This is a genomic window from Paraglaciecola sp., from assembly GCF_039964565.1.
Taxonomy (GTDB): Bacteria; Pseudomonadota; Gammaproteobacteria; order Enterobacterales; family Alteromonadaceae; genus Paraglaciecola.
In genome coordinates this window covers 57672-173014 of the sequence record NZ_JBDVXF010000030.1, presented here as the reverse complement: position 1 = coordinate 173014, position 115343 = coordinate 57672, and the positions used below count along the sequence as shown (strand labels likewise).

Here is a 115343-nt window from a genome sequence, read left to right as displayed (position 1 = left end):
ATGTTGCAAATCACCCGATTGCGCACTTCCCCAATACATAAATCCAAAGCCCGCCACAAATAACAGCATAGCAATCATAGATTGAGTTTGAATTTTTTGGTTTTTTAAATATTTATTTAAGCTTTGTTTACGAGCGATGTCTTCGGCATCTGCAGTACCCAATCCAAAACCACAACTCTGACAGCTCTGCGCCTTGTCAGACATTTTTTTACCACAAGAAGGGCAATCTATTAATGCCATGTCTTTTACTCCAAACTTTGAGATGCAAAACCAGGGAAATAGAAAAGCGCGACTGATAGCCGCGCTTTTCTCAAACCACTAAAGGTTATTTATTTTGTGAATTAAATTTATCCCAGTATTCAGCTACTGATTCTTTCATTTCTTTACGTAACAAGAAAATACCAAATAAATTAGGTAAGGTCATTACCACTATTGCTACCGCAGACAATGTCCACACTAGGGTCGTATCAGACACTGCCGCCCAGACAAATCCAGCCACATAGACTACGCGATATGGCATAACTGAACGAGGCCCGAACAAGTACGTCATTGCCCTGTCGCCATAATAAGACCAAGCAATAGCAGTAGAAAAGGCAAACAGTAACAAACCGACGGATACAATGTATTTTCCTGATTCACCAAAAAAACCTTTAGTAAATGCTAGCGCGGTTAGACTCGCTGAGTGAATTAGTGACTCACCTCTTACGATAATATTGTCTTTAATTAAGTTACCATCCACTACTTTTAACGTACCGGTAAAATTATCCTCAGGCTCACCTAACGAAAAAACAACATTATCAGCGAATGAACGTGCATTAAAAATAGTAAAACCTTTGCTAACAGCTTTACCATTAATAACTTGAATCTCGCCATTAAAACTTGTGACGCCATGGCCTTCAATATCATTGATATAATTATAAAGCGTTTGTTTGTCTTCTTGACTCGATTCAACGTAATCGCCGGATAATATATACATATCACTGCGATCAAAGGTATTAAAATGTTTATCTTTCCAAACTCCAGAAGAAAGAATCACTAAACCAGTAATGGTACAAATAATGATAGTGTCGATAAAGGGTTCAAGAATTGACACCATACCCTCAGCTACAGGTTCATCGGTCTTTGCTGCCGCGTGAGCGATAGGAGCAGAGCCCTGCCCCGCTTCGTTTGAAAACAGACCGCGATTGACACCTCGGTTAAAAGCGTAAGCAATGGTTGCCCCCAAAAAGCCACCTGTCGCAGCTGACCCAGTAAAGACATCAGCAAAAACAGAAACAAAAGCCGGTCCAACATTTTCCAAATTAGCGAAAATTACGGCTAAAGCCCCTACTATATATATCAACGCCATCAAAGGTACTATTTTAGAAGTAACAGCCGCAATACGTGTGATACCACCTAGAATAACCAAAGCTAATAATATGCCCAAAACACTGCCTACAACGAGTGGGTCAAAACCAAAAGTCGATTCAATACTTGTGGCAATACTATTACTTTGCGGCAAATTACCAGTACCAAAAGAACTGATAACAGTGGCGATAGCAAATGCTACGGCTAACCATTTCATGTTCAAACGTTTGTCCATGTAATACATGGGGCCACCTGCCATAGTTCCGTCTGGGGTTTTATCGCGATATTTGTGGGACAGTGTTACCTCGACAAACTTAGTTGTCATACCGAAAAATGCCGTTGCCCACATCCAAAACAAAGCAGCCGGTCCACCTAAAAACAAAGCGAATGCAACACCACCAATATTACCTGTACCTACAGTTCCTGAAAGAGCCGTTGTTAAAGCTCTAAAATGTGTCGTGTCACCAGGAGAGTCTGCTTTATCATACTTTCCGGTAACAACTTTCCATGCATGTTTAAAATAACGCACCTGTGGAAATTTTAAGTAAATAGTAAAAAATAAACCTGTACCTAATAACACATACGGGAACCACCAAGCGCCCCCTAACATGCCGTCCATCGATTTCAATAAATTATGAAAAGCTTCCAACGATATTCCCCTTAATTTTTTTGTCGTTTTATTTTAATTATTTTATTTGTTTGAGTTATTTTATTTGATTATTTTCCTAACGAAGAATATCAATTACAGCGCGCATGGCAATCAATACATCTTCACCCAATTGTTTACAACGTGCTGGAGACCAACCGTAAACCGGATCTGGCAAATTAATATTATCTTTAAACGGCATTTCCAAAGTGTAAGATAAACAATCAAATTCATGACCAATGGCATTGGCGGCAACCGTTAAATTCCCCTTACCTGGCTCGTCTTTATCGTATCCATGCTCATCTTGAAACTCTGGGGTGGCAACCGCAAATGCCGACTTAAACGTGTTTTCTAAATTATTTAATCGCTCATTATAATTCGGGTTACCTTCACAACCGGCCACAAAATTATAAGGCAATGCTTCGTCGCCGTGCACGTCCAAAAACATATCCACCCCAGTTTCGAGCATTTTTTGTTTAACCAAAAATACCTCTGGGCTTTTTTCTAAACTAGGCGTTTGCCATTCACGGTTTAAATTGATGCCTTTAGCATTAGTACGCAAGTGGCCGCGCGCTGCACCATCTGGATTCATATTAGGTACAACATAAAACACTGCGTTATCAATCAAAAGTCTTGCTAAACCATCATCTTCATCTAGAAGCCGTTCCAAAAGCCCTTCTACTAACCACTCGGCCATAGTTTCACCTGGATGCTGCCGAGCCGTTATCCATATTGCTTTTTTGCCTTCTTCAGGTTGACCTACTACTAACATAGACAAGTCTCTACCATCTAAGGTTTCCCCTAAAAATTCTTGTCGGCACTCGATTGACTTTTGCGCCCAACTCATTAGATCTAAATGGCGCTCATAACTGAAAGGAGCAAAATAGGCATAGTAGATATTTTCAAATTCAGGGGTGTGCGCAATAGTTAAGTTTTCGCCGTCAAATTCACAATCCACTCTGAACCAATCTTGTCTATCATAAGACGCAACCGCTTGATAATTTTGCCAACCGCCTGGATAAGCTGATTTGTCTAAATCGATAATTTTTATTTGGTGGGAAACAAAACTTTGCGTTTCTAATTTGAAATGAAACCACTGATAGAAATCAGATTGGTTGTCTTTGCGGATACTTAATTGAATATTTAATGGATCTTCTGCGCGGATAACTTGAATATTTCCGCTATCAAAATTGCTACTGATTCTCACTTTTTGGTCCTGTGGAAATTTGCCCCGAGTAATCTATCACAAACGCTAAAAAAAAGGACCAGTGATAGCTGCTTATCCCGAAAAAAACTGTCGTAATTTTAGTCCCAGTGCAGTTGAGTATCCGAAGGACTTAGCGAGCACTTTCTGGTCTTGGTCCATGATGTAATAAGTAGGGTAACCTTGAATTTTAAATTGTTGTTTCAATGCGTTATGACCTAACAAAATTTGACTGGAAATATGATGTTTATCCGCAAAATTTCGCACTTCTTCTACGTTTGAATAATCTAACGCTACTCTGACAATATTCACTTTGTCTGCATCTAAATACTCGAGATTACCTATGCTCAAAGAACAGACGCTACACCAAGGAGCAAAAAAATAGAGCAACGTTGGTTTGTTAGATTCGTATAAGCCGTTGACCTCCCCATCCACACTCACCAACAAATGCTCGTTTAATTCCACTTGAGTATCCACATCAAGCAAATTTCGCGATTGCCAACTATTCATTGCATAAAATACTGCAACCAACACTACAATATCTCTCAGTAACGTGAGCCATTTAGATACGTTAAATTTGTGATACGTTTTGTTCAAAAATAGGACCTTTTTCCTTGAACTAAATAAGACCCGCCGAAGCGAGCCTTTATCGCATTATCGCTAGAATAAATTGTTGTTAGAATCCTTACCCTAATTTACTTGGCAAAGGCTCCGGCAAGGTAGGGTAAACTAAATCAGCCATATGCTGCAGCACTTTCATTACCTGACAACTATAACCAAACTCATTGTCGTACCAAACATACAAAGTTACGCGGTTTCCAGCCACTATGGTTGCTTGAGAATCCACCACGGAAGGCGCCCGTGTACCGACTAAATCAGTGGATACAATTTCTTTAGAGGCGGTAAAGTTAATTTGATGCTGCAACGGCGAAAATAACGCAATATCGCGTAAATATTCATTGATAGCAGTTTTATCTGTTGACTCACCTAAATGCAAATTCAAAATCGCCAAAGATACATTGGGTGTCGGCACTCTAATCGAACTACCAGTCAATTTACCCTGTAACTCTGGGTATGCCTTCGCTACAGCGGTTGCGGCCCCTGTTTCTGTAATAACCATATTTAAAGGAGCACTTCTTCCGCGGCGATCACCTTTATGAAAATTATCAATAAGGTTTTGATCATTGGTGTAGGAATGCACAGTTTCAACATGTCCACTTTCAATTCGATACTTTTGATCTAAGGCCTTGAGTACAGGTGTTATTGCGTTAGTTGTGCAACTTGCGGCAGATAAGATTTTGTCATCAGTTAATATGTCTTTGTCGTTTACGCCATATACGATATTTTTAATATCACCTTTACCTGGCGCCGTGAGAAGAACTTTCTTAACTCCCTTAGATTGTAAATGTTGTCCTAAGCCCTCTTGGTCACGCCATATCCCAGTATTATCAACCACAATTGCTTGTTCAATACCGTATTTGCTGTAATCGACTTCTGTAGGATTATTGGCATAGATTACCTGAATATAAGAGCCGTTAGCCTTAATTGCATTTTTTTCTACATCAATTGTAATACTGCCGTTAAAAGGCCCATGCACAGAATCTCGTCGTAATAAACTGGCGCGTTTTTCTAAATCACCTTCTTTGCCACCACGCACAACAATTGCTTTGAGCCGCAACTTGTTATTAGTTCCTTGCCTTTCAATGAGTAACCTTGCCAATAGTCTCCCTATTCTGCCAAACCCATACAACACCACATCTTGTGATTTTTGTTGGTCTTTGGCATTCACGATAGTGTTGAGTTGAGTACTGAGATACTCCTCAATAGACTGGTTCTTGAATGCGGGGTCATAATGATAGGCATATGCGAGTCTTCCTAAGTCAATGTGAGCCGGAGCCAACTCCATTTCGTTTAGCGCTTGCAACAATGGCCAACTTTCTCTCAGTCTAAGTTTGCTTTGCTCTTTTAATCTAACAGTACGGTGAGCTTTAATTATATCAATAGCACTGGCGCCTAATAATGGTCGACCATATACCGAAATTTCTATGGCTCGATTACGATATAGTTTCCCCAATACTGGCTGCATTTGTTCTGCATATTCTTGCCTTTCTTGCCAACTACTTATGAGTTCTTGCTCTAACTGCTGATTCATAACTTTTTGCCTAATTCCCGATAGTCATCTCAAAATTCGCGGGCATTCTAATCAAGGAAACGCAAACTACCAAATTGTTGAAAAATTACGAATCACTTTAAGAAACGTAATATATGCTAAATTTTTAAGTAATTAATTTTCATTATTATAAAAAACTAGTAGAGGGAGTGGTTTAACTTCAATAATTCGTAAAAACAATAAATAAAAACATGTTTTTGCAGTGTAATCATGAAATTAACTTTCATGAAATAACATCAAAGTTAATTAAAAATACAAAAATTAGAGCAGATAATATGGCTTTTGAACGACATACTAACGGTTTGGATAAATAAAGGCGTTCTTCGTAAAAAACTGTTCGACTTGTTGCTTATCTAATTCTACATTCACTTCCGACAACCAAGTACAAGCCGAATGAACATCGGACAAAAATGCGAACTCTAGTTCAGCTTCTTCATAAGCGGGCACCAATTGACTTTTTATCGTATTGGCTATTTCTGAGTCAAAGATCACGACAGCCAATGCTTTCAATCCCATAGACTTTCTGATTAGTGTATGTTTTACAAATGCTTTATACGTAGAGGGCGGCATTAGGCTCTCGCCATACAGGCAACTGAGGGTACCCCAAGGCTTTAACAAATTTAACTGCGCGATACGGTCTCCCATTTCTTTCGCACCACGTTTCATGGTTTCGTCATTCCAAGGCCCACGGGCTGAGAACATAATAGTTTGCTGGGAACGATCAACGACATATTCACCATGCTCATTCGCATGTTTCATTGTTACAACCTCTAATCAAACAAGCAATAAACCTAGCTAATGCAACAAAAGGCAGTCTAAAATTTCTAAGCTTATCAATAATCAACTGAACACTTAAATACACAGATACTCTTAAATGCCTGCATGTGCACCTGTTTTATTAGCACACTAGGTTGTTCAGACCATCTCTCATATCGGGTATCAAGCATGATTTTCCACCCCATATTAGCTGCCAAACTGGGTAAATGAAAACGAACGTCATGGTCACTGGCGTTAAATATTAATAACCAATGTTCGTGGTGTGATATCTCTGCCCCCTGAGGCCCACATAGCTCAACTGCAAATGCTTGGTTATTATGATTTTGCCAATCGTACTCTAATTTCCGCTCCCCATCTGGTCGATACCAATTGATTTTTTCAACGTTATGCCCCAACGAATAACCGTCATCCTCTAGATTCAGATGGTTCAGGATCGGACTGCTCTTACGCAGAGAAATAGCCTGTTGACAAAAGGTTAAAAAATCTTGCTTTTGTTGATTTAAAGACCAGTCAAACCAACTTATTTCATTGTCTTGGCAATAAGCATTATTATTACCTTGCTGCGTACGACTGATTTCGTCACCTCCGAGTATATGAGGGATCCCTTGCGACAACATTAAAGTAGCAAACAAGTTTCTCTTTTGCCGTTCGCGCATAGAGAGTATTTTTATATCCGTGGATGGTCCTTCTACACCATAATTAGCTGAAACGTTGTGACCATGTCCATCTCGATTTTGTTCACCATTTGCTTCGTTGTGACGTTCAGAGTAACTAACCAAATCGTGCAACGTAAACCCGTCATGATAACTAACATTGTTGACTGAAGTCAGAATAGAACGCGCCTCTTTTGGAAATACGTCACGAGAGCCTAATAACCGCGTTGCAAAGTCACTAGTGTGTCCTTTATTGCCACGCCAAAAAGCACGCACCGTGTCGCGGTACTTGTCATTGCATTCTAACCAATTGGACGGAAATTGCCCTAATCGGTAACCGCCATGACCTATATCCCAAGGTTCGGCAATGAGCTTGGATTTGATTAACACCGGATCTTGACGAATGGTACGGAAAAAACCTGACAGCGAAGAAAATTCATATGGGTCACGACCTAAACTAGCGGCTAAATCAAAACGAAAACCATCCACCCCCATTTCAGAAGTCCAGTAACGCAGTGCATCCATAACCATTTTTAGAACATAAGGAAAAGCAGTATTCACACTGTTGCCACAGCCTGAGTTATTTACATATTTGTTATAATCGACCGCTCCATATTCATTGCGGTCAAACAAATAAAATGAAGAATTATCAAACCCTTTAAACGATAGTAAAGGTCCTACTACATCCCCTTCAGCAGTGTGGTTAAACACTACATCCAAAATCACTTCGAGACCTGATTCATGCAACGTATTGACCATTGATTTGAATTCAGCCACGCCGTCTTCGACAGCATACCTCGGCTCTGGGCAAAAATAGTTTATGGGGTTATATCCCCAATAATTGGTCAACCCCTTATTGGTAATATAAGGCTCTGGCATAAATGCCGCCACTGGCATCAACTGAATGGTAGTCACCCCCAAGGACTTTAAGTGGCTAATCACTGCAGGATGACAGACTCCCAAAAACTTACCTTTATATTGATCAGGCACGTCTGGATGCAACTGCGTTAACCCCTTAACATGAGCTTCGTAAATGACAGTTTGATCCAAGGGAATGTCAGGTTTTGCAGAATCCTGAACCTTAGATTCTAGGTTTTGCACAATCCCTTTAGGGATCATATGCTGGCTATCACCTTCATACTGAGTTTTGTTCCAAACTGCGGGTCTACTTAATGCTTTAGCGTATGGATCAATGAGTAACTTTTGGTAGTCAAATTTCTGCCCCATATGTACATGGTTTTCACCAATAACCCGATACCCATACAATTGACCCGCTTGGATATTATCAAGCCAACAATGCCAGATTTTCCCTGTTTTAGCGGGCATACTTATCACCGCTAACTGTTCCTCGGTATCCTTTTTGAATAGACACAATTCAACACCATCAGCGCTTGGACAATGCACAGCAAAATTACAACCTCCTTCGGAAATTGTGGCACCTAGAGGATGTGGTTGCCCATCTGAAACAACTATATTGGACATATATCAGCCCTTAAATAAAATAAATAAACAAGCTAACGGAGGAAGATTAATACTGACTGAATGGGGCTGCCCGTTCCATGACTCAGGTGCTGAAGCCATTTTTTTACTCGCCTTGTATGCACTGCCCCAATATTTTTTGTCGTCAGTATTGAGTATTAACTGATAAGTACCTGCATCCTGAACACCAAGTTTAAAGTTATCATGTGGTACTGGGGTAAAATTAATCAGCACATAGATTTTTTGTTCAGCACCTGCTGACTTGCGCACGACAGACAAGATACTTTGCTCAGCATTACCATGATCAATCCATTCAAAACCTAGATTATTATGATCCAATTCGTACAAAGCCGGGTATTTGCGATACGCCTTATTTAGATCACGATATAAACTTTGTATTCCTTGGTGTTTATCAAACTCAAGTAAATGCCAATCAATCGAACTATCATGATTCCATTCCGCAGATTGGCCTATTTCATTCCCCATAAAATTAAGCTTTTTACCAGGGTGGGCATACATAAATCCTGCATAAGCCCGCAAATTTGCAGCTTGCTGCCATTCGTCTCCAGGCATTTTACGTAGTAACGACCCTTTACCATGCACCACCTCGTCATGGGAAATAGGCAATACAAAGTTTTCGTCAAAAGCGTAAACCATAGAAAAAGTGATTTCATTGTGATGATAGCGCCGATAAGACGGATCTTTAGCTATATAATGCAATGAATCGTGCATCCACCCCATATTCCATTTAAAACCAAACCCCAAACCACCCTCAAATACCGGGCGTGATACTTTTGGAAAAGAGGTAGACTCTTCGGCAATAGTGATCGCATGGGGGAACTTTTCATATACCTCTTTATTCATCCATTGCAAAAAACTAATGGCTTCATAATTGTGGTTGCCACCATCTATATTAGGGATCCATTCACCTTCTTCGCGGGAATAATCCAAGTACAACATTGATGCTACAGCATCAACCCGTAGACCATCGATATGAAACTTATCAACCCAATATAATGCATTGGCCACTAAAAATTGACGTACTGTGTCTTTTCCAAAATCATAAATGCACGAATTCCAATCTGGATGCCACCCTTTTCGTGGATCTTCGTATTCGTATACATGCGTGCCGTCAAACCTTGCCAAACCATGTCCGTCTTCAGGAAAGTGCGCTGGGACCCAGTCAATAATCACTGCAATATCGTTTTGGTGGCATTGATCCACAAAAAATTTAAAGTCATCTGGTGAACCAAAACGACTAGATGGTGCAAAGAGTCCCACAGGCTGATATCCCCACGAGCCATCAAAGGGAAACTCAGAAATAGGTAGCAGTTCAATGTGGGTATATCCCATGTCTTTAACATAAGGAATCAACTGCTCAGCTAACTCACGGTAATTCAAGTATCTTTTACCGGTATCTTCAGCGGGTCGTTTCCATGACGCCATATGCAGTTCGTAAATACTCATTGGTTGTAGGTATTTATCTTTCTTAGCCTTTTTATACCAGGCTTTATCTTGCCATTGGTACTGCTGATGATCGTAAACAACTGAGGTATGAGAAGGATATTGCTCAGCGTAAAAACCCACCGGGTCGGCTTTGTGGGGAAGCTCATTACCTGCCGCATCTTTTATTTGATATTTATATTTAGCACCTGCCTGAATGCCCGGCACAACCAACACCCAATAGCCAAAATCAGTCTTTTGCATAGGTAAACAAGAGCCATCCCAATAATTGAACTCGCCAATCAGAGAAACAGCGCTAGCATTGGGTGCAAACACGGCAAAACGAGTCGCTTGTATAGGAGCGTCTAATCCGACATCTAGTTCAACAAGTTGTGCACCTAATTGTTGATAAACATTCTGTGCACTATGGTCGATAAAGTGCACAGCATGGTAGGCTTGGTCTTGAAACTGGTAGGGGTCAATGACTTGATATTGCCCTTGCCTGTTACTCACCTCTAAAGCGTATACCGTTGGCGCTTGTTTAACTTTGCATTCACCGCGAAACAAATAACCATCAGATACTTTTTTCAAGTTTCCAATAGGCTTGCCTGTAGTTAAATCGATAACTTTAACGGCCACCGCATTGGGCAACCAAGCAGTAACAGTGAAAATACAATTTGTGGACTGAAAATGAGGACCCAGATGGGCAAAAGGAAAAGTACATTTGGCTTGCTTTAGTAAATATTCGAGCTGCATTTTTTCGCCTTAGTAAGGGTGACTCACATTAAATAGTGAGCCACTAACTGTTTTTACTTAGAGGCGAGTTTTCGAGCCTCTGTTAACTTTGCTGCAAGTGAATTTAAAGCGCTGTCAGCAAAAATGTCCTGCAAATTACGTGTTAGTTTACGTCGCCAATTAGGGTATTCGTTAAAGGTACCTGGAATATTAACTGGTTTATCCATTTCTAACCAATCTTCTAATTGTAAACTCAGCAGTTCACTCGAGCCACCCGCCATATGTAACTGCATACCAAAATTAAGTGCTTTGCTCATTGGCACGTTATGCACATCACGACCCACTTCTTCACTGACTGAATGATGACCATGTAAGGTGTCTAATATAGCCTGCTTATTCTCATGCCTACTGTTATATAATGTATTTAAAATTTCTTCTGTCGGATACAACCCCAATTCTTTACCCAACTCTAAATCATGACAATGCCAATAACCAGATAAGGTTGGCATATCGTGAGTGGTAAGAGTTGACATAGATTGTTCAGGATAGTGAGAAGGCGAGAAAAATCCACCGTCTTTAGCTTGTTCAAAAAAGAAAACTCGATAAGAATACACACCATTATCGGCCAGTTTTATTCTTATTTCCTCTGGCACTGTGCCTAAATCTTCGCCAATCACTAGACTTTGATGTCTATGGCTTTCTAATGCCAATATTGCTAACAAATCATCCACTGGATAATAGACGTAACCTCCTTGTTTCGCGCTGTCTCCTTTTGCCACCCACCACAAACGTAGTAACGCCATGACATGATCGATACGAAGCGCACCTGTAGCACGCATATTAGAATCAAATAATTCTATAATAGGCTGATACTGCTGTTGATAAAGTTTGTCAGGATCCATTGGTGGCAACCCCCAATTTTGACCCAAGGGGCCTAAAATATCTGGAGGAGCGCCAACACTGGCATCGGTACAATATAAGTCCTTATTACCCCAAATTTCTGCACTACCTTCGCTGACGCCAACGGCTAAGTCTCGGTATAAACCAATTAACATATCGTTTTGTTTCGCGACTTGATTCGCCTGCTCAAGCTGTAACGCAGCATGCCATTGCAACCACAAAAAGAATTTCACGCGCTTAGCGTGTTTCTTGGTAAAGGTTTTGACTGCTGCGTTGTGAAAATCTGAAAACTCTTTTGGAAACACCGGCCAACCCCAAGACTCTTTTCCTTGTGCAGCTAGGTTTTCTTGCAATGCATCGTATACTGCCAGAGTCTGTAAACTGTCGCCGCCGTCGTCAACAAATGCTTTGAACGCTTTGTTTAGCTTGGTATTTTTAGTTAGGTACTGACTATTTTGATATTCAAAGACTTTTTCCAAAGCTTGTAACTTCAATTTTGTCACTAATTCATAATCAACTAAATCGGCACTCCTTGCTTGCTGCAATTGACGCTGAAATTCGTCACTAGAAACCACTTCTTGAGTACTGGCTTGCAGAAATCCATCAAGGGAAGTTACATCAATATAAATAAAGTTCAACCAACGACGTGACGAGGGTCCATATGGGCTACACGCGTTTGCGTTAGCTGGGTAAAGCGCATGGATAGGGTTTAGTCCAACAAATTGCGCACCTTGACTAGCCAGTTTTTCTATCAAAAAAGACAGGTCTGAAAAGTCACCAATCCCCCAATTTTTAGCACTACGTAGACAATATAACTGAACACTCAACCCCCAGACTTTGTGACCTTGATTCAATGCCTTTGGTTTGAAACAGGATTTGGGTGCAACAATAAGTCGCATAGTGCCCAAAACATCGTCATCTATGACTAAAGACAAACGGTGATATCCCAGAGGTGGTTCAATGGGAACATCAATCAGATATTCTTGAAATTCAATTTCTTCAATATGCACCACATCTATTAGTTGACCGTCTATGGGCGTAAATCGGTATTGCAATACTTCCCCCAATTCAGTATCGACGTGTGCCACATATTCATCTGTCACTAGCTCGATTGGTAGTCGTACTCTAATCTGCAAAAGTTCGTCAGTGCGTAATACTTGCACCGGATTTAGGACAGATAACCAAACCTTATTATGATTTTCTTGCACTTGTTTGAGTAACAAATCTGAATCATTGACCTGATATCCCATAGCTGCCAATAACTTTCTTTTTGTTTCAGGCTCTATAGTAGTTGGGTTACCCCAAGCATCGTTGTAGTTAGATTCAATACCACGATATTCCACCAGTTGCTCGAGTAACGAAGATGTCATTAAAATTTAATTCCTGTTCTGTACTTTATGACTAGGGTCGACAGACCTTAAGATTTACCGTTAAACCACAGGGTAAAAATTTACAAAGGCATTTCACCATTATAGGGCGCATTGACCGGATGATTCATTATCTGCGAAAACCCTTAGTTGTTAACAATGAATACGTTTGCAATGACCATGTTGTAATTAAATAACATATATTCGCGAATATTTTGCCTTATTCAGCTATTTAGTCCATAATTTTGTAATTATATTTCAGAAGGCTGTTACCGCCTTTCTAAACTATTATTCTAGCATTGGTTAGAAAAGCTCAGAGGATTAAGACATGACAATTAAAGTAGGTATCAATGGCTTCGGCCGAATAGGTCGATTTGTATTCCGTGCAGCATGTGAACGTAACGACATTGAAATAGTGGGTATCAATGACCTATTAGATGCAGACTATATGGCATATATGCTTAAATATGACTCTACTCACGGAAAATTTAATGGCACGGTTGACGTCCAAGACGGACAATTGGTTGTAAACGGCAAAACCATTCGTGTAACCGCAGAACGCAATCCTGCAGATTTAGCTTGGGGAGCAATTGGCGCCGAAGTAGTGGTTGAATCAACAGGATTATTTCTAACAGACGAAACTGCGCGTAAACACATCGAAGCGGGTGCTAAAAAAGTGGTGCTTTCAGCTCCATCTAAAGATGCGACTCCTATGTTTGTAATGGGTGTTAACCACAGTGAATATGCTGGTCAAGATATCGTATCAAACGCATCATGTACCACTAACTGTTTGGCACCTTTAGCTAAAGTATTAAACGATAACTTCGGCATTGTTGACGGCCTAATGACAACTGTACACGCAACAACTGCGACTCAGAAAACAGTCGATAGCCCATCAGCTAAAGATTGGCGTGGCGGACGTGGTGCTTCTCAAAACATCATCCCATCGTCAACAGGCGCAGCCAAAGCAGTAGGTAAAGTGATACCTGCATTAAATGGTAAGTTAACAGGTATGGCGTTCCGCGTGCCTACTGCAGACGTATCGGTTGTTGACTTAACGGTTAACTTAGCTAAACCAGCTAGTTACGCAGAAATATGTGCAGTGATGAAAGCGGCTTCTGAAGGTGATATGCAAGGCATTATGGGTTACACCGAAGATGCAGTTGTATCACAGGACTTCATTGGCGATGTACGTACTTCAATTTTTGATGCAACAGCGGGTATCGCATTAACTGATACATTCGTAAAACTAGTTTCCTGGTATGACAATGAAATCGGATACTCAAATAAAGTATTAGATTTAGTCGCACACATCAGCAAATAAACTTCTAGCTAATGGTAACCTTAGTTAGTCTTTATTTTGACGACTAAGATATGATAGAAAGGCGACTGGCAAGGTCGCCTTTTTTGATCCTTTCGTTCAAATCACTGAGAAAAATAGAGAAATAACATGCTGTTGACTGAATCCGCAAAAATTGTAACCCGCAATAATACTCAGCTGCTACAGATTGATAATAGCTTTGCCAATGCTGAAATCTCTTTATTTGGCGGGCATATTTTAAGCTTTATTCCCAAACATGATAATCGCGAGCGTTTATGGGTCAGTGAAAAAGCTATTTTTGACGGACAAAAACCCATTCGTGGTGGGATCCCTGTTTGTTGGCCATGGTTTGGCCCTCATGCAACTAATACCAACCTCGCCGCTCACGGTTATGTGCGCACCCAAACATGGAAAATTATTGAAACCAAAGAAACCGATTCCGGCACGCATATAACCTTAGCTCCCAATTCAAGTAATGATGATGGGTTAAGCGGCACAACCCAACTCACTCTATCAATAATTGTTGGTCGACAGTTGAAGATACAATTAAGCACCACAAATATTGGTGCCGAATCGTTAACTTACAATTGCGCACTCCATAGTTATTTTGCGATATCAGATATCCATCAGTGCGAGTTACGGGGGTTGTCTGGGCAATATTCTGACAAAACTCGGGATTTCCAAATCTGTGATACACCACATCATTACAAATTTAATGAAGAAACAGACAGAGTGCATTTGCAACAACCCAAACAGCTCAGCATCATCGATGAACAAACAACAACCAATATATTATCTTCAGGTCATGACAGCATTGTGGTGTGGAACCCTTGGAAACAAAAGTCCATCAGCATGATAGATATGGCTGATAACAGCTATTTGACCATGTTGTGTGTTGAAACCGCAGTGACACAGAATCAAGAAGTGAAGGTAGGTGAAACTCATACGTTGGAACAAGTCATAATCTAGCTTGCAAGAGACCACTGACTCTAAGCGATATAAGGTATTTGAACGCGACAGTTAACAACATGTGGTTTGATTAAAATCGCTTACTATATAAGTGAGAAGCGCGGTTGCTTTTAAGAAACTCAATTGATACTAGGCTACACTAAAGAGACTTCAGGGTGTTAACTTAGCCTAGCTTGGCGCTCTATCGACCAATGAATCATTTTTATAGCTAACCGTCCTCTTTAACGTTTAATCAATCCTGTAAACACTAAATCCCCCTTAGGAGGAATTTAGTGTCGTTTTTGATAGTTAACTCATTAATGAGAAATTCGCGATGGAGTTACCGCTACAAATTCAATAGGCTTACACTAGGCCTTAAGGTCGTCATCACCCATAGTTTTGTTAGTGGTTTCACTATCTTCGTTACTGATGTCTGCGTGATCGCGTTCATCATCGATAACTGATGTAACCTCATCAATTTCGCTACTCTCTGTCTTTTCCTTAATCGAACTTGATTCAGGTGCTCCATCAGGATAATCCTTGAACGGAAATGGCATTTCGTCAGTGTTAAAGGTTAGAAACAGCGTAATTTGATAGATATAGGTACTTAAACTCTGCCCTAAAGGGAGTGTGGTTTCACTCGTTTTCCCCTTAAAAAGCACAGTGATAAACTGAAAAATAGCCACTAAAGTAACGAGCAATTTCGCCACTCCCGAAATAATGGCAAAAACCACCATGAATAGACCGCGTTTCCAAGTTTCTAAGTTAGTTAAGCTTTTTTTAGTTTTGTCGTCCATTGGATTCTCCTTTATAGAGGTTTACGAGTTGTTGATTTCAAATAAAATTCGTAGTTATAAATAACGATTGCAAGATAGCAATTTCAAAGCCAATATTTTATCCACTAAAATCAACAACTTAAAAAACTCATTAACTAAAGAAATATACGAAATACGATTTATTGAGGTAAACCACCAAATAGTGACTAAAATCACCAATCGGTTGGACTAGACTGCCATTACAGTAGGTCCTTTAGCGTTATCGTATTCGTTTTTTGTTGCGCCAAAAACAGCTCTGCAGTAGCAATCGCATCATTGAGCGCATTATGGGCAAAGTAGTTTGGTAGCGCATAAGTATGTCTTAAGGCTGAAAGTCTTAAGTTTTGGGGATCATAATCGACGTTTCTTTGCTCGAGTCTACGTTTCTCAATAGCCAAGGTATCGAGGATCATAAAAGGCGGTGAAACGCCATATAACTCTATACAAGCTTGTCTTAGAAAATGCTTCTCAATCTGTGCGTAGTGCACCAACATAACCTTACCTGCTAGTGCTCTTAACAATGTTTCAACCACCACTCGTAGCGATTTTCCTTGAGATTTTTGTAGATCTGTAATTTGATGGATCATCACATTGTGCTGTTCAAGCTGAGGCGCTATGTTGATAATTTGATGGTAACAACTACCTAATTTAATTTGCAGTTTATCGATGCTGACAAAGCCGACGCTAAGTAGTTTATCTGTCGCTGCATTAAGTCCAGTGGTCTCAAAATCCACAGACACAATAGACAGCTCAGATAACGCTGTGCCCTCATTTGGAAAGGGTACAGACAAAAAATCAAAGAGCGCCCCTTCAGGGACTTTGTTTAAGAGACGCTTTCTGCGTGCTTCGTAACCAAATAGACTCTTGAAAAACAACAATACGTCTCCTCAAATAACTGCAGATTGACGATAATCTTGCATCGCCTTAATCACCTTAAAAGCATCTTTTAAATGTTCTCTTTCTAACTTCGATATTGTTTTAGGATCAATGTAACTATCAACGGATTGCTCCTTTCGTAACTGCTCCGCTTGATGCTCTAAACGCACAGAAGTCAAAAATTCATAGGCAGCAATTAAATTTTCGGAAGAAGCTTTGGTCAGAGATTGAGTGCCTGAACATTGTGTTAACCGCTCTACAGTATTAACAGCTGCAATACCTTCACTTAGCGCGTAGATTCGAGCTAAGTCAACGATTGGGGCAATACCATTGTGTTTTAGGTCTAGTGTTTCATTGTGTTTACCATCTTGAATTAATACAAAGTCTCTGAAAAAGCCCAAAGGAGGCCTTGACCTTAAAGCGTTGGCGGTCATATGTGCAATAAATAAGGTACTACTTTGGGTTTTTACGAGCATTTTCTGACGTACTTTTTCTAGTAAACTGATGTCGCCATAAATGGTGCTTAAATCAAAAAACACACTACTATTTAGCAAAGCTTTTGCTGTGGGTTTATCAATCCAAGCATCAAAATACTGTTGCCATTTTTTCTGTGGTTGACGCCATTTTTTATTGGTGGCCATAATATCGCCGGGACAATAGATAAATCCACACTCAGCTAAACCGTCACTCACAAAGGTTGCCAGTTCTTTAAACCAGCAATCGTCTTCTGGTTTCATTGTGTCACAAATAATTAAGGCGTTATCTTGATCAGAGTGGGCAAGTTGTTCCTGTCTTGCTTGAGAGCCGGCGGCTAACCATGCATAGGGAACGGGTGCTGGACCCAACTTGTGTTCTGCCATTTCAATTAGGCGTAGTGTAAATGCCATTGTTATTGCACTGATACTTTTGCCAATATGGTCGGCATTTGCACCCAACTTTGTAAGCTTAAGTTGAAGTTTTTTCAACAATTTACTCACCCTAACTAACTCCGAAATAGAGTTAGCTTTATGAATAATACTGGTCATGTTAACAGCGTTATGCTCTTCGTTATTGACTAAGTCTGTGGTACTAACCATGCCTTCAAGCTTACCGAACTTGGTTACCGGTAGATGGTGGATATGTTTACTGGTCATAGCTATTAACGCATCGTAGGCACTACACTTTATATCAATGGTGGCAACGTCTAGCGTCATAATATCGCTTACTTGGTTAGTAATAGGCAAACCCACTGCAACACAACGTCGCCTGATATCTTTGTCAGTAATGATGCCGAGTTGCACATCACTCGAGGGTTCAAATTGAGACATTTCATCCACAACGACTAGGCAAGAAACCCCTTGGTCAGTCATCTTAATTGCAGCTTCTTGAATAGAAGCGCTAGGGGATATGGTGGTCAGTGGATAGTGATAAAAGTCAGCAACTGAAGTGTGACTTATTGAAGAAGACAAAATTGCGTCTTCACTGAGTTTCTGTTTTTTACTATGCAGTCGTTGCTCAGATGAATTTTCCAAAAACTCAACGACCTCTGGTACATCGATTAACAAAGCTTTGAGTGCGACAAAATCCAAACAATAAACTAACGCATCTTCATCAACAATAACGCTATATGGAGGCGTTGTTTCACTAGTTTTTTGACAGAAAATACTGCATATATCGCCGTCACAATACTTCCCAGTCAACTCCTCATTTGCCGCTAGGTAGCGCAATACACCTTTGCGTACCAGGTACAATTGCGGATGTGCAGTAGCCGCAGGTAATAAGTGTTCACCCGCCCTTAAATAACAAATGTCGATGTTTCTTACCACTTTTCCTAGTAAGGGGGCTGATAATAAATCAAAGGGTGGAATGCTTCCCACAAAAGCAGTAATTTCAGCCAATTCATCTTCCATATTAAGACCTTTGGTTACTTTTCTATAAGTATTATTAACTCGTATACAGCTAATTTGGGACGACTCAGCCACTAAGTCAACAGGTAAAACGTCGTATAAGACCAAGGTGGTATATCTGAAAAAAAAAAAGCTTGTTAGTGTTGACCATAGTTAAAGTTGTATATGAATTGTTAAAAGTAGTTTTTATATTTGTAACGAAGAATGCTTGACGACATATTGCGATACACACTTTTTCTCTAGAAATGAAGTTATTACAAAAACGGCGTGTGTAATAAATAAAAATAGCATGCAGTGCTAGGAGAATAATATGCAAAAGAAGACCACATATTGGCAGGAAAACCTGCGCCTAATTGCAATCTGTCTCGTCATTTGGTTTGTCGTATCATTTGGCTTTGGTTTGTTATTAGTAGAACCACTGAACGAGTTCCGTCTCGGTGGATACAAGCTCGGATTCTGGTTTGCACAGCAGGGTTCAATTTACATTTTTGTAGCCTTGATTTTTTGGTATGGCTATAAAATGAATAGTCTCGACAAAAAATACCAGTCTGAGGATGAATCATAATGGATGAACTAAAACTTTATACCTACATCGCAGTCTTTGGTACTTTCACCTTATATTTCGCTATAGCTTGGTGGGCAAGAGCAGCATCAACCAGTGATTTTTATGTGGCTGGTGGTGGCGTAACCCCCATGCAAAACGGTATGGCAATTGGTGCCGACTGGATGAGTGCCGCATCATTTATCTCTATGGCAGGTTTGATAGCCTTTTTAGGATATGGGGGATCCGTATTCTTAATGGGGTGGACCGGTGGTTATGTATTGTTAGCGATGTTGCTCGCTCCCTACATGCGTAAACACGGTAAGTTTACCGTACCAGAATTTATTTCTGATCGTTATTATTCTAAAACAGCACGCATTGTTGCCGTTGTTTGTTTAATTCTTGCATCGCTAACCTATATCATCGGTCAGATGAAAGGAGTGGGAGTGGCTTTTTCTCGCTTCTTAGAAGTCGACTATGGGCTAGGCTTAGGCATTGGTATGGCCGTCGTTTGGTTCTATGCCGTGCTGGGTGGTATGAAAGGCATTACTTATACACAAATAGCACAATACGTTGTAATGATTTTTGCTTACACCATACCTGCGGTTTTTATCTCTTTCCAACTAACCGGTAATCCCATACCGCAACTGGGCTTAGGTTCAACACTCGCTGATGGTAGTGGTATATATTTGCTTGATAAGTTGGACCTGGTTGTCACTGAATTGGGCTTTAAAGAATACACCACGAGCAACATGAACGGTTCATTAGATATGTTTGCCTATACCATGTCACTAATGATTGGTACGGCTGGTTTGCCGCACGTTATTATGCGCTTCTTCACGGTCCCCTCTGCGCAAGCAGCCCGCTCTTCGGCAGGTTATGCATTAGTTTTCATCGCACTGTTATATACAGTTGCCCCAGCTGTTGGTGCAATGGCCCGTCTTAATTTGATGAATACAATTGAGCCAACTGCCGGTCAACATTTGGAATATGAAAAGCGGCCGCAATGGTTCAAAGACTGGGAAAAAACGGGCTTATTAGAATTCGAAGATAAAAATGGTGACGGCAAAATTCAATATTCAGCTGACAAAACAACGAATGAAATGGTCAAAGTTGATAATGATATTATGGTACTAGCAAACCCTGCTATTGCGAACTTACCTAACTGGGTCATTGCATTGGTGGCTGCCGGTGGCTTAGCCGCTGCGCTATCAACTGCTGCGGGGCTATTACTGGCTATCTCGTCTTCGATTTCCCATGATTTAATGAAAGGTGTATTGACACCCGACATGTCTGAGAAAAGCGAGTTGATGGCGGGCCGTATAGTCATGACATTGGCTATTTTAGTGTCCGGTTACTTGGGGCTGCATCCGCCTGGATTTGCCGCAGGCACGGTGGCATTGGCGTTTGGATTGGCCGCAGCGTCAATATTCCCAGCACTAATGATGGGGATATTCTCTAAAAAGATGAGTGGCACGGCAGCAGTAGCTGGTATGTGTTCTGGCATAGGTATAACAATGCTTTACGTATTCCAGCACAAAGGTATTATGTTTATTCCTGGTACTTCCTTCTTAGGTGATATGGCGCCAAATTGGTTTTTTGGGATTTCACCCAATGCATTTGGTGTGGTGGGCGCATTAGTTAACTTTGGCGTAGCCTTTGTGGTACTCCAATTTACAGGCCCTGCACCAAAAAATGTGCAAGACTTGGTTGAAAACATGCGTAGCCCAGGTGGTACTGGCGCAGTCAGCCACCACTAAGAGTTATTCTAAACAGTTTAAAGGCTAAAGGGTCTCTCTCTTTAGCCTTTGTTTTTTATTGTGAAAAGTTCAGACACTGTCTATGACATTGATAAAAGCACTGTGGTTTAATATTCGAACTTCACCCTTGATTAACACTTTTGAAAAGACAAAAAAATGAATAAACATACAAGAACTGCATTTATGGTGGCACCAATTTTGGCTGTAATTGGATATATTGCTGCAGATTATTATGAAGAAGGCTTAGCTGAGGAAGAGAAAGTGATCCAGTTAGTGCCGGTTGAAAACTGTGATGTTATCAATCAAACGTGTATTCTGCGCTCGGGTGATTTCGAAATAAATGTATTCGACAAAAACAATTTTACAACGGTTAATTCGACGTTTCCGCTAGACAGTGCAACACTATTTCTTGTGGATGAAAATAACCAGTCCACTCCCTATCCTTTAGGCATGATTCAAAGTCCGTATTATTGGCATTCAGAAACGAATTTAAGAAGCTTAATTGGCCACTCTGGACAAAATTACACACTGCGTCTTATCGCCAACATTAAAGGTGGAAGGTATATCTCAGAGTTTCAGACCTATACGAGATAAACTTGCATTAGCAGTGTTATTTTCGGAAACCTAACCGGCGAGTACTTTTACGTGCGCCACCACACTTCTCGCCAGCGCACTGAGCGCATAGCCACCTTCTAACACTGACACTATTTTACCAGTACAGTGTTTTTCAGCCAGAGATTTAAGCTGTTCAGTTATCCAGATATAGTCATCTTCAACTAGACAAAGTTGCCCCATTTCGTCTTCTGCGTGGGAATCAAACCCGGCGGAGATAAAAATGATTTGAGGTTTAAAGTCGTCGATGGCCGTAAACCAATGTTTGACCATCTCACGGTAATCCGCGCCTTTGGTACCAGCCGGAATTGGCACATTAATAATGCCTTCTCGACTAGGTTCGTCGCCGCTAAATGGGTAAAATGGATGCTGAAACGACGAGCAAAATAACACTCGCTTGTCATCTTTTATAATGTCTTGTGTACCATCACCATGATGTACATCAAAATCGACAATAGCAACGCGGTCTAAACCGTATTCTTCTATCGCGTGCATCACACCTACTGCAACATTGTTAAAGATACAAAAACCTGATGATTTGCCGCGGCCTGCATGATGCCCCGGTGGTCGCACAGCACAAAACGCCCTTGTGGTTTTATTTGTCATAACTAAGTCAACCGCATCAACAACTGCTCCAGCAGCATAGAGAGCGGCGTCTAGACTTTTGTCCATCATGATGGTGTCATCGTCTAACCATACTCTTTCACCTTTTTCGCTAGGAGCGCGGTCAAAAACACTCTTAACAAAATCTTTATCGTGAGCACGTTCTAAAGCCGATATTTGCACAGGTTTTGCGTCAGCAAAGTGCAATACATATTCCAACCCAGAAGAAATAAATTGGTCGTTGATTTGGTACATTCTCGCGGGCTGTTCGGGGTGCTCGTTCCCCATATTGTGCAAATTACATTTATGACTAGCTATTACGGTAACTGTCACTTTCGTTCTCCGTTGCTAATATCGTCGGCTTTGGGGTTTAAGTATTTAGTTAGTTCAATTTCACCTGGCTCTGAATTTATTGCGCGCACAAAACCAAATTGCTCAAACACCGAAATCATCGGTAGATTGTTATTTTTCACCAAGGCAAACATCGTCTTAAGCCCGCGTTTTTCGGCAATGTTTATCATAGTTTTTAACAGACGACTCGCCATCCCTTTGCCTTGGTTAGTCTCTCGAGTGACAAACGCTACTTCACATGAGTTTTGCTGTGGGTATAAATAATAGCGCCCGACGGCTTCCAAACGCACCTTAGAGCCGTCTTGACGAACAATGGTCAAGGCAACATCTTTGCTTTGATCAACGCTAACAAGGTCACAGGATTTTTCTCGTGTCATGGGTCCTGGCACAAAGTTATAACGTAAATTTATTGTCTCTTTGGTATGGGAATAAAAGAACTCTTGCAAACGACGTTCGTCCGAAGGGTTTAAAGGTCGCAAATAAAAACGTTGATTTTCAATTTGAATTCGAGAAATCTGCATTTCTCCAAGTTCAGGAATATCGGTTGGCGTTTGTTTTTGGTAATCAGGTACCCAGAATTGTTTACGTATTTGAGCAAGCAGTTCATCTCTAAACTTTGGGTGGGCAACACGAATCAATTCGAGGGCACGCTCCCGAACACTTTTGCCTTGTAAACTCGCAATACCGAACTCAGTTACAACAAAATGAACATTACCTCGAGACGTCACCACACCGGCGCCTTCAGATAAGGTTGCCACAATACGAGAGACTTCACCATTTTTGGCCGTCGAGGGCAAAGCGATGACAGGTTTACCGTTTTTGCTTTTGGAGGCGCCAGTCACAAAATCGACTTGCCCTCCAATACCACTGTAAAATCGGTATCCAATAGAGTCCGCCACCACCTGTCCGCTTAAATCGACCTCAAGTGCACTGTTAATGGCAACCATATTGTCGTTTTTGGCAATATTTGTAGGTTTATTGACATAGGCAGAAGGATAAAACTCAACATGTGGGTTCATGTTGACAAAATCATAGAGTTTTTGGCTACCGAAACAAAAACTCACCACCGTTTTCCCTGGGTGAAAGGTCTTGTACCTGTTGTTTACTATACCGCGCTGAATTAGATCTACCACTCCGTCACTGATCATTTCAGAGTGAATGCCTAAGTTTTTATGCTGATACAAATAACGCGTCACTGCGTCGGGAATTTTACCTATGCCCAATTGTAACGTTGCCCCATCGTCTATTAACATCGCCGAGTATTGACCAATACGATCAATAATTTTGGTTGCTTGTGGCAAGTCAACTTCTGGTAGTTTTTGTTCACATTCGATAAATGCACTAAATTCACTGATGTGTAAAAATGAATGTCCACAGGTCCTGGGCATTAACGGATTAACTTGGGCGATGATATGTTTGGCAGCTCTTGCAGCTGACATTACGACATCAACCGACACTCCCAACGAACAATAACCTAACTCGTCCGGTGGCGAAACCATAATTAAAGCGGCATCGAGTGGTAAAGTATCATCAGTAAACAAACTTGATATTTCTGATAAAAAGCACGGTGTATAGTCGGCACGGCCCTCATCTACCGCTTTTCTAATCAAATTTCCGTGGATAAAAAAAGTATTGATTTTGAACCTTGCGGTATATTCAGGCAAAGCCCATTTGTTATCGGATAATGTACTTATGTGTGTCAGCTCAATATCGTTTAAGCTTTTAGCATCATCAATAAGGCTGTCAATCAACGCATTTGGCACGCCAGCATTCGAGCCAATAAATACGCGATTACCTGAATTGAGTAGGCTATGCCAATCAACTTTTTTTGTGCACTGATATTTGGATAATTGCATATAAACGACTCTAGCAATAAATTTATAGTCACTATCTTACCAATAATAGCGCCCTATTAATTTGATCTAGAGCAGCTAACTTATTTGTTGTGGCTTACAACAAACGAGAGATAAGCGCGAAACGATTTTAAGTGTAGTTTAATCGAGGTTAAAGAGGGTGCAATAGTCACTGAGCAAATGTGTTGTCGCTACAAACTACACCTTTTTTAATTTAATGAGATCCTATCCAGATAACTAAACACTAAACAGCCTTTAGTTTCCCTTTGCAACAACAAAAGTCAATGAGACCAAGGTCTTACTAAGAAAGACCATAAAGCTGTGGTAGAGTCACGTAATCTATTTTTCGATTGTTGAAAGGATAAGTATGGCATTTGGGTGGGTCGTACTGGCGATAGTCTATTTGGCGTGTTTGTTTTGGTTGGCGCAATGGGGTGACAGTCACTCTGCTAAGGCCAAAAAACTGACATCTCATCCGGCTATTTATTCGTTAGCTTTGGCGATTTATTGCACGGCTTGGACGTTTTTTGGGTCTGTTGGGGAAGCAACGAGAAATACTTGGAGTTATCTGCCAATTTTACTAGGTCCAATTTTATTGTACTTATTTGGCTATCGTTTTTTATTAAAACTAACACAAGTCAGTAAAAAACAGCATATTACCACCATTGCAGACTTTATCTCTTCACGATACGGCAAGAGGCAAACCGTCGCCCTACTGGTTACCATTATTGCTTTACTCGCCACTATTCCGTATATCGCATTGCAACTCAAAGCCATAGGTTCGGCATTTGTACTGGTATCTGGACAAAAAGACACCAATAGCGTGGTGCTAGGTGCGACCTTGTTTATTGCCTTATTTTCCATTTATTTTGGCACTAAGCGGCCTGATGTAACAGAATATCGGCGCGGTTTAATACTCGCAATTTCGTTCGAATCGATCATAAAGCTCGCAGCTTTGATTGGAGTAGCGCTTTATGGATATTACTGGTGGGAACAACAAAACAGTGGTTTTCTGTTGGCGACATTTACGAGTTATGAAGCGTTAGACAACTTTCAATCTACAACTTTTTGGGCACAAACTTTGATGGCTGCTGCTGCGGTCATTTGCCTACCCCGTCAATTCCATGTTGCTGTCATCGATAACCTCAGCCTAAGCCATTTAAAAACGGCTCGATGGTTGTTTCCAATTTATCTAACAGCTATTGCAGTAGTCATCCCAGTTATTGCAATTGCAGGTAAGGCAATGTTAGGGGCCAGTGGCAATGAGCCAGACACCTACGTACTTGGCTTAGCTATCATGTCAGAATCATTGTTATTAAAAATGTTGGTTTTTATAGGTGGATTATCAGCCGCAACCGCGATGATAGTGGTGGCCACATTGACCTTGAGTACCATGTTGACTAATGACGTGATTTTGCCCAAGTTCTTGGCAGCACGCGACCACCAACAACCCAGTGTCGATTTCACTCGCACTATTCTACTTATCCGCCGTATTGTTATCGGTATGTTGTTATTACTGGCTTTCATTTATCAACAGCAAATGACCAACAGTCGTTCCCTTGCATCAATTGGTTTTATTGCATTTTCTTTAGTAATCCAGTTATTACCAGCAATTGTAGGAGGGTTATATTGGAAACGAGGTCATGCTCATGGTGTATACGCGGGACTTATTGTGGGGGTATTCGTTTGGGTGTTGTGGTTGATTTTACCGATAATTAACGACAGTCCCGACATGATACTGCAAAGCACAACGATCAGCGAAGGAGCGATTTTAAGTTTACTAGCGAACATCTTCGCATATGTAGTCTTCTCTATGTTTTCACAAACTCGTTTGATTGATCGGATTCAGGCAGAGGCTTATGTCACCTCCGTTGACACTAGGGATGGGCACAACGAAAAGTATCCATTAAACACTACCGTGCAAGATTTGATCACCATGTTATCCACGTTTTTAGGTGAAGGTCGCTGCCAAATGTTAGTTCAGGAATATCAACAACGCCAAGGTGTGACGCTTACTTTGACAGACAGACCACTGAAAGACTTTGTGATTTTCAGTGAACGTGCGCTAGGTGGAGTCATAGGCGCTTCGAGTGCAAAAGCCTTGGTGGATAGTGCGTTAAGTGGTAAACGCCTCAACTTTGAAGAAGTTGTGAACTTTTTTGATGAAACCACCCAAGCGATCCAATTTAATATCAGTGCCTTATTTACCTCTTTGGAAAGTCTTGAACAAGGTATCAGCGTAATTGATAAAAACCTTAATTTAGTCGCTTGGAATAAAAGTTATATTGATTTATTCAATTACCCCGAAAATTTGGTCGCCGTTGGCACTCCTATCGAGACCTTAATCCGTTATAACGCCGAAAATGGTGATTGCGGTGTAGGAAACGTCGACACCTTAGTTCAAAAACGTCTTGACCACATGCGCAGCGGTACCAGTCATAAATTTTTAAGGCAACGCAGCGATGGACGGGTAATTGAAATGGTTGGTAACCCTTTACCTGGTGGTGGTTTTGTGACCAGTTTTAACGACGTCACACAACATATAGAAATTCAAAAAGCTCTCAAAGAAGCCAATATTGATCTGCAAAATCGTATCCAAAAACGCTCCGAAGAAGTGCAAACCATCAATGCCGAACTACATCTGGAAATTCAACGCCGCGGTGAAGCAGAAAAGGAGCTAGTTAGTGCTCGAAAAACTGCTGAGGAAGCTAACTCAAATAAAACTCATCTCCTTGCCCTTGCCAGCCATGATATTTTGCAACCACTCAATGCAGCAAAGCTTTATTTGAGTGCATTGCAAGAAGCGACTCTGGAAACAAATACCGGCCAAATAGTACAAAAATTAGGTGATAGCCTTAACGCCAGCGAAGCCTTAATTGCCACCTTGTTAGATATTGCCCGGTTAGACCAAGGGGATATGAAACCACGTTATAGCGCAGTATCTATAAAAGCGTTAGTCACACCTTTGATAGGTGAACTCACTATGCAAGCCGAAGAAAAAGGTTTGCTATTAACGTGCAAAATACAAGACCTATGGGTTAAGACTGACCGCACTTATTTGTATAGAATTTTGCAAAACTTGTTATCTAACGCAATTAAATATACGCCCCAAGGACGAGTGTTACTGAGTGTACGAAAAAGAAAAACCAAAGTGTTATTGCAAATTTGGGATACGGGTACAGGCATTCATCAGGAGGAACTAAAAAACATTTTTGGTGATTTTTATCGTTCAGGGGATCACAGTCAACATGGTGTCGGCTTAGGGTTAGGAGTAGTAGCTCGTCTTAGTCAACAATTAAGTACACAGGTACAAGTGCGCTCTATTCTCGGGAGAGGAAGTTGTTTTTCAATCGAATTGCCAAGCTGTAGCGAACAGAAGTCTTTAGGTCTAGACAAGGTAAGTACGAATAAAGTGGGATTGGCTGCTCTACGGGTCTTATGCGTCGATGATAAACAAGAAAATCTTGACGCCATGTTGACTTTATTAGCCAAATGGCAAGTGCATGTCACAACAGCCCTTACTCCTCACGAAGCAATGGCACAGCTCAAACTTAGTGAGCCACAAGTAGTTTTAATGGATTATCATTTAGAAAGTGAAGAAAACGGACTGCAACTTATTGCCAAAATGCGTAAGTTTCTTGGCTACCCGATCCCCGCTATTTTGGTCACTGCCAATCAAGATGACGAAGTTGTCACTGAAGCTTTTAATGCAAATTGCAGTTATTTAAGTAAACCCCTGAAACCAGCTAAACTCAGAGCCCTACTTCAGGCGGTGCAAGCTGAAGGCGTGAGGCGATAAGCACGGCTTGAGTGCGGTTGTTAATATGGAGCTTCTTAAAAATGGCTGTAACGTGTGCTTTGACAGTTGCCGTCGCAATATCCAAATTATAACCAATTTGTTTGTTCAAAAGCCCATCACGCATATAACACAAGACCTTATATTGTGCAGGAGTAAGACTAGCCACTTTAAGGGCTAACTCAGCGAATTCATTGTCTAATTCAACGTCATCAGTGGCATAGCTTTCCGGTAACCACAGGTCTCCCTCGAGCATACTGGTCACTGCCAATGCAATTTGTGAGGCACTTGTGGTTTTTGGCACAAACCCCATTGCGCCTAAATTGATGACTTTTGAGATAATGTCTGGGTCGTCCAGACCGGATATCACTGCGACGGGTAATTCAGGAAAAATTTTACGAATATGTATCAATCCGAAAAGATCACCACTACCTGGCATATGCAGGTCAAGTAATAATAAATCGATATGATTATTTTGATGCAGCATCTCGACCGTTTCGTGTAAGTCGGCAGCCTCAAGCAACGTAAGTTGCTTGAAACTGTTTATTAATGCTCCTCGTATAGCGTCTCGATATAATGGATGATCATCTGCAATTAGCAAGGTTGCCATATTGTTACTTTGTTGTTATTTGTTTGCTCTATGTGCAATGAGTGTATCAACAACTGAAGGGTCTGCCAATGTAGACGTGTCTCCCAACTGATCATATTCGTTGGCAGCAATTTTACGCAAAATTCTACGCATTATTTTGCCAGATCGTGTTTTCGGTAACGCTTGAGTCCATTGAATTAAATCTGGCGTGGCAATTGGACTCAGTTCTTTTCGAATCCAATTCTTCACATCTTTAGTTAACGTGTCATCACACACTACGCCTTCAATTGGCGTGACATAAACGTAAATCCCTTGACCCTTTATATCATGTGGGTAGCCAACCACAGCGGCCTCTGCAATGGCTGGGTGCGAGACTAACGCACTTTCAATTTCGGCTGTGCCGAGACGATGGCCTGAAACATTCAACACATCATCTACTCGCCCTGTTATCCAAAAGTAACTATCTTCATCTCGCCTCGCTCCATCCCCAGTAAAATAGTTACCCTTGTAGGTTGTAAAATAAGTTTGCACAAAGCGTTCGTGATCACCATAAACGGTGCGCGCTTGAGCAGGCCAACTGTCTTTAATAATCAAGTTACCTTCAGTTGCACCTTCAAGCTCATTACCTTCACTATCAACTAATGCGGGTTGAATTCCGAATAAAGGCCGTGTAGCTGAGCCCGGTTTTAAAGGTGTAATGCTAGGCAATGGCGAAATCATCATCCCACCAGTTTCAGTTTGCCACCAGGTATCTACAATGGGGCAACGTGCTTTACCCACTTTTTCGTGATACCAGCTCCAAGCTTCTGGATTAATCGGTTCGCCGACAGATCCAAGTAGACGTAATGATTCTCCGCTGAACCCCTCTACCGCACGATCACCTTGTGCCATTAGTGCTCGAATTGCAGTTGGAGCGGTGTACAAAATTTCAATTTTATGTTTGTCGACCACTTGTCCAATCCGGCGAACATCTGGATAAGTAGGTACACCTTCAAACAACACTGTTGTGGCTCCATTTGCCAATGGACCGTAAACCATGTAACTGTGACCAGTTATCCACCCCACATCAGCCGCACACCAAAACACTTCATCTTTTTGATAATCGAATACATATTCGTGAGTCATGGCAACATATAACAGATAACCACCTGTAGTGTGCACCACACCTTTAGGTTGACCGGTAGAACCTGATGTATACAAAATAAATAAAGGGTCTTCGGCATTCATGACTTCTGGTTCGCATTCAGCTGGACAATCTGCAACCAGCTCATGCCACCATAAATCTTTTGAATGCCAATCTACGTCTAGACCAACGTGTTTAAACACTACAACCTGTTCCAAAGTCGCGCACTCATGCTCTGCAAGTGCGATATCTACATTGGCTTTTAATGGCACAGTTTTACCCGCTCGCAAACCTTGGTCAGCGGTTATTATGACTTTCGCACCACAGTTTTCGATACGATCTGCGATAGCGTTTGGTGAGAAACCACCAAAGATGACCGAATGCACTGCGCCAATTCTCGCGCAAGCGAGCATCGCATAGGCAGCTTGAGGGACCATAGGCATGTATATCGCCACTCTGTCGCCCTTGACGACGCCTAATTTTTTTAATCCATTTGCGAGCTTTGCTACTTCGTCGTGTAAACGTTGATAGCTAATTAAATCGTCAGACTGAGGATCGTCTCCTTCCCAGATAATAGCGGTAACATCACCACGTTCTGCCAAGTGCCTATCTATACAGTTATAAGAAACGTTGAGCTCACCATCCTCAAACCATTTAATGGATAAATTATTCGGATCGAAAGAGGTATTTTTAATAACACTGGGAGTTTTGTACCAGTCCAATCTTTTGGCTTGTTCCGCCCAAAATATATCAGGAGACTCGACTGACTGCTTATAAAGCTCAAGATAACGTTGCTCGGTTAAATGGCTATTTTCTTTTGCCTGCTCAGGCACCGGATATACTTCATCTACCATGTTTACACTCCATACTCTGTAAAAATTTCATCTAGATACTTTATTCTCCTCTGAAAACTTAGAAATAAGACTTTGGTCTTAAGAGGTATATTTTCTGATTCATTTTTTGTGCGACCTTGGTCTTATAGACCATGAGCTTATATAAAATTTGATAATTGTGGTCCAGAGTTTACAAAGTTTTAACACTCTGGGACAGACATATGAATAACATTATAAAGAAAACCTCAGCACTTAGTATATTGCTTATGGGTACAAGCCTCATTAGTTTAATGGCAAATGCCGATCCGCTAGAAATAGACTTCAAAAACGGCGACAAAATAAAGTTTGGTGGCTACTTAAAAGCAGACGCCCGTTATGTAAATGGCGATTTAAATTATCAGGATTATTGGATTGGTAATAATCCTGGAGCAGTCGAGACCTCCAAACTCGGTTTAAATATCAAAGAAAGTCGATTTAATATTTCTTATGTACATGGCGACTGGACTGGCTTTGTTGAAATGGATTTTTATGGCGGAGGTGGTAACGAAATCATCAGTAATTCAGTCAACCCGCGCTTGCGCCATGGTTTTGTCAAAAATAAAAACTGGTTAATAGGCCAAACATGGTCAACGTTCATGCCGCTCGCCGCATTACTTGAAACTTTGGATTTTGGTGGACCAATGGTCGCCGAAGTATTCATTAGGCAAGTTCAAATTCGCTACTCCATAGGAAATTGGCAGTTTGCGCTAGAAAACTCACAAACATATGGAGACAGTGATGGCAACGGTGGCTCCGGTAATGTTGGTGTAACAGGCAGCAATAATGACCCCGATAGTAAGCTCCCAGATTTTGTGGCCAGATATAACTTTAAAGGTGATTGGGGCCAAGCCAGCATCGCAGGATTGTTAAGAAAAGTTGACCAAGGCGGGATTGATGCCACTGCAACGGCGCTAAGTCTTTCCGGTAAGATCAACGCTATTGGAAATGACGATATTCGTTTTCAAGTAACCTTAGGTGAGTCGGGCCGTTATGCAGGAATAACCTTAGCCACGGATATCGTGGTTGACCCAATAACTGACGAAACAAAAGCAGAAGAGACAACTGCTTGGTATCTAGGTTACAGAAGAATGTGGAGCGATACCTATCGTAGTACTATATTTTACGGCAATGGCGAAACCGATATTCTTGGACATGACCGTTCTCACTACGCAATCAACCTTATTAAGCAGTATACCCCTAACATGATTATTGGTGTTGAACTTGGCAAATATGTGGTTGATGACGCGGGTTTGGATCTAGATTCTACTTACTTACAAACATCGGTGAAGTTTACTTTATAAGATAAATAAATCTATCAACTTATAAATGATAGGCTCGCGAATCAGTAGTAATAATTGCACTAATAAAAAAGGAGCCGATTGGCTCCTTTTTTAATAGTTAACTACAAATCAACTTCTATTCGTTTCCTTCGGCCGCTTCTGGCGCCGCTGGTTTTTCAGTCAAGTCTTTGATACTCAAACGTACACGGTTTTGACGGTCGATTTCAACAACCTTAACGTCAATGATTTGACCTTCTTCTAAGAAGTCAGATACCTTGTTAACACGTTCGTGAGCGATTTGTGAAATATGAACTAAACCTTCTTTACCAGGTAAAATTTCAACGAAGGCACCAAAGTCGACTATGCGTGTCACTTTACCCGAATAGGTTTTACCCGATTCAACTTCTGCAGTGACTTGCTCAATTTTTGAAATGGCGATTTGAGCTTTAGCTAACTCAGTCGCAAAAATCTTGATAGTACCATCATCTTCGATTTCGATATTACACTCAGACTCTTCAGTAATAGCACGGATCATCGCACCACCTTTACCGATTACGTCACGGATTTTTTCTTTATCAACCTGCATTTTGTAGATGCGAGGAGCGAACTCAGACATCTCTTCACGGTGACCAGAAATCGCTTGATCCATTACACCAAGAATATGCAAACGGGCTTCTTTTGCTTGTTTCAAAGCAACCTGCATGATTTCTTTAGTGATACCTTCGATTTTGATATCCATTTGTAGTGCAGTAATACCACCAGTCGTGCCGGCTACTTTAAAGTCCATGTCACCTAAGTGATCTTCATCACCTAAGATGTCAGACAATACTACGAAGTTTTCATCACTTTTCACTAGACCCATTGCAATACCAGCAACAGAAGCCTTAATGGGTACACCCGCGTCCATCAATGCTAGAGAAGTACCACAAACAGAAGCCATTGAAGACGAACCATTTGATTCTGTGATTTCAGATACCACGCGTACTACATACGGGAATTCTTTTTCAGTCGGCATAACCGCTTGAATACCACGTTTTGCTAAACGGCCGTGGCCAATTTCGCGACGCTTAGGCGAGCCAACAAAACCCGTTTCGCCTACACAGTATGGAGGGAAGTTATAGTGAAGCATGAAGCGGCTGTCTTCTTTACCGTTTAAGCCGTCAATCATTTGTGCATCACGCTCTGTACCTAAAGTAGCGGCAACGATAGCTTGGGTTTCACCACGCGTGAACAAAGCTGAACCATGAGTACGAGGTAACAAGCCTGTAGCAACATTAAGCGCACGGATCATCGCAGGATCACGACCGTCGATACGCGGCTGACCAGCAAGAATGCGTGAACGTACTACATCACTTTCTAATTCGTGAACTAACTCAGACACTTCTTTAGCATCTTGAGCTTCGTCTTCAGCCACAATCGCTTCAACCGTACTGTTAGTTAGCGCAGTGATGGCGTCTTTTCGCTCCATCTTGTCAGAGATTTGGTAAGCTTCGGTAATACCCGCTTCAGCCAAGGTTTTTACTTTGTCTTTCAAAGACGTATTTTCTGGCTCTGGCTGCCAATCCCACTTAGGTGTATTCACCTCAGCGGCAAATTCGCTGATTGCACCAATTACAGTTTGTAATTGTTCGTGACCGTACATTACCGCACCAAGCATCACTTCTTCAGACAAAATGTCAGCTTCAGATTCAACCATCAGTACTGCGTTTTCAGTACCAGCAACGACTAAGTCAAGTTGGCTTGCTTCTAATTCAGAAGTGCGAGTGTTTAATACGTATTGCTCGTCTGTGTAACCCACACGGGCTGCACCTACAGGGCCATTAAAAGGCATACCTGAAATAGCAAGCGCTGCTGAGGTACCAATAAGAGAAATAATGTCGGTAGGGATTTCTGGGTTAGCAGACACTACAGTCACAATAATTTGTACTTCGTTCATAAACCCATCAGGGAATAAAGGACGAATTGGACGATCGATTAAACGAGAAGTAAGGGTTTCGTACTCAGAAGGTCGACCTTCACGCTTGAAAAAACCACCAGGAATTTTACCTGCAGCGTAAGTTTTTTCTTGATAATTAACCGTTAATGGGAAGAAGTCTTGACCTGGCTTGGTATCTTTTTTACCAACAACAGACACTAGTACACAAGTGTCATCCATGCTTGCCATAACAGCGGCCGTGGCTTGACGAGCAATCACGCCCGTTTCTAGAGTAACAGTATGCTGACCATACTGAAAAGTTTTAGTAATAGGAGTCATTTTTTTCCTTTATATAATTTAAAATTGCCCCTCTTAGGACAATACACTTTTTGCTTTCTTTATATCGCTTTCAAATGCGGCGCATAGTGTATACCCAAATCCGTTAAAAATACACTTTTCAGACTGAAATTTAAGGGATATCGCTAAGCTAAAAAATTGTTAATGAATGTTAGATTGTAAAATTACAAATTGAGCTCAATCGCCCCGCCAGTAAACCTATAAACCGCTGCAATCATTTGTTCAAACTATACTAATTATCATTCGACCACTGTCGGGATTGTTGAGCTAAAATAAATATTAATTTTTTATGAAAAATTTCCGTTGTTTTACTTATACTGCTAGAGGGGTTAACTTGGCTAGCTGTTGCGGGTTTAGCAGATTCAACTTAGTCTATTGTGTTAAGAATAAGTTGCGTTGCCAATCCAATATTTAATGATAATTCTGGAAAAATATAGCCAAAACCCTATATGTCTGACGACCTTGTATTAAAAATGGAGCAAAGCTTAAAAAGCTATTTTAGGAGAATTTAATGACCAAGTTAGTGACAGCCAAAGAAGGGGAGAGTTTATGCAGTATTGCAATGGAACATGGCTTTAAAAACTGTGACACTTTGCGTGCTGAGGCAAAAAATTCAGATTTTCTGAAACGACCATTAAAAAAGGGGGATTCTGTTACTGTCCCAGATATAACCACCAAAACTCATCCTAGCGCCACTGAAAGCAAACACCAATTTAAACGTTACGGTCACCCTACTCCTAAAATTCGTTTTGTTCACGGTTCAGCAAATGCCCCCTATTTAGATGACCTGACTCTTAGTCATATTGATATAAGTAACTATCGTACCAACAAGGGAGGAAGTAATGGTACTAGCGCTTTTCCGGCGGGTTTTGGTTTTCATGCTGCTGGCGATGCTGATCCAGATACCTTTAAAGTAGAAGTGTGTGATTTAGAGAAACCAGGAACCGTAGATGTCGTTTTGACAGCGCTAAAGCCTAGTGTAGTGGGAGGAATTACCAGCCATATTAATTTTAAGGGGGCTGAAGCGACAAAGAGAAAACTTGAAGTCACATGTGATCCTGTAAGTGGAGGAAATCCTCATATTTTTCGTTCAGCCTATCTGCGGATTGTTTCAGACGAAGCAGATAAAAATACCGTTCCAGACCAAACGCTGTTAGTGACTGACACAGCTGATGGAAAAGGGACAGAGGCAGATAGCGTCGACATATTAGACCAAAGAATAAGGGCATCTGTACAGCTCAAATCTTGTGAAGCTGCAGACCCACATAAATGTGCAACGGTTACAGAACTCCCAGTAGGAAATAATAAAAAGCGTCTAAAATTATGCTTACACGCTTTTCGACAAGTACCCGGCGATGACACCTCTATTGTTGGTGGGATTACGGAAGAAATGCTGCGTTTACGTACAATGAAATGGTTTCGGCGAGCTTACGCACAGGCAAACTTGGCCCCAAAACTGGTTGCTCCTGAAGTTGAGTTTGTTGACCCTCCCGCCCCTAACATGTTGGTTATTTGTCAGGATCATGGAAGAACAGCAAGTGGTAGCGATGCATCCTCTAATGCCTCAACCTTGTCTTTTAAATTGGGCACTCCGCCAGGCTCTGGCTTGGTTGGCTCTATTTTGTCTATACTCAGAACAGCAACAGATCCAGAAGTGAAAGTCACCTTAACCGCGGGAATGACGCCGCTACAAATCAGTCAAGCGATAGTTGCAGCGTTACCTTCAGAGTTTGGAGCACAAGTAGCCGAAAATGCCCGTGCTTTTAATGCGGCAACGGCATCAGCCGATATTATTATAACTGCAAATGATGGCCATAGAGTTGTCATCTACAATGAATCAACTACGGATACGCGAGTGACCATAGATGTAGCAAGAGTTAACATTAATAGCGTAATTTCACGAGATACCAATGGAGCCGTAATCCCTACTACTATAGATTTCAGGCGTATTTTGAGATCTGTTACTGGAACGGATGATAGATTAGACTGTTTTGTCGTGGGAGGTTTTGATAGAGCAGGATTACGAGGCCGAGCTTTTGTTCCTGCTAGTGATTTAAATGCAGCGTTTCGACCGGCTGTATCGTTAAGATGGGCCGCTATAATGGGAGCGACATCATCTAGTGGAGCAGTAATGGATGGCTCTGATAACTTACCCTTCACATTTCCGCATGAAGCAGGGCATGTTCTTTGTGATGCTTTCCACACTGACAATGCCGATGCAAATGGTCCTTCTGAATTAATGTCTGGAACAGGGACATCACAAACCAACACGGTAGATGCCACAAAACGGATATGTGGCGGGGCGTATACCGTGCGCTACGCATTTTTTGATCCCGCACAGAACAATGATGGTGACGCAATTTTCGGGCGTATTGACGCAGTAGATCGTTTTAGAACTCGCGGTGCAAACGTAATAGAGGATTGGTAAGATGGATTTAACTACACTTAGTGATGTGCGACATAGAGAAGAAGATGCAAATCGCCTACTTGGAGAATATATTTATGGCGGTATCTATACCCCCCCTTTAGTGCCAAGGGGAATTGCCCTTGAAGATATTGGTGAGTATATCGCAGCGAACCTGAAGACTGACGACAGTGCAACGGCATATAGAAATACTCTTGAAGTCATGAAGTTCTATGAAAAATCAGACATATTAGATGTCTTACTTAGGGTAATTAAACTAGAAATACGCACAGCCGAAGATATTGCACGTGCCGCTTACGTAATTCAAGCCACAGCCGAATTTGGTTCTACAGATATTATTGAAAAAGCGAATAATTATTTTGATGAGGTACTTGTAGAGCATTCTCAAGCATTAGATGTGTTACCTACACTGTTAGAAACTAAAGTCGTTTTAGCACCAAATGGAAATCTGCACAATTTAGAAAACAGAATTAATTCAGAAGTAAAAAAAGCGGAATTGGCGATTAGCAATGAAAACACTTTGGCTTACTATGATAAATTATCCGCTATTCAACGAAACACGTTACCTCGAACAAAACATGCTCTGCAGCGTAAAACAGATATCTTGGCGATGGAAAAAGCTGAACAACAATCAGAATTGATCGCCGTATATTTGGGGCAAGCAGATATCAGTGATTTTTATTCAGAAACCTGGGCAGCTAGATTACTGCGCTTTGATCATATTAATGAACTCAGTACCCCAATTATCGAACAACTCTTTAACGTATTACACAACACGACAATAAAAGATCCTATCAGCAGTTTTGTGTATGAAAGAGCTGCGCGAGCAATTATCTATTTAGAGGCCGAATTGGACAGTGTACAAAAACAAAAGTTTGATGAAATTGAAAAGGCCGGAGCCCATTTTTTAAGTGATAACGCCACCATTTGAATGATACTTTTAAATTAAACCAATAGTCACATAAGGCCATTTTTTAGAGCAACCTATGCAGTGCCGACAATATTAACCCTCACTGTTTAGCAAAACCAAAAGGTATTGATCAGAGGATTGTGCCTTAAATGCCGATACACCTCCGCTCAGCATACTTTGGTAATGAATGAACCAACATTCCTTTGAATGTTGTAACTCTTCCAAAGAACCGTATAACGTCAGTGCCTCAATACTTGACGGATGATGTAACTTTAACAACTGAATGGCTGCTGATTGACAATTGATGTGCTCAACAGAAGGAGGAATTTGTGGTGACTGAATTAAATCAGCTACAAATTCTCGGTCTTGTTTTTTATCAGATTGAGGTAATACGCTATCAAAATAAAACGTCTTAAAACTCGACAAAATTTGTTCTTTTTCAGTCAATGTTTGGCCCTCGCGGTTACCCGAATTATTGCTCTTTTTAATTAAAGCGCTTTTGTTAGCATCACATGCTGTTGAAATCACCAGAAGCCAAAAGGTGGTCATTATTTTTTGAATCAATTTCATACCTAAATTACACCTACATCTTTATATTTCAGATGCTTGCCGCTATCAGTTAAACACTGATAAAACGCACAAAGACGAATCGCAGTTTTGACCGAACACAACGGCTATTTGTTGCGAATTAAAGTTGTTTTACTGAGCAACAAACTGCTCTGTTTTTGTGTCGCATATTCGTCAATTTTAAAAATAATATCTTTAAACTGAATTTCGTCTCCTTGATACAATCGCACACGTTGATTGATTCGTTTGTTATTCACCAAAGTGCCATTTGAAGAGTTTAAATCTTCGATATAGAGTATTTCTTCCGCAACAACAAAGCGTGCATGCGTGCGTGAAATATAAGATCTCAAAAGTGTTATCTCACACTCAATAGCCCTACCAATAGTCACCCCATTATCGATTCGATACTCCAACCCTTCTACAGGACCGGACACAGCCTTAACATACCAACCATCTATACGCACTGGGGCTTTATTGTTTTTATCAAGAGAAACACGCTGGTCAACAACCGGAGCAATATTATTTAACATTCGCCGTTCTGAAAACGGGGCAATACGCACAAACCCATTTATCGTTAGATTATAAAACCACGAAATACTCACTGCCACAGGGAAAAAAACGATAAATATCCCCAGCAACCAATAGTAATAGTCATTGTGAATTTCAAAAATTGGAAAGGCGACACTGCCAACTTGCAAAATAATCCAACAGGTAACTATATACAAAACAATGGTATTTAACACATTTCTGCGTCGTAACTCTCCATATAAACGACTTAGCTTACTTTTTTGTTTTTCCATTGTAGTAATCCAACCATTAAAAGATTATAGGTACCACAATTTCAGTTTTATCTTTATTTGTAGACAGTTCAAGTCTTTTTAAGCCATATCTTCACTATTTTCGTCGAAAATGCTGTGTTCCTTACTCTGCTGTAGTGACTAACTAATCCAAAACACGGCGTTCTGTTGTTTAATTCATTTTTCCATTTAAGAATAACCTCACAATATATTATGTAATCATTCAAATTAACTTGCTCATAAAGCAACTGTGTTTAAACTGACAACTCAAAAAATGTAAAGGAGATGTTATGAAGTTTATTTTTGGATTAATGCTTTGCTGTACATTGATGGCTTGCCAATCAACAGTAGTCAAAGCTGAAAATATAGTCAGCACCGCTGAATCATTAGGTTTCTCGTCCGAACGCTTAGATAGAATCGCGACTGTAATGCAATCTTATATTGACCAAGGTAAATTAGCTGGCACCTTAACATTAGTCGCCAAAGATGGAAAAATTGCCTATTTAAACGCTCAGGGCATGCAAGATAAAGCAGCCGGTATTCCCATGAGTGAGGATACCATTTTTAGAATTTATTCTATGTCGAAACCCGTTACAGCAGTCGCTGCTATGACGTTGTGGGAACAAGGCAAGTTCCACATGTTTGATCCGATTTCAAAATACCTACCTGAATTTACTAATATGAAAGTTTATGTAAGTGGTTCCGGTGAGGACATGGTTGTGGAAGATGCCAAAACCCCAATTCGCATCATCGATCTTTTTATGCATACCTCGGGGTTAAGTTATGGCTTCACTGGCTCTGAAGTGGACAAAATGTACCAAAAAATGCAAGCCAATCCCGATGAAATAAGTCGCAGTAATATTTTATCTAAAATTGCAGCAATACCTCTGGTTCACCAACCAGGCTCTGCGTGGAATTATGGCGTATCTACCGACATTATTGGCTTCTTAATTGAAAAACTAAGTGGTCAAAAATTAGGTGAATATATGCAACAAACCATATTTTCGCCCCTTGGGATGAAAGACACTGGGTTTTATGTTGCACCAGATAAAGTAGCTAGACTAACGCAAATTTATACCGCCGATAGAAAAACCGGTAAAACGGTAGTCATGCAGAATGAACCTCTAGGTGACTACAAGAGTGATCCAGAAATCCACAATGCTGGCGGCGGCTTGGTTTCTACGATGCAGGATTATTTCACCTTTGCCCAAATGATGCTAAATGGTGGCGAGATAAATGGGGTCAGGATCTTAGGTAGAAAAACCGTTGAATATATGACCAGCAACCATATGCCGCAACATTTGATTCCGTTTAATTCAAGCTCTCAAGGAGAAGGGTTTGGACTCGCGATGTCTGTTACTGTTGACCCTGGCATGTCTGGTTTTATGAGCTCAAAAGGTAACTTTGGCTGGGGAGGAATGGCTTCAACTTATTTCAGAGTCGACCCAGAAGAGAAGATTGTACTGATATCAATGGCACAATTTGTACCTATTGGTTTTCATCGCTATCACGATGATTTCAGAAACCTTGTCTATCAAGCATTAGTAGACTAAATCTGAAGTGATGCGCCTAACGGCGCATCAACTTCTCAAACTCAATGAGTTTTAAGCCACTTAATAATTGGCTCATAGAGATCCTCAATTGTTTGATCCTGACTACGCGTTTTATATATTCGAGTTAGCTCTTTATTAAACGCCTTAAATTTATAAAAACCACGTTTATTCACCATGAAATCTTCCATATGGTGTTTGATCATTAAATATTCCTCATCAGAATAGGACTCCAACGCATACAACAAAAACACCGACCAGGTCATATACTCGTTAAACACCAAATAAGGTTTGTTATATCCACCACCTTTATACCAAGTTTTTAGTTCTGGTAATGCATTGTTAATCTCATTAACGTAACTATCTGAAATTGGATTAACATAAGCGTGATCAATTTCCGTAAAAAATGCTCTTGTCAGTTTTATGGCGCTCGTTGCAGTGGAATCAACGCTATTTTCATAACGGTTTGGGCCACTGATAAACATGATGGACTCCTTAAAACCATTATTGGTGAACATTCGAGCACTATGTTTGCCAGAGCCTAGTGGCGAAAAAAATACTTTATAACTCTGATACCTAGCGGAGAATTGAGACTCTAACCAGCTCCAAATGTTTTTGGGGTGAGTGTCGTTTTCAAATTGTTTAAGCAAACTTGAATAATACGGCTGATGCTGTTGGTAGAACGACCTAAAATCACTAATCTTTGCAAAGTTTTCTAACAGTGCGCGATGCATTGCTATTGCATCTCTTGCCCTAAAACTACTATAAACCTCTGACTTTACGATTCTATCATTCATAAATTCGTAAGCAGGTCCATTTTCAACAAGAGAATAATAGTCAACATCGCCAAGTGCAGTAAAAATCGGATCGGCTTTAAAGGGCGTAAACCATTTAATCATTGCCTGATAATAGTCACCTTGTGCCCGCTTTCCATAATTTGTCTGCTGAAACTCGTCTGCTAAAGCTAAAACAATATTCGTCAATTCGTACACTTCAGGGATCTCAGCCGTTACTTTCCCACGCTGCTGTTGTTTATACTCTGTGCTGTATCGAGCTGGTTTATCTTGGATGTGAAATGTCAGGGTTTTAACTTGGTTGTTTAACTGTAAATATAGTTTTTCGGAGTCATTTCCGCGATAGAAAATAGGTACACTTTGCTCGCCGTAACACAACTCAGCTGTTGGGCCTGCTCCCCAATAAGTCATATAAAAAGCCTTATCATTGGGCAATGAGTTAAAACTTAATTCACGACTAAAATACTTGTCTGTGACTAAAACAAAATTGTCACCTTCCAAATTGATGTAGTGGTTATCGATAGTTGAGTTGGCACAACCCAAAAACGTAAAAACAAAAATTAGGTATTTCAATTTAACAGTGCCCTTTAGCGAATAGTAATTAACCTATGGTACACATAAGCGATGAAAATTCATTCAAACAAGTTAGCAATAGCAATGAAAAGTACATTTTGGTATTCACTTCTCACAATAAATTCAAAGACTTATTCTTTTTTTAGGTCTGCCGATAGAATAAGATAATACCCATTACATTGTACAAATAGATTATGAGTTCATATAAAGTATGTTGAAGAATATCCGTTTACATCTTGATAAAGATGAACAAAAACAGGCGCTTTTAGATGAGAAATTAGCGACACACATACTCAATACTCACAAAGACAATATCAACGCATTTCAACGTAATATTCCTGCTTTGTTGCCTAATGTTCAAAACCCCGAGCTTGCCAACTACTCTATTTTTATTAATAAATATGCCGAAATTAATATTGTTGATTACGGAATGGGCCGCACCTTTTATGGATTTCACCCAGAAGCTGAAGTATTAGAGCAAATATCTCGAATAGAACAACACTGCCCTAATATTGTATTTGATGCACCTTCAGTTAGTCACAACAAAAATTCTGAGCAAATTGACGGTATTGGTGATCTACAAAGTATTGATGACCTAGAAAGTATCAAACTCAGAAACCAACAACCACCTTTACCCTATGAAATTGAATGTTTAGTGGTACTTGGATGTGGCCTAGGTATTCACCTTGGGCAATTGCTAAAACAACACAAGATCAAAAATATAGTTATTTACGAACCTGAATTACAGTATTTCCAATGTTCGATTATGGCCACGTCTTGGCAAGAAATTTTTGCACTCGCAAAACAGCACAATACCGCTATTTTTTTACAACTAGAAAAAGATGGCAGAGACCTGATTCAGGATATGAATGAACTGATTCAGCACTGCGCCATTAGCAACTTCCATCTATACAAACATTACAATCACGAAGTATTCAATTCTATATACACCGACCTATCCCAACGCAGTTGGCGTGAAATAACAGGAACGGGATTTAAGATTGAATCTAAACAAAGTTACTTGGATTTTGTGTCGAGGTGGACACCTAATATAGATTTAGAAAAATATAACTTGCTGAGCGCAGCGAACACCAAATTGAGTAACAACCTCAATGCGTTCAAAAAATATTTTCCAGACATTTACGCTGAATACAAAGATTACGCTCCGAAAAAATGGCTGCCAATCAGCAACGCTGCAGGTGAAGTCAATTTAGTCAAAACTGACAGTTTACAATCTTGGTACAGTGATTCCCCGACTCAAGATTGCAATATTAATTTCGAAAACTTTAATGAACAACCTAATAAAGATGGCTTAGTCCTAGGTTATAAAGGCACCAAGCTCGCTCACTACATTCATTATCAATTTGTTAAAGAAACCGAAGAGTTACTTAAAGAAGCCGAGGAAGAAGTGGGCGCATTGCCTGAAAACGTGCCATCAATTATTATGTTTGGTTTAGGTGTAGGTTATCAATTAGAAACCCTACTTGCTGAGCACTCTGTCGAAAAACTATTTATCTGCGAACCTAATCCAGACTTTTTTTATGCGTCACTTTTTGCCATCGATTGGCAAACTATATTTGAAACCATAGAAAAATCCGAATCACGCATTTACTTAAATATAGGCGATGATGGTACTAACTTATTTAGAGATTTATTGAGTCAATTTTATTCTATTGGACCCTATATTTTAAACAGCACTTACTTTTATCAAAGCTATTACAATGCGTCGTTAAACTCCGCTATTAGCCAACTTAGAGAACAATTACAAATAGTGATCTCTATGGGAGAATATTTTGACCATGCCTATTATGGGATTGCACATACTAAAGAAGGCATGCGCCGCAAAATTCCAATATTAACCGCCAACCCTGCTAGTAAACTAAGTTATGAAGACAAAGAAGTACCGATATTTGTCGTAGGTAATGGCCCTTCTTTAGACAGTTCTATCGATGCGATAAAAGAATGGCAAGGACAAGCCATAGTAGTGAGTTGCGGCACAGCGCTGCAAGCTTTACATCGACATAACATCACCCCAGACTTTCATGCCGAAATAGAGCAAAACCGAAGTACCTATGACTGGGCTGTATTGGTAGGTGATTTAGACTACTTAAAAAACATCACACTGATATCATGTAATGGCATTCACCCTGATACCTGTGATTTATATAAAGATGTGATGGTGGCATTTAAAGAAGGTGAATCATCAACCATTTCAGCATTGAATATTTTGGGTAGAGAAAACTTTGAAGTTTTGCAAAATGCCTTCCCTACTGTGAGTAATTTTGTTTGTGATTTATTTAGTACGATTGGGTTCACTAGCATTTATCTGATTGGCGTAGATTTGGGGTTTGTTAATGTAAAACACCATCACTCCAAATCATCTGGCTACTATCAAGACGATGGCAAAGAAAGCTTCGACTACCAAGAAAGTGCCAACACCTCATTGATAGTACCAGGCAATTTTCGCCCCAGAGTCAATACGAAACATGAGTTTAAAGTGTCTCGGCAAGTGATTGAGCAAGTGACACAAGCCAAACCCAAAGGTCAGGAGTTTTACAACTGTAGTGATGGCGCAAGGATCCAAGGTTCTTTGCCATTGAGGCCAAGTGAATTATTGATCATGTCTAGTAATCAGCAGCAATGCGAGGCTCTTATTAAACTAAAAACCATCGTATTTTCGAACAAAAAACTGAACCTATACGTTGAAAGATTTAATCGGTTGTATTCTCAACAAACTTTGATGGAAGAGCTTAGTCTATTTAAGTCACAGTTAAAAAATGAAGTGAAAAATAAGGCTGACCTGCAAAACATTATTAACAAACAGAAAGAAATGTTGTTTAGTTCATATAAAAATGGCGGTTCATTATTGTTTTACTACTTGTACGGCACCGTAAATTATACCAATGCATTGCTACTCAAGCTTGGCCAAAACTCTCAGTTGTTCAAACCCAACAGTATTATTCACAAATGTATCGATTTTTGGGGCGTTAAATTAGATGAAATATCTAATGTGCTCAATGACAACTATGTGAATTTCGATTCGTCTCACTTTAGTCTTAGAAAGAGAGAAAAAGCTCTTTTGGCAAAACACTCTGCTAACAGTACGATGCTAGTTATCTCTAGTTCCGATAGTTTTAGCGAATCATTAAAACTAACTTTAGTAAAAAAGTTTAGTTTTAATGGTGAGGTGACGTTTTCTGACAGACTTGAAACTAACAATAACAAGCAATTTGATCATGTCATCGTATTTCAGGATAAAGCTAAAGAAACACCATTTTTTAAGTTTCAACAAAGGGGTACTCGTTCAACCATTTTCATGTTGAAATCAGGTAAAGTTTCTGACTCAGTTTTGGTCCCCAAAGGTGTGACTTATTGCCCCATTCCAGTTAACGAGACAGAAACGATTGCAGCAGACTATTTTTTGGCAACCTACGCAGTTTTATTTGCCCTAAGTGAGCACGACAGCCCACTAATCTTTCTAAAATACAGCACTAAAAAACCTGCTCAGTTTGGTCAAAAACCTATTAATAACTTAATCGATGTAGATAGCTTTGTAGACTTTTCAAGCCATATTGCTTGTTTTAAAAACCCCGCTACACAAAATTTTGTGTCTAAAGCTGGTACCAGAGGAAACTTAATTAATAGAGCCTTAGTATTGGGTGACCTAATAAATAAAGTAATCTCAGACAAAGAGTTCACTAAGATAATGATGAATAATACTATTAACAAAGAAGGAAAACTGCTTCTGAATTGATAACTAAGTTAGTAATTGACGTATCTGGCAGCGAACATTAGATGTGGCGGTAACAGCTAGCATAGAACCTAAATGCTAAAAGAGATAAAGGCACCCCATACAGTAAAAAATGATTGCACCGTAGAACGACTGCCGCTTTGATATAATCGGTCTAGATTAAAATCTTACATCTAGAAAGAAAAACTCTTGCTTTAGAATTTCCTTTAAATACCGATATTTATCTAAAGTAAGTTTAAAATTCAAATAGGCATAAGGCCTCCGCATGTTAGGTTAGTTCAACATAGCGCAACTATGATAAAAATAAGATATAAATTAGGAACCAAAAACATGAACAAAGAAATTCAGTTGGAAAAATATGATGAGAGTTTCTTTCAGCTTCAGTCTGTTAACGAAAAGAAGAAAAATGCGGCTCTAGTGATATCAAAACTTGTCATTGAAATGTGTGACAACATTAATAGTGTAGTCGATATAGGATGCGGAATAGGGGTTTGGCCAACGGCTTTTTCTAATCATGGTGTCACCACGGCTCATGGTGTCGACGGTAATTACATAAGTAAAGATTACTTACTGTTAAAAGGTGCCAATTTTTACGAACGTGACTTAAGAGAAAGAATCTCGCTCGATAGAACTTATGATTTAGCGTGCTCGTTGGAAGTAGCTGAACACCTCCCTCCTTCCAGAGCATTAACATTTGTACAAGATCTTACGCAACTCGCTCCAGTGGTTTTATTTTCCGCGGCTATCCCTGGGCAAGGCGGAGAGAACCACGTCAATGAAATGTGGCAGCACCATTGGGCAAGGCTTTTTAATACTTTTAATTTTAAGGCTGTGGATTTCATTCGACCTATTGTATGGTCAATGACAGAGCTACAAGTTTGCTACAGGCAAAATACTATATTGTACGTTCACGAATCGGTGCTAGAAAAAAATGCGAAGTTGAAGCAAGCAGAGGAAAAAACAAATGAAGCGATGCTTCCCTTAGTTCACCCCAGAACCTTGGTTCGCTTACAGAAACAATGGAAAGCGTAACTTCATCATGAACATTACTGATCTTAAAAATATTAGCTTAAAAAACAGAATGCCAGAGCTTCTATGTGAACATCCAGGCATGATATCAAACGCTGAGAGAAGTCTGCTTTTTAACCTAGCAAAACATTACTTTCAAAACCAAGGGACTATTATAGATGCTGGCGCATTTTTAGGGGCATCTACCGTATGCTTTGCTCAAGGATTGAAAGAAGCAAATATAACAAACATCAAACATAAGGCTATCTGGTCTTTCGAAAAAGGGATTGTCCGAAATAACTTTCAGAGATTTGTCGAGGCTTTCGATCTACAACCTCATTTCATAGGTGATAGCTTTACTGAAACGTTTTTAGCACTTACCGCTAATTATGTTGACTACTATAAAATCCATTTTTCTGACATTCTTGATTACACTCACCCTATTGAGAATAATGTTGAAATCGCTTTTCTCGATATTCTAAAAACAGAAAAAGTATGCAGACACTGTATAGAACAGTTTTTCCCAGCTCTGCTTGAGGGGGCGTATGTCATACAACAAGATTACTTCTTCGATCAACTTCCATTCATTAAGTATACACAAGAAGCATTTTCAGAATTTTTTAGTTACGAAGGCCAAGTAAACTCTAGTGCACTATTCAAGCTAAATAGACCAATAACCAAAGAAAACGTTGTAAATGTTCTGGATAGTCTATCACCAAGTGATGCTATGGATTTGCACATTCAGGCAGAAAAAAGAACAAACAATAATGAAAGAGCTTATTTTATGCAACTTTCTCGCGCTTGGCTGCTCGCGGATATCGGAAAGTTATCAGAAGCTAAAAAGCACTATCGCAAAGTCAAAGAACATTTTTTCAAAGAAAATAGTTATTCAGAAGAGAACTTAAGGAAAGACTTTTCGCATCGGCACAACCTACTTGAGTCTTACTTTTTATTTATGGAGTCGTGGACAAGCGCTCCGAGCCTTTTTGGTGATAGTAGCTGGGAAGCGTTTATTTATGCAAACGATTAATATTTAAATATTTAGCCCTCTCTGTAAGCAAGGTCACAATAATGACCCTTTTAGCTACGATTAGCTTTTATTTCTAACATTTTGTACAGAGGAGAAAATGCCTCTTGCGTTAAAAAATCATTGTTACTCTCTTTAACCGCTACAGCAATACACATATCTTTAGGCGCTTTATAGAAAGGTATTGAGTCAGATGCATACTCTAGTTTAACTGCTCGATAGTCTAATAAGTTAAAAAGGGCTTCGAAAAAATTTAACTTATACCAGTAATCACAGTGATTCGGCCAAGAGCCTGACGTAGGAACAAAATGGAACATAAGCCCACCTTTTTTCGTAAAGTTATGCACATTGCGATACGCGTGATATTGAGGATTATCTCCCTGACAAATATGCTCAGTAGTACCGAAATTGGTCACCACATCTGCTTTTACAATACTATTTACGGGCTTCGACAGGTCAACTTCAACGGCACTACCAGTTGATTTAATATCAAAGCTTGTGTGCAGGAAACCTTTTTCCAAAAAGTAATTTTTTGCTAGTGATATATGGGTATCACCAGTCATATTTTGCTCACCGAGCTCAATCATGGTTAAGTCGGCGAAGCTTTGAGAGACTTCATCCTTTACAGCTTTTTCCAATAAGCTAGTAATTTGCGGATACCTAATACCCATTTTTACTCACCGTTATTAACCTGTTTTAAATTTTTAGTTATTATGCAAGCCGCACTCCATATGGGGCTCTGGTTTACAAATATCATTGAACTGCCTATTTACTTCGGCTCGGCCGTTAAATTTATAAGACTCATCGTTTAAAAACGGAGCAACTTTAATAAGTTTCCCATCATCACAGGAGAACTTTTCAATAGTATCTCTATAATCGGTATCATCGCGTCGAATATCTGTCATCCAAAAGTCAGGAGTGTAAGTTTCACAAAATGCTTTAAATGGCTCAACTTTTAAATTTTGTTGAAACTGAAAAAATGATTGAGTACCTTTTTGAGGTAACCCAGACTCCCTATATTTATTGATAACCGTTGAAGAAGCTCTAAGTTCAATAACGTTGATTTGATATTTACGCTTCAAACGATACATATTTTCACGAAAAGCTAAATTATCAAAAACAACATCAATCCAAACGATTGGCAGTGTAGGCGATATTTGTGTTAGTAACTTTATAAAAGGCTCTGCGTTAGGCCCAAACTTTGAAGTGGCAATGGGCTTCGTTGCATCAGCTATTATGCTGCGGACTATTTCCTCACCCGCTACATTTCTATATATATCGTTAAGGCTACGACAATCAACCATGAAATGCACTTTTATTGAACCTAGGATGTATTGATTATCGACTTGGATTTTTTATTCTTTAACTTTGTTCACGGAATATTAGACGATTTAACACTATGTATTATCCCGCATGTCAGCTGCTTTAACCCTACTAAAAATAATCATTCGTAATGTGGCATTCATTCTAGTTGAGAGATTTTTATCTACTCTTTTTGTTTGTTATAGATATCGATATTCACTAAGGCCTTAGCTCCCTGCTCTGACGCTGCAAAAAGGACCAACTTTTTTAATTGTAAAGGCAAACTATCTATTGCGGCCTTAACTTTTAAATACTTATATGATTTATCTACTGATAAATTTTTTGTCGCACCTTTTTCAGACTCAAATAAGACTTCTGGTATGACAAAAAAATCTAGATTAGTTAACAAAGCGCGTGTAACAAACTCATGTAACACCCCATCGGCAATAGCATAATCTTCGAATGGCCCAACAAGTTGATAACACTCTTTCCTTAGTGCGATGAATTCAGCGCCATAAACTCTGTCGTCAATGACTTGATGCCCAAGGTCTCCTCCCAGAGGTGTCACCAGTTTTCCATGCTCATGTTGGCTATCATTAGGCACCCGAAAAAATGACGTTATAATAGACTGAGGCGACTCAGATAACGCGGTTTTAAGGATGTCTCCGGCTTTTTCTACAACACTTTTAGGCGGTTCACTGGCAACAATAAAGGCATCTTCCACATGTTCATTTACAGCGTTATTAAACGCTTCGCCTTTAGGTACTCCATAACAATCCAACACTTCAAAATGACTCGGCCAAGATTGCTTTTGAGTGCTTAATTGCCCTGTAAGATCGCATATAATCACTTTATCAAATTGTGCCACTTCCCAATTTTCACTGAAAATCATACCTTCATTAGCTAGGACTAAAGATAAGTGTTTTATTTGCGTCTTGTTACGTTTGGCGACAAGGGCGTTTTGCCAAGTCACGTCAGTGTGTGTGGAAAACTGTTTAGCTAAATAATCATGAAAGTGATACCACGTCTGCAGATTTTCGTCATTGTCAAAAGCAGGGTGAGAAATGCATTGCCCCTCATCCAACACAATTTTAAGTCTTTTAACTAAGCTAGATACGGTAGGTTCGACTAGGGAGTATTGTTGCGACTCTTGCGCAATTAACTCTGCAGTTCCCCCCACGTCGGTAGCAACAAAAGGAATTCGATGCACTAATGCCTCGTAAACTGTCATAGTAGAGTTTTCGATTAGCGATGGCATGACAGCGATAAACTCATCAGAACAAAGATAAGTCAGCGCTTCCGGTTGTCCTCGATCGGTAATAATATCAATTTCGAATGGCCAGTTTTTAGCTTTAGCTAGGATGTAATCAACAGGTTGTGCAAAGTCTTTTTCTGAGGACAATACCCCTTGTTTACCCAAAAAAGTCACATGTTCTGGGTAATTACCCGCTCTGACACAAATATCTAAGGCGCGGCAGAAGTTTTCTAAGCCTTTCCTGCTTTCAAGCCTTCCAAAAAACACCAGTTTTTTGGATTTTACTCGATCTCCATATTGACTTTTTTTACGCGCATCGGTGATTTTTAATTCACTAAAATCCACAATATTAGGTTGAACGTAAGTTCCACCTCTTGGCATGTCATAACCAATATGGCGCATAAAACTCAATAAATGCGCACTCCCGCCAATGATCATATCGGCCCATTCAATGCACTTCTGTTCTAAAAACGAAACCGAAAATAGGTTATGCATTTCAATAGGCTGCATTTGATAATGACGATTCCAGATAAAGGGAGACGAAGCTTTAACTAAGAACAAGGTACGTTGAAATGCCAAGCCTAATCGTTTAGCGGCCAGGGCATAATAAGCTCCCCCCCGCCATTCAGATGTGTGAACCACATCAAAATCATAACCTTTCAACCAATTATAAAATGCCAGGCAGCGGCCCTGCCAAGGATGAGAAACATGCACAAATGGCTCGTTTGGCCAATCCAAGTACACTAATTTAACCGCAAACTCTGCGTAGTGTTCGATCCAATATTCAGGGGTGTGCTGCTGAACCTTTGGACCTTTAAGCAAAACAATAGTGACCTCGTGTCCCTGTGCTGCTAAGCCTCTCGCCAAATGGTAGTAGGTAGAGGCAATCCCACCATTTCTAACTGGCCCTAGGATCTCCTCAGTAGCAATACACACGCGCAGCTTTGCCTCTGAATCGGTATAGGTGAACTCACTTAGGTCTGGAAATTTTTCTACGTCAAAGGTATCTTTTTGCATATAAGTACTTCTTTTATTAGTGTGCTGAAGTTCAGTCTTTAAAGGCTGCTCGACTAGCCAATCGCTCAAATTATGCTGAATGAGGTATTTTCAACCACCGTAGGATTGGCAAACCTGCCTAATACATTCCAATCATGCCGCTTTACCAATTGCGGGCTCAGCACTTTTTTTATTACTGGTTGTAAATAATTCAAAACTTGCTCAATGCCGGATGCTAATGCTAAAGCCAAATAATCTAGCGAAAGATAACTTGGTTGTTTATCGTCTAACATTAGATTCACTTGGCGACGTCGTAATTGATTAAACTGTAGCAAGTTATTAAACTCAATTGGGTCAAAATCTACTTTTATTGGCTTCGCACTTTCACCAATCTCGATATGCGATTGACGGCTTGCGCGGGCGACTTTTGTAGCGCCATACACAGACAGTAAATTGCTTCTGTATAAATTGATAATGTGCCAATCATCTTGGGAAATGACCCAACTCAAAATATTTTCATTTTGTGAGATCATTAATTTAAAACCAAATAAATCGGAGTCTTGATGCTCGGCCATAAGAGCATTGATAAACTTGACAGGATCTTTTTCACGGGCGGCTTTTTTAGTGTACTGAGAAGGTAAACCTCGCTGAATGGTTTTATCGAGCATCCAAGGCACTTCTTCATTATTGATAAAAAGCTCACCATAACATGTGATAGCAGGATGCTCATTTAGCGTACGGCACAACATAGTGCTACCTGTTCTTGCTGAGGCCAAAACAATAAATTTTTTCTTAATTGCCATAAGGATTAAGAGTTTGAACCGTATTTGTGCTCGATAAAAAAAACAAACTCATCATCTGACAAGTATTTATCGGCAAGATGTAAAGCATCATTCGCGAGGCAAAACCTCAACCATTTTTCCCGAAAGACTTTGTGGTCATCTGCAAGAAAGACTGACGCCCCCTTTTGAACCAGTTCAATAATTTGTCCGGCTTGGGGTAACTTTGTAGGTTCAACGACCTCTGCAAATGCAATATGACTGAACAATGTCAGCTGATCGGCAGAAAGGTGTATATGGAATGTTTTAAGATACAGATCAATAACATTATTAGTCCTAAGACGCTGCTGTTGCTGATGCACACCACTAACTGATGATTGATGCATTCTGTATTCTAGCAACACCTCTGGAATGGCAACAAATTGTAGTTCAGGCTCAGCAATGGCGACTCTTGATAACCATTCTCTATCTATAATAAATCGAAATGCATCTAGATACGGATATTTCAGCAACAGTGATTTAGCTAACATCCAAGTGGGATGGCACAAAATAGTCACACCAAAAAAAAGTAAATTTCGTGAATAATTATCAGAGTGTCGAAAATGCCATGTTTCGTTTCTTTCCCCAAAAGTTTGCACCCAAGACCCGACTACAGCGACATCTTGATTATTACGCAAATAGTTCAGTTGTTTTTCAAGCCTTGTAGGATAAGCAATATCATCCCCATCCATTCGCGCTATATATTGTCCATTCGCCAAGGTAACCAGCTCATTTAAACAGGCTGCCACTTTTCTATTTTCTCTTGGGAATACTTTTATTCTTGGATCTTGTTTCGCATATTGATTAGCTATGTGAAGCGTTTCGTCAGTAGAACCATCATCCATAATTAAAAATTCAAAATCAGAGAAAGTCTGATTTTGAATTGAATCGATGGCCGTTCCTAGATAGGCTGACACATTATACACAGGCATTATGATTGACAATGTAACCATTACAGCCGACTCAATGCCTAACAATAATATTAGTAGGGCTCAACATTACCCGATTAATCTTGAAACCACTGCCAAGTATAACCAATTCCTTCCCTTACTTGTGTCGATGGATTAAACCCAAATGCCTGCCTTGCTTTTGATATATCACAATGTGTATGGATAATCTCCCCCAAACGAGCGTCTTTATATTCAACGTTTATCGCAAGTTGCTCTCCTATCACAGCCTTCATATTATTGATCAGTTGATTGATCGAAGTCGCGACACCTGTACCAAGTTGGAACACGCCAGATAGGTCGGATTGAATCGCTTGTACTATGCCCTTGCACAAGTCTTCTGTATAAATGTAATCACGAGTCTGTTCGCCATCGCCATATACCACTATAGGCCCATGGTTTAGCAAGGCTTTTAAATAAGTAGCAACAACACTTCCTTTATGAAACGATAAAGGCCCGTAGACGTTAGAGAATCGTAAGTTCATGATTTTCATGTTATATATTTCAGCAAATGCGCTACTGTATCCTTCAATAGCCAGTTTTGACGCACCATAAGGAGACAATGGATTTGGCACCATTTTTTCATGTACAGGAGGTGGCACTTCCCCTAATATCGCCCCTCCCGTCGATGCGTTGATTAACTTAGAGACTCCACTTTCGACCATTGACATCATTAATTCAAACGTCGCCATTACATTATTTTCAAAATTGAAACGAGGGTTTTCAATTGAGTCCATTACTCGAGTATCAGCTGCAAGATGGATGACAACATCTATTCCTTTTAGCGCTTGCATTACTGCTTTTTTATCCCGCAAATCGCCTAAAATAAACTCAACACTAAAATCACTCACTGCAGAGCGCGAACCAACGGATTCATTATCCAAAATAGTGATCTTGGTTGCCAAGTCATTTTTAACTAAATATGTTGTCAAGTTAGAACCAACAAAACCGGCACCACCAGTAATTAAAACGTTACCCAGTGTGTGTTTCAATTTTAAACTACCTTTTTAAGCTTAGGTTGTACTTTAGGATTCGGCGCGCCAGCTTTACAGTCTTTGGTCCAAAGTGACTGACAGGGTATCTTGTCCTTATCACAACGATGCATATACTTCGAAGTCACGTCAGAAACTTCTTGCAATAAACCTTGATCTAAAGTTTTTGGATTCCAACCAAGCGCTTTAAATTTATCATTTTTAACCCTTAACTGATTTTCAGGGGCTTCATTACGTGGATTGGGTACGTAAGCGATTTCAGCACCGGTTTCTTTGGCTATCTTTTTAGCCAAGTCAATTAAGCAATGAGACTCTGCCATCTGATTAAAAATTTGTACTTTCTCACCTTTTTCAGGGGGATTATCTATAGCTAATTCAACACATTTCACAGAATCTTTAATATGAATAAATGCTCTTGTTTGACCACCTGTTCCATGAACCGTCATTGGATACCCCATCGCGGCTTGAACCAAAAAGCGATTTAGTACCGTGCCATAATCACCATCGTAATCGAAACGGTTAATAAGCCTTTCATCTAAGCTGGTTTGCTCTGTTTGAGTACCCCAAACTATGCCTTGGTGTAGGTCGGTAATACGCACTTTGTCGTTCTTATTGTAAAATTGAAAGAACAAAGCATCCTGTGTCTTCGTCATATGATAAATCGATCCTGGATTGGCAGGATAGAGTATTTCTTGTGGAAGATGGTTTCCCTGTTCATCTTGCACATAAATTTGTAAATAACCTTCTGGCAAACTCATACCTGCCGTACCATACCCATAAACCCCCATAGTTCCCAAATGGACAAGGTGTATGTCTAAACCACTTTCGACAATGGCATTTAATATGTTATGGGTTCCACACAAATTATTTCTAACAGTATAATTCTTTAGTCTTGAAGATTTCATTGAGTAAGGTGCCGCACGCTGCTCGGCAAAATGAACTATGGTATCTGGTTGATGTTTTATTAATAATTGTACTAATTCAGCGAAGTCAGATGAAATATCTAAACATTCAAAATCAATTTTTTTACCGCTGATTTCTTGCCATGCCGCCAGTCTATTGTCGATAGTTTCAATGGGGGTCAACGACGATGTACTCAATTCGACATCAATTTTTCGTCTAGATAAATTATCTACTATTACAACATCATGACCTTTATCTGACAAATTCAGAGCGGTAGGCCATCCGCAAAAGCCATCGCCACCTAAAACTAAAATTTTCATGTTTCATCTCCAAATATAAGCACTGAAACCTATATATAACTTTTACCTGTATAGTGAATGATTTCTTGAATGAGTTCTAATAGAAATCACTCTTACAGACAATTAAATCATTGCTAAACCAACCCTGTTTACTTATTATCGGCCGTATTTACATAAAGCTTAAATTAAGCGAATATCAGTCAAATCAGCTTTGTTTACAAACTAAGCAACTAAGGCAGCAAACACACCTAGCGCATTACCTACCGCATCATCCATATTGTAATACTTATAATCAGCTAACCTACCAGCCGTGATCACGTTTTCAAACGCTTGCACTCTTTGTTTGTATTGCTCGAACCGTGCTTGGTTAGCTTGATTGAATATTGGGTAATACGGTACGTTTTTAGTCGCATCAAACCTGTCGTAGTCTTGCGGATACTCTTTGACTATGGTGGTGTGAGTAGTGGTTTGATTCAGAATATGTTTGAACTCGGTAATTCGAGTATAGGCATGTTCGTTAGGGTAATTTACCGTTGTAGCTGTTTGATATTGTGCTAGGGGCAAGGTCTCAAAATCAAACTGCAAAGAGCGATAGGGTAATTCTCCATCTAGATAATTAAACAGCTGATCTAACATGCCAGTAAACACCAACTTTCCGTTAAAAGCTTGCCCATTAAAAAACAAAGATTGATCATTCATATTCAATGTGACTAACTTGGTAGCATCAGTATTCAAGCGCACTGTAATATTTGGATGGTTCAAAATATTAGTAATTAGATGGGTATACCCTTCACTAGGTATAGCTTGGTACTTGTCGTGAAAATAACGATCATCTCGAGATATGACCACAGGCACTCTAGCGGTTACGGCTGGTGAAATCTCTTCTGGTGAACAGCCCCATTGTTTGCTGGTGTAATTCACAAAAAACTTTTGAAACACCAACTCACCCAATTGCTGAAGTAAAATATTAGGGCTTTTACGTAATTCTAATATAGGTACCTTGCCGTCTACGCCGTACTGCTCTATTAACAGGGCTTCAATTTGTCGTGCCTGCTCTTTTGGGTATAAAGCATCTAAGGTATTTAAATTAAATGGGATGGGCACTAAGTTTCCGTCTATCGAGCCTAAAACTTCGTGCTCGTATGGAGTCCATTTAGTAAACTGACTGAGGTATTGCCACACTTCTTCGTTATTGGTGTGGAATAGATGTGGCCCATAATGATGCACGGTGACGCCATGCTCAGTTTTATAATCGTAGCAATTACCGGCAACGTGCGACCTTTGCTCTAAAACCAAGACTTTTTTATCTTGTATTTTTGCAAATCGCTCGGCCAACACAGCGCCCGAAAATCCAGCGCCTACCACTATTACGTCATATGCACTCATTTATGCTGCTTCACTTAGCAAATTTTTGAGCTTGTTAAGGTTTTGCCTGTTTTCATAAACGGTTTGGTGTTTATCGTTAAAAAACATCCCTGAATTTGACGCTAACTCTATGTATTTCAGAAATAAATCATTGGCATCTCTGGCCAAGAAATACAGCGCTGCGGCAAATCTATGGTGGGCTATTCCCGCTTTGATTATATCCGGTTTTATACCAAACTGGCCTGCCAACTCGCAAGCCAGCTCAATATCCCTAAGGGATTGTTCACGCCTGTCAAATGAGCGACTAGTTCGTTGTCCAAAACTGTTTTCATGAATGCGATAACGGCCTAAAACTTCAGGAATAAAATCGACATTGGCGCCTAAATAACCGGCATTTAAAATATAAAAAGCATAGTCAAAAATAATTTTACAGTCGGGCGAAACAGTATCGATAAGATTTGCATGATTTCTAAACATCACACTACTGGCTTGCATGTAGCTGCCGTATTGGATCATATGTTCGATATTGGAGCGTTTGGGGATCAGCGACCAGTTATAAAACTCTTTTGAATACAATTTGATTGTTTTGTTAGTTTGAGAAACAAACATATCTGACTCATGAAACACCATATGACAATCTGGGTGTTGATCTAGGTGATCCACTTGCTTCTGTAACTTAGTCGCTAGCGCAATATCGTCACCATCTAAATAAGCTATATATTCTCCGCTTGCTGCTGCAAGTAACGTCGCCATATTTGCCGCTAGCCCAGCATTGGTTTGTTTATAGATAGGCTTTAATTTATTGGGATACAACTGTGCTAAGTCTGCAATTTTTGCAGCGGTATTATCAGCAGAAGCGTCATCACAGACAATTACTTCATAGTCGAAATCAGTGCTTTGCTCTAATACTGACAACAGACAAGGCCCAATAAAATCTTGTAAATTGTAAGCGGGTACTAATACTGATAACTTCATGCTTCCTCGGTTTTAATCTAACGCTGTGGTGTTTATATCGGCCCTTTGGCTTCAGCCTTGAGGCATCAGCCTTGAGGCATCACAAATTAAGCGGTGCTACCCGCATCTACCGTCATCACTGTGCCCGTAATAGCAGCGGCTTGCTCGCTTAGCAAATAGATAATCATACTAGCGGCGTCTTCAACAGTAGCCAGTTTACCTAGTGGACTGCGCCTTTTAACACTTTCTAATTTGTCTCCTTGCAAACTGCTGGTCATATCGGTTTGCATGTAACCTGGTGCCACACAGTTAACAGTGATCCCCGCTTTACCTACTTCACGTGCTAAGGAAAAACTAAAACCTTCTAACGCTGCTTTACTGGCGGCATAAACACTGAGACCATTAAAACCTGTTTTGGCGATGATAGATGAAATATTAATGATCCGGCCGCGGCGGTTTAATAACATCGAGCGCATTAAATATTTACTCAATAGAATGGGAGCTTGTACGTTTAATTGCATAAGATCATCTATGGCAGCATTTGGCATTGTGGCTAATACCCCATCATGACCTGATGCGGCGTTGTTGATAAGAGCATAAGGTCGCCCAAATTCTTTGATTAGCTGTTTACATAAGGTGGGCAGTCGCTCTAATTGCGATAAGTCGGCTTGATGATAATACAGCTGTTGTGGATTTTGTTGCTGTAATTCTGCTAGTGCCTGTGAACAATGCCGCGCGATAGCCACTACTTTATAACCCTGCTCTAGCGCCTGTTTGCAAATCGCTAGCCCAAGACCTTTGCTGGCACCAGTAATGACTACATAATCAGTCATGATTTTTCCTATTAAGTTTACCGCTGGCATCTTGTTTCAGAGACGCAACTATTCTAATTTTACTTGGTCTTTCGTATCTGGCTAATTGCGCTTTACAATTGCTCAGTAGCCTAGTTTTTGCTAATTGCGGCTCAGAATTGGGTTGTAACACCACTTCGGCAACCACTAATGCGCCAACAAGTGGGCTGGCTTGGCCATACACTCTTGCTTGGTCAACTTCTGCTGATTGCAACAGAACTTGCTCGATCTTCTCTGGGTAAACATTGTTGCCCCCAACATTAATTACACCGCTTGCGCGCCCTAAAAACATCACGCGCTCATCTGTCACTGCAACTTTGTCAAAGGTATCCACATATCCTTGAGGATCTGTTAGCGATTTTAAGTTATCACCGATTAGATGTTTAGGTTTAATCATTAAATGTTGCTGTGACGATACTTTAAGCTTAGGTGTCTCATTGTCTGAACTTGCTAACCAAGCGACTGGAAAACCGGCCTTTTTGTCAGTCACAACGAAACCAACCCCGGCCTCTGTTGACGCATAAATATGTTTTATTTGAGCGTTTGGAAATAAATTTGATAGGTGATCTAAAATGCCTTGGTCGGCGATTTCTCCGCCTAATGTTATGTATTTTAAAGTCAGGTTATCTAACTGCTGAGTCATACTAAGCTGGCGCCATAAACTGGGTGTCGCCGAAATAGCATTGACTTGATGTCGTTGCATTAGGCTAATTTGTTGTAATGCAGGTTTTCCATGCACATCAATTAAATTTGCGCCACTAAGCAAGCTTTGTAGCAATACTTGTAACCCAGCAAACCTAGTAGGCTGATACATCAGCGCCCAGTTCACTTTAGTTAGATTTCGACTCTGCTTCACACTCGACGCTAGCGCTGCAAATGAATGGGCATACCACTTAGGTTCACCTGTTGTGCCTGAGGTGGCTAAAAACCATGACGTATCAATTTGCTCGTTGTCATCTATTACAAGCTGAGATACGGCAGATTGTGGCGGTTTCTGTTGCCATTGAATTAGATTATCTACCTTGGGCTGAGTCAAATTTTGCGAAGCGATGTAAATGGATTGGCACCAGCCATCAAACGCAACTAAAGCACTAATAAAATCAAAGATATTCTCATCGACTATCAAGACTTTTTGCTGTTTCAACTCAGGGTTTTGTTGCCTTATTTGCTTAGCTTTAAACAGCAACTCAGACAAAGCCACAGTCTTACTCAGGCTGTGTATTTTTCCTGTATGAGTTAAAGACGTTAATTGTTGCAGCAAATTAGGCATAGTTTGATTATTGCTTACTGGCACATCTTTGATACACAGATAAAAACTCAGCAAAGGTACTGGGGTAAGTTTCTATTGCGAGTTCGCTAAATGGGTCATAACCTAAATCTTCTTCAAGCTGTGCCACCAGCATGGCGTAACCTAAGGAGTCTAGGCCACTCTCGAGCAGTAATGTGTCTACTGTAATTGGCTCTATTAATTGGCAATCACTTAATTCAGCCACTTGCTGCATCGCTTGTTTTATCTGTTGTTCTAAATTCACATCGCGTCCTATTCTAAAAATCTTAATTTTTCTGCAGCTAGCGCAATATTTTTAGGTAATTTGGAAAGTATTGCTGTGCGTTTTTTACGCCAATCTTCTAAACAATAGCTGTAATACCATACATCGAATTTTTCGCCATTGCGCTCGCCCCCATATTCCGCTTTAACTTTTTGATATTCAAATACTTTATGCATTTTATTAGCGGCATTATTGAAACTTAAAACTTGAGCTAATAAATGGCTAAACTGGATAATACTCGCGGCATAATCCAAAGCGGCCGCTTCTAAAATAATACCGCTACCAGGCCACACATTGGTTTCCCCCAAATAACAGCCCCACTCTGGTTTTGCGGTGTCTAGTCCAGAAAAATTTAGCACACCTATGGGTCGTTGTTGTTGCCACAATACAAAAAACTTTCGAGCCGGATCTTGCTGCAAGCCATCAAACCATTTGCAATGATCCTGCCAAGCAACAGGATGAGTGTTATGCATATTGTTTTGAATCCGCTCACTGTTGCGCCATTGCCAAACCAATTCGAGTTGAGGCTGACTTAAAGGCTTAAAACAGTGCTCGGGGAGTTGACTGCTCATGCTTGTTTATCACTTAATTGTTCAAGCACTTTGGTAATACTAAGCGCACCGTTTGTTATGAGTTGTTGTAAAGCTTTTTGATGCATAAGTCGTAACTTTTCAGTATCTTGAAATAGCGCCAAGCATCGGCTCACTATTTGTTTTTCATCTGCTGCTTGGCTATCCATTACAACACACCAACCTTGAGACTCAGAAGCGCGAGACGCGAGCTTTTGATTATCTGCCACTACCACTAACAATGAGGGTGTGGCACAGGCTACAAGTTCAAACTGACTACCACCGGCAGCGGATACTGCTAATTTAGTGTGTACCATAACCTCAGCCATATTTTGACAATCGTGAAGATGGGTAACGTGTAAAGTCGAATCTTCTATTACCTTATTCAATTCAGGCAATTGGGTATAGGCCGCGCCGGTAATCACAGTTATTGGCATCTTAGCTGAGCTTTGTGCCAACAGCTGCAATACCAAAATCGTTAAGTTAGCCGGATCACTGCCACCAAACATTAAGGTCAAACTATCTCGGTTTTGCCAGTTATCTTTATCTACTTTAAAAAACTCTTGGCGTAACACTTGGTAAGGTTCGCCAATGGCTAAAAATGCGGTTTCAGCTGTAGCTTGATAATCAAGTGCCTCGGCGTTTTGTGCGCCGTTAATAACCATATCTACATCGAGAGGGCCACTGTTATTGTTATCATCAAAAAGCGCTAAATTAACTCTGCTTGAACGAAGCTCTTTGCGATACTTAACGCCAAATTCATAGCCGTCGATAATCAACCAGTCAGCTTGTAATTGTTTGAGTTGCTGCATTATCCATGGGGGCTCGTGTTCTTTTGGCATTGTCGGCAAAGTAACAATCTCAGCGCTCTCAGCAAGTTTTGCAAAACAAAACTGTTTTGAGGTAAGCGATATCATAAACACAAGGCTGTGACCTTTCGCTTTTAGGCCCTGTGCTAACGCTAAACAGCGCATCATATGCCCAAGCCCTATGCTGGGCTCACCGTCCACTCTGAAGACTACCTTCATATTATTCAAACATTGACCAATCTAGAGGGGTACCTTTGCTTAAGTGCTGCTTAGCGGTTTTCCCCAGCACCTTTGGCCAATTTTTGGGTGCAAGGCCAAATGCTGGGCGCACTACCCTTAAATTCTCTGCAGTTAATGACTGTCCTGCTGCAATATCTGCGCTGACATAAATAGAACGTCTGTATTGTTTCGACTTTTCTTCACTTTGGCTGCCGCCATAAGTCACTTGCCCTAATGATTGATAGGCTCGCTTGGTCTCTGTCACTAAAGATGAAAGCTCATCAGGCTCCAATGAGAAGGCAGCATCGACTCCACCTGCTTGCCTGTCTAACACAAAGTGTTTTTCTATTACTCTGGCACCTAGGGCGACTGCTGCCACGGATACTCCAACACCAGCGGTATGGTCAGATAAACCTACCTGACATCCAAAGGCTGCGGCTAAATGCCCAATAGTCACAATATTTGACTGAGTGGGTAACGCGGGATAGGTGCTGGTACATTTTAATAAAATAATATCGTTGCAACCTGCTTCTTTCGCCGTTTTCACTGCCGCTTCTATCTCAGTTAGACTCGCCATCCCCGTTGACATAATCAAAGGTTTATTTTTACTCGCTGCTTTTTGGATAAGAGGTAAATCGGTCAACTCAAAAGACGCAATTTTAAAACATGGCACCTGCAAATCATCTAAAAAATCTACCGCAGCTGCATCAAAGGGTGAGCTAAAGGCCAGCATGCCTAAAGATTTGGCTTTCTCAAATAAAGGTTTATGCCACTCATAAGGCGTGGCGGCTTTTTGATACAAAGCATGTAGCGACTGGCCACACCATAAACTGTCTTTTTCTTGGATCACAAAATGTGGATGGTCTACATCCAAAGTCATGCTATCAGCTGTGAAGGTCTGCAATTTAATGGCATCGGCCCCGGCATCCGCTGCAGCTTGCACCATATCTAACGCTAGCTCTAATTGCTGATTATGATTTCCGCTAAGCTCTGCAATAATAAACGGCGGATGGGACTCTCCAATCCATCTACCAGAGATTAAAATGTCATTCATGTTATTGCTCTTCAGCTAGATGTTCAAAAATAGACGAAACACTCTCAGCTAAGTCTTGTGGCAGGTCACAGCTGCAAGGTTGAGTTTCACTTAGTCTAGAAGGTGATTCACTTTGCCCATGACGAAGGCAGCGCTCAGTGGCATCGGTAGCAAAGTCTGGCATGTATATAGCGGGGTTAGCGCCAGCAGTTATCAATAACGTAGCGCAGTCAACACTCTGAGCATACCATCTCAAAGCACTGGGTTTGGCAATCATTAAATCACTGGTTGCCAGCATTTTTAGTAAAGTAGTGAGGTCTTCTTTTGCTTCGCTTTCTAGCCATACGTAATAACCCAAAGCCTGTAATGCTTTTTTTAACTCTACAGTGTGAGGATAGACATAATCGTCATCAGACTGACTTAAACACAACGCCACCACTTTAGATGTTTTTGCCTCTTTTCTTAGACGCTTATCTGGTGTTACTTTGATAGTTACAGGAACATTGCTGACATCTAAACCACAACAGTGACTGAGATAATATTCTGGATAACCACCATCGGGCATGGGTGCATAGTGCCAGCTATTATGTTGCCATTTATACATACCCATAAAGCTACTAGCTAAATAACTATCTGCACTATTCACATAGTCAGCCTGTAAGCTTTGATCTTCAACCTGACTAAGCAACTGTTTGACTGAAGTATTAAGGTAATTACCACTAACGGGCTCTAATGCATCCTTTAAAAACCGGCTTAAAAAACAAGGCATAAAAGCAGTATCCAAATTCACTATTTGCGAATACTGCTGGGCAATGATTTGCTCAGCTAAACCTAGAAAAGATTCCATCGCTAAAAAGAAGTTATCTGGCCATTGCTCCGCTGGTAAACAATGTACTGTGACACTTGGCTCTGCTATTGAGATTAATTTTCCACCCTGTGAAAAGGTTAAAAAGTGAATTTCTGCATCAGGTACACCTTGTTGGAAAAAGCGTATTGCAGGCAATCCAATAGACACAACTTCAGCTGTATTCAACATACGGATGATCAGGACTTTTTTCTCAAAATTCGCTTCTTTGTCAGACATTCGCTTGTTCCATTACATAGGCTTTGTACATTAACTCCGCGCGCTGCCAGTCCTCTTTAGTATCAATGTCTTGCACCAAATGTCGTGGCAATACTACCGGTGTACTATGACCACAAAACATCGGCTTATTTTGTAAAAAGGCAGCGGTTTGTCCCCAGTAAAACTGACCCGCATCGTGATATGCTTCGGTCAAGTCCTGAGAGCGTTTATTAATAAATTCAGGATACATTGGCATCACCCCCGTACCTTCAAGTCTTAAGGCTCTTTGAATAGGAAATGCGAAACTGGTTGCCGAAAACGCGAAACATTTTTGCGGGTCTGCTTTTAACGCTTGAAACCCTTCGCTTAAAAAGTTTGCCGTTAAAAAAGGGGCAGTGGCGTAAATACAACAGCAATACGTAGGTTCAAAAAAATGTTGGATACAATATTCAATGGCATGTTTAGTAACGGGGCCGGTTCCTACATAGTCCCCCGATAAAGACTCGGGCCGCATAAATGGCACATCAGCGCCGTACGAGATTGCAATATCCGCAACCTCTTGACTATCGGTTGATACAATGACCTTATCAAAGTTACCGCTACCTAATGCTGCTTCAATTGAATAGGCAATCAAAGGTTTACCTGCAAATAATTTGGCATTTTTACCAGGGATCCGTTTACTACCGCCTCGCGCAGGAATAATAGCAAGATTCATCGCAATATCTCACGTAGAGAGTTGATCACCACGTCTTGTTCATCAAATGTTAAACTAGGATAAAGGGGCAAGGTTAACGCGCAATTATAAAATTGTTCAGAATTTGGAAACTCACCTTTTTCAAATCCCAGTCGCTGATAATAAGGATGTAAATGAATAGGAATATAGTGCACGTTAACGCCGACTCCTCTTTCTTGAAGTTGAATATAAACCTGTTGCCTCGAATGTTGAGTGAGTTCAATCATATAAAGGTGCCAAGCGCTGGTTGCATAGTCCACTGACGCAGGCAACGTAATTGGCAAATCAGCGAGTTGTATTTGATAGCGCTGCGCCAATTGCGTTCGCTTTGATATAAAACCATCTAATTTAGACAACTGTGACAAACCTAATGCTGCATGTAGGTCACTGAGTCGATAATTATAGCCAAGGGCTACTTGCTGATAATACCAAGGCCCGTGGCTTTCTCCTTCCATATGTTGCGGATCGCGAGTCACACCATGGTTAGCAAAGAGTTTTATTCTAGAATGTAAATCATTATGATTAGTTAATACCGCTCCACCTTCAGCACTAGTGATAGATTTGACGGGATGAAAACTAAGTACTGTCATATCAGAATATTCACAACAGCCTACTTTACTACCTAAATACTCCCCACCTAACGCATGCGCAGCATCTTCTATTAAGGTCACTGAGAATTTTCGGGTTAAAGAGTAAATCCTGCGCAAATCACAACTTAGACCAGAAAAGTGAACTATTATCAGAGCCTTCGGAAGTGTGTTGGTATTAGCTGCTACGCGCAATTTTTCTGCGAGAGCGTCAATATCAATATTGCGAGTTTGTCTATCGATATCAATAAAGCCAATCTTAGCGCCACAGTAAAGTGCACAATTTGCCGAGGCCACAAACGAATTTGGTACGGTCCAAACAACGTCACCTTGAGTAACGCCTGCCGCCAAACAAGCAACATGTAAACCAGAGGTCGCGCTGTTTACAGCAGTAGCAAAAGTACTTCCAGTATAATCGCATAAGGCGAATTCAAATTTTGGAACCAAAGCGCCTTGAGTTAAAAACCGGTTCTCAAGGACATCCACAACTGCATCAATATCCTGTTGGTCTACTTGATGCCTACCGTATGGGATCATTTCATCCCTCACTTAGTAATGCGTGACTTTATCAAGCGCTTTTAACTCATTCACACTTAAGAAATGTGGATTTGTTCCTGAATGGTATTCAAATTTGTCACATACCGGTTGACCTGTTTCACCCAATTTATTTTGTAAATAATTAATATTTTTATCAAAAAATGTAATTGCAGGAGTGATCACATAGTGATCATCAAACTCCAATGAATGGTGCGCCATTTCTTCTGGCACCATTACTTCGTGTAACTTTTCACCGGGACGGATCCCCACCACGTCATAATCTCTGTTGCCACTAATAGACTCGACTAAATCAATAATACGAATTGAAGGAATTTTAGGTACGTAGATTTCGCCACCATGCATACGTTGAAAATTTTGAATCACAAACTCCACACCTTCATCTAAGGTGATCCAAAACCGGGTCATTTCTTCGTGCGTAACTGGCAGCTTTTTAATCCCATCTTTAAGCAGCTGATGAAAAAACGGCACCACAGAACCTCTCGAGCCCACTACATTACCGTATCGCACCACGGCAAATCTCGGCCCTTTCGCTCCAGAGATATTGTTAGCAGCCACAAAAAGTTTGTCAGAGGCCAATTTTGTCGCACCGTATAAATTTACTGGATTGGCTGCTTTATCTGTCGATAACGCAATCACGCGACTAACATCATTTTCTATGGCCGCATCAATCACGTTTTGCGCACCATTAATATTGGTTTTTATACATTCATTTGGGTTATATTCAGCAGCGGGGACTTGCTTTAACGCCGCAGCATGTACCACGTAATCGACATCACGCATCGCGGATATTAATCGCTCTTTGTCGCGCACATCCCCAATAAAATAACGCATACAAGGTGCGTTAAAATGCTGTTGCATTTCAAATTGTTTTAGCTCATCTCGGGAATAAATGATTATTTTCTTCGGAGAATAATGTTTGATTAAATACGCAGTGAAGCGTTTACCAAATGATCCTGTTCCGCCTGTAATTAGAATAGATTTGTTGTTAAACATAAGCAGTCCTTACAATCATAATGGTTGGATAACTTTCGCAGTTCGAAAAAGTGTAACCCAGTTGATTAAATTCGTTGGAATTTCTGACATTCATCGATATTTTTTAACCGCTTTACGGCCACGAATCAAACCACTTAGTTGTTTGAGTGACGCTTTAAATGATTCTTCTGCATAAGCAACTAACGCGCCATTTACCTGCAACTCGGCAGTCACAAATTCTCTTTTTTCGTCATCGGGGAGGTTTTTGATGTAATCTTGAATAAACTCATCTCGTTCAATCGCGAGTTTTAAAAAATTAGACTCATCTGGATCATTTTCAGTAGTCAGTTCAGATAAACGCTGATTGATACTTTTTAAGGGAGTAGGAGTATAAGAATGATTTAGCGTTAGTTTTTTCAAATCGTGGCTTGACGTTTTTGCCTTTGCATTTCGTAAGCATCTTGTTTAGCTGACTCAGGAATTTGCGACCAGGCTGCTTTAATCGGTAAAAACAGAGTAATCACTTCATCAACGATCTTCAAGCTATTCTGTACATTAGCGTCAATGAGTCGTTGCACCATGTAATCATACAGTGCAAATAAATTCTCAGCGACTTCTGCTCCAGATTCCAGATCGAGAGTCTCACGTAAATTCATCAAAATAGCCGTTGCTCGAGAAATATGCTCAGACTTACCAGCATAATCTTTTCTTTCAATACATCCTTTTGCATAAGCAAGCTTATCTAATGCCCCTTGCATCAACATCAAAGTTAACTTGTGAGGATCAGCCTGACTTATGTCTTGCTTTAAATTGCCTTTTTTATAAGCATTGATACCTTTTAAGGCCATATTGATTTTCCGTTTTGTTGGTAACTAATTAACACTTCTATTACCCTAACGTCGCCAACATAGCTGAGCTAGTTGAATTGAGTGAAGCAACAGTTTGGTCTAGATTCAAATATTTAGCACGTAATATTTCTTCGGTACTAGCAAGTCTTAGTTCTAGGGCCAATCTTTCATCAAAAATTTGTTCTCGCTGATCTTTAGCGGTATCTTCACGAGATTTCAGCAACCCACTGTAACTCGTATATTCTTCAACGTAATCGTAAAGACGTACGGCTATTCCATTTTCTTCGTCGGTAAATAGCGCCGCAATGCTATCAAAATTATCATCTAATGCATCTTGTAGGCGATCATCACCACTACCTAAACCAATTTTATCATTTGAGCTAATTTCTAACTCGTTATCGTCATTTAATTCTATGCCTATTTGGAATAAACCACCTAACGCCGAAGACTCAACAGCAGAAAACAAAATATTATTAATACCATTTTGTATACCTCTAACTAAGGAATCCCCCGCTAACGCACCATCGTCTTCTAAATCGGATTCACCATAATTTGTTAGAAGCTTAATCTCTGCCTGCAGTGCATTGAAGTTTGTGACAAATTCTCGGATGGTTTCTTCAACAGATTCTTTGTCAAAACCGATACTCAGTTTAGACGTTTTAAATGTCACGCCATCGGTGTCAAGTTCTGATAATTCAGATACGTCAAAACTGACATTTTCTATTACATTCTCAAAATTATTCGTATCACTCTCAACGTTAATGCCATCGATAGTGGCTTTAGCATTTTGCGCAGAAGTAACAGGTGCCAAATATGTAGCGGCCTCTGCAGAGTTAGTAGTTGATACAAGCTCCAACTCAGCCACATCATTATCATTAACAATAACTAAGTCGTTACCTATGCCTGTGGTGCTAGAGGTAAACACTAATTTAGAGCCCCCATCTGCGGTACCGGTATCGATTATACTGGCGGTGACACCAAAATTATCCTCAGACGCATTAATTGCATTACGTAAATCTAGTAATGAATCACCCGCATTTAAATTAATGGTAAAAGAGTCACTAGTCGCATCGATTTTAAAAGTAAGACTGGCAGTACCCGCGCTCAACACCGAATCCGAAGAGCTATTGAAGCCGCCGTCAACTGCATCAGCAGTTTCAAATCGGCTGCCGCTTGCGAGTTGAGTCACAGCTATATTGTAATCACCTTCCAAGGCGCTATCGGATGCATCAGCTGTAAAAGGTTCAACATCTGAGGATGGATTTTTAATGGTCGGCTCTCGGCCTTTGAGATTGGATTCGCTACGAAGTGTATCAACAGTATCTTGAAAATCTTCCAATGTTGATTTTAATTTACCAAGACCCGATATTTCTGCTTCAACGCTTTCTTCTCTCGCATCTAAAGCAGCAGTCTTAGGTACACTTTCAGCCTCAAGTAATTGAGTAACAAGACTTTCTAGATCTAAGCCTGAACCTACCCCTAATGACTGAATTGACATACATCACCTCGATTCCAACTAATATGTTGAATACATTTTCACATCAGTACTTGATGTTAAACCTGTTTATTAAAAAGTAAACCTACCGCCGTCCCTACTTCAGTTTGCAAATCTTGCAAACGCTCAGATAATTTTAACACTTCTTCGGTAGGGATTTGCCGAATAACTTTACCTGATTCAGCATCAGTCACTTTTACGACCTGTTTGTTGCTCCCTTCATCCACCGAAAAATTAAGCTGTCTGTTGCTGGTTTGCACAAATTCACTTAGTTGTGAAACAGCGGTATCTATTTGCTCAGCACTTAAATCTGCAGACTCCCGTGTCTCTATTTCGGCAGACAAAGAATAATCTTTAGCCTGTTGTTGCTCAATTTCAGGCGCTTTTTCTAGCGCACGGTTGGGCCGAGCGATGTCGGGCGCAACTTCAGCTCTTGGCGAAGCAAAATTTTGGCCAACTTGTGATACATTAACATCCATAAATCACCTCTTTAGCAAATGCGAATGGCTACGTAATTGTAGCCATTGTAAGCAGTATAGTGAAAACCCTGATTTCTATCCTAGCAACGACAAAGCTGATTGCGGTCGCTGATTGGCTTGACTCAAAACCGACAACGACGCTTGCTGAACTATCTGATTCCTTGTCAATTCAGCCGTCTCAGAAGCAAAATCAGTATCTCGAATACGTGAACGCGCGCTTGCAATGTTCTCTGATATATTACTCAAGTTACGAATAGTCGATTGAAAACGGTTTTGCAGTGCCCCTAAATCAGCTCTAGCTCCACCAACAGCTGATATCGCCGTAGTAATGGCCGTCAATGCTGCTGACGCTCCTGCGATTGTTTCAACGGTAGTCGAACCTATACCTAAACCAGATGCACCATAACCACCACTGCGAGACAAGTTAACAGAAATAGTTTGTCCAGCATTTGCTCCTACTAAAAATTTAGAAGAGAAACTGCCGTCTAATATATCTAACTTACCGAACTGTGAATCAGACGCAATACGACTAATTTCGTCTTTTAGTGCTGTTACTTCTTTCTGTAAAGCGGTGCGATCAGCAGACGAGTTAATACCATTTTGAGATTGTACTGCTAAAGTACGAATACGTTGTAACGAAGTAGTGACTTCACCCAAAGCACCTTCCGCAGTCTGCGTGAGTGAAATTGCATCATTGGCATTTCGAACAGCTTGGTTCAAACCTTGAACTTGCGTCGTTAATCGATCTGAAATCTGCAAACCCGCCGCGTCATCCGCAGCTCGATTAATTCTAAATCCCGAAGACAATCTTTCGAAAGATGTATTCAAAGATTGTCCAGAACTAAACAGCTGTCGCTGAGCATTCAAAGACGAAACATTTGTGTTAACAAATAAACCCATAAAAACCTCCTGAAAACTCACCGCACGCCGATAACGTGTTTGTACCAGTAAGTTTGCCTCAATTTTTGGCGGTCAAAAACCTCTTCTTGACCGTCACCTCACTTACCTCATTTAGCGGTACCTCTACCAATAAATGAGACTAAAAGTAATCAATTAGATCACCCCTCAACTAACGTTATCGACCCTAGCTTCAGCAACTTTAGTTTTTTTATGAGATTTTTTTACCCTCAGCTTCGGCATTTTCATTACTCTTTGTTTTTATTAGAGTTAAATAACAACTTCCAGTGATTTTTTTAATTTTAGTTCGACTCAATGGCATCTTGGTAATTGCCCGCTTGCTTCGAACCGATACTTTGTTTTTTGCATTAGAGCGACAAAAGCGATTGGAGTGCTTTAGAAAACAATGGATAAGCAAATCACCTCAACAGTCCCACCTAAACCAATAAAACACCAATAGGTTCGATTAATTAACCTGAACTCGGGATAATTAACAAAAGGATTGAATTTCACTGAATATCAACTAAGCAACATTACATTTTAAACGTTGGCACACTACATGCTTTAGATTGAGTGTTTAGTGGAGACGATGATGCTATGGCATTTGACGACTAAATAAAAAAGGCCGGCGGAATACCTGTTAAGGATCCCACCGACCAACTTGCTCACGTTAGGAGATGGAGCAAATAAGGTTTCTGTCCGACTGGCGGGGTTAGAAGAGCTGAATACTGGCCTCTCAACCAAACTTCTACACTCTCTGTCCTGTTAGTCGGCGTTTTAATTTACACACCTAAGATGTAAACCCAAACGGAACTTAGTTTGTTTCACAAGACTTTACACTTTCAAGCCCTTGTGGTCGTTGTTTAAAAAAGGCCGGGGCAAAACCCTAAATAAGGCGTCCCCGACCAACTTGCTCACGTTAGGAGTTGGAGCAAACTCGGTACTGCTAAGGTACACATACACTTAACCCTAGCATTATAAATAATGCCCTCCCTAGCAAATCATAGTAACAATCCATTATTACTTTTTAGGGCCTAGCCCTGGGTCGGCCTCTCATTTCCTACCCTCTAAGTTTTTTGTTGTGCCAATCTAATAGACTAGCCTAATAATTGCAGCGCTGATTGTGGTCGCTGATTAGCTTGCCCCAACACAGTCACACTGGCTTGTTGAATTATTTGCCAGCGGGTCAACTCTGCCGTTTCTACGGCAAAATCTGTGTCACGGATACGACTTCTTGCCGCTGATACGTTTTCAGAAATATTACTCAAATTTCTAATCGTCGACTGAAAACGATTTTGTAGTGCCCCTAAATCTGCGCGTTTGGCATCCACTATAGAAATAGCCTCTGATATTGCAGTCATAGTGGCGGAAGCTTCAGCTTCAGTTAACACAGACGTGTCAGCCACAAATAATCCTGACGCGCCAAATCCACCACTACGCTCTACGTTCACACTAATAGTTTGCCCAGCATTGGCTCCAACTAAAAAAGAAGACGAGAACGCACCATTTAATACATTCACACCACCAAATTGTGTTGTTGAGGCAATTCGACTCATTTCATTTTTCAATGCTGTGACTTCTTTTTGTAACGCCACTCTGTCTGCAGATGAATTAATGCCATTTTGAGATTGCACCGCCAACACTCGAATTCTTTGCAGTGCAGTGGTAGTTTCTGCTAACGCGCCCTCAATGGTTTGCGATAAAGAAATAGCATCATTGGCATTTCGAACCGCCTGATCTAAACCCAAAACCTGAGTAGTCAAGCGGTTAGAAATCTGCAAACCTGCAGCATCATCTTTTGCACCATTAATTCGAAAGCCTGAAGACAGTCGTTCAAATGCGGTACTTAAATTGTTGTTCGACGTAAACAGCTGACGAGTAGCATTTAACGACGACACATTAGTACTTACGAATAAGCTCATTTTTCTCTCCTAACCTTGCACAGACTTTTATTATTTTTTTGTGTCTGTGATAACTTGGTATTGCTAAAATTAAATTGTCATTATGGCTGCATTTTTGGCACACCATATGCTTTGTATAATTGCTAGCTGGTACCCTGGTTAGCGTTTTGTTAAGTGTTAGAAGCACAAAAAGCAAATGCAAAAGTGAGCTTATGCTCTAGCTAACAAACAGAATTGATGGCCTAAACCTCAATACCTCACTACCTCCTGGCGTCTGTTCTGTTTGTTAGCGATTTAACAAAAAAGCCTCGGCTTAATGTGTTAAATCCAAAAAAGCGCTCACGCTATATTTGTAATAACGCTTTGATATTACTTAACAATGTTCAATCCCTCGGTCGGTTGCAGCCTGTCCCCACAATTTGCAATTCGACCGTTTTTCTTCTATCTGTACTCGTTATTTAATCCACTACAGATAAACTTATCCTCGTTTTTAGTTGCAGCCTGCCCCCGCAATTGCTCAACAATTTTGCATTTTTTACTATTACACATCTTAACTCTCTATTTATTAACCTTGTAACAACTGTAAAGCCGATTGTGGTCGCTGATTGGCCTGCCCTAACACGGTAATACTAGCCTGTTGAATGATCTGCCAGCGGGTTAACTCTGCCGTTTCTACGGCAAAATCGGTGTCACGAATACGACTTCTTGCCGCTGAGACATTTTCAGAAATATTACTTAAATTTCTGATGGTTGACTGGAAACGGTTTTGTATCGCACCTAAGTCGGCGCGCTGAGCGTCAATAATAGAGATGGCTTCAGAGACAGAAGTCATGGCAGCAGAAGCTTGCGCTTCAGTTAAAACAGAGGCATCTGCTACAAATAGCCCAGAAGCCCCAAAGCCACCGTTGCGCTGAACATTGACACTAATGGTTTGCCCCGCATTGGCACCTACCAAAAAAGCGGATGAAAAAATACCATCTAAGACATTTACCCCACCAAACTGAGTAGTGGAAGCAATACGACTCATTTCATTCTTCAATGCTGTGACTTCTTTTTGCAAAGCGACTCGATCTGAAGATGAATTGATACCATTTTGTGATTGCACAGCCAACACCCGTATTCTTTGCAACGCAGTGGTCGTTTCGGCAAGTGCACCTTCAATTGTTTGCGCTAATGAAATGCCATCGTTAGCATTTCTAACGGCTTGGTCTAACCCAAGAATTTGAGTGGTAAGACGGTTGGATATTTGTAAGCCTGCAGCATCATCTTTTGCAGTATTAATGCGAAAACCAGATGACAAGCGTTCAAACGCGGTACTTAAATTATTGTTCGACGTAAACAACTGACGAGTTGCATTTAACGACGACACATTCGTGCTAACGAATAAGCTCATTTTAAATCTCCTAACGATTTTTTTGTAAACACCACCTGGCTATTTTTATTATTAGTTGCCTAGATGGATACAGAGCCTTTCTTTTATTATTATTGAGCTTCTGTAGAGGCGTTCGCTTATATTTTTATTAGATGCGTAACGTCTATGTCCATGTATCGTGCTGTGATCAAAAATCCTTTAGTAAAAAAATGAACTACTTTTTAAAACCTATATATTTCAAATAGTTAGACAACGAAAAAAGCCGGAGAAACTCTCCGGCTATACGCGCTTCTTTCTGAGAGAGTGAGCGAAACTCTCAACTGCTCGGTTCTTATCAACCCAGTGCACTACCCCCTGGCTTCTAAGCCCCTAAACAGAAGAAGGGTCTCGAAACCTAGGCTAATCGAAAGTTAGTCTCAATGACTAACCCAGCAAAGATTAACCTAGTAAAGATAGAGCCGATTGTGGACGCTGGTTAGCCTGACTCAACACAGTCAAACTTGCTTGCTGAATAATCTGGTTTCGAGTTAATTCAGCGGTTTCAGAGGCAAAATCAGTATCTTTGATTCGACTTCTTGCACTTGAAACATTCTCAGAAATATTCGTTAGGTTACGAATAGTTGATTGGAAACGGTTTTGCAATGCACCTAAATCGGCACGAACACCACCTACCGCTGATATTGCCTCTGACACAGCAGTTAGTGCAGCAGAAGCGCCTCCAACTGTTGATACATCAGTTGCAGCAATACCTAAACCAGATGAACCGTAACCGCTCGTTCTTTCCAAGTTAACGGAAATATTCTGACCACCATTCGCTCCAACTAAGAACTTAGCTGAATAGCTACCGTCAAGAATATCTAAATTACCAAACTGTGAATCAGTAGAAATACGAGTGATTTCAGTTTTAAGGGCTGACACTTCTTTCTGCAACGCTACTCGGTCTGCAGAAGAGTTAATGCCATTTTGGGACTGTACAGCAAGTGTACGGATACGTTGAAGTGATGTAGTCACTTCGCCTAACGCACCTTCAGCAGTTTGCACTAACGAAATAGCATCATTTGCGTTACGTGCTGCTTGGTTTAGACCTTGTACTTGTGTCGTTAATCTGTCAGTGATCTGCAAACCAGCAGCATCATCAGCCGCACGGTTAATACGGAAGCCTGAAGACAAACGTTCAAAAGAAGTATTTAATGTTTGCGACGAATTAAACAAATTACGTTGCGCGTTCAATGATGAAACATTGGTGTTTACGAATAAACTCATGTTTTTTCTCCTACACTCTCAGTCCAGCTAAGCTGGCGACCGAATAAATATTCGGCTGGTTAATTAACACTAATAGAGTAACGATTCTAAAATTAAAAAATCATTACTACTGGCTCTCTCGAAAATGGTATCGACTCAAACAAAATTCCCTTTAACATTAATTTGCCTTTTTTCTCAAAGGTGGCAACTTATTGCCGCCTTTGCATTTACCTTTTACTTGAGTTTCAATGAGTTAAATATTTTTAGAAAATTTCAAAAATGTACATAAATTGGATTAAAAAGCTGGGATTTAAGGCGGCTCACAGTGCTTTTACGGACTTATGCGAGTTTAATGAACAGTTATTTTGCTGTTACAGAGAAGCAGAAAATCATGTGAGCGCTGACGGAATTATTCGTATATTGACGTTGGATACCCAAGGGAAAATACTATATTCGAATCGCATCGCGATCCCCCAAGTCGATCTGAGAGATCCAAAGATAACCGTTACTCCAGATGGCCAGCTATTACTCATCGCGTTTGCTCGGCATGTTTCTACTCAAAATAGAACGACAGGGACAAAAAACTTAACTTGGTTATCACTAACAGGGCATAGTTGGTCTACCCCACAAGAATTTGCGGATAAAGGGTGGTGGCTATGGCGAGTCAGGTGGCATAACAATCTTGCCTATGGATTTGGCTACAATAAAGAACAAAATGCGCTTCACTTTTATTCGGGCAATCCAAGAAGGAGCTTTCATCGCCATCAACCCTTTGCCTTAAGCCTACAAAAACATCAAAAGGGCTACCCCAATGAAAGTGATCTTATTTTTGTCAAAAATAAAGCTTATGCATTGGTGCGCAGAGACGCCGACAGTTATTCCGCGCAATTAGGTGTTAGTAGCTATCCGTTCAAAAAGTGGGATTGGAAAGATTTAGGTCAATATATAGGCGGTCCTGCATTGGCAAAACTAGATGAAAACACGGCTTTGGTGGCGGGTCGAATAGTGAAACAAGGACAACTTGTCACTGGCATACTTAAATTAAATTTGAGCAATGGGAAATTGCAAGAACTAATGACGTTACCTTCTGCAGGAGATAATAGTTATCCAGGTTTGGTGTTGAAAAAAGACAGTCTATATATCAGTTATTATTCTTCCCATGAAGACAACAAAAGCTGCATATATTTAGCAAACATAAATATTCATCTATTATTAAGTAATAAATAATGTGCGCTAGATATAGTCAAACAACGAAGTCCCAGTTACCCGTGTAAAAGTAGCTTGAGCCGCTTGCAAAGCGGTTTCTTGACGACTTAACTCAGATACAGCTTCGGCGTAATCTACTTCTTCGATATTAGAACGCGCAGCTTTGTTAGAGATTTCCAAGTCGAGGTTAGAGCCTAAAATAGTCTGGGCAGTGTTTCTTCTACCACCAATTTCTGAAATGGCGTTGCCGATACTTGTCTTTGCGTTATCTAATCCAACCAAGGCATCAGCTAAGGCATCATCAAAATCACTATCGGTGGTATTTTTGTTTTCCAATACAAGTACAAAATCGTTGAGTGTTTCAGCGATACTCTTTTTCTGTGGAGGATCTAACTGAAAATTAACGGTATCGCCTGTCGTTCCAGTAATATCGAATTCCAATCCTTGATAAAAAAATGCGTTTCCGCTGGAGTAATCAAGGGTATCTAAAACCGCACCTGTACCTACATTGGTTACTTGCACTTGCGTCGGTGAAACTATGCTGACTTGAAATTCATTATTCGCGGCGGTGACACTGTCGTAGTTTGTTTCATGAAACTTGTCAAAAGCACTTTGAGATTGCATTTCTAACGATGCCGAAGTAGCTCCCACAGAGCCGGTAATTGAGGGAGTTAGCCGAGCGAAGACATTTTCGAATACATCCTGTCCCGAATTATTCATTTGTAAGCTCACAGTATCCGACACTTGAATATTGTTCTGCCCGCCATCTCCTTCAAAAACATATTTGTTGCCGGTAGCACTTGCGTCGTAACTAAAAGCAGGCAAGGCCGATTGAAATCCTGAAAATATGTATTCACCATTAGAATTTCGGCTATTCATTAAATCAAACGCCTGATCTCGAATTTGACCAATTTCAATGGCGATGGCGTTTCTATCTTCGGCACTGACTATACCGTTACCGGATTGAACCATTAACACTCGAGCTCGATCCAAGGCATTATTGATATTACTCAATACTGTTTCTTCTTGCTCTAAGCTATTGGTCAATAAGTTGCTATTTTTGTTAAATTGAGTCAGCAAATCAATTTCTTCGGTAAGCCTTATAACTTGCGCAGATCCAACAGGATCATCTGAGGGGCGCAATAGTTTTTTACCGGAGGAGAGTTGCCGTTGAATGTCCGACAAGTCGCCTTGATTATCCAACACAGATTGGATACTGCGGTCATAAAGTTGCCCTGTAGAAATACGCATAATTTACCTTTAGTTAACGGACAATAGCTAAAATCGTATCAAACAAATCTTGCGCTGTTCCAAGTAAACGCGCCGCAGCCGCATAAGTTTGCTGATACCTTACCAAATTTGCTGCCTCTTCATCTAGGCTCACACCTGATACTGATTGAAACCAATCACTGGATTGGGACTTAAGTGCATCAGCGGCTTGTAACGCAATATCGGCACTAGCAGCTTTTTGTCCTATATCACTGACAATATTAGCGTAAGCTTCATGAAAAGTAGCAGACTGACCAGAACCACTGCTATTAACTTGCATGGTATTTTGGTTCTGTAAGTCAGCCATTACCAACCCATTGCGATTGTCGTTTAGGCCATCAGTGTTATAGCCAATTGTGAACGAATCACCCGCTCTAGGCACACCTTGTAACGATAAATCATAGCCTGGGTAATCATCTAACGCACTAAAAGCCGCGGGCCACCCAGCCGAGCCTTCTGCCTGCGCCAATAAATTATTTAAGTCTGTGACCCCGGTCACTGTGGTAATAACATTGCCACCACTGTCTCGCACTTCATACTCGTCATTGGCAGTAAAGAAAATTTCTGCTGGTGCACCCACGCCGCCCGCACCAGTTGGCGAGCTGCCGGGCCCATGAATCCCCCCCGTACCGTCAAACGCTGACGCTGCGCCATTAGTGAAACTGTTGTCTACAAAAGTATTGGTCACAGTACTCGATATAAGCTCAGCATCACCTAAATTACCAATATTGGTGTCAACCCGAATAGGTGAAGCCAACGCCAAATCTTCAGGACGAGTCATAACAACTTCAATTAAATCGGCAGTATTTTTTGTGGGTTGTATTAAAAACTGATCATCAACGGTATACCCCACGCCACTAGAAAACTCTAATTCCACACCACCGAGCACCTGGGTGAAAGTTCCTGATTGCGCATCAACAGCAGTATAATTTTGAGTAATATCGTTACCGTTAACATCTTTAATAATTGAGCCATCGGCATGTAATGCCGATACTGTGATGTCTAAGGTTGGGGGCGCACCCGCTGTTACATTGTTGATTGTCACCCGATAATCCGCAGTGGTCACTTCTCCAGACGCACCGGCAGCGATACGTCCAGTTACTATACTTGCAGCATTCACGTTATCTGGGTATTCCAAGCCGGCAAAATCAGGAAGAGCGAAAATTTCACTCCCAAATTGTTGGTCTAAGTCCATACCCTGACTGTTTTGAGTATTGACTGCATCTGTAATAGCTAAGGCTATCTGTCCTAATTCTCTTCGGCTAGTTTCTAATACATCATCGCGATAACGTAATAACCCGCCAATCGTTCCGCCAATTTCACTCTCTTTAATATTGAGCGTGGTTGGCTTGCCATTACTACTCAATTGAATTGACATATAGTTTTGGTCAGCGTCGTTATTGACCTCTAAAGCATTAAACGACCCGTCTTGTAAAACTAAGGACTCTCCTGATGTTAGGTTGATCATTATCCGACCATCATCGCCAGAACTCTCGCGGGTTTCAATAGACACTAAACTTGCCAATTCAAGTATTGCGTTGTCTCGTTGGTTTTTTAAGGTTCCAGGCTCATCATAAGGATTATTAGCTTGATTGATCACTATAGCGTCATTCAACTCCGCGATGTTGTGTATGATCGAGTTCACATTATCTATATGCGCAGTGAGCTCTGCATTAAGCTCTTCTTCTTTGTCTCGCAAAAAACCAGAAACAGTGCCAATTTGGCCCATCATCGATTGCGCTTCACTCAATACCAATTGTCTTCCAGCTAAGTTAGTTGGGTCATCTGTTGCCGTCTGTACCGCTGCAAAAAAGCGGCTCATGCTGGAAGAGATTCGATTGGCTTCACTAGCAAATACATTGTCGATAACCGAAGTTTTGTTATAATAGGTTTCGGTGTCACTTTGCATGGTTGTGTCACGGCGCAGTTGATTTTGCGCAAAAACATTCAATATTCGCTCTGTAGTTGAACGCCCTACCCCGCCAGTTAGCTGACTTTCGAAAGACGTTCTTTCACGCACAAACCCATCGGTATTCACATTGGCGATGTTGTGGCCCGTAGTATTGAGCAATTGGTTACTGGCATTGACGCCACTTTTTGCTATGGAGAATAAGTCTGCGGTTCTGATGGTTTTATTAGAGCTAGTAATCATTTGATGTTACCTGCTGCACCTGAAGTGCTAGTCTGTTCCGCTGAATAGCGTTTAAATTGTTCGCCCTCAAAAACTGAAATCACCTTGTCGGCATAGTTTGGATCGGTGGCATACCCTGCTTTTTGCAATTCTGTAAAATAGTCTTGTGGTGATTGTGTTTGTTTAACTGCCTCTTGGTATCGGCTATTTTGCTGTACAAATTTCACATAATCTTGCAACGATTCACCAAAGGATTCATACATTCTAAAGGGGGCTTTTTTAGTCGCTGCTACCCCTTGTTCAAATTCAATAGTATCCACCATAGCGCGATCTCCTTGCCAGCGACGGTCTGCCTTAATACCAAACAAATTATGTGAATTTTGACCTGAGGTATTGTGGATCATATGTTTACCCCAACCTGTTTCAATCGCTGCCTGTGCCAACAACGCTTTAGGATCGATTCCCAATTGCTCAGCAGCGTGTTGTGCGGCGGGGTAAAGTTGCTCGATAAAGGATTGTGCATCCTCAAAAGCGGCGGTTTTAAAAGATTGGAAGGTTTTAGGGGACGGTTCGCCCAAGACTGCATTTTGGGCGTTTTGCGTGCTAGAAATGGTGTTGCGATTGATACTCGATAGATTACCATCATTACGCAAAGCACCTGCGGGCATATACCCGTTATCCGTGTTGCCAAGTTGTTGTACAATAATTTCGGCTAGACCGATACTGCCGTTGCTGGCTAAATCGCTAGCGATTTGCGTATCGTGCATATCCCGGTAAAATTTAACTTGTTCTGAGTTAAAAGGGCTGTCTTTATCAGCCATTACATCCTGCGCCTTACGCATAGACTTAAGCATCATCTGCACAAAGATTGCTTCAAATTGTTTAGCGGCCTCATCTAAAGCGTTACTGTCACCACTTTGTGCCGCACGGCGCAAATTATCCAAGCCTTTAATATCATTGGCATTTCTAGATAGTTCGAGGGGATTTTGCGTAGTCAATGACTGATTCATAGGATTGCCTAAATCACAACAAGGTCGCCTTGTAAGGCTCCCGCTTCTCGCAATGCTTCTAAAATAGCCATCAGGTCCCCTGGCGCTGCGCCGACTTCATTTACAGCTCTAACCAACTCATCTAAGGTCACCCCAGGATTGAAACTAAACATACGAGTGTCGTCTAAATTTACGTCTACGATCGATTGAGTCGTGACCACAGTTTCCCCTTCTGCTAATGCATTGGGTTGAGTAACCGTTTGGTTCTCTGCAATAGTGACAGTGAGTCCACCGTGTGTAATAGCCGCGGGTAAAAGCCGCACATCTTGGCCTATGACTATCGTGCCTGTGCGACTGTTGATTACGACTCTTGCCGAGGCCTTAGCCGGAACAAATTCGAAATTCTCTAAAGTCGCGAGAAACCCAACTCTTTGCCCTACATCTCTAGGAGCCGTGACCCGAACCGACGCAGCATCAATAGGCGTAGCAACAACATAACCTTTATCAGGATCGGCCCCTAACCTGCGGTTAATGGTATCGGCCAAAATTTTAGCCGTAGTAAAGTCGGGGTATTTCAAATTTAAAGTTAGAAAGTCATTTTCCATAAAACCACTAGGTACAGCACGCTCCACTATGGCACCATTTGCGATACGACCTACAGTAGGTGTATTAACCACGATTTTAGAACCGTCACCACCTTGTGCCCCAAAACCACTGACCACTAAACTGCCTTGTGCGATAGCGTAAACTTTGCCGTCTAAGCCTTTTAGAAAGGTTTGTACTAGTGTACCGCCTTGCAAACTGGCAGCTTCACCAATAGATGACACTGTCACATCTATAGTCTGACCGGGCTTAATAAAAGGTGGTAAATCAGCATGAACCGCTACGGCCGCCACATTCTTAATTTTGGGTTTAACACTACTGTCTAAACTGATCCCAAAGTTCGAGAGCATAGTTCGAAAACTCTGCTCAGTGAACGGACTCTGCTCACCTGTACCAGGCAATCCCACCACCAAACCATAACCGACTAGTTGGTTACTCCTAACGCCTTGTACAGAAGCCAGATCCTTTATTCTTTGGGCAAAAGTAACGGGGGCCAGCATTAAACTGGACACTATCACTAGGGGTATAATTGACCTCATGTATTTCTCCACGTTAAAACGGCCAATATTCAGATGAGAAAAATCCACTTAGCCAACCTTCTTTTTGAGCAGTATCAAAACTGCCGGTCCCACTGTATTGAATTCGAGCATTGGCTATTTTAGTTGATTCAATTTCATTAGTTGGACTTACGTCAGCCGGACGGACCACACCAGTTAGGCGGATATATTCGTCGCCACTGTTTAAGGTCAACCATTTTTCACCTCTAACCAGTAAGTTTTGGTTAGCCATAACCTGAACCACTGTCACTGAAATACTACCTGTTAAGTTATTACTTTGATTGGCAGTTGCGTCACCTTCAAAATCATTGCTTGAATCTAAGCCTAATTGTATAGACTCGTTACCGATGTTGAGGGCGTTGCCTCCTAACCCTATTATTGGATTTACCTCAACCCCAGTCGCTTTTGAGGTACTCGTACCTGCGGATTTAGTGGCCTGAGTATTTTCTTCTAGGTTAACAGTTATGATGTCACCTACTCGTCTTGCCTTTACATCTGAAAACAAGTTATTGGCCATATCGGCCTGAAAAATGGCGCCATCATCGTTGACTTTTTGCTGTGGAATATCCGGCATAATCGGCGCATAAAAAGGGTCATTGGGTAGCGGATCTCGGTTAGCAGTAGACTGACAACCACTTAACGCTATTGAACCTAGACATAGAACTAACAATTTGAATAACTTTAGTTGAATCATCATGGTTGCTCTCTCATTAAAGCTGCTGAATAACCTGACCTAACATGGAGTCAACGGCCGAAATTACTTTTGAGTTCATCTCATATAAACGTTGACTTTCAATCAAGTTGACCAGTTCTTCGGTTACGTTCACGTTAGATGTTTCTAGGGCACCTTGCACTATGGTGCCGATACCTTCGAGCCCAGGCACCCCTTCAATAGGTGCGCCACTGACAGCTGTTTCAACATACAAATTTTGCCCTACCGGCTGCAAGCCAGTGGGATTGATAAAATCGGAAAGATTTATTTGTCCAAGAACTTGAGGATCCGCTTGTCCTCGAACAGTGGCTGATACTTCACCGTCTTGGGAAATAGTCAACTGTTGGGCGTCTTCAGGAACAGTGATGGTCGGTTGCAATAAAAAACCGGCCCCTGGTGTCACAATTTGCCCTTGGTCATTTAAAGTGAATTGACCATTTCTGGTGTACGCCGCACTACCGTCTGGTTGTAAAATTTCAAAAAAACCTTTGCCTTGAACCATCATGTCCAAAGAGTTCTCGGTTGTGAGCATATTACCCTGCGTATGGGCTTTTTGTGTTGCAACCACTTTACTACCTGCACCTAACATTAATCCAGAAGGCAGCTCAGTGTCAGCTGAAGAACGACCACCCGGTTGATTGATATTTTGATAGAGCAAATCTTCAAAAATTGCACGGTCTTTTTTGAATCCTACTGTACTAGCATTTGCCAAGTTATTGGAAATAACGGATACGTCAGTTTGAGCGGCGTCTAAGCCAGTTTTACTTATCCACAATGCAGGATGCATAGATTGTCTCCTAAAAATTCGTTTGTTAGCTTAATTCGCCAACAGCCTTGATATTCGAACCCTCAAAACTTACCTAAAAGCGTTCTTAGATAATGCGCAATAACGCATTGCCGCGGGTATCGATTTCTTGAGCTTGTTTCATCATCTTGACTTGCATTTCATAATGACGCTGTAAATTGATCATATTGACCATTTCTTCTACCGGATTAACATTACTGCCCTCAAGCACACCGGTGCGAACGCTAACCACTAAGTCTTCTTGAGCTTGCTCTCCGCTTTTTAAGCGAAAGAGTCCGTCAGTTCCGCGCTCCATATCACGAACGTTTGGATTGACGAGCTTAAGTCTGCCCACTTCTTCCAACACGGTTTCAGGTGCGCCTTGAGGCCTGACTGAAAGTGTGCCGTCGTTAGCGATATTAATATTTGATAAAGGAATAGGTAGAAATACTGGCCCAAAATCGCCAACCACTGTATTACCGTGAGAATCTTTGAGTTCCCCATTCGGACCTAACTCAAAACTTCCGTTACGACTGTATGCTTCGTTGCCTTGTGCATCTTGTACCGTAAACCAACCATCACCTTGAATCGCTAAGTCTAGTTCTCGGCCTGTTTGGATCTGCGGGCCGCCTTCGAAGTTATTGACGGCATTTTCTGTCATAGAAAACACTCGAGTAGGCAAACCTTCGCCGAAAGCTGGCATGGCTCGCGCTTGTTCAAGCTGCGCTCTAAACCCTGTGGTTTGCGCGTTGGCTAGGTTATTTGCCCGCACCGAAGCACCGAGTAAGTCTTGCTTGGCGCCACTGGTGGCGATGTATAGTAGTTTATCCATGACAGAAAATTGACTTTGTTGGATCTTGATTCAAATGACTGCAAGTAAGATGCCATCTACATTAAATTTTGCAGGAACAAAAGGGCATAAAAAAAGGCTGCTCGAAAGCAGCCTAATAAAACTTTAAATATCAGTTAGTTATTAACGAATATTCAGTACTGTTTGATTAAGTTGGTTATTCACTTCCAACGCTCTTGAGTTAGCTTGGAAGTTTCGTTGTGCGATGATCATATCGATAAGTTCAGTGGTTAAGTTAACGTTCGCTTGCTCTAAAGCTGACGAGTTAATCTCACCAAAAGTACCTGTCGTCGCTTCACCAGCAAGTGCTTCGCCCGATAAAATACTTTCTTGCCACTGGGTACCACTTTGTTGGGTTAACCCTTGATCATTAGCAAAACGAATCAGCGCCACTCGTACTATCGGCTCTGAAGTACCGTTAGAGTATGTAGCTCGTACTAAACCATCAGGACCAATCTCAATACCTGTCAGCCTACCTACCGGTAAACCATCTTGCTCTAGTGAGGTCACCTCAAAAGCAGAAGCAAACTGTGTGGGTTCGTTAGCGGTAGCATTTGCCGAGTCTAACGTAAAATTAGTCGTAATCGTTTGAGTAGGATCTGAGCCATTAGCAAATATAGTTGCACCGATAGGTACAGATTGTAAATCGCCTGTTAGAATCGACGTACCATCAGCATTTTGAGTGGCTTGAAAATCACCACCATTACTGAAGATCATTCGATATCCAGAGACCCCATTACCAGCTCCCAAAGATGTCTCACCAACGACGTTTGCTCCAGTACCACCTGCTGCGCCTACTCCAGGAGTGTCCCCTTCAGTATCCAATGGAAAATCATCCAAATAAGTTACCCCGACCCACTCATTGCCACTTGCGGACGCATCTTTCATAAAGTAATAAGTCATTACATGGCTATCACCCAAGGTATCGAATACCGTAACTGAGGTGGCAGCATTGTATGTAAGAGGATCGTCAGGATTAAACAAGTCCAAATCAACCGGATCTGCGCCGGCTGGCAAATTCATTTTTAGTGCCACTTCAGTGGTTTCTTGAGGTGCACCTGATGAATCGGGAATACGCACAGGTACAGTGGTACTTAAGGCAACAGATGAAGAGCTGCCGTCAGCATTGACCGGAAAGCCTAACAAATTGTCACCGGCAGAGTTCACTACAAAGTTATCAGAGTCCAACTTAAATTGACCGGCTCGCGTGAATGAAAAGTCCCGTGAATCAATTTCGGGAATAGTGCCGAAAAAGCCATTACCAGTTATCGCTAAATCCAAAGCATTGTTTGTAAACTGCAAACTACCCTGCGAAAACTGTTGTGCCACTTCTTGCGTGAGTACACCGTCACCCACTTTAGTTTTGCCGCCGGCTAACAAAGATTGGGCATATACGTCACCAAACTCTGCTCGCGACTCTTTAAAGCCGACTGTGTTAACGTTAGCGATGTTATTCGCCGTTGTATCTAAGTCTTTTTGTGCCGCCGATACGCCACTTAATGCTATGTTAAAAGACATAATTAATTTCTCCTGTTAACCGCCGATTTGAATAACATCATCAAGTGTGACACTGACTTCGCCATCCAAGTTTAGAATGATACCTTGACTACTTGCAGCCAGACTGACGCTGTCTACATGCCTATTAATTGCTGTGGGAAGTACGACTGATTCACCGTCGACATCGCCTTGTGCTCGCACTACATAATTGCCAACTGGCAACGGGTTGCCACTAGCGTCGGTTCCATCCCAGTTAAATTCGACATTGCCGGCTGCTTGCGTACCAGCGTTAATGCTTTTAACCACTTCACCTATTTCATTTTCAATAGTGATTTCTAAGTCTCGTACACTTTGCTCTGCAATCACCACTCCAGATACACCTTGCCCTTCGGATGAGACGTAGCCAATATCACCTTGAAGTAATACCTGCTGACCAATCAAGCTTGAAGCCTGCAATGCTTGGTTTGAGGTCATTGAAGTAGCAAAGTCACCAAACTGAGTATTGAGTTGCTGAATACCGTCAGCCATAGTAAAGCTGGTCATTTGGGCAACCATTTGATCGTTGTCTACTGGTTTGGTTGGATCTTGATTTGCTAGCTGCTCGGTCAATAACGAAAAGAAATCTTCTTGCGAAAGGGTCTGATTACTATTATCCGCAACTTCAGTCGTTTCAGGCTGCCAATAAAGTGAGCTATTTAACCCATTATTCACTGTATCCACGATTTTTCTCCTGACGTTTGTATACTGCGAAGTACGATAAAGTTCATGTTATGACCCCTGACCAAGTCTTAACACGCTGCGGAAAATTCGCTTGGTTGTATCTGCGACTTGAACGTTAGTCTCATAGGCTTTTGAAGCAGACATCATATCCGCCATTTCTTCGACCACATTGACATTAGGTTTGTAGATATAACCGTTTTCATCAGACATAGGGTGACCTGGGCTATATTCAATTTGCAATGGTTTTGAGCTTTCAACCACGCCCAGCACCTGAACTCTCGAACCAGGGTTACTTTGCCCTGAAGCTTGATCCAATTCTGCAGCAAAAACTGCATGGCGGGCTTTATAAGTTTGGTCATAACTACTACTGACGCTATTGGCATTGGCAACGTTACTAGCGGTAGTATTCAAACGCACACTTTGTGCACTCATACCTGTACTAGCAATGTCCATTACGTTAAACAAACTCATTATTGTTGACCTCCACTTAGGGCCTTTTTCATACTCTTAATTTTGCCGTTAAGAAATTCCATGCCTGCTTGATAACGTAATCCATTATCTAAAAAAGTATTTCTTTCAAGTTGTACATCGACAGTGTTGCCATCGCCAGTATCGGGTTGAGTTGAAACACGGAATTGCAAATCACCAGTACCAAAGGATGTCCCCTTTATGTGATTCTCATTGGTGCGAGTTAGCGTGTGGCCCCTAGATTGCTGGGCACTTTTCATCGCCTTTTGAAAGTCAATATCTCTAGCTTTGTAACCAGGGGTATTAGCATTGGCTAAGTTTCCCGCTAGTACTTCCATACGTTCGGTACGAATTTGTAGTGCCTGATGATGAAAACCCATCAATTTGTCTAGGTTAATAGCCATGTATTTCTCCTCTATTGAACGAAATAGAGCAAAGGCTGTGCCACTAGATAAAATTAATGATAGAAATCTAACTAAGGTAAGGTTTTATATAGGTTTTTTAACGTAATAAAGGCCAGGGCTACATCTCACCATATTAAATTTATCGGTTAAACCAGAGAGAGATTCAGAGGCGCCGAGGAATAATATGCCGTCGTCTTGCAGGCAGGCGGCAATCTTTTGCAGTATTTGTTTTTTCACATCAGCAGAAAAATAGATCAGTACGTTGCGGCAAAAAATGATGTCAAACTTTCCAAGAGAAGTGTAGCTGTCTAGCAAGTTGAAAGACTTAAACTGGGTTAAGTCTGTGATCGAGCGTTTCAATTTCAACTTATTGTTATCTGCAGGGTCAAAAAAGTCGGTTTTAAACTTTGCCGGTAAACCACGAGAAATCGCCAGTGGGTCGTATTCGGCGGTTCGACATCGTTGCAACATTTCATCAGAAATATCAGTCCCAATAATGTCAATACCAGCGCGAAAACTATTGGTATGGTTTTTCTTAAAATTTAAGATAGTCATGGCAATAGAATACGCTTCTTGACCTGACGAACAGGCAGCACTCCACACCCTAAGCCTTCTATTTTGTGCGGAAAATAAACTCAATAGAGGATTTTCAAGCAATTTAAATGGGTATTCATCACGAAACCACAACGTTTCGTTAGTTGTCATGGCTTCAATCGCAGCGGTTTGAAGTTGGCGATTGCCTTTAAGCACTGAATCAATTAACGCATTAATAGTGCTACAGCTAAATTGCTTAACTAAAGGTGTTAATCTACTGCGCACTAAATATTGCTTATTCTCGCCTAAAACAATACCGCATGCTCGTTCCAAGAAATCTCTAAAAGAAATATAATGCTGCTGATCAAATTCTATATCGCTCACTCAATACTCTCTAACAGCATAAATTCAAATTCACTACATCCCTTGCAACTCACTTTAATAACAACTTGCGTAATATCTATTAGTCGTTTCCAAACCATTTTTTAACTGAAGTCGCTAACTCATCAGGGTGAAACTTAGCAATAAAGTCATCCGCACCCACTTTCTCAACCATGGCCTGGTTAAACACACCACTTAGAGATGTATGCAGAATAACATGCAAGTTTTTTAACTCCGGAGTATTTCGAATTTCAGCAGTAAGGGTATAACCATCCATTTCTGGCATTTCGATATCTGATATCAGCACTCCGACCCTATCTGTTATTTCCCCTGTTTCTGCGGCAATTTCTTTTAGTCTTTCTAATGCTTCGAGACCATTTTTTGCTAATTCAATATTTAATTCCAGCGCCGATAACGCTTTCTTAATTTGGTTTCGCGCCACAGAGGAGTCGTCAGCAATAAAGATGATCTTTTCTTGCTTATTTTCGACCTGCAAGTTACTGGCTAAATCATCACTTAGATCAGTATTGACAGGAGAAATTTCATTGAGAATTTTCTCAACATCCAAAATCTCGATGAGTTCGTCTTCCATCTGCGTTACAGCGGTTAGATAACTGGCTCGGCCGCTGCCCTTTGGGGGGGGCATAATAGACTGCCAGTTAGTATTAATGATGCGCTCAACTGAACCCACCAAAAATCCTTGAACTGAACTATTGTACTCAGCAATAATAATAAAGGCGGTGCTCAAGTCTTCAATCTTTTTACCACCTGTTGCCAAGCTCATGTCAATCACAGAAATAGTCTGACCACGAATATGCGCAATTCCTCTGACCAACTTATTTAACTTGGGCATCGAAGTTAACGGTGGGCACTGCAAAACTTCACGCACTTTAAATACGTTTATACCAAAACGTTGTCTTGAATTAAGTTTAAACAACAATAACTCTAATCTGTTTTCACCAACCAACTGAGTACGTTGATTTACTGAGTTCATAATTTCAGACATGTATAACTCCAATACGAAATAAAAGCGGCGTAACTTTTGCTTACTATGGTTAAAGTACGAATACGATGTAGTTAAATTGCGCAAAACCGCAACTAAATTGACACTTAACGTAACGCATTAACTGAGCTGAGTAATAGTAGCCGAAAGATTGTCTATTCGAGCGTCTAATTTTTGACGCCTTTGCTTTCGTTAATATGCCCTTAGCATAGACAACTTAACAACAAGTGAACATGAATAAATTACATTATTATCAAGCATTAGCCAGATTAGTCGCAATTATGCCTTGTTTCTATACAGGTATAACGGCGGCAGATGAAAATAATTTAACAAAACAACAATTAACTCACCAAGCAGAGCAATTTGTATTAAACCAACTTGATCCCAATAATATCAAAACAATTGATGTAGTTGCTACACCAATTGATGCTCGTGTGCATGTTCCTGTTTGTCACTCTGATTTAACCTTTTCTTCAACGCCAGAAGCACTGAGTCAATCGAATGTGATGGTAAAAGCTCAGTGTAGTGACAATAACTGGTATATTTTTATGGTGGTTAAAGCCACAGAGACCCAACCTGTCGTGGTGATATCGAGTACTGTCAGCCCAGGAACGTTGTTAACCAGTGATAACATCCATGTCATCAACATGAACAAAAAAAACTTAAGAAGTAGCACATTTGCCGACATCGAAGACGTAATTGGTGCGAGAATTAAACGTCGAGTTACCGCAGGCAGACCAGTTAACCCCAACAACCTGTGTTTTGTGTGTAAAGGCGACAATGTCACAATTTCTGCAGGCAACACCAGCATGCTGGTTAAAACCAGTGGTGTAGCGCTTGAAGACGGCAGAATGGGTGAGACAATTCAGGTTAAAAATCGGCGTTCTAATAAAAAAGTGTACGCCCGTGTAGCAGGTACAGGCGAAGTTAAAATTAGTATCTAGGGAATATAAATCACCACTAGGTATTAGTGCTTAATCATTTAATGCTGTAAATAGTTTTTTTTGCTAAAGTATCCGAGATCACAGCCGATACAAATAATGAGGATAAATAAAGGGAGTGGGTATTCATTATGTCAATTAACAACATAAACAACGGTAGCCCAAAGGCACCGCTTGATAACCAAAAGCTTAGCCAGCAACAGCAGGCTTTGAATAATGGTAGTGCACAAAATACAAGTGCACATAAATCGGCCGCAGTAGCTGCTCGTGCAGATTCGGTGTCTTTGACATCATCGGCACAACAGTTAAATCAGGTGCAGAAAAAAGGAACTGAAACACCAGTCAATCAAGAAAGGGTTGATAAATTGAAAAAAGCGATTCAACGTGGCGAGTATCAAATTAATCCTGAAGCATTAGCACAGAAAATTTCAGCGTTAGAATCAGAAATATTTGGTACTAAAGCATAAAGGCAGCATAATGGAGGCTGTCTTTATTTATGATTAAAATTTATGTCTGAATTAAAAAAAGCAATAACAAATCAACATACATTATTAATAGAATTACAGCAAATTCTTGAAACTGAACTCCACCTCATCAGTAGCAGAGATGCTGAATCCCTCATCAGCATGTTAAAAACCAAAGAAGCCTTACTTGATTCAGTGCAACAACAAGACACTGTAATCGCCGGCTTGTATGCAAAAGTCCCCCAAGATCAAAAAGAAGACGAGGAAATAGTTGGGTTATTTAATCAAGCTAAAGAAATGGTAAATCAGTGTAAGTTTCGTACTCAAATTAACCAAACTGCAGTAGAACAAGGTCAATTGCGACTTGAGCACTTACGTAACCTATTATTAGAATCTCGAGCAAAAGAATCAATGACTTACGATAAAAGTGGGCGTACTCGAGGTAACAAAAGCGGCGGCGGCACCAGCGTTTAGGCGTGTCATCAATAAAATCTAGATGTGACCAACCACACTGAATCCTCAGAAAAAACGCTGACCATAATCGATGTCTTAAAGCCGATCGCTACAAGGCGTTTCTACTATTCGTAATACAAACCACTCTAGTAGCTCTAGTAATAATGGACTTTCTTAACACGCTTAGGACGCGCCGTAGAGAGGTAAATATCGTTGACTAATTTGAAGTCTAACTCTAATTCAGTGGCGTATGTGTCATCCCCTACAGGATAGCTCTTCACCACTTTGGCACCTCTTATCACACCTTGCACAGAGCTATTTAAATGAGTGTTTTCGATAACCAAGCTAGCTAGCGATTGACCACCTTCTACCTTTTGCCCGTAGACTTGTTCAGTGAGTTCTCGGTATGCATCTAACTTTGACGCTTTCAGTGCCATCAACATTTTACTTGACTCACTGGCCCCTTTTTGAACTGATATAGGTGCATAACCAATGGCCAAAATAACAGGATAGGATTCGGGAGCAACGGTTTCCCATTCAACATGTTTATCAAAAACGCTGGTACACCCCATTAAAAAGAAACCAAGTACAGTTGTTATAACTAAATATCGACTGTTTGATTTGTTAACCTTTCGTTTATTGCCCATATTCCTAACACCCAGCTGTTCATTGTATCAATGTGATTTTATAAGTTATCGTAAAGCAATAACCGTACCTAAAAAACACGCAGCTATATCGAACTCCATTATAGGTACGATTTGTGCTTACTTTGCTATGCAAAGGTAAAGAATGAAAAATCAGTCTGAAATTTGACGATGTCTTATCCCAAGAATCACTTTACTCAGATTTAGAAGGTAATTTATGCAGGTTGTAAGATTAATACAAATAAGTGCCGCTTTGATGTTTATTGTCAATTGCTTCCCAGCAAAGGCGGTGTGGTTCGAGGCTACAGGGCAAGCCGTTATTCACAATGGTGAAAAAGAAGCCGCACGACAACAGGCCACCCAAGAAGCAGTGAAGCAGGCATTATTGTTTTCTGGCGCCTCTGTGAAAAGTATTCAATCTTTAGTCAACGGTTTGCTAGAAGACGACCGATTCGAAATACGTGCTTCAGGCGAAGTCAACAACATTGAATTGATAGACGAAATCTACCACGACGACTACGTTACAGTTTCGATAAGAGCCGATATCTTTCCACAAGAGGCCTTATGTTCTGCCTCAGATTATAAAAAAAATATCGTGACCACTTGGTACAACATCAATAAACGGCAACAAGCTGCCGTAGGCAACCTTTACGACTTCGGCAAAGTGTTAGCAGAAAAAATACAAGAAGAAGCTCAAAATCATGCCAGACATGCCTTGATTCACCGTGTCGAACCTTATTATTTAACAACGCCAATCAAACAGCAAAAAGCCACTGCCTATAGTCTTTCCAAAAAAACCAATGCCCAATACGTACTGTTTGGTGAAATTATCGAATTTGGCCTAGAAACCACGAGAATCTCTGGATTTGGGTTTTGGGACAAAGACCAAAATAGTCGCAACCTTACACTGCAATTATCACTGCTAGACGGCAATTCTGGCGAAACGGTATTTCAAGATACCCAAAATATCTCAGCTCAATGGGACTTTAATCTTCACACCTCTATCAATAGCAACAGCCATCAACTATGGGACTCAAACTTTGGGATCGCCACTAAAAAAATCATCCAAACTATGGTGCAATCAATAGACGAATCAGTGAGTTGTTTAGCGGCTTTTGGACGGGTCCTTAGGGTGACAGGCGAAAGCCTAAGTATAAACATTGGCAAACTCAATGGCGTTAAACAAGGCGACAAATTAACTTTATTCCAAATGAACCAATTTTTTGACACCCAAAACCTTCCCCACAGGCAATTCCAATTACACCCTGAAGAGGTCATCGTACGACAAGTGTTTGCCGAAACAGCCATAGTCGAATCACTATCAGGCGCACCGCTGGCGAATATTCAACCAAACGACTTTGTATCACGCCGATAAAAACAAGAGAGGCTTTAAATCCCGACTTAGCTAGTACATAATGCTCGGCGCTAAACTCAGTCCCTGTAGTTTAATGGATAAAACAAGGCCCTCCTAAGGCTTAGATCTTGGTTCGATTCCAGGTGGGGACGCCATTCGGTAATATCAGCATAAAGCTTAGTTAATCTAAAAAGCATCTTATCCCATATAAATAAAGGCTTACTGAGCAACTTTGGAAATTTCACACTTTCACCGAGGTTAGCTTAAATACACCGTTTTTTTGCCCGTTGGTGTACATTGGTCATACAAGGGTCGCTATTTAAAACTGTGACGTAGAGAGAATTAACGCCAGATTGTTATACACCCAACATATTTACGATGATGGGTATAGTTTCTAGTTTCTAGTTTCTAGTTTCTACTAACTATTCAATATCTTTAGTGGTAACGACAAAGCATCGTTGTCGGTTTGCCCCACCAGCCAAATAATCGCGCTTAAGCCGCCAATCGTTAGCACGTACCAAATAATAGACACAATTTGCGCATAACGATTAAGAGGCAGCAAATCACTTAAATGCCTACGTTTGTACTCAAAGAATATCTCCACGCTACCAATGGCCAGCAAAAAACCCAACAAGGCTAAACCAAACTGATAACTAATATATACACCCAATGCCGCGCCGAGCGCACAAGCAATAATGCCCACACGTGAGTTAATCGAAAACGCGATACTTTTTAGTACATGGCCGCCATCTAGTGGTAATACCGGCAACATATTAAATAAATTCAACAAGGCATTAAATACCGCCAAACCAGCCAATATTTCTAGGTCGGTGATCCAATAACCCACTAAACACGCCACCGACAATATCAAACCAAAGAATGGCCCCATGATGGAGATAACAATATCTTGCCAACGGGTATTAATTTTTTCATCGCTAAGAGCCAAACCACCCACAAACGGAATAAGGTAAATACCTTTGGTTTTTAAGCCAAAGTACTTCATGGCCTTGATATGACCATATTCATGAAACACCAAACAAAGAATTAGCGCGATGGCAAACTCGATAGAAAACAACCAGCTATATGCCGCTAAGCTGCCCGCCGCAAACAACACCTTAATCACCTTAGCGCTTTTTAACAGCTTTAAACCCAGCCCGGCCATACCAATAAAACTAAATTTTATCGGTTGCTTTTTACTCGGATCAACTTGCCTTTGCTCTATGTCTTTTTCAACAAGGCTGTTTTCATCAACTAGCTCGTCATTTACCAACAACTTAAATTGCAATTGAAAAGGCTGCCATTGCAACGAACCACTTAACTCAACACGAATTTCGCCCTGCTCGCTTTGCAACGAAAATTGATGAACAAAATTATCGACGTCATCGTTTTTATCGTTTTTTTCACTGTCGTCACTCAGACCATTTGTTTTAGTACTAGCCGTTGCATCAATTTGCGACACACAATGTTCGCCCCAAAAAAGCTGCTGCCAACCCGCCATAGACCCTTCTAACTTAAGGGGTTTACCCAAACACTCTACTTCTAATAACTGCACGTTTTAAACTCACATAAACTCAACACAAGAATCCTAGGGCGATTATCACTACATTTTTTAATGGAACAAGGTTTATTGAAAAAAAATGTGAAAGGTGTGCTAATCCATCCTTAGGTTCCCCCCCCTAAAAGACGGCTTTAACATGTTTAATCAATTACACCCTCTATCACTCTGTGCGGCAGCTAACTCGCGAATAACAAGAAGATGAAGAAGCTGACGTTTCTAAACTGCGTATTACATTTCATCAACATCACCTAAGTGAATCAATATGCCACCTCATGCTATGACTGAATAATAATTTCAAATACCCACTATTAAAAAATTATAAAAAATTCCTTAAAAACCCCAGTTAATGCCAATAATTTCAACCACTTATTATTTTTCACTGTCGTAACCAGTCACTTAACCTTCATATTTTTGCCATGAAACTGCAGTGTTTTATTTTTAAGCTGGTTTCTACAAGTCAATCTAGGTTTGTTCAAACTCACTAAAAAATAGGAAACAAAAATGTCGCGGTCAATTTTTACAAAAACCATTATTTCACTTGCTCTACTAGGCGCATTAGCTGGCTGTGAAGGGGATAAAACTTATGTTACTAACGTGGTAGAAGAAGTGGTTGAGCCAGAGCCTGATGACACCACTCCACCAGCGCCTGTGGTTTATAGTGAGTTTAAAATTGGCTTATTGCCTGATACCCAAGGTGGCAGTGATGCAGAGGGTCAAGCCCATGTGGCAATGCATCCCATGGCCGAGGTGTTAGAGCACCAAGCGGCAGCTGGGGTAGATATGGTTATCGCGTTAGGTGATTTAACCGATGGCGGATCGGAACTGGAGTTTGCTGAATGGCGTTCGGTTGCCGACAGTTACAGCGAACAAGGTATTGAGTTTTTGCCGGTAATGGGTAACCACGAAACCAGTTATGCTTATACCCATAACTGGATAGAGAATATGAAAAATTTCATTCCAGATGATGCCATGCACATGCCGGGTTATGAGTGGGTGAACTATTATGTGATACGGGAAAACGTACTGATAATTGGTTTAGCTTATTACAATCTTCCCATTGCTTTTGACTGGATCAAACAGGTTGTACTCGAAAACGAAGACCAAGTTGAACATATAGTGGTAGCCAGTCACGATGGCTTAATTGGTGCTAAGTATGGGCAAACCCGCGAGCAAATTGTTGACGGCACTAAAGATGATGGGTGGGTTTACGATGTACAACCTAAAATTCGCGATTTTTTTGCCTCTAGAGATGTTATTTATGTACAAGGCCACGAGCATCAATATCAGCGCTCTTTAATTAGCTCGCAAACGGCATTAACCACCCTTCCCTCTAGTGCTACGCCTACTGGTGGCAATTACAAAATGAATACTTACACCCAAATTATGGCGGGTAATGCGTCGTATAAAGGTTACGAGTTTCGCTTCGGTGAGCGTGATTTAGTGCAAATGATAGTGTCACAAAAAAATGCCACCTTAAGCAATGGCTCGACCCATTATGATGTTAACTCGTCGCTACTGACCTTTAACCAAGACCGCGTTGACTATCAATCTTATTTTGCCGAGCATACCGCTAAGTCAAATGCAGATGACCAAGCGTTTGAAGCCAATTGGCAAATAATGGATAAGTTTTCGCGCACCACTAACCGCTGCGAAACCGTGGTTTATCCAAGTTCGATATTAGCCAACACCCGACCAGTTTTAGTGTTATCGCCTGAATATATCTCTAACGATTGTTTTGCCGAAGATGGCAGTTACGCAAGCTTAGTAGGCGGCGAAAATAATACCTTTAACCGCACCGACACCCGCACTCGAGATATGGGCATTACGCCGGGCTTTAGCCGCGCCGAAACCTTAAACGACTTGGTGCGTTTGGCCTTTCAGTGGTTGTATCAATACCACGAGAGTTGGTCACCTAACTTAAACAGTGCGGCTCGGGTGATCCCTGATTACGACAATGACGAAATGATCATTCCCGAAACCACTATCGATCTAAAAGAACATGTGACCCTTAGCTGGACTCCGGCAGATAACACCGCATCCGACATTTTAATTATCAGTGGTACTCAAAACCAGACCGGTACTTATCAAGATGATTATGGGGTAGTCAAAGATATTCAAGCCGATACGGGTTTAGCCTTGTCGCAAACCGATGGCTCTGAAAAACAACCCGTAGTATTACCCAGCACCGCAACTCAATCGTGGAACATCAGTTCTGCCGTGGCCGATAGCTACGCGGTGCGCTTTACCGCACCAGAAACCACAGATGCGGCAATAGTCACTCTAGCCAGCAAAGGCAGCGAATGGGCAGCCATTGCACCAGACGAATGTATAGTGGATGCCCCATGGAACGAAAGCTACTTAACCCAAGCACCAGCACGAGACCCAAGTTGTAGTGATGTACCATTAGTGGGTTTCGATAGTGCATTTGGTAACCGTTGGTGGGTGGTGTTAAATGCAGATGCCGAATTGGCGTTAATCAACAAATAGAACTCGTATTTCTGCATGTAGATTGGGCTGATAGGTATATATCAGCCCTTTTTAGGGTCCAAACGACCGTTAAAAACCAGCTCATAATCTGATTTTTAATTGGAACCACATTCCCCTATCCCATTATGTAAATAGCTATGTATAATCAGTAGCATATCCAATCACTAGTAATACAGATAATGGCGAACGACCCTTTAGATGACATGCCTAAAATTAGGCTAGAAAAAGACGATTTAGAATCTTTTCATCGTACCCGAGCACAAACAACCAACAAAAGCGCTAAAAAAGGCAAGCAACCGGATGAGCCGAGCGCACCATCAAACTCCCCTTCTTGGTTTGCTTTTTTGTTTTTGTTGTTGATGATTGTAGGTGCGGCGAGTTTCTGGTCGTTTAAACAATACCAAGTGTTGCAACTAGCACAAAGCAACAATATAAAACTTGAAAGCCGTATTACTGAGCTTGAAAATCGTTTGTCTGCTACCGGCGAAGACATGGATCAATCGGCTGCAGCCTTACAAGTTAAAGTATCTGAGCTAAGCGAAAAGACTCAACATTTGTGGTCAGAAATGGACAAACTTTGGGCGTCAGCATGGCGACGCAACCAGTCTGAAATTGGCGATTTAGGTAAAACCCTTAAAACATTAAAAGCCAAAAGCGAAAAAAGCGCAAAAACACTCAGTAGCAATACTGCCGAAAACAACACCAGCATTGGTTTAGTGAAAGAGCAATTAGAGAGTCAGGCTAATTTACTAAGTCAGTTAAATAAGCAATTTAGCCAAATGCGTGATGTGGATGCAGATTTAGAACAACAACTTGCAAGTTTGCGTGAAAAGCTGATATCCACCGCATTGGCAAATAATAACTTAACTAATCAAATTGATGATTTACGCAAAAAAGTGGCCGCCGCTGAGAAAAAAGCCAACTACGTAGAAAACCTCATTACTGGACCTACGTCATAGTAAATACTGGCAAGTTTGCTTTAGTCGACATATAAAAATAGAGCGCATTGCGCTAATGCCGATCAGTTAAGATAACGTTTAATACTCGATTGATAAATAGTTGATGTAAAAATAATAAAAGTGGATTCCGGCCAAAAGACCGCCGGAATGACAGTAATCCCGCCTTGTCATTCCCGAATGCTTTTATTGGGAATCCAATGTTAAATAGAGTGACTGGCGTTCCAACAAAAAAAATAGAGCGCAAAGCGCCCTATTTTTGTATTGGATATCGCTTTTATTCAGCGCTACTTTCACTCGCTCTTTTGGCTGCGGATTCTTTGATTAATGTTTGCAACTCACCTTGTTGAGACATTTCCATAATAATGTCACAGCCGCCAATTAACTCACCTTCAACCCAAAGCTGAGGAAAAGTTGGCCAATCCGCGTATTTAGGTAATTCAGCGCGGATATCAGGGTTTTGTAAAATATCAACATAAGCGAATTGCTCACCACAAGACATGAGTGCCTGCGTGGCCTGCGCCGAAAAACCACAGTTAGGTAACTTAGGCGAGCCTTTCATGTATAAAAGAATAGGGTTTTCTTCAATTTGTTGTTTAATTTTTTCAATCGTGTCCATAGCGGCTCTCTCTTAAATTTTGTTACTGGTGATCTGGCGACAAGTTTAACGTTTTCAACTAATGATTAATACTCTACTGAATTTTTGTTGGGTTGTTTTAGTGAATTAGATATTTCTAATTTAGTTGAATAATCTAAATTTACCCTTGAAAAACAATATCAAGTCGCAATATCTGTGTATTCAAAAATTTAGTTTTAACAAATAACAAAGCAGTGCTTTTACATTACGATATAAAGTACTAGCATTTAGCAATTCAGAACTTAAATACACCCACCCTTTACGGAGAAACAACATGGCTTTTGAATTACCCGCTCTTCCTTACGAAAAAAACGCATTAGAACCGCATATCTCTGCCGAAACTTTGGAATACCATTACGGTAAACACCATGCTACCTATGTAACTAAATTAAATGGTTTAGTTGAAGGTACTGACATGGCGAGTAAAAGCCTTGAAGAAATCGTTAAGAGTTCTGAAGGCGGCGTATTTAACAATGCAGCACAAATTTGGAACCATACATTTTACTGGAACAGCTTAAGCCCAAATGGCGGCGGCGAACCAACGGGCGCTCTAGCAGCTGCAATTAACGCTAAATGGGGCTCATTTGCAGACTTCAAAGCGGCATTGAACGACAAAGCAGTCAACAACTTTGGTTCAAGCTGGACTTGGTTAGTCAAAACAGCTGACGGCAGCTTAGACATAGTTAACACCAGCAACGCAGCTACACCTTTAACGGATGCAAGCTTAACACCTTTACTTACAGTAGATTTATGGGAACACGCTTATTACATTGATTACCGTAACGTGCGTCCTAAATACCTAGAAGGTTTTTGGGCATTAGCTAACTGGGATTTTGCAGCAGCAAACTTCGCATAATAGCTATCTATAAAAATATTAAATAAAAGCCCTGTTAATCAGGGCTTTTTTTTCACTGTTTTTCAGAACACAATACTTATTCAACTGAAACAAACGAGAACCTTATGTCAGTTCATAAAATAATTTCCCTGATTGTAGTGACCTTATCCTTACACGTTTCTCAGTTCGCCTTTGCAAGTGGCAACGGCATAGTGGTTTTTCAATCTGATTTCGGTTTAAATGACCAAGCAGTTTCAGCCATGCACGGCGTTGCTTTAGGGGTAGATAAAAACTTAAAAGTCGAAGACCTTACTCACAATATTCCCGCATACAATATTTGGGAAGGCGCATATAGGTTAGATGCAGTTGCCGACTTTTGGCCGCAACATACTGTGTTTGTTTCTGTTGTTGATCCTGGTGTAGGCAGTGATCGCAAATCAGTTGTACTTAAAACACAAAGTAACCATTACTTTGTCACGCCAGACAATGGCACCTTAACCCTTGTGGCTCAAAGGTTAGGTATTGCCGAAATACGTGAAATAGATGAGAAGGTAAATCGCCTAGCTGGCAGCGAAGCCTCACATACTTTCCATGGCCGAGATGTTTATGCCTACACAGGTGCGCGTTTAGCTGCAAGTGCTATCAATTTTGAACAAGTAGGGCCAAAACTTAAACCTGAAGTATTGAGTATTCCTTTTGAAACACCACACATCGAAGGAGATACGTTAGTAGGTGGAATACCTATTTTGGATCCTGCTTATGGTAACGTGTGGACCAATATTCCGATGTCGTTTTTATTGTCGCTGACGCAATCCGAACACTACGCGCCACTGTATTCGCAAAACTTTACGGTTAAGATATCTAAAGGTAATAAAACCGTTATGTCTGGACCAATCAGCTTTGAACGCTCGTTTGCAGGTGTCGAAGAAGGACAGCCATTACTTTACGTTAATAGCTTAGAAAACTTAGCCTTAGCACTGAACCAAGCTAACTTTGCTGCCAAATTCGATATCCAAGCAGGTGGTGAATGGCGCATAGAAATCGCTCGAAAAATGGCGAGTGAGTAAAGAAAACTTATGACTAAACAACAAAACAACCCTCTACACGGCCTAACGTTACAAACGATTCTTGAAACCTTGGAGAAACAACTTGGTTTTGAAAAAATGGGGCAAGAAGTCAAAATAAATTGTTTTACTAAAGACCCTTCCATTAAATCGAGCTTGAAGTTTTTACGCAAAACCCCTTGGGCCAGAGAAAAAGTCGAACAGTTATATTTGACCACTGTTCACAATTCATCCAACGACGCACCTGAACAGTCAATTGAAAAATTCGTGTGGCCTGACCTCACTAAAAACACCCCAAATAACGATTCTTAAGCAGTACTGGTTTTCAATCGTTTAGACGCGGCAAAACCAACTGTTATGTGAACCTCAGTCAATTTAAGGAAACCTAAATGAGTAAGAATGTAGACTCACTTTTTAAGCCTTTTAGTTTAAAAAGCTTGTCACTTAAAAACAGAATAGCCATGGCACCTATGACACGTAGCTTCTCTCCAGATGGCATTCCAACTGAAGATGTAGCCGGTTATTATCGCCGTCGCGCTGAAGGTGGAACAGGTTTAATCATAACCGAAGGCACCACGATTAATGATCCTGTGGCCACTATGGACGGAAAGATTCCGCAAATACATGGTCAACAACCGTTAGCAGGTTGGGAAAATGTAGTTCAACAAGTCCACGCTGCTGGAGGCAAAATTATGCCTCAGTTATGGCACGTTGGCATGGCGCGTAATCCAAGCAAAGCCCCCCACCCTGAATTACCTAGCGTGGGTCCATCAGGTTTATTAGCGCCAGGAAAACAGGTTTCAGAACCTTTAACAGTGGCGCAAATTCACCAGTTAATTGAAGGTTTTGCTGACGCCGCTGCAGATGCCAAACGTATCGGTTTTGACGGTATTGAAATCCACGGCGCCCACGGCTATTTGGTGGATCAGTTTTTCTGGAGTGGCACTAATCTGCGCACCGACGAATGGGGTGGCAGCATGGCAAACCGTGGGCGTTTCGCAGTAGAAATTGTCAAAGCTATTCGCGCTAAAACCGGCCCTGATTTCCCAATAGTTTTACGCTACTCGCAATGGAAACAACAAGACTATTCCGCACGTTTAGCAGAAACACCACAAATATTAGAAGAGTTTTTAACACCACTAAGTGATGCAGGTGTTGATATTTTCCATTGTTCAACCAGACGTTACTGGGAGCCAGAATTTGCAGGTTCAGATTTAAACCTCGCAGGCTGGACCAAAAAACTCATTGGCAAACCGACAATCACAGTTGGCTCTGTAGGCCTAAATGGTGACTTCTTTGGTGCGTTTGCAGGCGAAGGATCTAGCACACGTTCAATTGACGATTTAATCGAACGCCTAGACAAAGGTGAATTTGATTTAGTCGCTGTAGGACGCGCTATTTTGCAAGATCCTAACTGGGCCAACAAAATTCGCCAAGGTGACATAGATAAACTTGAACAATACTCAGGCGAAGCTTTATCTAGCTTGTCTTAAGTCTTTAAAAATAAAAAAAGCGCCCATTAAAATGGGCGCTTTACAATTCACTCTTTAGCGTCTCAGTAAATTAACCTTCCACTTTACTCATATCACCAGCTTTAATAATTGAGAAGTTTTCAAGTTTAAGGTACTTATTCATGACACGATTAACATCTTCAGCAGTGAGCGCCTCTAGCTTTGCCCCATAAGCCTTATACCATTGCATTGTTCTGTCGACTGCTAAATTTCGACGTAAGGTGCCTACCAACTCTCTGTCTTGTGCACGACTCACTTTTTTACCCTGCAACAGTCCAGATTTAGCGCTTTGAATTTCTTCATCAGTAAAGCCATCTTTCAACAAACGAATTAACTCTTCCTTGAAGCCATTTTCGACTTTGCTTAGGTTTTGTGGTGCACATATCGCATAAGCCCCCATAGTGGCTTTCTGATCCCTTGGGTTCATATTGATAAACGAACCCGCACCATAACTTAATCCGTCTTTTTGCCTTAATCTTGTGGCTAAACGGCTATTTAAGAAACCACCACCAAAAATATAGTTACCTAACTCTAACGCGGGTGCATCATCACTGTCTTCACCAACAGGTAACATAATGGCTGCCACAAAAGTGGCATTTTCTTTATCTGGAGTATCAAAATCGGTAGGGCTGGCAGTCACTTTTTGGTACGTGTCTGGGACGCGTTCGTAAGAACTTTTCGCATGCCAATCGCCAAATAGGGTTTCTAACACAGTTTTAATTTGGTTCTGTTCGAAATCTCCCACAACCCCAATTTTCATGTGATTGCCGCCATAAAATGACTGATGAAAAGCCGCCAAATCAGTTAATTTAAGAGCATTTAAACCCTCTAAACTTTCTTGGAAAGTACGCTGATAATGTGGATGACCTTTTTTATAGGGATTTTGTTTTCGACCGTATTCGTTAAACGCCAGTCGCTGAGGATCTTGTAGATTTTTTTCAATATCGACTTTTAAGGTTGATTTATATTGTTCAAACTCTGTTTTATCAAAACCAGGATCGCTCAATACTTTGTGCATAAGTGTCAGTGCCGCCGACAAGTTTTCTTTTGTCGTAGTGATATTAGCCACTAACCAATCTGTGCCACCTGCCACACGTACCTGTGCTTTAAGCTTATCAAACTCGTCCTTAATTTCTTGACGAGATAATTCACTAGTACCGCGCATCAGCATGGCACTGGTTGCAGTGCCAACAAGGCCGATGCCTTGCAAACTTTTTTCAGTCCCTAAACTCATTTTTATGGAGGCCACGACAGATTCACCACGGGTCTTTTTAGACAATAACGATAGTTGAGTGCCATTGCTTAACTCAGTGTTAACGGTGCGTGAGTCAATGTTTTCGAAAGTGGGCTCGAATACTTCACCGGCGGCAATTTTTGCGCGACCTGTGTAGTCTTTGACCATGTCATTCACACTAGCAACAGCGGGGATTTCAACACGATCAGGCGTATCTGTAGGAATAAAATGACCAGCAGTACGATTATTGCGTTGTAAGTAGTTGTTGGCTACGCGCTGAACGTCTGCAGTTTTAACCTGCTCAATTCTGTCACGATGTAGAAAGTATAAACGCCAATCCCCCATTCCTAACCATTCGCTTAGATTTAACGCAATGCGCTCTGATGAATTAAAAGATAACTCGATATTTTTCAACAATGTACGTTTAGCTCGTTGCACTTCAACATCGGTAATGGGTTGGCTATTTAAGTCTTCAAGCACCGCTACCAAAGCGTCAGATGCCTTGCTTAACTCGGCTTTTTTATCCACTTCGGCAAAATAAATGGCCAGACCTGGCTCTTGCCATTGAAAGTTAAAGCCATATACTCGACTGGCGAGTTTTTCTTCCACTAAGGCTTTATGTAAGCGCCCACTAGGGGTATCACCCAAAATTTGACTCAGTACGTCAATGGCAGCGTAATCTTCATGAGACCCTGCAGGGATATGATATGCCGCGCCTGTCATTTGAACGTCGCCGACTCGTCTTATGGTCACACTTTTTTCACCATCTTGTGCTGGCTCGGCTGTGTATAAGGGTCTTAATACTCTGTCTGGTTTTGGAATAGGTGCAAAATACTTATGCACTAATGCCAGCATCTCTTCCTCTACAAACTTACCAGCGACTATTAGCGTTGCGTTATCTGGTTGGTAATACATTTTGTAAAAGGCTTTTAGTCTGTCGATAGGCACATTTTCTAAATCGGCTTTTGCACCTATGGTAGATTTTCCATAGTTGTGCCACATGTACGCTGAGGCAGCCATTTTTTGTAAGGTGATGCGAAACGGACTATTTTCACCTCGTTCAAATTCGTTTCTGACGACTGTCATTTCACTATCCAGATCTTCTTTGGCAATAAAAGAATTCACCATTCGGTCTGATTCCATACTCAAAGCCCAATTGATATTTTTTTCATTGGCAGCAAATGTTTCAAAATAATTAGTACGATCTGTCCATGTGGTGCCATTTGGGCGAGCACCATGGGAACTTAGCTCAGCCGGAATATCTTTATGTTTTGGACTACCTTTAAAGACTAAGTGTTCCAGCAAGTGAGCCATGCCAGTTTCACCATAGTTTTCATGTTTTGAACCTACATGGTAAGTGACGTTGACTGTTACAGTTTCTTTAGTTTGGTCAGGGAATAATAAAACACGCAAACCATTATCGAGATTATATTCACTGATCCCCTCAACTTCGGTTACTTTTTCCAGCTTTGCTTTAGCAAAAGCCAAAGGTGTTGCGATAAGCGTAATACTTAATACAGCACCAATAAAAAATGATCTTTGGAACATCCGTTTGTCCTTTTAATTATTACAACGACCACTGATAAGCAGCCACTTAAATTTAAGCCAAATAAACAATAATTAACTTTCTTTGTTAAAACAACTTATTGCGCTAATTATTTGGGTAACTTTAATACCAATTCACTGCAACTGTATGAAGGTAAATGCGCATAAAAAAGCCGACTTCATGAGCCGGCTTGAAACTATCTATTGACAATCACTTGCTACAATTGAGCAGCTAATTTTGTACCTTGTTTAATGGCACGCTTTGCGTCAAGTTCTGAAGCGACATCTGCTCCACCGATTAGGTGATGAGGTTTTCTTAAACCGTCAACTAGCTCTCTTAGGGGCTCTTGCCCAGCGCAAACAATGACATTGTCTACATCAAGCACTTGCACTTGCACTTGCTCATTAACCTTAATATGTAAGCCTGCGTCGTCAATTTTAAGGTATTCGACTCCTGCTAACATACTGACACCTTTGCTGAGTAATCCGGCTCTGTGGGCCCAACCAGTGGTTTTTCCTAAACCTGCCCCCACTTTGGTGGTTTTACGTTGCAGCAAAAAGATTTCTCTAGGTGAGGCTTCTGGTGCGGGTTTAACACCTTCAATACCGCCGCGTGAGCCTAAGGTCATGTCAACTCCCCACTCTTTCATAAAGGCCGGGATATTTTGACTGGTAGACTCACCTGCATGAGATAAATACTCAGAGACATCGAAACCAATGCCTCCGGCACCAATAATGGCAACTTTGTTACCAACAGGCTTTTTATCTACAATAACATCGATGTAACTCAGCACTTTATCGTGCTCTATGCCTTCAATAGGTGGCGTGCGCGGTGCAATACCCGTTGCAATGACTACATCATCAAATTCACTGTTGTTAAGATCGTTGACATCAACTCGGGTGTTAAGTTTGACCGTCACCTTATGCAATTCTAATTGACGTGCGTAATATCTTAAGGTTTCGTAAAACTCTTCTTTACCAGGAATTTGTTTGGCTATATTAAACTGCCCGCCTAATTCACTGGCTGAATCAAAAATAGTGACCTTATGACCACGCTGCGCCGCGGTAGTCGCTGCAGCTAAACCAGCGGGTCCTGCACCAACTACTGCAATGTTTTTAACCTGAGTACTAGGTGTAATTAATAATTCGGTTTCGTGACAGGCGCGAGGGTTCACTAAACAACTACTCATTTTATGTTCAAATGCATGATCTAAACAAGCTTGGTTACAACCGATACAGGTATTGATTTCGTCTGAGCGGTCTTCCATGGCTTTCACTACAAATTCAGGATCGGCCAAAAACGGTCTAGCCATTGAAACCATATCGGCATCACCTCGAGCTAATACTTCTTCAGCCACTTCAGGGGTATTGATTCGGTTTGAGGTAATCACAGGAACAGACAAAGCTTGTCTAAATTTAGCGGTTACCCAAGTAAAGGCAGCACGCGGAACTTTCGTAGCAATAGTAGGAATACGCGCTTCATGCCATCCGATACCAGTATTGATAATCGTAGCGCCAGCTTTTTCGATAGCTTGGCCTAATTCAACCACTTCATCGTAAGTTGACCCGCCTTCGACTAAATCCAACATCGACAAACGGTAAATAATAATGAATTGCTCACCAACAGCTTCTCGCACTCTGCGTACTACTTCTAAAGGTAAACGAATACGGTTTTGATATGAACCGCCCCACTCATCGTCTCGATGATTAGTACGTGCTGCAATAAACTGATTGAGGAAGTAACCTTCTGAACCCATTATTTCAACACCATCGTAACCAGCCTTTTGAGCTTGAACTGAGGTATCGATAAAGTCTTGAATTTGTTTTTCGATGCCTTGTTCATCCAGCGCTTTAGGTTTAAACGGGTTAATTGGAGCTTGTACAGCTGATGGTGCGACTAGGGCTGGGTTATAGGCATAACGACCCGTGTGTAATATTTGCATACAGATCTTACCGCCATGCTCATGTACCGCATCGGTAATGGTTTTATGCTCTGCTATGGCTTTATCGGTATCTAAACGCTTGGTATCTTTATGGGTAGCACCTTCATCATTTGGACCTATTCCACCCGTGACAATCAGACCTACTCCCCCTTTGGCTCGCTCGGCAAAATAAGCGGCCATACGCACGTGACCATTAGGTGCTTCTTCTAGTCCGGTGTGCATGGAACCCATTAATACGCGATTTTTGAGCTGGGTGAACCCTAGATCTAAAGGTTTAAGTAGATGAGGGTATTTCTCTAAGCCTTGAGCTAATGCGGTATTGGCAGTCATATGTATTTCCTGTTACTCGAATTCGTATGTTTTGATTTTTGCTGACTTACATGCCAGAAGATTTTTTGTGTAGATCGGCATACACAGGTAAGCGTTTTTGTTGTCCTGCTGCCATTGCTTCTTGCACATCTGGCATTTGAAACATGCCACTTTGCCAAGTGGCCATATAGGTTAAGCTGTCTGAAACATCATGATCACGGGTGTAATTGATCATTTCTTTACAACCCGCCACAGCCATAGGTGAATGCATTGCTATTTTGGCAGCAATTTTCATAACACCTTCAAGCATGGCTTGTTGGTCGGCAAATACTTGATTAACAAAACCACATTGTTTCGCTTCGTCACTTGGCATATTACGGCCTGTATAAGCTAACTCGCGAATTAAACCTTGAGGCATTAAATGCGGTAAACGCTGCAAAGTCCCTACATCTGCGGTCATGCCTAGTTCGGTTTCTTTAATGGTAAAGTAGGCTTCTTGAGTACAATAACGGCTATCTGCAGCACAAATCATATCTACAGCGCCACCAATCACGCCGCCCTGTACTGCTACTAAAACCGGCATACGTACTTCTTCAAGGGCGTTAAAGCTATCTTGTAACTCCAACACTAGTCTGCGGGTTCGCTCTGCACGACGAGCGGGCTCACCTTGAAAGTCTTTGGCCATATTAGTGAACACCGATAAATCCATACCGGCACTAAAATGTTTACCTTGTGATGAAATAACGATTACTCGCGCCTGAGATTCGGCATCAATTTTTCGCACTACAGCAGGTAGTTCACGCCAAAAAGCTGGCACCATGCTATTCAACGCTTCCGGGCGGCTCAGTTGGATATGAGCGATGTGATTTTCGATATTCACAGTTAAGGTTTCTAGCGCAGATAAATCGATATTGTGCACAGTCTTTCTCCTTGGATTAGTAATGAGCTTAAAATTGGCGTTGTGTATGGTTTGCCCATACTGTTAACAAAAAATTAAACTAGACAGCGTCAAGATAAAAGCATATGTTGACGCTGTCAAGATAACAATTATCAAATTTATTAATAGTCGGTTATGAGTCAACAAACAGCGAAGAAAACAAAACACAATAAACCTAGTTATCATCATGGTGATTTACGCAGCACGCTGCTTAACGCCGCAAATGCTCTGTTAAGAGAGACCGGCATAGAAGGCTTGTCTTTACGTAAACTGGCCGACAAAGTGGGGGTTTCTCGCACTGCGCCCTATCATCACTTTAAGGACAAAAATCAGTTACTTTGTGCGATTGCAGAACAAGGATTTGTGCGTTGGCATCAAGATGCTGAGTTTATATTTAATCAAAAAGGGTTACTGCCCCAAGAAAAGTATCGGCAGTTTTTCCACGGTTATATTAGTTACGCTGCCGATAACCCAGAATTATACGATTTGATGTTTGGTCGCACCATTTGGAAACAAAACAGCGCCACCGAAGAGTTACGTAAAGCGGCCTTCCCTAGTTTTCATCATCAGGTAGAAATGACTAAAAAATGGCAAGCACAAGGATTAATGCCCAGCGGCGAGGATACTTTGCGGTTGTCCCAAGTCACTTGGGGTACGATGCACGGCATAGCGCGATTATTGATAGACGGAATTTATGCTGATCGCAGCCATATAGATGCGATGTGTGATTGCGCTGTGAATTTGTTTACCCAGCACATACCCGAAGCCGAAGACTAGATATCTAAACCTTAGGTTTCTTAATAACAGAATCTAGATTTCGGTAGATGAGAACCGAAATCTGATTTAAGGCTTTGACATTCTTATGACTACGCGGCGGTTCTTAGCTCGTGTGCTCTCGTTAATGTTTGGCGCTGCATGGCGTCTCTCTCCATGTCCAGTAACTTCTATGCGGTCAGGAGCCACTCCCATAGAACTGAAAAACGCTTTTATTTCTACTGCTCTGCGGATAGAAATCTCTTTGTTGATTTCTCTACCGCCGTAACTGTCGGTATATCCATCTAACAAAACCAATTCTAAATCGGTATCTTCTTTTAAGTATTCGCCAATCATGGCTAACCGTTTCTGCGAATATTTAGTCAACTTAGTATTATTGAACTGGTAGTTAAGCACTGTGTACGCTATGTCTTGAAAACTATAAGGCAATAAGTTAGCAACACATTCAGCAAATTGTGTGTAAGGTAAGGCAAAATTACTGGCGTTTAAACCTACTGCTACCTTGTCGTAAGGGTTGTACCAATCTTGATAATAAATAGTGGGCCAAAATCCCTTTTCTAGCTCGGTTAACATAGTCCAAGCAGCTTGTTCGGGAAGGTCGCCATCGTATTGTTTACGAATTGTCATGTCGGCAATGGCCCGCTGAACTTGCCCAGGCATCCATTTGGGAGGTACTGAATACACTGCGGCGACCCCATAAGATTTAGGCAGGCGTAACATATCCAATTCAAATTCCATGTTTAATTGTTTAGAAGCAAAACTACTAAACAAGGCTTCGCCATAACCTGGAAGTTTATGACTTAAGGTACATTGCAAACGCGTTTCGTCTTTGAGTTGCCAGTCTGAATCTTCTACTTTAGCAGTGTACTGCCGTAGTGCCGCCGCCGAATTAACAGACAATGCGACTAAGATGGCACAAAACATTGTTTTAAACATTTTATTGAACATGGATTAGGAGCCCCCCGCTTCTGACAATTATATCGACAAATTACACAAAACGTTTAACTAATTAACTTTGATTAAAATGAAGTGCCTTTATTTTTAAACTAGCTACTCAAAAAGAACCTTGTCATAATTGTGCTTCATCAAAATTTTTTAGGTTTCCATGTCAGAATCATTTGAGTTAAAAAATCGCTTTAGGGGATATTTTCCTGTAGTCATTGACGTTGAAACGGCTGGTTTCAATGCGAATAACGATGCCCTTTTAGAGATAGCCGCTGTCACCACAAAGATGGACGAAAATGGTTTTTTCTATCCAGATAAAACCTTTCACTACCATGTTAATCCTTTTGAAGGGGCGAACTTAGAAAAAGCCGCCTTGGATTTTAACGGTATTGATCCCTATTGTGCCCTACGAGGTGCACAAGACGAAACGGAAGTGATGAAGGATCTGTGTAAAAATGTGCGTAAAGAACAAAAAGCAGCGGATTGTCAGCGCTCGGTGATTGTTGCCCACAACGCAGCCTTTGATCAAAGTTTTGTTAATGCCGCGATTGCGCGTAGCCATATTAAACGCAGTCCATTTCACCCATTTGTATCATTTGATACTACAACATTATCAGGCTTAGCCCTTGGTCAAACAGTGTTAGTAAAAGCCTGCATGGCAGCGGGAATTAGTTTTGATCAAAATGAAGCACATTCCGCTTTGTATGATACTGAAAAAACAGCAGAGCTATTTTGCTACATACTTAACAGGTGGCAAAGTTTGGGTGGTTTAGAAGCACATAATTGAGTTCAATTAAAAGCAAAAAACCGCTTCAATTTGAAGCGGTTTTTTTATTTAAGCAGAATACTTATTACAAGCTATCAGCGTTCTCAGCTAAGTAACTTGCTACGCCTTCTGGGCTATCTACCATACCTTTTGAACCTTCAGTCCAACCAGCTGGGCATACTTCTCCATGCTCTTCGTGGAAGTTTAGGGCATCAACCATACGTAACATGTCGTCAATGTTACGGCCAAGAGGTAAGTCATTAACTACTTGATGGCGCACTACGCCTTCTTCGTCAATTAAGAACGAACCACGGAAAGCCACACCTGCATCTGGATGCTCAACATCATATGCCTGACAAATGTCATGTTTAACATCAGCAACCAAAGTGTATTTAACGGGACCAATACCACCTTCATTGATAGGAGTATTGCGCCATGCATTGTGGCTAAATTGAGAATCGATTGAAACACCAATCACTTCCACACCACGCTTTGTAAATTCTTCATAACGTTTGTCAAAAGCAATAAGCTCAGATGGACAAACAAAAGTGAAATCTAAAGGATAGAAAAACAATACCGCTTTTTTACCTTTAATGGCTTCACTTAGGGTAAAACTATCAACAATTTCACCACTTCCAAGTACCGCAGCGGCTGTAAAATCTGGGGCTGGACGACTCACTAATACACTCATTAATTTCTCCTGATTATATGATTGAATGGTTCACTGCGAAATTTCCTAAGTATGTGAACCAAAGTAATATTGTAGGTGTTACCAAGCATATGAGTGCACATTATTAAAAAACAACAGTAAGGGTAAAAATAATTATGCTAAAAATTGTCAAACCCACTCAGTTGTGTTGTTTTTTCCTTCAATAGAAATACAAGCCAGTTTAAATTTATTTGTTGATCTTTATGTAAATAACAATTATTCTTATTTACATAAAGGTTATAAGGGTATTGTATGTACGTTTGTTTATGCCACGGCATCACAGATAAAGCAATTAAACAGGCTGTCTTAGAAGACGGTGTGGGTAATATGCGTCAACTGAAGAAAAAGTTGAATGCTGGCACACAATGCGGCAAATGTGTACAAATGGCGCAAGCGATTATCGACAGCACTATTATGGACGAATCCTTATTTAAGGAAGTGTGTTAGAGCCTACGATCAATTAATTAAAACGTAAAAAGCCAATCATAACGATTGGCTTTTTACGTTTTGCACTATGAATAACCTCTATTCAACAAAACCTTCATTGGCTTTGACTGTTAACGGATGGTAGGCCTCTTTGGCTTCATTGAAGGCTTTCTGTGCCATCACTTTACCTTCTGGCGTTTGCGAAAGGGCTTTATATAAAGGTTTGACTAACTTATTACGACCAATGGACGTTAAATATTGATGCAAGCGTTTAAAAGCAGGTTGATACCAGTTATTTACGCTGATCAATAACCAGCTATGGGCAATTTCATTATTTTTGCTGTGTGTTAAAGAAAAGGCTTTGTCCAAATCTGCGAGTTGTTCTTGGCTCAGTTTTTCTGGCATGTTATTTAAAAAATACAGCCATTGATGTACTACCCATTTATCACTATCAATCTCAGTTGCTCTAATTGCCCCTGATAACCAAGCATTCCTCGCTTGATCTACCACACTAAAAGCATCCGATTCTGGAACCGGAGCATCAGTTGGAATACCGGGTTCGAAGATCCATTGCTGTATTCTCTGTTTTGACAATTTTGTACTGTGGTCCTTGAGTAAGGTTTGCTCTAAGTAATTCACAAATTGCTCTGTGGTGATGCTTTGAAAGGCAAACGTTTCGAAATAACCCAGTAGAAATTTATCAAAATTTTCTCTTCCTACTTTGTTTTCTAACTCACGTAAAAACAAAGCACCTTTTTCATAAGGAATATTGCTAAACACCACATCTGGGTCTCGGCCTCGCAAATCAATTGCCATGATCTGGTCACTTGCAGCTAGTGAATCGACATCGGCTTGTAAATCTTGACGCCCTAACACCGCTTCCATTTCAAAGCGTTCATCACCATAGATCATCTGCATAATTCGGTAGGTTAAATAAGTGGTAAAGCCTTCGTTTAACCACAGGTCTCGCCAAGTTGCGTTAGTCACTGTATTACCTGACCATGAATGCGCTAGCTCATGAGCAATCAGCGAAACGAGACTTTTATCGCCAGCAATCACAGTAGGCGTAATAAAAGACAAACGAGGATTCTCCATACCTCCAAACGGAAATGATGGGGGTAAGATCAATAAGTCATATCGATCCCAACTGTAGGGTCCAAAAGCTTTTTCGGTGGCAATGAGCATAGACTCTGTATCTGAAAATTCAGATGCGGCGGCGTCCAGTATTCCTTTCTCAGAATAAACCCCTGTGCGTTCGCCCATCGATTTAAAATATAAATCGCCTACTGCTAAAGCGATCAAATAAGAAGGTATAGGCTGTGGCATAGAAAATTCATAGATGCCGTCACGTTCGGTATCAGGGTCGTTAGATGCACTCATTACGGCTATTAGGTCTTTAGGAGTGCGAATAGTCGCATCGTAAGTCATTCTTACCTGAGGTGAATCTTGTAACGGAATAAAACTACGAGCATGGATAGCTTGGGCTTGGGTGAATAAAAACGGGTGTTTTTTACCTGCGGTTTGCTCTGGTGTCAGCCATTGTACTCCTGAAGCTTCGGGTGAAGTTTGATAACTAATCACCACTTTATCCACATTGGCTGGAATATCAATTGTTAAAGCGGCACCCAAAAATGAATCGGCTTTGGCCAGTTTAAAATTCAGAGGCTGCCCGTTTGCGGTGACGTCGTTTATTGTCAAGTCACGAGTGTCTAGAACCAATTGCTTTGCTTTTGGGTCTATTTTTTGAAAATCTAACTGAGCGGTTCCAAGTAAGACTTTTTTGGAAAAATCTACAGTTAAATCCAAAGTTAAGTGATTAACCTCAATGGATTCTGGATTCCCAAAAGAGTGATAATCTTTACCGACTTCTATGGTTTTGGTCTCGATTTTAGTTTTACTTACATCGGCAACTGTTGATGCGGATTGATCTACTTTAGTGCTACCTGCTGTATTAGATGAACTCTCGTCAGAACATCCGCTAACAATGGTTAAGGCCAGTGCCCCAACAACGAAATATTTTATGATCATGATTTTACCTGATAGAAACTACTATTATAATTTGCTGTCATAAAGTGTGTCATATTTATGGCCACATAAGAATATGTAAAAGCGATTCACTCTTCAGGTAATGTAATGACAAGTTGCCAAAGTTGGATGTATTTTTTAAATAGGAAACGAAAATGCGAAATACTGAACTATTGGAAGATGGTCTAGAGGACTTCTTAAAAGAGTTAGAAGACGTCAAACCTATCAAGCAAACAGATACTGTGGCCACCTGCCAACAAAAGAATACCTTGGCGCAACAATTAAAACGACAAGCCATTGAGTCGACTCACAACCTCACAAATAATTATTTGAGCGTTGAAAAAGTTGAACCGGTGGATCCTTACGATCACATAAGTTTTAAGTTAGATGGTATTCAGCAAGGTGTGTTTAAAAATTTAAGAATGGGCAAATACAAAATTGATTTTGTCTTAAATCTTCAACAAAAAAAATTCGAACAAGCCAGAACAATGCTTTTTACACAAATCATAGAAAGCCACAAAAAAGGTGAACGCACCCTATTAATTAAACATGGTCTCGGTTTGCACAACAAACCCTTTCCAGCATTAATTAAAAGTTATCTGCATCAATGGTTGCAGCAAATGCCAGAAGTGATTGCGTATCACACTGCTCAACCCTATCACGGCGGAAATAGTGCAGTTTATGTTTTACTGAAAAAGAACCAGCACGACAAAGCAAGTAACCGCGAGTTACATCGCAGAAAATAGCCTTATTGAGTCAAAAAACTACTGCGTGTCCTTTAATTGGACTTGAGTATATGAATGTGAGTTTGAATCTAACGAGATTTGCGGAACTGTTGAAGATTTGGCTGAAGCGCTGAAAATAGCCGCGACAATGAGAAAAATAACGGTGACTAGCACGCCAGCTAGGCCAAAACCTTTGTTTGAACGATTCATGAGCGTCTCTTATTATTTTTAATTTGTAATTTTGTTAAACACATATTGATTTACACTTTATTAACATGCAGAAGACGAACTCCCTGTCAACATGTGACTAAATATTAATCACTATTTTACTGATATACAAGGATTTTATTTTTTCTTTGATTATTAACTTGAAATTATCAAAATTTTAAGCTGACCGGAGTGGTTATCACTCCAGTCATTAATAAAATACAAAGACTAAAAATACTGCATATCACTGTCTACTAATAACAATACGGATTGTATTTTTGATAGAAAGTTTCAAATCTACCCTAGATAAACTCTGGCGTTCCTAAACATTCGCATCCACGGGCTGTCTTCTTGCCAATCTTGAGGGTGCCAAGAGTTAGCGACCGTTCTAAACACTCGTTCAGGATGTGGCATCATAATCGTTGCTCTTCCATCGCTACTGGTTAATCCTGCAATGCCAAGTGGTGAGCCATTCGGGTTTGCAGGGTAATTTTGGGTAACTTTTCCGTAGTTGTCTACGTATTGCAAAGCAACCGCGGCACTTTGTAGCGCGTTTGATGCACCTTGCTCATTAGCAAATTCTGCGCGCCCTTCTCCGTGAGAAACAGCAATAGGCATTCTTGATCCCTGCATACCGTTAAAAAACACCGACTTAGAAGGTTTAACTTCTAACATGGCGACTCGTGCTTCAAAACGTTCTGACTGATTGGTGACAAAGTGTGGCCACAAATCAGCGCCAGGGATCAACGATTTCAAATTAGACATCATCTGACAACCGTTGCACACTCCTAAAGAAAAAGAATCTTGGCGAGCAAAAAACTCTGCAAACTGATCTCTAGCTTGGTTATTAAACAAGATTGATTTAGCCCAGCCTTCACCGGCACCTAATACGTCTCCGTACGAAAAGCCACCACAGGCTACTAGGCCTTTAAACTTATCTAACGACTGTTTTCCTGACAACAAATCACTCATATGCACATCGATTGCGCTAAATCCTGCACGGTCAAATGCGGCGGCCATTTCGACATGAGAGTTAACCCCTTGTTCACGCAATATGGCAATACGTGGCGCCACACCTTTCAAGATAAAGGGGGCGGCTACATCTTCTGTGACATCAAAACTCAAGTTAGCATGTAAACCGGGATCTTTGATATCT

99 protein-coding genes and 1 tRNA gene (2 of these 100 cut by a window edge) are annotated in these 115343 nt (G+C 40.9%); 29 read left to right on the top strand and 71 right to left on the bottom strand.

From position 1 onward, the window contains the following. The 9 genes from ABJK37_RS13995 to malQ all read right to left on the bottom strand — a co-directional run. A protein-coding gene (locus ABJK37_RS13995) for a zinc ribbon domain-containing protein (RefSeq protein ID WP_348354944.1) crosses the window boundary here: on the bottom strand, positions 1 to 240 show its 5' portion. The gene continues 87 nt to the left of window position 1, outside the view; 240 of the gene's 327 nt are visible here — the first part of the coding sequence; its start codon is at positions 238 to 240; its stop codon lies off the left edge, out of view. An 85-nt stretch (positions 241 to 325) separates the two neighbouring features. Then, positions 326 to 1996, bottom strand: a complete 1671-nt coding sequence (locus ABJK37_RS13990; protein ID WP_348354941.1) for an AGCS family amino acid carrier protein — start codon at positions 1994 to 1996, stop codon at positions 326 to 328. A 76-nt stretch (positions 1997 to 2072) separates the two neighbouring features. Then, positions 2073 to 3200, bottom strand: coding sequence for a M14-type cytosolic carboxypeptidase (locus ABJK37_RS13985; protein WP_348354938.1), 1128 nt, complete (start codon positions 3198 to 3200; stop codon positions 2073 to 2075). A 72-nt stretch (positions 3201 to 3272) separates the two neighbouring features. Further along, a complete protein-coding gene (locus tag ABJK37_RS13980; protein WP_348354935.1) occupies positions 3273 to 3794 on the bottom strand; it encodes a thioredoxin-like domain-containing protein in 522 nt (173 codons plus the stop codon). An 88-nt stretch (positions 3795 to 3882) separates the two neighbouring features. After that, positions 3883 to 5349: a glyceraldehyde-3-phosphate dehydrogenase gene (locus ABJK37_RS13975; RefSeq protein WP_348354932.1), complete on the bottom strand. Its 1467-nt coding sequence runs from the start codon at positions 5347 to 5349 to the stop codon at positions 3883 to 3885. Between the two features lie 312 nt (positions 5350 to 5661). Beyond that, complete coding sequence (locus ABJK37_RS13970) at positions 5662 to 6126, bottom strand: hypothetical protein (protein WP_348354929.1); 465 nt, start codon at positions 6124 to 6126, stop codon at positions 5662 to 5664. Between the two features lie 74 nt (positions 6127 to 6200). Next, positions 6201 to 8279, bottom strand: coding sequence for a glycogen debranching protein GlgX (gene glgX, locus ABJK37_RS13965; protein WP_348354926.1), 2079 nt, complete (start codon positions 8277 to 8279; stop codon positions 6201 to 6203). A 3-nt stretch (positions 8280 to 8282) separates the two neighbouring features. After that, entirely contained in the window at positions 8283 to 10475 is a 2193-nt protein-coding gene (gene glgB / locus ABJK37_RS13960) for a 1,4-alpha-glucan branching protein GlgB (RefSeq protein ID WP_348354923.1), read from the bottom strand. Positions 10476 to 10528: 53 nt separating this feature from the next. Continuing rightward, positions 10529 to 12724 carry a 4-alpha-glucanotransferase gene (gene malQ, locus ABJK37_RS13955; protein ID WP_348354920.1) on the bottom strand — a complete coding sequence of 732 codons (2196 nt, stop codon included), beginning with the start codon at positions 12722 to 12724 and terminating at the stop codon, positions 10529 to 10531. A 325-nt stretch (positions 12725 to 13049) separates the two neighbouring features. Here malQ and gap point away from each other — a divergent pair, with 325 nt between their 5' ends. Together gap and ABJK37_RS13945 are read left to right on the top strand one after the other, a co-directional pair. Beyond that, a complete protein-coding gene (gene gap, locus ABJK37_RS13950; RefSeq protein ID WP_348354917.1) occupies positions 13050 to 14045 on the top strand; it encodes a type I glyceraldehyde-3-phosphate dehydrogenase in 996 nt (331 codons plus the stop codon). Between the two features lie 126 nt (positions 14046 to 14171). Next, positions 14172 to 15011, top strand: coding sequence for a D-hexose-6-phosphate mutarotase (locus tag ABJK37_RS13945; protein ID WP_348354914.1), 840 nt, complete (start codon positions 14172 to 14174; stop codon positions 15009 to 15011). 347 nt (positions 15012 to 15358) lie between these two features. Here the strand turns inward: ABJK37_RS13945 and ABJK37_RS13940 are convergent, their stop codons facing one another. From ABJK37_RS13940 to ABJK37_RS13930, 3 genes are all read right to left on the bottom strand, one after another. Next, positions 15359 to 15787 carry a DUF4389 domain-containing protein gene (locus tag ABJK37_RS13940; protein ID WP_348354911.1) on the bottom strand — a complete coding sequence of 143 codons (429 nt, stop codon included), beginning with the start codon at positions 15785 to 15787 and terminating at the stop codon, positions 15359 to 15361. Between the two features lie 218 nt (positions 15788 to 16005). Next, positions 16006 to 16683, bottom strand: coding sequence for an exonuclease domain-containing protein (locus ABJK37_RS13935; protein WP_348354908.1), 678 nt, complete (start codon positions 16681 to 16683; stop codon positions 16006 to 16008). A 9-nt stretch (positions 16684 to 16692) separates the two neighbouring features. Beyond that, a complete protein-coding gene (locus tag ABJK37_RS13930; RefSeq protein WP_348354905.1) occupies positions 16693 to 18570 on the bottom strand; it encodes a putative nucleotidyltransferase substrate binding domain-containing protein in 1878 nt (625 codons plus the stop codon). A 307-nt stretch (positions 18571 to 18877) separates the two neighbouring features. On the opposite strand from ABJK37_RS13930, the gene ABJK37_RS13925 reads away from it, so the two are divergent. The 3 genes from ABJK37_RS13925 to ABJK37_RS13915 all read left to right on the top strand — a co-directional run bounded on the left by ABJK37_RS13925 (position 18878) and on the right by ABJK37_RS13915 (position 21462). After that, positions 18878 to 19132: a DUF4212 domain-containing protein gene (locus ABJK37_RS13925; protein WP_348354902.1), complete on the top strand. Its 255-nt coding sequence runs from the start codon at positions 18878 to 18880 to the stop codon at positions 19130 to 19132. Then, complete coding sequence (locus tag ABJK37_RS13920) at positions 19132 to 20868, top strand: sodium:solute symporter family protein (RefSeq protein ID WP_348354899.1); 1737 nt, start codon at positions 19132 to 19134, stop codon at positions 20866 to 20868. The genes ABJK37_RS13925 and ABJK37_RS13920 overlap by 1 nt, the downstream gene beginning before the upstream one ends. Positions 20869 to 21024: 156 nt before the next feature. Continuing rightward, on the top strand, positions 21025 to 21462 hold the full coding sequence (locus ABJK37_RS13915; RefSeq protein ID WP_348354897.1) for a hypothetical protein: 438 nt from the start codon (positions 21025 to 21027) through the stop codon (positions 21460 to 21462). A 30-nt stretch (positions 21463 to 21492) separates the two neighbouring features. Here the strand turns inward: ABJK37_RS13915 and ABJK37_RS13910 are convergent, their stop codons facing one another. Together ABJK37_RS13910 and ABJK37_RS13905 are read right to left on the bottom strand one after the other, a co-directional pair. Next, the gene (locus tag ABJK37_RS13910) at positions 21493 to 22416 is read right to left on the bottom strand and encodes a histone deacetylase family protein (protein WP_348354894.1); all 924 of its coding nucleotides are present in this window, start codon (positions 22414 to 22416) and stop codon (positions 21493 to 21495) included. After that, on the bottom strand, positions 22413 to 24290 hold the full coding sequence (locus tag ABJK37_RS13905; RefSeq protein WP_348354891.1) for a GNAT family N-acetyltransferase: 1878 nt from the start codon (positions 24288 to 24290) through the stop codon (positions 22413 to 22415). The genes ABJK37_RS13910 and ABJK37_RS13905 overlap by 4 nt, the downstream gene beginning before the upstream one ends. Positions 24291 to 24654: 364 nt before the next feature. Between ABJK37_RS13905 and ABJK37_RS13900 the strand changes: the two genes are divergently transcribed. Beyond that, the gene (locus tag ABJK37_RS13900) at positions 24655 to 28086 is read left to right on the top strand and encodes a PAS-domain containing protein (RefSeq protein WP_348354888.1); all 3432 of its coding nucleotides are present in this window, start codon (positions 24655 to 24657) and stop codon (positions 28084 to 28086) included. On the opposite strand, the gene ABJK37_RS13895 is transcribed toward ABJK37_RS13900, so the two are convergent. Further along, positions 28040 to 28693, bottom strand: coding sequence for a response regulator transcription factor (locus ABJK37_RS13895; RefSeq protein ID WP_348354885.1), 654 nt, complete (start codon positions 28691 to 28693; stop codon positions 28040 to 28042). The two genes, ABJK37_RS13900 and ABJK37_RS13895, sit on opposite strands and share 47 nt — an antisense overlap. A gap of 15 nt (positions 28694 to 28708) precedes the next feature. After that, positions 28709 to 30649, bottom strand: coding sequence for an acetate--CoA ligase (gene acs / locus ABJK37_RS13890; protein WP_348354882.1), 1941 nt, complete (start codon positions 30647 to 30649; stop codon positions 28709 to 28711). 200 nt (positions 30650 to 30849) lie between these two features. On the opposite strand from acs, the gene ABJK37_RS13885 reads away from it, so the two are divergent. Then, positions 30850 to 31968, top strand: a complete 1119-nt coding sequence (locus ABJK37_RS13885) for a DcaP family trimeric outer membrane transporter (protein ID WP_348354879.1) — start codon at positions 30850 to 30852, stop codon at positions 31966 to 31968. Positions 31969 to 32083: 115 nt separating this feature from the next. Here ABJK37_RS13885 and pnp read toward each other — a convergent pair whose 3' ends face one another. Continuing rightward, positions 32084 to 34201, bottom strand: coding sequence for a polyribonucleotide nucleotidyltransferase (pnp, locus tag ABJK37_RS13880; protein WP_348354876.1), 2118 nt, complete (start codon positions 34199 to 34201; stop codon positions 32084 to 32086). 529 nt (positions 34202 to 34730) lie between these two features. On the opposite strand from pnp, the gene ABJK37_RS13875 reads away from it, so the two are divergent. Together ABJK37_RS13875 and ABJK37_RS13870 are read left to right on the top strand one after the other, a co-directional pair. Next, positions 34731 to 36647 carry a hypothetical protein gene (locus tag ABJK37_RS13875; RefSeq protein ID WP_348354873.1) on the top strand — a complete coding sequence of 639 codons (1917 nt, stop codon included), beginning with the start codon at positions 34731 to 34733 and terminating at the stop codon, positions 36645 to 36647. 1 nt (position 36648) lies between these two features. Further along, positions 36649 to 37575 (top strand): hypothetical protein, encoded by a 927-nt coding sequence (locus tag ABJK37_RS13870; RefSeq protein ID WP_348354870.1) that lies wholly within the window; start codon positions 36649 to 36651, stop codon positions 37573 to 37575. Positions 37576 to 37647: 72 nt separating this feature from the next. Here ABJK37_RS13870 and ABJK37_RS13865 read toward each other — a convergent pair whose 3' ends face one another. Both ABJK37_RS13865 and ABJK37_RS13860 read right to left on the bottom strand, forming a co-directional pair. Then, positions 37648 to 38124: a hypothetical protein gene (locus tag ABJK37_RS13865; RefSeq protein WP_348354867.1), complete on the bottom strand. Its 477-nt coding sequence runs from the start codon at positions 38122 to 38124 to the stop codon at positions 37648 to 37650. Between the two features lie 104 nt (positions 38125 to 38228). After that, positions 38229 to 38921: an FHA domain-containing protein gene (locus tag ABJK37_RS13860; RefSeq protein ID WP_348354864.1), complete on the bottom strand. Its 693-nt coding sequence runs from the start codon at positions 38919 to 38921 to the stop codon at positions 38229 to 38231. 287 nt (positions 38922 to 39208) lie between these two features. Between ABJK37_RS13860 and ABJK37_RS13855 the strand changes: the two genes are divergently transcribed. Then, the gene (locus ABJK37_RS13855) at positions 39209 to 40471 is read left to right on the top strand and encodes a serine hydrolase domain-containing protein (protein WP_348354860.1); all 1263 of its coding nucleotides are present in this window, start codon (positions 39209 to 39211) and stop codon (positions 40469 to 40471) included. 41 nt (positions 40472 to 40512) lie between these two features. On the opposite strand, the gene ABJK37_RS13850 is transcribed toward ABJK37_RS13855, so the two are convergent. Then, positions 40513 to 41835 carry a DUF4932 domain-containing protein gene (locus ABJK37_RS13850; RefSeq protein WP_348354856.1) on the bottom strand — a complete coding sequence of 441 codons (1323 nt, stop codon included), beginning with the start codon at positions 41833 to 41835 and terminating at the stop codon, positions 40513 to 40515. Between the two features lie 211 nt (positions 41836 to 42046). Between ABJK37_RS13850 and ABJK37_RS13845 the strand changes: the two genes are divergently transcribed. The 3 genes from ABJK37_RS13845 to ABJK37_RS13835 all read left to right on the top strand — a co-directional run bounded on the left by ABJK37_RS13845 (position 42047) and on the right by ABJK37_RS13835 (position 47624). Beyond that, entirely contained in the window at positions 42047 to 45589 is a 3543-nt protein-coding gene (locus tag ABJK37_RS13845) for a 6-hydroxymethylpterin diphosphokinase MptE-like protein (protein WP_348354852.1), read from the top strand. A gap of 327 nt (positions 45590 to 45916) precedes the next feature. Then, complete coding sequence (locus ABJK37_RS13840; protein WP_348354849.1) at positions 45917 to 46618, top strand: methyltransferase domain-containing protein; 702 nt, start codon at positions 45917 to 45919, stop codon at positions 46616 to 46618. A 7-nt stretch (positions 46619 to 46625) separates the two neighbouring features. Further along, the gene (locus tag ABJK37_RS13835) at positions 46626 to 47624 is read left to right on the top strand and encodes a class I SAM-dependent methyltransferase (protein WP_348354846.1); all 999 of its coding nucleotides are present in this window, start codon (positions 46626 to 46628) and stop codon (positions 47622 to 47624) included. 50 nt (positions 47625 to 47674) lie between these two features. Here the strand turns inward: ABJK37_RS13835 and ABJK37_RS13830 are convergent, their stop codons facing one another. The 27 genes from ABJK37_RS13830 to ABJK37_RS13700 all read right to left on the bottom strand — a co-directional run bounded on the left by ABJK37_RS13830 (position 47675) and on the right by ABJK37_RS13700 (position 74651). Further along, the gene (locus ABJK37_RS13830) at positions 47675 to 48292 is read right to left on the bottom strand and encodes a hypothetical protein (RefSeq protein WP_348354843.1); all 618 of its coding nucleotides are present in this window, start codon (positions 48290 to 48292) and stop codon (positions 47675 to 47677) included. Positions 48293 to 48325: 33 nt separating this feature from the next. Then, on the bottom strand, positions 48326 to 48925 hold the full coding sequence (locus tag ABJK37_RS13825; RefSeq protein ID WP_348354840.1) for a phosphoadenosine phosphosulfate reductase family protein: 600 nt from the start codon (positions 48923 to 48925) through the stop codon (positions 48326 to 48328). A 182-nt stretch (positions 48926 to 49107) separates the two neighbouring features. Then, entirely contained in the window at positions 49108 to 51195 is a 2088-nt protein-coding gene (locus ABJK37_RS13820; RefSeq protein WP_348354837.1) for a glycosyltransferase family 4 protein, read from the bottom strand. 65 nt (positions 51196 to 51260) lie between these two features. After that, positions 51261 to 51977, bottom strand: coding sequence for a Stf0 family sulfotransferase (locus ABJK37_RS13815; RefSeq protein WP_348354834.1), 717 nt, complete (start codon positions 51975 to 51977; stop codon positions 51261 to 51263). Positions 51978 to 51982: 5 nt separating this feature from the next. Continuing rightward, a complete protein-coding gene (locus ABJK37_RS13810; protein ID WP_348354831.1) occupies positions 51983 to 52945 on the bottom strand; it encodes a glycosyltransferase family 2 protein in 963 nt (320 codons plus the stop codon). 53 nt (positions 52946 to 52998) lie between these two features. After that, the gene (locus tag ABJK37_RS13805; RefSeq protein WP_348354828.1) at positions 52999 to 53931 is read right to left on the bottom strand and encodes an NAD-dependent epimerase/dehydratase family protein; all 933 of its coding nucleotides are present in this window, start codon (positions 53929 to 53931) and stop codon (positions 52999 to 53001) included. 2 nt (positions 53932 to 53933) lie between these two features. After that, on the bottom strand, positions 53934 to 55154 hold the full coding sequence (locus ABJK37_RS13800) for an NAD-dependent epimerase/dehydratase family protein (RefSeq protein ID WP_348354825.1): 1221 nt from the start codon (positions 55152 to 55154) through the stop codon (positions 53934 to 53936). Between the two features lie 201 nt (positions 55155 to 55355). Next, positions 55356 to 56519: a UDP-galactopyranose mutase gene (glf, locus tag ABJK37_RS13795; RefSeq protein ID WP_348354822.1), complete on the bottom strand. Its 1164-nt coding sequence runs from the start codon at positions 56517 to 56519 to the stop codon at positions 55356 to 55358. Beyond that, the gene (locus tag ABJK37_RS13790; RefSeq protein WP_348354818.1) at positions 56520 to 57473 is read right to left on the bottom strand and encodes a glycosyltransferase family A protein; all 954 of its coding nucleotides are present in this window, start codon (positions 57471 to 57473) and stop codon (positions 56520 to 56522) included. Between the two features lie 86 nt (positions 57474 to 57559). Beyond that, on the bottom strand, positions 57560 to 58285 hold the full coding sequence (locus ABJK37_RS13785; RefSeq protein WP_348354815.1) for an SDR family oxidoreductase: 726 nt from the start codon (positions 58283 to 58285) through the stop codon (positions 57560 to 57562). Further along, complete coding sequence (locus ABJK37_RS13780) at positions 58278 to 59573, bottom strand: AMP-binding protein (RefSeq protein ID WP_348354812.1); 1296 nt, start codon at positions 59571 to 59573, stop codon at positions 58278 to 58280. Before ABJK37_RS13780 ends, ABJK37_RS13785 begins: the two co-directional genes overlap by 8 nt. A 7-nt stretch (positions 59574 to 59580) precedes the next feature. Then, the gene (locus ABJK37_RS13775; protein ID WP_348354808.1) at positions 59581 to 59835 is read right to left on the bottom strand and encodes an acyl carrier protein; all 255 of its coding nucleotides are present in this window, start codon (positions 59833 to 59835) and stop codon (positions 59581 to 59583) included. An 8-nt stretch (positions 59836 to 59843) separates the two neighbouring features. Further along, on the bottom strand, positions 59844 to 60425 hold the full coding sequence (pseH, locus tag ABJK37_RS13770) for a UDP-4-amino-4,6-dideoxy-N-acetyl-beta-L-altrosamine N-acetyltransferase (protein WP_348354805.1): 582 nt from the start codon (positions 60423 to 60425) through the stop codon (positions 59844 to 59846). Then, positions 60422 to 61450: a UDP-2,4-diacetamido-2,4,6-trideoxy-beta-L-altropyranose hydrolase gene (gene pseG, locus ABJK37_RS13765; protein WP_348355336.1), complete on the bottom strand. Its 1029-nt coding sequence runs from the start codon at positions 61448 to 61450 to the stop codon at positions 60422 to 60424. Before pseG ends, pseH begins: the two co-directional genes overlap by 4 nt. Before the next feature lies 1 nt (position 61451). Beyond that, entirely contained in the window at positions 61452 to 62504 is a 1053-nt protein-coding gene (pseI, locus tag ABJK37_RS13760) for a pseudaminic acid synthase (RefSeq protein WP_348354802.1), read from the bottom strand. A 1-nt stretch (position 62505) separates the two neighbouring features. Next, entirely contained in the window at positions 62506 to 63567 is a 1062-nt protein-coding gene (locus ABJK37_RS13755) for a hypothetical protein (RefSeq protein ID WP_348354799.1), read from the bottom strand. Continuing rightward, positions 63560 to 64261, bottom strand: coding sequence for a pseudaminic acid cytidylyltransferase (gene pseF, locus ABJK37_RS13750; RefSeq protein WP_348354796.1), 702 nt, complete (start codon positions 64259 to 64261; stop codon positions 63560 to 63562). The genes ABJK37_RS13755 and pseF overlap by 8 nt, the downstream gene beginning before the upstream one ends. Next, positions 64258 to 65403: a UDP-4-amino-4,6-dideoxy-N-acetyl-beta-L-altrosamine transaminase gene (pseC, locus tag ABJK37_RS13745; RefSeq protein WP_348354793.1), complete on the bottom strand. Its 1146-nt coding sequence runs from the start codon at positions 65401 to 65403 to the stop codon at positions 64258 to 64260. Before pseC ends, pseF begins: the two co-directional genes overlap by 4 nt. Before the next feature lie 12 nt (positions 65404 to 65415). After that, positions 65416 to 66417 (bottom strand): UDP-N-acetylglucosamine 4,6-dehydratase (inverting), encoded by a 1002-nt coding sequence (gene pseB / locus ABJK37_RS13740; RefSeq protein ID WP_348354790.1) that lies wholly within the window; start codon positions 66415 to 66417, stop codon positions 65416 to 65418. Between the two features lie 90 nt (positions 66418 to 66507). Further along, complete coding sequence (locus ABJK37_RS13735) at positions 66508 to 66816, bottom strand: hypothetical protein (protein WP_348354787.1); 309 nt, start codon at positions 66814 to 66816, stop codon at positions 66508 to 66510. Next, entirely contained in the window at positions 66813 to 67244 is a 432-nt protein-coding gene (fliS, locus tag ABJK37_RS13730; protein ID WP_348354784.1) for a flagellar export chaperone FliS, read from the bottom strand. The genes ABJK37_RS13735 and fliS overlap by 4 nt, the downstream gene beginning before the upstream one ends. A gap of 40 nt (positions 67245 to 67284) precedes the next feature. Then, positions 67285 to 68742 carry a flagellar filament capping protein FliD gene (gene fliD, locus ABJK37_RS13725; protein ID WP_348354781.1) on the bottom strand — a complete coding sequence of 486 codons (1458 nt, stop codon included), beginning with the start codon at positions 68740 to 68742 and terminating at the stop codon, positions 67285 to 67287. 56 nt (positions 68743 to 68798) lie between these two features. Then, positions 68799 to 69218 carry a flagellar protein FlaG gene (locus tag ABJK37_RS13720; protein WP_348354778.1) on the bottom strand — a complete coding sequence of 140 codons (420 nt, stop codon included), beginning with the start codon at positions 69216 to 69218 and terminating at the stop codon, positions 68799 to 68801. Between the two features lie 75 nt (positions 69219 to 69293). Beyond that, positions 69294 to 70118 carry a flagellin gene (locus ABJK37_RS13715; protein ID WP_348354775.1) on the bottom strand — a complete coding sequence of 275 codons (825 nt, stop codon included), beginning with the start codon at positions 70116 to 70118 and terminating at the stop codon, positions 69294 to 69296. Between the two features lie 1094 nt (positions 70119 to 71212). Beyond that, positions 71213 to 72037, bottom strand: a complete 825-nt coding sequence (locus ABJK37_RS13710; RefSeq protein WP_348354772.1) for a flagellin — start codon at positions 72035 to 72037, stop codon at positions 71213 to 71215. Between the two features lie 544 nt (positions 72038 to 72581). After that, entirely contained in the window at positions 72582 to 73409 is an 828-nt protein-coding gene (locus ABJK37_RS13705) for a flagellin (RefSeq protein ID WP_215926655.1), read from the bottom strand. Between the two features lie 417 nt (positions 73410 to 73826). Continuing rightward, entirely contained in the window at positions 73827 to 74651 is an 825-nt protein-coding gene (locus ABJK37_RS13700) for a flagellin (RefSeq protein WP_348354768.1), read from the bottom strand. Between the two features lie 258 nt (positions 74652 to 74909). On the opposite strand from ABJK37_RS13700, the gene ABJK37_RS13695 reads away from it, so the two are divergent. Beyond that, positions 74910 to 75857 carry a hypothetical protein gene (locus ABJK37_RS13695; RefSeq protein WP_348354765.1) on the top strand — a complete coding sequence of 316 codons (948 nt, stop codon included), beginning with the start codon at positions 74910 to 74912 and terminating at the stop codon, positions 75855 to 75857. A gap of 6 nt (positions 75858 to 75863) precedes the next feature. Here the strand turns inward: ABJK37_RS13695 and flgL are convergent, their stop codons facing one another. The 13 genes from flgL to ABJK37_RS13630 all read right to left on the bottom strand — a co-directional run bounded on the left by flgL (position 75864) and on the right by ABJK37_RS13630 (position 88741). Beyond that, a complete protein-coding gene (flgL, locus tag ABJK37_RS13690) occupies positions 75864 to 77087 on the bottom strand; it encodes a flagellar hook-associated protein FlgL (protein WP_348354761.1) in 1224 nt (407 codons plus the stop codon). Positions 77088 to 77100: 13 nt separating this feature from the next. Then, entirely contained in the window at positions 77101 to 79257 is a 2157-nt protein-coding gene (gene flgK / locus ABJK37_RS13685; protein ID WP_348354758.1) for a flagellar hook-associated protein FlgK, read from the bottom strand. Beyond that, positions 79254 to 80246, bottom strand: a complete 993-nt coding sequence (gene flgJ / locus ABJK37_RS13680) for a flagellar assembly peptidoglycan hydrolase FlgJ (protein WP_348354755.1) — start codon at positions 80244 to 80246, stop codon at positions 79254 to 79256. Before flgJ ends, flgK begins: the two co-directional genes overlap by 4 nt. An 8-nt stretch (positions 80247 to 80254) precedes the next feature. Continuing rightward, complete coding sequence (locus ABJK37_RS13675; protein ID WP_348354752.1) at positions 80255 to 81367, bottom strand: flagellar basal body P-ring protein FlgI; 1113 nt, start codon at positions 81365 to 81367, stop codon at positions 80255 to 80257. A gap of 13 nt (positions 81368 to 81380) precedes the next feature. Next, complete coding sequence (flgH, locus tag ABJK37_RS13670) at positions 81381 to 82082, bottom strand: flagellar basal body L-ring protein FlgH (protein WP_348354749.1); 702 nt, start codon at positions 82080 to 82082, stop codon at positions 81381 to 81383. A gap of 13 nt (positions 82083 to 82095) precedes the next feature. Next, a complete protein-coding gene (gene flgG / locus ABJK37_RS13665; RefSeq protein ID WP_348354746.1) occupies positions 82096 to 82884 on the bottom strand; it encodes a flagellar basal-body rod protein FlgG in 789 nt (262 codons plus the stop codon). 85 nt (positions 82885 to 82969) lie between these two features. Then, the gene (locus tag ABJK37_RS13660) at positions 82970 to 83713 is read right to left on the bottom strand and encodes a flagellar basal body rod protein FlgF (RefSeq protein ID WP_348354743.1); all 744 of its coding nucleotides are present in this window, start codon (positions 83711 to 83713) and stop codon (positions 82970 to 82972) included. A gap of 141 nt (positions 83714 to 83854) precedes the next feature. Next, on the bottom strand, positions 83855 to 85249 hold the full coding sequence (gene flgE / locus ABJK37_RS13655; RefSeq protein ID WP_348354740.1) for a flagellar hook protein FlgE: 1395 nt from the start codon (positions 85247 to 85249) through the stop codon (positions 83855 to 83857). Positions 85250 to 85264: 15 nt separating this feature from the next. Continuing rightward, positions 85265 to 85948 carry a flagellar hook assembly protein FlgD gene (flgD, locus tag ABJK37_RS13650; protein WP_348354737.1) on the bottom strand — a complete coding sequence of 228 codons (684 nt, stop codon included), beginning with the start codon at positions 85946 to 85948 and terminating at the stop codon, positions 85265 to 85267. 48 nt (positions 85949 to 85996) lie between these two features. After that, positions 85997 to 86419: a flagellar basal body rod protein FlgC gene (flgC, locus tag ABJK37_RS13645; RefSeq protein WP_348354733.1), complete on the bottom strand. Its 423-nt coding sequence runs from the start codon at positions 86417 to 86419 to the stop codon at positions 85997 to 85999. Further along, complete coding sequence (gene flgB / locus ABJK37_RS13640; RefSeq protein WP_348354729.1) at positions 86419 to 86820, bottom strand: flagellar basal body rod protein FlgB; 402 nt, start codon at positions 86818 to 86820, stop codon at positions 86419 to 86421. Before flgB ends, flgC begins: the two co-directional genes overlap by 1 nt. A gap of 84 nt (positions 86821 to 86904) precedes the next feature. After that, positions 86905 to 87738 (bottom strand): protein-glutamate O-methyltransferase CheR, encoded by an 834-nt coding sequence (locus tag ABJK37_RS13635; protein ID WP_348354726.1) that lies wholly within the window; start codon positions 87736 to 87738, stop codon positions 86905 to 86907. Positions 87739 to 87817: 79 nt separating this feature from the next. Further along, positions 87818 to 88741, bottom strand: coding sequence for a chemotaxis protein CheV (locus ABJK37_RS13630; protein WP_348354723.1), 924 nt, complete (start codon positions 88739 to 88741; stop codon positions 87818 to 87820). Between the two features lie 230 nt (positions 88742 to 88971). Between ABJK37_RS13630 and flgA the strand changes: the two genes are divergently transcribed. The 3 genes from flgA to flgN all read left to right on the top strand — a co-directional run bounded on the left by flgA (position 88972) and on the right by flgN (position 90617). Next, positions 88972 to 89682, top strand: a complete 711-nt coding sequence (gene flgA / locus ABJK37_RS13625) for a flagellar basal body P-ring formation chaperone FlgA (protein WP_348354720.1) — start codon at positions 88972 to 88974, stop codon at positions 89680 to 89682. A gap of 128 nt (positions 89683 to 89810) precedes the next feature. Then, positions 89811 to 90146, top strand: a complete 336-nt coding sequence (gene flgM, locus ABJK37_RS13620) for a flagellar biosynthesis anti-sigma factor FlgM (RefSeq protein WP_348354717.1) — start codon at positions 89811 to 89813, stop codon at positions 90144 to 90146. A 42-nt stretch (positions 90147 to 90188) separates the two neighbouring features. After that, positions 90189 to 90617 carry a flagellar export chaperone FlgN gene (gene flgN / locus ABJK37_RS13615; RefSeq protein ID WP_348354713.1) on the top strand — a complete coding sequence of 143 codons (429 nt, stop codon included), beginning with the start codon at positions 90189 to 90191 and terminating at the stop codon, positions 90615 to 90617. A gap of 134 nt (positions 90618 to 90751) precedes the next feature. Here the strand turns inward: flgN and ABJK37_RS13610 are convergent, their stop codons facing one another. Continuing rightward, entirely contained in the window at positions 90752 to 91243 is a 492-nt protein-coding gene (locus ABJK37_RS13610) for an LPP20 family lipoprotein (RefSeq protein ID WP_348354710.1), read from the bottom strand. A gap of 214 nt (positions 91244 to 91457) precedes the next feature. On the opposite strand from ABJK37_RS13610, the gene ABJK37_RS13605 reads away from it, so the two are divergent. Together ABJK37_RS13605 and ABJK37_RS13600 are read left to right on the top strand one after the other, a co-directional pair. Continuing rightward, on the top strand, positions 91458 to 92615 hold the full coding sequence (locus ABJK37_RS13605; RefSeq protein ID WP_348354708.1) for a flagellar assembly protein FlgT: 1158 nt from the start codon (positions 91458 to 91460) through the stop codon (positions 92613 to 92615). A gap of 59 nt (positions 92616 to 92674) precedes the next feature. Continuing rightward, positions 92675 to 92749 (top strand) — tRNA-Arg (locus ABJK37_RS13600). A gap of 263 nt (positions 92750 to 93012) precedes the next feature. Here the strand turns inward: ABJK37_RS13600 and ABJK37_RS13595 are convergent. Further along, positions 93013 to 94146, bottom strand: a complete 1134-nt coding sequence (locus ABJK37_RS13595; RefSeq protein WP_348354705.1) for a site-2 protease family protein — start codon at positions 94144 to 94146, stop codon at positions 93013 to 93015. 507 nt (positions 94147 to 94653) lie between these two features. Here ABJK37_RS13595 and ABJK37_RS13590 point away from each other — a divergent pair. Beyond that, positions 94654 to 96639 (top strand): metallophosphoesterase, encoded by a 1986-nt coding sequence (locus tag ABJK37_RS13590; protein WP_348354702.1) that lies wholly within the window; start codon positions 94654 to 94656, stop codon positions 96637 to 96639. Positions 96640 to 96818: 179 nt separating this feature from the next. Then, positions 96819 to 97598, top strand: coding sequence for a hypothetical protein (locus ABJK37_RS13585; protein WP_348354699.1), 780 nt, complete (start codon positions 96819 to 96821; stop codon positions 97596 to 97598). A 274-nt stretch (positions 97599 to 97872) separates the two neighbouring features. Here ABJK37_RS13585 and ABJK37_RS13580 read toward each other — a convergent pair whose 3' ends face one another. Further along, positions 97873 to 98214, bottom strand: a complete 342-nt coding sequence (locus tag ABJK37_RS13580; RefSeq protein ID WP_348354696.1) for a Grx4 family monothiol glutaredoxin — start codon at positions 98212 to 98214, stop codon at positions 97873 to 97875. 292 nt (positions 98215 to 98506) lie between these two features. Between ABJK37_RS13580 and ABJK37_RS13575 the strand changes: the two genes are divergently transcribed. From ABJK37_RS13575 to ABJK37_RS13560, 4 genes are all read left to right on the top strand, one after another. Then, positions 98507 to 99088: a Fe-Mn family superoxide dismutase gene (locus ABJK37_RS13575; protein WP_215931597.1), complete on the top strand. Its 582-nt coding sequence runs from the start codon at positions 98507 to 98509 to the stop codon at positions 99086 to 99088. 104 nt (positions 99089 to 99192) lie between these two features. After that, on the top strand, positions 99193 to 100134 hold the full coding sequence (locus tag ABJK37_RS13570) for an S-adenosyl-l-methionine hydroxide adenosyltransferase family protein (protein WP_348354691.1): 942 nt from the start codon (positions 99193 to 99195) through the stop codon (positions 100132 to 100134). 9 nt (positions 100135 to 100143) lie between these two features. Continuing rightward, positions 100144 to 100443, top strand: a complete 300-nt coding sequence (locus tag ABJK37_RS13565; RefSeq protein WP_348354688.1) for a VF530 family protein — start codon at positions 100144 to 100146, stop codon at positions 100441 to 100443. Positions 100444 to 100520: 77 nt separating this feature from the next. Further along, the gene (locus ABJK37_RS13560) at positions 100521 to 101624 is read left to right on the top strand and encodes an NADH:flavin oxidoreductase (RefSeq protein ID WP_348354685.1); all 1104 of its coding nucleotides are present in this window, start codon (positions 100521 to 100523) and stop codon (positions 101622 to 101624) included. 70 nt (positions 101625 to 101694) lie between these two features. On the opposite strand, the gene ABJK37_RS13555 is transcribed toward ABJK37_RS13560, so the two are convergent. The 3 genes from ABJK37_RS13555 to ABJK37_RS13545 form a co-directional block, all read right to left on the bottom strand. Beyond that, the gene (locus ABJK37_RS13555) at positions 101695 to 104424 is read right to left on the bottom strand and encodes a pitrilysin family protein (RefSeq protein WP_348354683.1); all 2730 of its coding nucleotides are present in this window, start codon (positions 104422 to 104424) and stop codon (positions 101695 to 101697) included. 215 nt (positions 104425 to 104639) lie between these two features. Continuing rightward, on the bottom strand, positions 104640 to 106694 hold the full coding sequence (locus ABJK37_RS13550) for an NADPH-dependent 2,4-dienoyl-CoA reductase (RefSeq protein WP_348354680.1): 2055 nt from the start codon (positions 106692 to 106694) through the stop codon (positions 104640 to 104642). Positions 106695 to 106740: 46 nt separating this feature from the next. Further along, a complete protein-coding gene (locus tag ABJK37_RS13545; protein ID WP_348354677.1) occupies positions 106741 to 107592 on the bottom strand; it encodes a crotonase/enoyl-CoA hydratase family protein in 852 nt (283 codons plus the stop codon). Between the two features lie 153 nt (positions 107593 to 107745). On the opposite strand from ABJK37_RS13545, the gene ABJK37_RS13540 reads away from it, so the two are divergent. Then, positions 107746 to 108387, top strand: coding sequence for a TetR/AcrR family transcriptional regulator (locus ABJK37_RS13540; protein WP_348354674.1), 642 nt, complete (start codon positions 107746 to 107748; stop codon positions 108385 to 108387). 66 nt (positions 108388 to 108453) lie between these two features. Here the strand turns inward: ABJK37_RS13540 and ABJK37_RS13535 are convergent, their stop codons facing one another. Beyond that, positions 108454 to 109332 (bottom strand): OmpA family protein, encoded by an 879-nt coding sequence (locus tag ABJK37_RS13535; protein ID WP_348354671.1) that lies wholly within the window; start codon positions 109330 to 109332, stop codon positions 108454 to 108456. Positions 109333 to 109489: 157 nt separating this feature from the next. Between ABJK37_RS13535 and rnt the strand changes: the two genes are divergently transcribed. Beyond that, a complete protein-coding gene (gene rnt, locus ABJK37_RS13530) occupies positions 109490 to 110116 on the top strand; it encodes a ribonuclease T (protein ID WP_348354668.1) in 627 nt (208 codons plus the stop codon). Between the two features lie 64 nt (positions 110117 to 110180). On the opposite strand, the gene ABJK37_RS13525 is transcribed toward rnt, so the two are convergent. Beyond that, positions 110181 to 110786, bottom strand: a complete 606-nt coding sequence (locus tag ABJK37_RS13525; RefSeq protein WP_348354665.1) for a peroxiredoxin C — start codon at positions 110784 to 110786, stop codon at positions 110181 to 110183. 270 nt (positions 110787 to 111056) lie between these two features. On the opposite strand from ABJK37_RS13525, the gene ABJK37_RS13520 reads away from it, so the two are divergent. Beyond that, entirely contained in the window at positions 111057 to 111251 is a 195-nt protein-coding gene (locus tag ABJK37_RS13520) for a (2Fe-2S)-binding protein (protein ID WP_348354662.1), read from the top strand. A 78-nt stretch (positions 111252 to 111329) separates the two neighbouring features. On the opposite strand, the gene ABJK37_RS13515 is transcribed toward ABJK37_RS13520, so the two are convergent. Further along, the gene (locus tag ABJK37_RS13515) at positions 111330 to 113258 is read right to left on the bottom strand and encodes a M1 family metallopeptidase (RefSeq protein ID WP_348354659.1); all 1929 of its coding nucleotides are present in this window, start codon (positions 113256 to 113258) and stop codon (positions 111330 to 111332) included. Positions 113259 to 113410: 152 nt separating this feature from the next. On the opposite strand from ABJK37_RS13515, the gene smrA reads away from it, so the two are divergent. Then, complete coding sequence (gene smrA / locus ABJK37_RS13510) at positions 113411 to 114001, top strand: DNA endonuclease SmrA (RefSeq protein ID WP_348354656.1); 591 nt, start codon at positions 113411 to 113413, stop codon at positions 113999 to 114001. A gap of 18 nt (positions 114002 to 114019) precedes the next feature. On the opposite strand, the gene ABJK37_RS13505 is transcribed toward smrA, so the two are convergent. Together ABJK37_RS13505 and purL are read right to left on the bottom strand one after the other, a co-directional pair. Continuing rightward, positions 114020 to 114190 (bottom strand): hypothetical protein, encoded by a 171-nt coding sequence (locus tag ABJK37_RS13505; RefSeq protein WP_348354653.1) that lies wholly within the window; start codon positions 114188 to 114190, stop codon positions 114020 to 114022. 294 nt (positions 114191 to 114484) lie between these two features. Continuing rightward, positions 114485 to 115343: the end of a phosphoribosylformylglycinamidine synthase gene (gene purL, locus ABJK37_RS13500; protein WP_348354650.1), read on the bottom strand. It continues 3032 nt past the right edge of the window; only the last 859 of its 3891 coding nucleotides appear in the window; its start codon lies off the right edge, out of view; the stop codon is at positions 114485 to 114487.

What these genes read in the sequence shown, in the direction of transcription:
- ABJK37_RS13975 (WP_348354932.1), bottom strand. Translation starts at nt 5,349, where the DNA reads ATGAATCAGCAGTTAGAGCAAGAACTCATAAGTAGTTGGCAAGAAAGG.
- ABJK37_RS13970 (WP_348354929.1), bottom strand. Translation starts at nt 6,126, where the DNA reads ATGAAACATGCGAATGAGCATGGTGAATATGTCGTTGATCGTTCCCAG.
- glgX (WP_348354926.1), bottom strand. Translation starts at nt 8,279, where the DNA reads ATGTCCAATATAGTTGTTTCAGATGGGCAACCACATCCTCTAGGTGCC.
- glgB (WP_348354923.1), bottom strand. Translation starts at nt 10,475, where the DNA reads ATGCAGCTCGAATATTTACTAAAGCAAGCCAAATGTACTTTTCCTTTT.
- malQ (WP_348354920.1), bottom strand. Translation starts at nt 12,724, where the DNA reads ATGACATCTTCGTTACTCGAGCAACTGGTGGAATATCGTGGTATTGAA.
- gap (WP_348354917.1), top strand. Translation starts at nt 13,050, where the DNA reads ATGACAATTAAAGTAGGTATCAATGGCTTCGGCCGAATAGGTCGATTT.
- ABJK37_RS13945 (WP_348354914.1), top strand. Translation starts at nt 14,172, where the DNA reads ATGCTGTTGACTGAATCCGCAAAAATTGTAACCCGCAATAATACTCAG.
- ABJK37_RS13940 (WP_348354911.1), bottom strand. Translation starts at nt 15,787, where the DNA reads ATGGACGACAAAACTAAAAAAAGCTTAACTAACTTAGAAACTTGGAAA.
- ABJK37_RS13930 (WP_348354905.1), bottom strand. Translation starts at nt 18,570, where the DNA reads ATGGAAGATGAATTGGCTGAAATTACTGCTTTTGTGGGAAGCATTCCA.
- ABJK37_RS13925 (WP_348354902.1), top strand. Translation starts at nt 18,878, where the DNA reads ATGCAAAAGAAGACCACATATTGGCAGGAAAACCTGCGCCTAATTGCA.
- ABJK37_RS13920 (WP_348354899.1), top strand. Translation starts at nt 19,132, where the DNA reads ATGGATGAACTAAAACTTTATACCTACATCGCAGTCTTTGGTACTTTC.
- ABJK37_RS13915 (WP_348354897.1), top strand. Translation starts at nt 21,025, where the DNA reads ATGAATAAACATACAAGAACTGCATTTATGGTGGCACCAATTTTGGCT.
- ABJK37_RS13905 (WP_348354891.1), bottom strand. Translation starts at nt 24,290, where the DNA reads ATGCAATTATCCAAATATCAGTGCACAAAAAAAGTTGATTGGCATAGC.
- ABJK37_RS13900 (WP_348354888.1), top strand. Translation starts at nt 24,655, where the DNA reads ATGGCATTTGGGTGGGTCGTACTGGCGATAGTCTATTTGGCGTGTTTG.
- ABJK37_RS13895 (WP_348354885.1), bottom strand. Translation starts at nt 28,693, where the DNA reads ATGGCAACCTTGCTAATTGCAGATGATCATCCATTATATCGAGACGCT.
- acs (WP_348354882.1), bottom strand. Translation starts at nt 30,649, where the DNA reads ATGGTAGATGAAGTATATCCGGTGCCTGAGCAGGCAAAAGAAAATAGC.
- ABJK37_RS13885 (WP_348354879.1), top strand. Translation starts at nt 30,850, where the DNA reads ATGAATAACATTATAAAGAAAACCTCAGCACTTAGTATATTGCTTATG.
- pnp (WP_348354876.1), bottom strand. Translation starts at nt 34,201, where the DNA reads ATGACTCCTATTACTAAAACTTTTCAGTATGGTCAGCATACTGTTACT.
- ABJK37_RS13875 (WP_348354873.1), top strand. Translation starts at nt 34,731, where the DNA reads ATGACCAAGTTAGTGACAGCCAAAGAAGGGGAGAGTTTATGCAGTATT.
- ABJK37_RS13870 (WP_348354870.1), top strand. Translation starts at nt 36,649, where the DNA reads ATGGATTTAACTACACTTAGTGATGTGCGACATAGAGAAGAAGATGCA.
- ABJK37_RS13865 (WP_348354867.1), bottom strand. Translation starts at nt 38,124, where the DNA reads ATGAAATTGATTCAAAAAATAATGACCACCTTTTGGCTTCTGGTGATT.
- ABJK37_RS13860 (WP_348354864.1), bottom strand. Translation starts at nt 38,921, where the DNA reads ATGGAAAAACAAAAAAGTAAGCTAAGTCGTTTATATGGAGAGTTACGA.
- ABJK37_RS13855 (WP_348354860.1), top strand. Translation starts at nt 39,209, where the DNA reads ATGAAGTTTATTTTTGGATTAATGCTTTGCTGTACATTGATGGCTTGC.
- ABJK37_RS13845 (WP_348354852.1), top strand. Translation starts at nt 42,047, where the DNA reads ATGTTGAAGAATATCCGTTTACATCTTGATAAAGATGAACAAAAACAG.
- ABJK37_RS13840 (WP_348354849.1), top strand. Translation starts at nt 45,917, where the DNA reads ATGAACAAAGAAATTCAGTTGGAAAAATATGATGAGAGTTTCTTTCAG.
- ABJK37_RS13835 (WP_348354846.1), top strand. Translation starts at nt 46,626, where the DNA reads ATGAACATTACTGATCTTAAAAATATTAGCTTAAAAAACAGAATGCCA.
- ABJK37_RS13830 (WP_348354843.1), bottom strand. Translation starts at nt 48,292, where the DNA reads ATGGGTATTAGGTATCCGCAAATTACTAGCTTATTGGAAAAAGCTGTA.
- ABJK37_RS13825 (WP_348354840.1), bottom strand. Translation starts at nt 48,925, where the DNA reads ATGGTTGATTGTCGTAGCCTTAACGATATATATAGAAATGTAGCGGGT.
- ABJK37_RS13820 (WP_348354837.1), bottom strand. Translation starts at nt 51,195, where the DNA reads ATGCAAAAAGATACCTTTGACGTAGAAAAATTTCCAGACCTAAGTGAG.
- ABJK37_RS13815 (WP_348354834.1), bottom strand. Translation starts at nt 51,977, where the DNA reads ATGGCAATTAAGAAAAAATTTATTGTTTTGGCCTCAGCAAGAACAGGT.
- ABJK37_RS13810 (WP_348354831.1), bottom strand. Translation starts at nt 52,945, where the DNA reads ATGGTTACATTGTCAATCATAATGCCTGTGTATAATGTGTCAGCCTAT.
- ABJK37_RS13800 (WP_348354825.1), bottom strand. Translation starts at nt 55,154, where the DNA reads ATGAAAATTTTAGTTTTAGGTGGCGATGGCTTTTGCGGATGGCCTACC.
- glf (WP_348354822.1), bottom strand. Translation starts at nt 56,519, where the DNA reads ATGAGTGCATATGACGTAATAGTGGTAGGCGCTGGATTTTCGGGCGCT.
- ABJK37_RS13790 (WP_348354818.1), bottom strand. Translation starts at nt 57,473, where the DNA reads ATGAAGTTATCAGTATTAGTACCCGCTTACAATTTACAAGATTTTATT.
- ABJK37_RS13785 (WP_348354815.1), bottom strand. Translation starts at nt 58,285, where the DNA reads ATGACTGATTATGTAGTCATTACTGGTGCCAGCAAAGGTCTTGGGCTA.
- ABJK37_RS13780 (WP_348354812.1), bottom strand. Translation starts at nt 59,573, where the DNA reads ATGCCTAATTTGCTGCAACAATTAACGTCTTTAACTCATACAGGAAAA.
- pseH (WP_348354805.1), bottom strand. Translation starts at nt 60,425, where the DNA reads ATGAGCAGTCAACTCCCCGAGCACTGTTTTAAGCCTTTAAGTCAGCCT.
- pseG (WP_348355336.1), bottom strand. Translation starts at nt 61,450, where the DNA reads ATGAAGGTAGTCTTCAGAGTGGACGGTGAGCCCAGCATAGGGCTTGGG.
- pseI (WP_348354802.1), bottom strand. Translation starts at nt 62,504, where the DNA reads ATGAATGACATTTTAATCTCTGGTAGATGGATTGGAGAGTCCCATCCG.
- ABJK37_RS13755 (WP_348354799.1), bottom strand. Translation starts at nt 63,567, where the DNA reads ATGTCTGACAAAGAAGCGAATTTTGAGAAAAAAGTCCTGATCATCCGT.
- pseF (WP_348354796.1), bottom strand. Translation starts at nt 64,261, where the DNA reads ATGAATCTTGCTATTATTCCTGCGCGAGGCGGTAGTAAACGGATCCCT.
- pseC (WP_348354793.1), bottom strand. Translation starts at nt 65,403, where the DNA reads ATGATCCCATACGGTAGGCATCAAGTAGACCAACAGGATATTGATGCA.
- pseB (WP_348354790.1), bottom strand. Translation starts at nt 66,417, where the DNA reads ATGTTTAACAACAAATCTATTCTAATTACAGGCGGAACAGGATCATTT.
- fliS (WP_348354784.1), bottom strand. Translation starts at nt 67,244, where the DNA reads ATGGCCTTAAAAGGTATCAATGCTTATAAAAAAGGCAATTTAAAGCAA.
- fliD (WP_348354781.1), bottom strand. Translation starts at nt 68,742, where the DNA reads ATGTCAATTCAGTCATTAGGGGTAGGTTCAGGCTTAGATCTAGAAAGT.
- ABJK37_RS13720 (WP_348354778.1), bottom strand. Translation starts at nt 69,218, where the DNA reads ATGGATGTTAATGTATCACAAGTTGGCCAAAATTTTGCTTCGCCAAGA.
- ABJK37_RS13715 (WP_348354775.1), bottom strand. Translation starts at nt 70,118, where the DNA reads ATGGGTTTATTTGTTAACACAAATGTTTCGTCTTTGAATGCTCAGCGA.
- ABJK37_RS13710 (WP_348354772.1), bottom strand. Translation starts at nt 72,037, where the DNA reads ATGAGCTTATTCGTAAGTACTAATGTGTCGTCGTTAAATGCTACTCGT.
- ABJK37_RS13705 (WP_215926655.1), bottom strand. Translation starts at nt 73,409, where the DNA reads ATGAGCTTATTCGTTAGCACGAATGTGTCGTCGTTAAATGCAACTCGT.
- ABJK37_RS13700 (WP_348354768.1), bottom strand. Translation starts at nt 74,651, where the DNA reads ATGAGTTTATTCGTAAACACCAATGTTTCATCATTGAACGCGCAACGT.
- ABJK37_RS13695 (WP_348354765.1), top strand. Translation starts at nt 74,910, where the DNA reads ATGTACATAAATTGGATTAAAAAGCTGGGATTTAAGGCGGCTCACAGT.
- flgL (WP_348354761.1), bottom strand. Translation starts at nt 77,087, where the DNA reads ATGCGTATTTCTACAGGGCAACTTTATGACCGCAGTATCCAATCTGTG.
- flgK (WP_348354758.1), bottom strand. Translation starts at nt 79,257, where the DNA reads ATGATTACTAGCTCTAATAAAACCATCAGAACCGCAGACTTATTCTCC.
- flgJ (WP_348354755.1), bottom strand. Translation starts at nt 80,246, where the DNA reads ATGAATCAGTCATTGACTACGCAAAATCCCCTCGAACTATCTAGAAAT.
- ABJK37_RS13675 (WP_348354752.1), bottom strand. Translation starts at nt 81,367, where the DNA reads ATGAGGTCAATTATACCCCTAGTGATAGTGTCCAGTTTAATGCTGGCC.
- flgH (WP_348354749.1), bottom strand. Translation starts at nt 82,082, where the DNA reads ATGATGATTCAACTAAAGTTATTCAAATTGTTAGTTCTATGTCTAGGT.
- flgG (WP_348354746.1), bottom strand. Translation starts at nt 82,884, where the DNA reads ATGCATCCTGCATTGTGGATAAGTAAAACTGGCTTAGACGCCGCTCAA.
- ABJK37_RS13660 (WP_348354743.1), bottom strand. Translation starts at nt 83,713, where the DNA reads ATGGATAAACTACTATACATCGCCACCAGTGGCGCCAAGCAAGACTTA.
- flgE (WP_348354740.1), bottom strand. Translation starts at nt 85,249, where the DNA reads ATGTCTTTTAACATAGCATTAAGTGGCGTATCGGCGGCACAAAAAGAC.
- flgC (WP_348354733.1), bottom strand. Translation starts at nt 86,419, where the DNA reads ATGAGTTTGTTTAACGTAATGGACATTGCTAGTACAGGTATGAGTGCA.
- flgB (WP_348354729.1), bottom strand. Translation starts at nt 86,820, where the DNA reads ATGGCTATTAACCTAGACAAATTGATGGGTTTTCATCATCAGGCACTA.
- ABJK37_RS13630 (WP_348354723.1), bottom strand. Translation starts at nt 88,741, where the DNA reads ATGTCTGAAATTATGAACTCAGTAAATCAACGTACTCAGTTGGTTGGT.
- flgA (WP_348354720.1), top strand. Translation starts at nt 88,972, where the DNA reads ATGAATAAATTACATTATTATCAAGCATTAGCCAGATTAGTCGCAATT.
- flgM (WP_348354717.1), top strand. Translation starts at nt 89,811, where the DNA reads ATGTCAATTAACAACATAAACAACGGTAGCCCAAAGGCACCGCTTGAT.
- flgN (WP_348354713.1), top strand. Translation starts at nt 90,189, where the DNA reads ATGTCTGAATTAAAAAAAGCAATAACAAATCAACATACATTATTAATA.
- ABJK37_RS13610 (WP_348354710.1), bottom strand. Translation starts at nt 91,243, where the DNA reads ATGGGCAATAAACGAAAGGTTAACAAATCAAACAGTCGATATTTAGTT.
- ABJK37_RS13605 (WP_348354708.1), top strand. Translation starts at nt 91,458, where the DNA reads ATGCAGGTTGTAAGATTAATACAAATAAGTGCCGCTTTGATGTTTATT.
- ABJK37_RS13590 (WP_348354702.1), top strand. Translation starts at nt 94,654, where the DNA reads ATGTCGCGGTCAATTTTTACAAAAACCATTATTTCACTTGCTCTACTA.
- ABJK37_RS13585 (WP_348354699.1), top strand. Translation starts at nt 96,819, where the DNA reads ATGGCGAACGACCCTTTAGATGACATGCCTAAAATTAGGCTAGAAAAA.
- ABJK37_RS13580 (WP_348354696.1), bottom strand. Translation starts at nt 98,214, where the DNA reads ATGGACACGATTGAAAAAATTAAACAACAAATTGAAGAAAACCCTATT.
- ABJK37_RS13575 (WP_215931597.1), top strand. Translation starts at nt 98,507, where the DNA reads ATGGCTTTTGAATTACCCGCTCTTCCTTACGAAAAAAACGCATTAGAA.
- ABJK37_RS13570 (WP_348354691.1), top strand. Translation starts at nt 99,193, where the DNA reads ATGTCAGTTCATAAAATAATTTCCCTGATTGTAGTGACCTTATCCTTA.
- ABJK37_RS13565 (WP_348354688.1), top strand. Translation starts at nt 100,144, where the DNA reads ATGACTAAACAACAAAACAACCCTCTACACGGCCTAACGTTACAAACG.
- ABJK37_RS13560 (WP_348354685.1), top strand. Translation starts at nt 100,521, where the DNA reads ATGAGTAAGAATGTAGACTCACTTTTTAAGCCTTTTAGTTTAAAAAGC.
- ABJK37_RS13555 (WP_348354683.1), bottom strand. Translation starts at nt 104,424, where the DNA reads ATGTTCCAAAGATCATTTTTTATTGGTGCTGTATTAAGTATTACGCTT.
- ABJK37_RS13550 (WP_348354680.1), bottom strand. Translation starts at nt 106,694, where the DNA reads ATGACTGCCAATACCGCATTAGCTCAAGGCTTAGAGAAATACCCTCAT.
- ABJK37_RS13540 (WP_348354674.1), top strand. Translation starts at nt 107,746, where the DNA reads ATGAGTCAACAAACAGCGAAGAAAACAAAACACAATAAACCTAGTTAT.
- ABJK37_RS13535 (WP_348354671.1), bottom strand. Translation starts at nt 109,332, where the DNA reads ATGTTCAATAAAATGTTTAAAACAATGTTTTGTGCCATCTTAGTCGCA.
- rnt (WP_348354668.1), top strand. Translation starts at nt 109,490, where the DNA reads ATGTCAGAATCATTTGAGTTAAAAAATCGCTTTAGGGGATATTTTCCT.
- ABJK37_RS13525 (WP_348354665.1), bottom strand. Translation starts at nt 110,786, where the DNA reads ATGAGTGTATTAGTGAGTCGTCCAGCCCCAGATTTTACAGCCGCTGCG.
- ABJK37_RS13520 (WP_348354662.1), top strand. Translation starts at nt 111,057, where the DNA reads ATGTACGTTTGTTTATGCCACGGCATCACAGATAAAGCAATTAAACAG.
- ABJK37_RS13515 (WP_348354659.1), bottom strand. Translation starts at nt 113,258, where the DNA reads ATGATCATAAAATATTTCGTTGTTGGGGCACTGGCCTTAACCATTGTT.
- smrA (WP_348354656.1), top strand. Translation starts at nt 113,411, where the DNA reads ATGCGAAATACTGAACTATTGGAAGATGGTCTAGAGGACTTCTTAAAA.
- ABJK37_RS13505 (WP_348354653.1), bottom strand. Translation starts at nt 114,190, where the DNA reads ATGAATCGTTCAAACAAAGGTTTTGGCCTAGCTGGCGTGCTAGTCACC.